The organism is Filibacter tadaridae (genome assembly GCF_900609045.1).
Taxonomy (GTDB): Bacteria; Bacillota; Bacilli; order Bacillales_A; family Planococcaceae; genus Sporosarcina; species Sporosarcina tadaridae.
Genome location: NZ_UXAV01000019.1, coordinates 1 through 84,751, shown reverse-complemented (window position 1 = coordinate 84,751; position 84,751 = coordinate 1). Strand labels below are relative to the sequence as shown.

The following is an 84,751-nucleotide window of genomic DNA, read 5'->3' as shown; positions in this document are numbered from 1 at the left end:
TGAAGTTAGATGGAGCGCGGAATGCGGGGAAACTTGCACGTTCCGTGTTGAGCAGGGGAAAAGCTGGAGATTGCTTCAAACGCTTACCTATTGCTGACGTTTGTTTAACATCAAAAGCCTAATTCCTCGCCAAAAAGAAGCAGGAGTTAGGCTTTTTTATCCTTCGTTATTTTAAATTTTATCCCATTGGTGAATACGTTGGCGACAAATGTTAAGTCTTGCGGAAAACACTGGTAAAAGGATGGCGGAAGTGGTGCATTCTTCTAACCGTAATCAATCAATGGGAAGCGGTATTTAAACTACTTATAATGGGGGATTTTTCTTGGAATATAAAGGTTCCGCGGTTTATGACGATGATGAATTCCTTGACAATTATCTATCAAGAAGATGTAGGGCGGAAAGTCCGAACAATGTCATTGAAAAGCCTGTGTTAATGGAGCTGATTGGCGAAGTTCGTGGAAAAAAGGTACTGGATTTAGGTTGTGGGGACGCTGAATTCGGAGTTGAGCTACTGGGACAAGGCTGTTCGTTTTACGAGGGCGTTGAAGGTTCGCTTAATATGGTCCGAAAGGCAGTAAACGCCTTGGATTATACTATTAGTAAAATCCATCATTCATCGATGGAAACATGGGGTTTTCCGGAAGAAGTGTATGACTTGGTCGTATCCCGGTTAGCCCTGCATTATGTAGAAAATATAGAACCCGTGTTTAATCAGGTGTATAACTCCCTAAAAGAAGATGGGCAATTCGTTTTCAGTATTCAACATCCAGTTTTAACTTCTTCAGTACAAAGTGCAACAAAATCGGCACGAACAGATTGGAAAGTGGATGATTACTTTCATACTGGAAAACGGGTGGAGCCATGGATTGAAAAAGATGTCGTCAAATATCATCGGACAATAGAAGAATACTTTCAAGGATTGAAACGTGCAGGATTTAAAATAGAAGAAATAAGTGAATGCCGTCCGCGCCGCGAGAACTTCAAAAATGAAGAGGAATATAAGAGACGAATGAGAATCCCCTTGTTTTTGGTGTTTGCATGCAAAAAATAAAGAAGTAGTAGTGGGGGATAAATCATATGGAAATAGTTGAACAATGGAATCAAGAAGATAGCGATTTTATCCGAAGTAAAGTCATTGAGCATAATATGAAACAGCTTCCCAACGAACTTAAAACGCCAAGGGAGAGCATTAGCTATGTTTTAAAAAATGACAATGGAGAAATAATGGGTGGCATTACCGGAGATATGTTTTGGCGTCATATGCATATTGACTTTTTGTGGGTCGGTGAGAGTGTTAGGGAAAAGGGCTATGGCAGTATTCTATTGGGGAAAATCGAAAGCGTTGCAAGAGCTAAGGGATGCAGGCTTATACACTTGGATACATTCAGCTTTCAAGCGCCGGCATTTTATCAGAAAAACGGCTATGAAATTTTTGGTGTGATAGAAGATCATCCAAAAGGGTTTAGCCAATACTTTTTGCAGAAGAGATTCGATAGCTAGCCAATAAGAAGTAGGTTCACGATTTATACAGTAGATGTATCCATAACTGAAAAACGGAAGTCCCGTTAATGTGTTTAGTCACATACTGGCGTTCAATTGTTCAAGGTATTATATTATCACTTGCAGCTATTCTTTCAGTCAATTGTCTGATAATTGATAAGGGAATATGTTATGCTATATACATTAATCTCATGGAGGGATTCGTATGAAATTTGTACAGCTTGAAAATGAAGAACTTGCGAATGCTGTGGCAACGGGGGATGCTTTTATTCAGATAGGCAATCGAAAGTTTATGTTATTTGAGATTGAAGAGGCTAGTCAGACAGGTAATTATGAGGTCGTAGATTCAGAAGAGAAATTGCTACTACAGGAAGCAATGAACAACTATAATCCGCCGGTGTCGAAGCAAGAGATACTAAAAAGATTGGCCCGGATTAAAAAACAATGAAGGTTATATGGAGAGAATCATCGGTGAATTCGTTACTTGAGTTGGACGTTTGAAGGATGGAAAACGGTTGGATACCTATTGGTGGGCATTTGGTAGAAGTTATTGAAAGTTTTTTCTCTTGTCAGGACATCTTTTTATATGAGCCTGGTAGAATTGTTGCCATTGAGGGTATGACCATAGATATGAGAATGGTGCTTATTTCCCCTGGTAAGGTAGATCCGTACAAGGTATTCTATCGACTAGAAGAAAATCAAATTCAGATTTATTTGGTGCGTCATCCGCATCAAAAGTCTCTGCTATGAATACAAGTGAGTTTTAGTTTCTAAGCAAAATCTAGCCTGTTTAGAACCGAAAATCATTAAAAAAAATACCTCTACCATCAGCTACGACAATCGATCCGCCGATATCATCCGTTTTCTACCCCTTCTTGATTCCTCTTTCTTGTTGCTTGTAGTGGAAGCGCTCGACTCCCGCGGGAATAGCATGAGCCTTGAGACCCCAGCAGACAAGGATGCTGAGATATATCGCCCTCGGAAAGCGAGAACTGAAACGAAAAAGCAACTGTCCTTTTTGATGTTATAAACTTTTGCTTGTTCTATATGGGCAAATAAATTAAAGATGGTCTTACCGAGGCGTTGTGTCCAAATCTCTTCGACGTGTGTCAGCAGAAAAACATGAATTGTATTAACCATACGTATTTGGTATATTATAAGCAATATGAATCCTTGACGTGACTGAGTAAATAAGAATTGTGAACCAGAGAGTAAGGTCATTTGCTGAAAGCCTTACCACCGCTTCTTATTGAAACCTACCACTGAGATGTTATGACAACATAACCGGTTCGTTGCCGTTATGAAACGTTTAGAGGGCTTAGATTCAGCTAAGCTAAACTAAGGTGGTACCACGTCCATTCAGCACAAAGACGTCCTTTCAGAGGGACGGCTTTGTGCTTTTTATTATTGTAAGGGGGAAAACAAATGACAAACCAACAGAATGATTTTACGGAATGGTACATCGACACGATTCAAAAGGCGGATTTGATGGATTATACACCAGTCCGCGGCTGTATTGCTTTCAAACCGGATGGCTATGAAATTTGGGAACATATCCAAGATGAGATGAATCGACGCTTTAAGGAGACGGGCCATCGCAATGCTTATTTCCCGATGCTCATACCTGAATCGTTCTTCCAAAAAGAAAAGGACCATATCGAAGGATTTTCACCTGAGTTGCCTTGGGTTACGGAAGTTGCAGGCGAAAAGTTGGAAGAACGTCTTGCACTCCGACCAACTTCAGAAACGATGATTGGTCATTTGTATGCCGATTGGATCAATAGCTATCGGGATCTTCCTGTATTGATCAACCAATGGGCGAACGTTTTCCGTTGGGAGAAGAAGACACTTCCGTTCATCCGTACTTCCGAGTTTCTATGGCAAGAAGGACATACGGCGCACGTAGATGAAGATGAAGCACGGGCTGAAACGATGCAGATGCTTACCATTTATAAAGAAGTTGTGGAAGAGCTGCTTGCTATTCCTGTATACGACGGACAAAAAACACCTTCCGAGCGTTTTGCAGGTGCAGTGGATACGTTTTCCATCGAGGCGATGATGAAGGATGGAAAAGCGGTTCAAGCAGGAACGTCCCATTACTTGGGAACAAAGTTTGCAGAAGCATTTGATATAAAATACCTGACGAAAGAAAACAAACATCAATTTGTGCACACGACTTCATGGGGAACATCCACACGGTTAATCGGGTCCGTCATCATGGTCCATGGCGATGAACAAGGCCTTGTCCTACCGCCGCGTGTAGCACCGACGCAGGTTGTCCTGATTCCAGTTGGCCCATGGAAGAAGAATCCTGCAATCATGGAGAATTTGGACAAACTATTTGCAGAGTTGAAGGCTAAAGGAATCCGTGTACGTTTGGATGATTCCGATCGGTCCCCAGGTTACAAATTCAATGAGTGGGAACAAAAAGGGGTTCCTGTCCGCGTTGAATTGGGGCCACGTGATTTGGAAAATAGCCAAGCGCTCATAAAGGCACGTGATTGGGATGAGAAAGTCGCTGTCGATCTACCGTCGAGTGTAGATACAATTGTAGATGAATTGCAGACAATGCAAACGCGTTTGCTTGAAAAGGCGCGTATATTCCGCGACAAGCACTCCCATACACATGTGGATTCGCTTGAGCAATTAACGCAACATATCGCTACTTCAACTGAAAATGGAGATATTCCCGGGTGGATTCTTGCGGGTTGGTGCGGAGATGATGCTTGTGAAGAACATGTGAAAGAAGTGACGAAATTCACGACACGGAATATTCCATTCAATCCACCTACTACAAAATCCACTTGCATCAATTGTGGGAAAGAATCGAAACATACCGTTTGGTTCGCTCGCGCTTACTAATAAAAAGAACTACAAAACGTTCCACCCGATGAAAGGGTAGGAACGTTTTTTGTTGACTTTTATAATAACCGTAAAAGGTCATTCGCTTTGCGAATGGTATTTCATTCATATAATTGAATATACTTATGAGCCGAATACGAATAAGCTAATGATATAGAGGTTCAAGGAAAGAAGGACATCCTATGGAATTCATTATGCTTTATTTCATCGGCTTTGCTGCAACAACGCTTGGTACACTGGCAGGCGGTGGGGGGCTTATTAGTTTACCAGCCATGCTCCTACTGGGATTGCCAGTTCACTCTGCAATCGGGGCGAATAAAGTATCGAATACAGTTAGTTCGCTTTCGAGTTTTCTTGTGATTTACAAAAACAAGGAAGTGACTGTAAAAGAAGCTCTGACAGTTATCCCAATTAGTCTTGCCGGTGGGATTACTGGTGGAATCATCGCATCCCTGCTGAAAGAGGAATGGATGATTGTTATCGCAATTATCCTTTTAACATTTGCTTTCATAACCTCATTTCTTGGCAAAACAGACTTTGAAGGCGATGAACCCTTTCGTGTAACTAAAAAAAGTACCACTTCATTGTATGGGATCGGTATATATGACGGTGTGTTTGGACCCGGTAGCGGGACGCTTGCGCTGTACGTATATGCACGTTTACGTGTTTCTTATTTGCGGGCGGTTGGACTGTCTCGGGTCATGATTTTTTCGAGTTGTTTCGGTGCATCAATCAGCTATATCTCGACCGGGAAAATCATTTGGCCCCTTACGATCGCGTTAATGCTCGGTTCGATAAGCGGCGCGCAACTCGGTGTTCGCCTCGCGCGTAGATTGAAAAAAGAACATGTTAAACCTATCCTGCGCATCGTCACTATCCTTTTGATCATGCAAATTGCTGTGAAGTATTTTGGGTGATTCATGGCAGCCTTTTCGCATATTGGGGCTAAAAAACGGGAGTGTGACACAAGCATCTGTGTGGCACGTTCTGATACAACCACATTATAGTTGTTATTGACGTTTTCCATCGAGCACTTCCTTCACCGCGCTTTTCATCATCAAAGAAACATCATCAATGCTATATCTGGTCCTACCGGAAAGTCGATCTTCCTCGGCCGAAATTAAGTTTTCACGCAACTTTAGCATACTTTCACGTTTGGTAAATGCAGCGATATCCATGACGACAAGGTCGCCTTCACCATTTTTAGTGAGGTATACGGGTTCTCCGGTTGTCTTGCATATTTCGACGATCTCATTATAGTTATTTCGAATCGCTGCTGACGGTTTTATATTCAACATGTATATTCCACCATTACCTGTAGCAATTCATTCGCTGTTACGGCGCGCTCGCCGCCCCCTTGAACAAATGCATCGCTTCCTCCGCCTTTTCCGTTAATGAGGGGGAGTGTAGCTGATGAAATTTGCTTCATGCTCGTTTCCACGGAAGCTCCACGTGCTGCGACAAACTGTAACTGATCTTCATTTTCGGCGACAAAAAGGACAATGATTTCATCGTCTTCCGCCACGAGTAGACGGGCGAGTTTTTGTAGACTTTGGACAGGCCGATTTGCGAACACGGCTTTTACGACGTAATTGTTCTGCTGGCTCAGTAAGTCTTTCACCTCGAATGCTAACAATTCATCGTTCACTTCTTCCAACGACTTCTCAAGCACTCGATTCGTTTCCAATAACTTCTCCACAGAAGCGGCGACACCATCTTCGGGTGCACTTAACAGCTTCGACGTAGTTGCCAATTCACGGTTTTTCTTATGCAATTGTTGCAGTACACGCCCGCCACAGACAAAATGTACACGGGTTTTGCGCTTTTGTTTTTCCGTCGACAAAATTTTAATGGTACTTACCTGACCTGTTGAATCTGGATGCGTGCCGCCGCAACCGTTATAGTCATAATCGGGGATGATGACTAGGCGGATCTCGTCCGTCACTGCCAGTTGCTTACGCAGGGAATCATGATCAAGTTCGTCTTCCGTCACCCATTTTGTTTCAATCGGTCGGTTCTCCAAGATGATTTTGTTTGCCAGTTGCTCCACTTCATCCAATTGTTGCTCTGAAACAGCCTCTACATCCAAATCAATCGATACGATTTCATTGCCTAAATGGAAACTAACCGTTTGGAAATCAAACAACTCCACAAATGCAGCGGTCAAAATATGTTGGCCCGCATGCTGCTGCATATGATCAAATCGACGCACCCAGTCAATCACACCTTCTACCTCATTGGGGGAATCCAGGTTTCCCGCAACGAAATGGCGGATTTCCCCGTCCACTTCCTCCACACTCAGTACGCGAAATCCATTCAAAGTCCCTGTATCATGGGGTTGCCCGCCACCAGTCGGATAAAATGCCGTATTATCCAACACGACATATGGGCTTCCTTTGGTATCCTGCGACACGTTTACCACATGCGTCGAGAATTTTTGGCAATAGGGATTTTCGTAATACAATCGATCCTTCAACATGATATCGACTCCTACCATCGTTTTTCTTCAGTCTATCATGAAAGAAGGGAAGAGAGCCAAAACCATACGGCTCGGACTCTCTTCTCATTTATCATTCCACGATCTCAAAGCTCTCCAGCATACGATGGAATCGGGCACCATGGCCTTCCGCCGCTTCGAGGAAGTAGTTTTCCTTGATGATGAAACTACCCTTTTTGCCGTTGCTGATGATATAAGTGTGAACAATTTTACTGTCCCATTGACTACCGGCGGCTCCGTGTAAAAGGAAACCTTCGACGGGTTCCGTTACTTCTTTAATGTCCCGTAGTTCAGGAAAGTCTTTTATTAAGTCGGCTTCGACTTTTTTTACGAGATCCTCCGGTTTTTCATCTGCGACTTGTTTGATTTCCATAGTGACTTCAGGGTACTTTTCCGGGAGTGGATCAATCGTTGTAATGATATCGGATACCTCTCCCTTGATCACTTTGTATCGTGTTTCATCAACGTAAATGATGTAATTGGAATCTTGCCCCTCGTGTAAGTCGACATTTGTTATTTCGTCTTGGCCTTCGATATTTTGAACGACCTCTTTTTCAGGGACGAACATGTCTTTGATAGTCTTGATGAATGCCATCCCTGTATCTGTTTGTACGGTAAACACGAGGATAATGGCCGCAGCCGCCAGCAGTACGAATGGAAGTACACGCTTTTTCTTTTTCCTTTTCATTTTCTTCACTTCTCCTTTCTTTACACTGAATAATTCATTTTCCAAACCGTCCCAGATCTCATCCTTTAGACCGTGTGTATCTTGTGTCGTCCGTTTATCAATATCTTTTTTTGCCTGTTTATCCAGATTACTCATTGTGAGGCACCTCCTTTTTCATGCGGCTCTAATTGCTCTTTCAACCGCTTCCTTCCCTTAAACAACCGTGATTTCACAGTGTTGTGGTTCAGTCTTAGGATATCCGCAATTTCTTTCCCAGTGAAACCTTTCACGTACTTTAAAATGAGCGGAATTCGATGTACATCATCTAGAGACTGAATCGTATCGTATAAGTCGGAAAGTTGGTCGAAGGATTCTTCAGCTAAGGTAGGATTATTTTCCAAGTCGGGAAGTTCGAACTTTGAAAGAGGAGACTCTTTCTTCAGAAGGCGAAGGCATTCATTTGTCAGGATTCTATAAAACCAAGGATCGAATGGCAAATCAGGGTTGTATTGTTCAATTTGTCGATAGACGCGGATGAACGTTTCCTGGACTGCATCCTTCGCCATTTCACGGTTTCCCGTGATGGCGGATGCAGTTCGGATCGCAGAATCTGCGTACGCTTCGTAAAATTGGTGGAATGCATCTTTATCACCTGATTGGATGCCGGTTATCCATTCGTTTTTCATCACTCATTTGCACTCCTTTCGGAACAACGTGAAATTGTTGCTCTTAATATATATACCCTTGTTATGGTCAAAAAGTTTTCGGAGGTTCGTTTATTTATATGAAATGCTGATCTAAGCATATGTAGGTATGCAAATAGGTTAATGGTGTAGAATACTTATATGAGAAAAATAAATAAAATTAAAGGAGAAATACATATGAAAGTAGTAGCGTTAGTAGGTAGTTTACGAAAGGACTCGTTCAACATGCAGTTGGTGAAAACGATTGAAAAAAGATACAGTAACCGTTTTGACATGGAAATAGCGGAAATCGGAAATCTGCCGTTCTTTAATGAAGATGATGAAAAAACACCGCCAGAAGTAGTGGTAAACTTCAAGAATTTGATTGCAGGAGCAGATGCTGTATTAATCAGCACGCCCGAGTTCAACTGGTCCACTTCCGGCGTTTTAAAAAATGCGTTGGAATGGCTATCCAGGGTGGATAAACCGATTGCAGGAAAACCGGTATTGCCGATGGGCGTTTCCCAAGGTGCAATGGGTTCATTGAGGGCTCAATTACACTTGCGCCAAGTCCTATCCAGCATCCAAGCGACAACAATGCCGCCAGCAGGCAATGAAATCATCATAGGGGCAGCAGGCCAAAAATTCAGTAATGGTGAATTAACGGATGAAATGACACTCAAGTTCCTGGATATGGTTATCGATAAGTTCGTAGAATTTGTAGGCGAACAAAATAACTGAGTAACACCATCTAAAAAAACCTTTCACAGAGAGTGTGAAAGGCTTTTTTGTCGTTACAAATACTTTAATCGTCGATGTTCAAGTGAAGGCAAGCTCATTCCGATTAGAATAACCAGGATACCCACAACTTGGAGTATAGTCAGCGTTTCGCCTAGTAAAATGACGGAAGCAGTGACAGCGACCGGCAGTTCCATAGCGCTTAAAATAGAGGTCATAGCACCACCGACTTTTGGCACTGCAATGGAAAAGAGATAGATTGGAATGACAATCCCGAATAATCCGAGGATCAACCCATAAATCCATAGCCCGCCGCCAAATAAAGTGCCGTTCCAAACAATCTCGGGTGTTTGGAAGAAGAAAATGGCGATTGCTGCGAAGAACGACGTGAATAGCAGGCGTGTTTCGGTATCCATCCCTTCAACAACGCGTTGGTTGATTGTCACGAAGGACGCGAAGCTGACGGCAGAGGCCATACCCCATGCCCAACCTTGCCATGGGATTCCGCTTAAATCGGCATCGATAATACCGGCCGCAAGAATGGTTCCGCCGAAAAGGAAGACAAGTGAAATCACTTCGATTCGCTTCGGCAGACGCCGTTTTGCGATACAGTCGAACAACATACCAACCCAAGTGAACTGAAATAGCATGACTACCGCAAGAGATGCCGGCATGTATTCAACCGCTTGGCCGTATACCGTTCCAGTCGTTGCGGTAAATAACCCCGCAATGACTAATGTAAAACCGCCTCCGAATTTGGGAACTTTATGTCGTACGATGATAAAAACAATAAGTGCTATAAAAAACCCGACGAAGTATTGGCTTGTTACCGCTTCCGCAGCGGTAAAGCCGTCTCTGATTGCCAGTTTTATAATTGTTGAAAGGATTCCGTAACAACTTGCCGCAAAGATGATTAATAAGGGATACATCCATTGTTTCATAAGCAAAGTCCTCCTGTTCCATCACACCAGTATAGCATGGCTACCTAAACTTTTATAAGTCTGATGTCTGACTTCTATTGGGGTTAATTTTTGATTTGAAATCGTGCTCAATATGACACGGTATATTCTACCACACTGGGCATCCTTCCCGTATAATGGTTTCCATGATACGATGGAAAAAAACAATTTGTAGGGAGTTTAACAATGATTGATACAACGAAAAAGCATGTGTTAGTGTACGGCGATGCGTTCGTCGATTATATAGCAGAAGATAGGTCGAATACGACGTTTAAAACGTATCTTGGCGGGGCAACAGTTAATGTTGCGGCAGGTATATCCAGGCTAGGAGCTCCTTCTTCATTCATTACTGTGACGGGTGATGATGAAACTTCGCAATTCGTCCGGGATGAACTAGGCAAAGAAGGCGTCGATTTGTCGTTTGCCAAATTGGAGAACGATAAGCGGGTAAGTGGTGTGTATGTTCATTTGTTGGAGGGCAATGAAAGATTGTTTCATACATATATTGATGACACGCCAGATATTCAAGTGGAGAAATCAGATTTAAAAAATATGGCATTCAAGGGCGCTTCCGTTTTGCATATTTGCTCTGGTACGATGTTTCATCCTACGGCGTTGAAGACAACCCGTGAGGCGGTTCATTTAGCTAAAGAGTCAGGGGCGTTGCTGTCAGTTGATGCGAATATTCGACCGCTTCGATGGGAAAGCGAAGCGATATGCAGAGAAACGATCCTTCCGTTCGTGGTTAAAGCGGATTTGGTGAAACTGACAGAGGAAGAATTGTTCCTCCTTACTGAAACGGATACCTTAGATGCTGGAATAGCGAGGTTAGCATCTTATCAGATACCCATTATACTTATCACCGCTGGCGAGCAAGGTACGTTCGCTGTCATTGATGGTGTTATGACACATGTAGGCGTAGAACCGGTTGTGCCTGTAGATACGACCGGGGCGGGTGATGCATTTATTGCCGGTATTCTTCGGCAGATCCACTTGAAAGGCAAACCTGAAACGCGTAAAGAATGGATAGACATTATTTCTTTTGGTAACCAACTCGGAGCGCTTTGTGCAACGAAACCGGGCGCACTATCTGCCATGCCACGGCTAGAAGAAATTGAAAAGTGAACATAGAATCCTTCCTTGAATTATACAGGGGAGGATTTTTTAATTGCGTTCCATATAGTAGTAATAACTTTCACCCCTGTTCTATACAATGTATAACACCAATGCTATACTTTATTGACCAACAATATCTAGGGAGGTTGTGAAGTGATTGTCTGAACTGGCTACTATACCGTGGAATCTTATCATGCCTTTACTCGTTCTTCAATTGATCCTTATGATTGTCGCACTTGTTGACGTGATCCGGCATCAGCGAACGAATGGACCGTTCATCATGTGGATATTTATCATCGTCCTAGGGAATTTAATAGGACCCATTGTGTATTTCATATTCGGGAGGCGGCAGGCATGACCCAATTGCTTCAAGTGGTGGATCTAACGAAAAAGTACGGAAGTACCAAGGTCGTCGATACGGTCTCATTTGAGTTGGAGGAGCACACATCAACGGCCTTAATAGGGCCTAATGGATCTGGAAAAACAACGACACTATCAATGCTTGCGGGTCTTGTTCCGCAGACAAGTGGGACACTCCAATTTCAAAGTACCGCTCGCCAAGATATCCAGTCGATTATTGGATTTCTTCCACAATACCCGAAGTTTTTCTCATGGTTATCTGCACTTGAGTTTACAGAAATGGCGGCACGCTTGAGTGGCGTGGAAACTAGGAAGGCGGTAATGGAGGCAAAGAAGACACTAGAATTCGTTGGTCTTGGTGATTCATTATCTAAAAAGACGGGGACTTTTTCTGGAGGGATGAAACAGCGGCTGGGGCTTGCGCAAGCGATTGTTCATAAACCCAAATTGATTCTTCTAGATGAACCTGTGTCTGCACTCGATCCAGTTGGACGTCGGCAAGTGATGAACTTATTGAAAGAGATACAACAAGAAACGACGATTTTGTATTCAACTCACATTCTAAATGATGCGGAAGAAATGACGGATCAACTTCTGTTTTTAAGACAAGGGAAACTTGTCGAACAGGGATCACTTGATGATGTGCGTTCACGATATGCAGAACCTCGGATTATTATTGAATTTGAAAAGGAACAGGAATTGCAACGTTTTACTGAAATGGCGCCATGGCATGTGTCGGCAAATGGGTTGACTGTAGCAATCGATGTACTAACGGAAGGTGTGGGAATGCCAGCAATTATAGCATTGTTACACGGGCAGTCATTTTTAGTGCGGAAGATAGAGCGACAAACAGCAAGTCTTGAGGAAATCTTCATGAAAGTGGCGGTGATCTGATGAGTGGGTTCAGTGTACTACTCAAGAAAGAATGGCGTGAAAATAGCCGGAATTTCAAGGTCTTATGGATTCCAATTGCTTTTATCATCTTCGGAATATTGGAGCCCGTGACAAACCATTTCCTTCCCGAGATTATGAAAAGTGTAGGCAATATGCCAGAAGGGGCCGATTTTCAATGGCCGGAATTCAAGGGAGAAGATATTTTCTCATCTTTGCTCGGGCAATATCAGTTTATCGGTATTCTTATTATTGTGCTTGCTTTCATGGGCTCAATCTCAGGGGAAAGAAAAAATGGAACGGCCACATTGCTGTATGTCCGTCCACTTTCCTATGGGCATTATTTTTTGAGCAAGTGGCTGGTTACAAATGGCGTTGTACTTGGTAGCGTTTGGCTTGGTATACTGGCTGCTTGGTATTATATTGAGATTCTTTTTAATCACGTGGATGCCTGGGAAGTCTTTGCTTTTATCGCGACCTATAGTATTTGGATAGTTTTCGTTGTGACGGTTGTGCTTGCGCTAAGTGCATGGCTTCCGACGGGCGGTGCGGCAGGGTTGGCAATTTTTGCCACGCTTATTTTTCAAATTATCGATTCCCTTATTGGTACGTATTGGACGGTCTCGCCATGGAAGGTAGCAATCTATGCGACATATTGGTTTCAGCCGAATGCCGATATGTCGGACTTGTGGATGAGTATTATCATTACTGTGTTATTCATTATCGTTCTTATCATTTTCGGTAGTAGTATGGCGAAACGAAATGCATCTAAGACGACTGTGTGAACATCGTATGGATTAGTGAAAGTTGATTGGAAAAAGCAGTGTCTTCTTCACGCTAAGTGAAAGAAAGCACTGCTTTTTATTGGTCAGCTAGGTGGGCTATGTTATGCCTGTCGCCCCTATTCAGGCGTTGTCGCTTTTCTTATTGTCTAGCTCCAACGCCTAGGGGCTCGGGTCATAAGCCATCCCAGCTATGTGGCAAAGTGCGCCACATTTCCGGGTCGTCTTATGCCTGTCGCCCCTATTCAGGCGTTGTCGCTTTTCTTATTGTCTAGCTCCAACGCCTAGGGGCTTGGGTCATAAGCCATCCCAGCTATGTGGCAAAGTGCGCCACATTTCCGGGTCGTCTTATGCCTGTCGCCCCTATTCAGGCGTTGTCGCTTTTCTTAGACCCCGGAAATTTTTCTTCACTGGACGAGGTGCTTTTTGTATCCCAGTGTCTTTTTTCTTCTTCCCATTCCATACGTGCATCTTCCATAGGGATTGCATCGACGGTTTTCATATCGTCATGCATATCGAAGAGGGTTACCTTATCGGTACGGATATTTTCAGGGTTATCCATAAATGGACCTTTTGCGTCTTCTCGGTCGTGTTCAGTGAAAACCTTTTTGTTCGTCATCCAAATCGACCTCCATTTCCTAAATAAAATTAAGCTTCGCGTACCATTTTGAGTAGCATATGGGCAAGCGTATGTTGCTCTTCTTTAGAACCTGCTTTCCAGAGTTCTTTCAATACTTTTTCTTCACGGTTTCGCGGTTCTTCATGTTTTGCAAGATAGTTTGCAGCGATTTCGGTTGTTTTAGCTAGCTGTTCATCACTCAGACCAAGACTTTCACCTTTGGAAACTTTTTCTGCAAGATATTGTTTGAAATTCGTGAAGCTTTCTAAAATCTCTTCTGTTTTTTCTGTGTTTAACTGATTCAGTTCTTTTTTGATCTTTTCTTCCATGCCCATACATAAAACACTCCTTTTCAGTCCTGACTATAGAATTCACCTATTCGGCGGAAACTAAACATTTATTGAAAAGCGAAGAATAGTGTTTTCAAAAAAAATCAACGGGTAAAGAAAGGATAACGTAAGTATTGACGGGAAAAGGAAGGAGCGTTTCAGGTGGCGGATAAAAAGTATGTAGGGACTTTTCATTCAATTGACACAGCTCTTAATAAGATTACCGAGTTGATAGCGAAAGGGCATTCTGAAGAAGAAATTTATGCGGTTTCAAATGGAGAAGATAACATTTTAATGATGCGGGGAGAGACAGATATCCACCTGCTTGGCTTGGAAGAAGGAAAGTGGTTGGATCACTCCAATACACTTTTCTTCGGAGAGGAAATTGTCGTCAATATATTGATGCGCTTGGGATTTACGGAAGAGCAAGCCAAGAACTATTTCACCGAAGTGGAGTTCGGTGGGGTTGCCTTTTTTGTGGACGCGAAAAAAACTAATCGTGATGACGCTGAAATGAAAAATCAAGATGAGGAAAATGAAATGGATAGTCAGGGAGAACAAAGCCCAAGTGGAGAATTATTAGCAAATCAGGATGATCAAAGCCGCTCTCTTGATAACGAAGAAACAGTTCCGCGTATCGATACTGGTAACTTGTAAGCAAAAAAAGAGCAGTATCCGCAATCGGATCAGCTCTTTTTTTGTATTAGTTATCCTTGTCACTGAAATGTTTTTTCAGTTTACCCAATTCTTCTTGTGCTTCACCCTTAATTTTATCGAATTTATCTTCAGCTTGTAGTTCGGCATTGTCCGTTGCGCTTCCAACCTGGTCTTCAGTTTCGCCTATAGCTTTGTTCACTGTGCCTTGAGCTTTATCTGAGAGCCATTCATCCGTCATTGAAATCCCTCCATGTTTATATTTATGGAGGTCTGTACCCTTGGAGCAACTAGGATAAACAACAAATAGGTAAGTCGGTTCATGCTGTCAGTTCTAAAGTCTTTATTTGTCTGATGAAAATGCGTCTTAACATACGTTCCCAATTTACTATGGAATGGGTATAATAAAGGTTGAATCGCATGAGAAACATATGGGGGAGATGGAATGATACGTAAGGGTCGATTTGCCTTATGGAATAATGAAGAGTATGAACTTGTTTCTTATCAGCGACAATATTACTTGCAGTCAAAAAATCCATCCGACCTGGCCAAAGGATTTGTAAAGACGAATGGAAATGAACATATTTTCATTAAGCCGGTTTCCGTTGAGGAAATTGATGACGCATATGAAATCGTTCCGTATGCCATGATTTCGGGATATCGTTTCGCAGTGAAAGGGTTTAACGAAGGATTGGGAACAATTGCACTTGTGACAAATAACCCGTTCGTTAAAGAAAAAATAGCTGTACGCCCTTATGGGAAGTTTGAATACATAATTGAAATTCCTAAAGATGAAATTCTTATTGAAGAAGACCTGATTCCTATTTCCGGGTTTTAACCTTCGGTCCAAAAAAAGACAATCTTATCCGTCGAAAAACGACGGATAAGATTGTCTTTTTTTATTGTTTCATTGCTTTATTATTTTAAAGCTTTTGATGTGATAGACGGTACCAATAAGTAACGACATATTTTGTCTGAATATAAAGTATGCATAGTTTGTATTAAAATCACTTCAAGTTGGCAAGCTTAAGCTTAAGAATTATTACAATACGATGTTGTAGCAGAACCGAGCTTTAGGAGGATGAAAGATGGCGGATGATAAGAAAGGTCTATCAAGGCGAGATTTTCTTAAAACAACGGGTATTGCAACCGGAACATTAGTTGGTGGTGGCCTGATTGGAGGACTCGTCGGGTACAACGCAAATAAGGGTGGAACAGGAACCCTGGACAAGAAAAAAGGTAATGATGAGCATGCCCAAGCAACCAATACGCGTGGATTGATGTTCTTCACGAATCAGAATGAGTTCAATGTGTTATCCCAGGCGGTTGAACGGATTTTCCCTAAAGACGATCTTGGACCGGGTGCAATTGGTCTAGGTGTACCATTCTTTATCGATAACCAACTAGCGGGAAATTACGGGAGTAACGCAAAAGAATATATGCAAGGACCATTTTTTGCTGGGGAGTCAACACAAGGCTATCAAAGTAAACTAACCCGTGCAGAAATTTTTAAACAAGGGATGGCCAGCCTAGATAGCGAGGCACAAAAACGTTTTGATAAAAGATTCGTTGAAATTGATGGTGGTCAGATGGACGAAGTACTGACAGCTTTCCAAAAGAATGAAGTGAATATGATCGGTGTATCATCAGAGTTTTTCTTTAAACTTTTACGAACGGCAACACTTGAGGGAGCTTACGCTGATCCAATCTATAACGGAAATATCAATATGGACGGCTGGCGGATGAAAGGGTTTCCTGGTCACCAAATGTCTTATATCAATGAGATTGAAAGTGAGAAGTTCGTGAAGATTGAACCAAAATCCGTCAGTAGTATGGAACATTAAGGGGGGAATCGTGATTGGCGAAGACATTGGAAAAAGTGGATGTTGTTACAGTAGGAGTTGGTTGGAGCGGCGGCATCATTGGTGCAGAATGTGCAAAAGCAGGTATGAAAGTTCTAGGACTAGAACGTGGAAATGAACGAAGTACAGAAGACTTTTTGATGGTTCATGACGAATTCCGCTATGCTATCCGTTATGATTTGATGCAAGATTTGTCAAAAGAGACGATTACGTTTAGAAATACCCGGAAAATGCGGGCTCTTCCAATGCGGCATATGGGGTCATTTTTACTTGGAGAGGGACTTGGCGGCGCGGGAACACACTGGAACGGAATGACATACCGTTTTTTGCCGTATGATTTTCAAATCAAGTCAATGACAGAGAAAAAGTATGGGAAGGATAAACTGTCAAAGGATTACTTGCTTAAAGACTGGGGTATTACATATGACGAGCTAGAACCATATTTCGATAAATTCGAAAAAACGGCCGGCATATCAGGCGAGGACACGAATCCTTTTTGGGGAAAACGGTCATCGGATTACCCAAATCCACCTATGAAAAAAACACCCCTTCTCAAGAAGTTTGAAAAGGCGTCAAATAGCCTTGGATATGACCCGTTCATGGTTCCATCGGCCAATTTATCTCAATCGTATGAAAATCCCGACGGAGAGACAATTGCTGCATGTCAGTATTGTGGATTTTGTGAGCGGTTTGGCTGTGAGTATGGTGCAAAAACTTCCCCGGAAATTACAGTTGTACCAACTGCAAGAAAAACAGGTAACTACGATGTCCGTTTCCATGCAAACGTAATTGAAGTATTGAAACAGGGAAATAAAGTGACAGGTGTAAAATATATCGATAGGCAAACGGGTGAAGAGTTCATCCAGCCTGCGGATGTCGTTGTCTTAACAAGCTATATGATGAACAATGCCAAGTTGTTAATGGTTTCGAACATAGGCGAACAATATAATCCCGAAACAGGAAAAGGAACACTCGGGAAAAACTATTGTTATCAAATTGAACCAGGAACAACAGGTTTTTTCGATGAACAAATGAATACCTTTATGGGGGCGGGGTCCCTTGGAATGACAATTGATAATTTCAATGGCGATAACTTTGATCATAGTAATCTTGATTTCATCCATGGGGCCAGTATTTCACTTACGCAAACAGGCAACCGACCTATCCTGACAAATCCAGTACCACCGGACGTGCCGGTTTGGGGAGCGGAATTCAAAAAGTCTTCAATTGAAAATTTCACACGTACATTATCCGTTTTCGGACAGGGTGCTTCCATGCCCCACAAAGAGAACTTTATGTCACTCGATCCCAAATATAAGGATGTATACGGCGTACCACTTCTTCAGCTAACCTATAACTTCACCGAACAAGATCGGAATCTTCATAAATTCATCACTGATAAAACAGCAGAAGTGATGAAAGAGATGGGCGCAAAGACAGTGATGGCCGGAAATCCAATTACGGATTATGATATTGTTCCGTATCAATCTACGCATAATACGGGCGGTACAATTATGGGCGCAAATCCGGAAGATAGTGTTGTAAACAATTACCTGCAACATTGGGATGCTGAAAACTTATTTGTCGTAGGTGCAGGAAACTTCAATCATAACAGTGGTTATAATCCAACAGGCACAGTAGGCGCATTAGCATATCGTGCAGCTGAAGGAATTATTAAATACAGCAAGGCAGGCGGCTCTCTTGTTTAAATGACAGGAAGTCACTTAGTAGATAATAAAGGAGGCGGAACAAATGGGAGGAATTGCAGCTATCGGTGTACCAGGCTTAATCATTATCCTTGTCATTGTACTGATTCTTTTTGGGCCACGGAAATTGCCTGAGGTTGGATCGGCAGTTGGAAAGACATTATCGGAATTCAAGAGATCAGCACGGGATATTATCGAGGATGATGAACCAGCACCGAAAGAGTTAAAGAAAACGGATCAATTGTAAGTAGGTGATGAAATGGATCCATACGGTGACCATAATCGTAAAATATTGAGTCCGCTCGATAAAGTTCTTGTTGAAAAGAAGAAGAAAGAAGTTCCAGTTGAACCTGAAGATGTAACGATAAAAGGAGAAACTGAAAGAGTCACAACAGAGTCGGAAATTGAAAAGATTGAGCCGATTTCAGAAGATAGCACCGGAGACGGTTCGGAAGACGACGAGTCACTTGTCGGGCATCTTACTGATTTAAGAAAACAGCTTATTAAAAGCGCGGGGGTATTTCTTTTCTTCATTATTGCTGTTTTCTCCACAATCAATCTTTGGTTTCCGTTTATAACACGTGGACATGAGCTTATTGTTTTGGGACCATTGGAAGTTATAAAATTCTATATGCTAATTTCCACTGCCCTTGCGTTAGGAATGTCTTTACCATTTCTATGCCATTTCCTTTGGCAATTTCTGAAACCGGGACTGAATAAACGTGAAAGTCAATTTCTCAGCCTTTATTCCCCTCTGATGTTTCTTTTATTCGTAGGCGGACTGGCATTCGGTTATTTTGTTGTCAATCCAATCAGTTATAATTTCCTTGTCGCACTGGGATCTGTGAATTTCAATGTTATGGTGTCCGCACAGGAATATGCACGATTTCTGCTAATGACAACGGTCCCTTTAGGGTTGTTATTTGAGTTACCGATTGTTGCCATGTTCCTTGCGGCAATTGGAGTCTTAACAGCTGATTCTATGAAAAAAGTAAGAAAGTGGTCTTACTTGTCACTTGCAATCGTTTCTGCACTAATTACTCCACCTGATTTCGTGAGCCAGCTGATCGTTCTCATTCCGATGGCAATACTTTATGAAGCAAGTATATTTATTGTAAGGCGAGCTGAAAGACGGAGTGCTGTGGCAAACTAAAACTTGAGACAAAACGTTTAATATAGAACGAAAAAGGTCGACTTTCATTTTCAGAAGTCGGCTTTTCCTTGTTAACTGAATAGGTATACCGAAGCAAAAATCCAAACAGATAAAACCAACTAAATCAAAGTCCCGTAAAAGGACCTTGGTCTAGTTGGTTTCGGTTTTACATGTTGAGACTGGAGGAGTTAGGCATTACTTTGCGGCCCTTTTTTAGGTGAAACCGCCCCTGTAAATGATTCGACTTGTTTCATCAGCTTATCCCTTGCGTCCTTATTTCGCATCAAGTACGCCGCGCCAAGTCCAAGTGCCGCCATTGTTATTTTGTTCATAGTGCACATCAACCTCCTCGCTTTTAATTTTCGGTTCACGATAATATACCCGAGAAACGGAAACTCATGCTTTTTTTCGTTTACTTAAATTTTTTACGGGGAAATTTAAAGTACATTCATGAATATCTTAATGAGCCTGATTACTAGGATTTGAAGGATTCACCAGTGTATTTCGCGAATCTATTTACGTAGTAAAAAGTTAAATGGAGATGAATGTGCAAATTACGTGGGAGGATTGAAAAGACAGAATCGAAGCCGGATTGAATAATATCTATATATGTTGACATAAAGAATCCTCTCAACAACGCTCGGCGCTTGGGGATGCCTCCCGCAATAAGCCAGACGGAAGACCACTGTCAGTCTTATTGCTTCGGCTACCCCAGTTAGGCGCCTTCGCTGGAAATTGCATAGAATCATTAGTTCAACATAATTTATTAAGTTCAGAACGGGCAAACACTATAATCTCAGGGAGGGATAGGATGAACAAGGTTATGGTGATCGGGGTTTCAGCGGGTGCAGGGAAGTCAACGTTTGCACGTCAAATAGGGGAGCTGACTGGAATTAAGGTCACATATTTGGACCGCCTATACTGGAAACCAAATTGGGTTGAAGCGTCAAAAGAAGAATTTACAGAAGCGCAGGAAAGTGCTGTACATACAAGTAAATGGATCATAGAAGGGAACTATAGCTCGACATTCGCAATCCGGGAACCGTACGCAGATACTGTCATCTATTTGGAACTGCCACTTTTCATTTGCCTATATCGTGTACTGAAGCGTCGGGTGCAATTTCATGGAAGAACGCGCGACGATATTGGTGAAGGATGCAAAGAAAAGATAGATTGGGCATTTCTAAAATACATCCTGACAACATACGGACCACGGAAAAAGGCAATGATTAAAAGAATGCAACACTATGCAAATGAAGGGAAAACCGTTCATCATTTGAAAACACCTACACAAATTGAGGGCTTTTTAAAAACAATGAAAGGAAATCCTCTTCTTAATAGAAAAACCATGCAATAATCGGACCAAGAAAGGAACCAAGAATGGCGGAAAGTGTCATTGCCACTGAACTCATGGATGCTTCCTGCTCACCGTATTCAATTGCCTTCGAGGTACCAAGCGCATGCGCTGCCACACCAAGTCCGATACCGCGACCAATCGCACTATCAATACGGGAAAAATTGAAAAAGGGCTGCACGAATATTACCCCCACGAGCCCCGCAATGATGACAAAGACAGTTGCCAAGGAAGGGATGCCACCTAATTGATCTGAAATCTGCATAGCGATTGGTGTCGTGATTGATTTTGGAAGGATGGAGAGTACGATTTCTTTTGAAAACCCAAGTATTTTCGCGAAAAAAATGCCACTTACCATGCCTATAATGATGCCAGCCGTTACGCCGCCAAGTATAGGATATAGATACTGCTTCAATAGTTTGCGCTGTTTGTATAAAGGAATGGCTAAAGCTACAATGGCTGGTCCCAGTAGCTTATCAATCCACTTTCCGCCAATCATATACGTTTCATAGGGAACATTGAACAGAAGGAGCACAATGATGAGAGCAATTGTCGTTGTCAAAATCGGAATTAGAAATGGATTATGGTATTTGACGTAGACAAGAGTCATCACGCTGTAAATAGCGATTGTCAAAAAGATAAAAAGAATGGCGAGTAGTATTAGCTGCATTTCGAACCCGCCCTTCTTTTTTCTGTACGTCTGGCAATGGCTTGGCTGACAAAACTGGCGATCCACATTGTCATGAACGTACTGCCGATTGTAATCGGTATCAGAAAGAATCCTTTACCTGTAAAGACATGGCCATAATTCATTACGCCAACCGTTGCGGGAAGAAAAAAGACAGGTAGTACAGATAGAAATAAGTAGGCGCCCGATTCAACCCATTTTAAAGAAACGACTTTCAACGATAAAGCTGCCCATAACAGTAACAGTCCAAGGATACTTCCGGGCAGCGGTATATGCAATCCACTTTGGAGCCATCCACCTACGAGGAAAAAGCCGTACAATATGAGTACTTGGGATAATTGTTTTATAAACCTCATAGGATTTATCCTATTTCTAACTCGTATATAGTTTTGGGTTAAATCCATGTCTGTGACATCCCTTTTTCAGTTAATGCATACTCGATGAGCACGGGCGTTTCAGGATGGACGTTTCGAATGCTTAAGTCTTGTTGTTCAAGATCTTTTAATCGCTCCGATAACGTTTTACCGCTGACACCAAGTTTCTCGGTCATTATGCGGAAGTGCCGCGGACCTGCCATCAACTGATACAAAATAAGTGCAGTCCAACGTGGGCCAAGAATGGAAATGACTTTTTCGAAACGAGGACAAAGTTCAAATTCGTTCATAAGAATAAAACCCCTTTCGATAAGATAGTGGCTTTGATACTGAGTATTGTAACATATGAGGTTAGTTACTCAGAGGGAATCTCGCTGCCCGTTAATACGGGATAAAGGTGAACTGGGGTTTGAAAATAAGAAGAGAGTTCAAGAATACGGTCTTTCACACTCGTATATCCTTCGAATGGGGCATTAAATGCGATACTCGGAGCACCAGCCAAGCCGTACAATTTTTAACGACTAAAGGTAAAGTCTTGAAACTTCCTTCGACACTATCCGTATAACAACGTATACTTTAAACTATAAACTTGTAAATATCGGTTGATGAGGAAGTGACAGTTTTGACGAAAAAGTTATGGTTTCAAGTCGGCGTAGGGATTTTACTAGTCTTGCTGATTATTAAATACTTTGTGGGCATCATATGGGTTTTCGATCCACTCGTTATTATTGCAAAAGTAATCTTCTTACCGTTATTGCTCGGCGGTGTTCTGTATTACATAACCGAACCATTGCAACGTTTTCTGGAGAAAAGAAAAGTACCTAGATGGGGCAGTATTTTGGCGATTATTGCGAGCCTCGGTATCGTTGTGTGGATTTTCATCTCTATCATAGGACCGCCAGTGACAAAACAGGTCAATAATCTGGTTGAAAATGCGCCTACAATCGCAACAGAAGTAGATCAAATGAAAGATGTCTTATTACAAGAAAAAAAGAATTTACCGGAAAAACTCCAGAATTCAATTGATAGTGCTGCAGATTCCGCACAATCGATTGCGATGAAATTCGGAAAATGGATTGTTCAGTTCTTGCAATCATTTTTCCAAGCTATGTTTTTACTAGTTCTTGTACCATTCTTCTTTATCTTCATGTTGAAAGATCACGAAAAGTTTGCACCGTTCATATATAATTTCTTTTCGGGAGAACGTCGTGAATGGATAAAGAAAACATTACATGACATTGACAACGTTCTTCGTTCGTATATCCAAGGGCAAATGCTTATCAGCTTTTTTGTAGGTGTCGTGTTACTTATCGGTTATCTAATTATTGGGCTTGAGTATGCATTATTGCTAGCCATTTTCGGGCTATTCATGAACCTTATTCCATTCATTGGACCGTGGATATCCGTTGTGCCAGCGCTGATCATCGGTTTCATCCAGGACCCTAAAGTGGGTATTGGCGTTGCGATTGTAATGGTTGTTGCACAACAAGTGGAAAGTAACTTCATCACACCGAATGTGATGGGTAAATCACTGAATATCCATCCGTTGACAGTCATCACCGTTATTTTAGCAGCAGGAAATATCGCTGGTTTTGTCGGTATTATCGTTGCTATCCCAACGTATGCGGTCGGCAAAGCGATAGTGAGCAATATTTACGCAAGACGGCGGGAAATCAAGCAAGCTGCGACGAAGACAATATAGAATTCTAGAAAAAGAAGCACTTTTCCAAAGGCGGAAAGTGCTTCTTTTTCATGTTTCAAAATACAAGTCCCGGTGAAGACTACAACCGGGATTAAATTCCGCCAAACAAGCGGGACATTCAGACTTACAATTCAAGTATTCCGAAATAGTCAATTCATGGCCGCAGCCTCCACATAGAATCGCTTTTTTATCGAATTGATCTTTTGGCCATACTGCCGGTTTCCCGCAACCATCCTCATCATGACATTGATAACAAGGATAATAGGTGTCACAACAATAAAACTTAATGGCGATCCGATCGATTTCCATATGATAATGCGCACAACGGGTTTCGTTATCAAGTATCTTGCCGCGCAAAATTTTATTTTTAATAAGCAAAATGGCATCCCCTTTATGCTTGGTAACATATAAGTTCTTGCTGATTACTTCAACGGGCAGAATCCACACTGCATCAGACCAGGTACATCTTTGGAAAAACAGCACGTTTTGCGAACTTCAGTATTCAATAACTGGGAAGGCTCGCATCCATTCAAATATGTTGCGAATAACGAACGTGAGGCAATTCCTTCCCAGAGCATGTCTTCTTTCAACAAATCAAGATCGACTCGAGCCTCTTCGGCAGTTGCGGGATTCCCTAAAAGGACATGGTATTGCCAAAGAAGATAGCCGAAAATATTTTCCCATAATGTGAGTGGTGAGACGGAGGAAACTGTGCGGATTTGTCGGATGACTGCATCGCACTCTTCTTTTAACAAGTATCTGATGATAGTCCGCCGATCTTTATCCTCCACATCCTGCCAATCATTCGAATGAACAAACATACTCACTGATAACTTCCCATACTCTTCTTTTGTACCGAACGTAAGGCGGCTCATTTCACCAACCCATAGTTCATCATATACAGCCAGGTTGTAAAATTGAAGTGCAGTAAACATGCCAAGTCTGCGCATGAAATAAGACGCTGCGACTGTTCGATTTGGACTGCCGCTTACTGCTTGAATGACATTCAATACATTTTCCGTTTTAGCATCATCAAGAAGTGTTTCCAACGTGAAAAGTACCTGTTCCGGTTGGTCAACGTAAATACTATACATATTCAATTGTTTGAGTTGATCCGTCGTTAAATTAGTCATACTTCCATTATATCGTTTCAGTAGTAAAACATCCAAGTTGAGCAAGCGCTCAGTCTGAGATATAATAAGATGATGTAAATACCGGTAGGAGTGAAATTAGCGTGTCAAAAAGATTGAATACAGAAGAACTACTTGACTTGATTGCAGAAGAGGCCGATATTATTGTTCCGATTGCAAACGGAGAGCCACATCGTCTGCTTGATATATTGGAAGAGAATTATTTGAAACTAAGAAACGTAAAAATACATCAGATGTTAGCGTTAAAAGAACGGAACTATATATTGGGTGAAATGAACAATCACCTATCACATGTATCTTACTTTTTAAGTGGGGCAACTAGGAAAGCGTATTATGAAGGTAAAGTTGAATTGGTACCAAATCTATTCCATGAAGTACCACGGATGTTGAAAAAAGTGACGAAAATGTCGATGGTGATGGCTGTGGCTTCTCCAATGGATGCGCATGGATACTTTTCACTTGGGACGCAAGCGGATTACGTTTCCGAGTTTATCGGTAATGTACCATTTGTTTTGGAAGTGAATCAACATATGCCGCGCACATTTGGTGAAAACCAGATTCATATTAGTCAAATAGCAGGTTTCATCGAAAACGATGTGCTTTTGTCTGAAGAAAAGGCACCGCTGATTAGTGAAAAAGATAAAGAAATTGCAAGGTTCGTAACAAGTGACATTAAGAATGGTGACTCGCTTCAAATCGGTATCGGCTCCATCCCGAATGCAGTCATGGGGATGTTGAAAGACCATCGTGATTTGGGAATCCATACTGAAATGCTTACGGATGGAATTGTGGATTTAGTAGCTTCAGGTGCGGTTACGGGCCGGAATAAATGTACGCACAAAGGGAAGATTGTGGCAACCTTTGCATTCGGGACGCAGCGATTGTACGACTTTGTTCATAACAATCCGTCTGTTGAGTTTTTACCCGTCAGTGTCGTAAACGACCCACGTGAAATTGCAAAAGAAGAACGGATTGTTTCTATCAATGCAACTACGGAAGTGGATTTGTACGGACAATGTGCATCTGAAACAATTGGTGGTCGTTATTATTCATCAACGGGTGGTCAAGCCGACTTTGCACGTGGCGCACACCTTGCTAAGTACGGCAAGGGGTATATCTGCATGCATTCAACAGTGAAGAACGACACGATATCACGTATTAAATTTCAATTGACGCCAGGTTCTGTCGTTTCTACGTCAAAAAATGACGTCGATAACATTGTTACAGAATATGGGATTGCACGTTTGCACGGGAAGTCGTTAGCAAATCGTGCGAAAGCACTGATTAATATCGCGCATCCAGCGTTTAGGGAAGAGTTATTGTTCGAAGCAAAAAAGAACGGCATTCTATAAGGCAGTGGACAGCATCCTATTAGTAGGGTGCTGTTTTTAATTTACTGGAGCAAATTTATTGTGCAAATATACCCCGTGTGGTATATTTCGAAGTAAGGAAGTAGAAAAACAAAAATGTGGGAGGGATTGTTTATGTATTTTCAATCATTTACAGATAAAAACTTGGCGCAAAACGCTTATTTGATCGGTTGTCAACGAACAGGAGAATCGATTATTATCGATCCACCACGTTCCTTTACTCATATAATTGAAGCTGCTAAAAAAGAAGGGCTTCGCGTTACGGCAGCAGCAGATACGCATATCCATGCAGATTACGTTTCAGGGGCCCGTCAATTGGCGGTAGAACATGGAGTGAAGTTGTATTTAAGTGATGAAGGTGATGAGAATTGGAAGTATCGTTATACGGATGGAATCGATGTACAACTTGTAAAAGAAGGTTCGACGTTTTCAATAGGTAACATCGACTTTGATGTCTGGCATACACCAGGCCATACGCCCGAAAGCATTTCTTTCATCTTGACAGACCGCGGGGGCGGCGCAACTGAACCGATGGGTATTTTCACGGGAGATTTCGTATTTGTAGGCGATGTTGGCCGCCCGGATTTGCTCGAGAAAGCGGCAGGCATTAGTGGTACGGCTGTTAGAGGGGCACGGGAAATGTTCCAATCGATTAACCGTTTCAAACAATTACCGGATCACTTGATTGTCTGGCCTGGTCATGGTGCTGGTTCGGCGTGCGGGAAAGCACTCGGTTCGGTTCCAACCTCAACTGTTGGTTACGAGAAAAAGTTTAACTGGGCGCTTCAAATCGATGATAAAAACCTTTTTGTAGAAAAACTATTAAAAGGTCAGCCGGAAGCGCCTACCTATTTCGCTGAGATGAAGAAAGTGAATAAAGGCGGTCCTGCCATCTTGGAAAACAGAGTAATTGAGGTTATCGGAGACGCAGGAAAGCTGAAGGATGTCCTATCGGAAGAAAGTAATTTGGTGATAGATGCAAGACCTGCAGCAACAGCTGAAAAAGGCCTACTTCCAAATGCCATCAATATTCCGTTCAATAAATCGTTTGCAAATTGGGCCGGATGGCTAGCGAAGTACGATGAAGATCTTATCGTTGTCGCAGATATAGACGACCGTGTAGAAATTGAAAACACGCTTCACTCAATTGGTCTTGACCGAATTCGTGCATTTGCCGATCCCGCAATTTTGGCGGAGACAGCTTTGAATACTTATGGAACAATTAATGTAGATGAATTTAATGAGCAAATGAAAGATGAAAATGCATTTATAATAGATGTTCGAAATGATACTGAATGGAATGATGGACATCTTCCGGATGCACATCACAGCTTCTTGGGAAAACTACGCAGTGCCGCAATTCCTGATGATAAGGAACTACTTTTGCATTGCCAAGGTGGTGCAAGATCCGCGATTGCTGCAAGTGTATTGAAATCCCGTGGTTTTGAAAATGTGAAACATATGGCTGGTGGTTATGCGGCATACAAGAAAGCAGGGTATGAAACAGAATAAATGAGGAGGAAACTGAAATGGAATGGTTATTTATTGTACTGATTGTCGGGTATTTCCTCTGGCGCATGATGCCTGGAAAAGAAGTGAAGACAGTAACAACGACTGACGTGAAGGGAATGTTGAGCGACAAAACGAAACAACTTATTGACGTCCGTACACCGGCCGAATTCAAAGGGCGCCATATTAAGGAGTTTAAAAACATTCCATTAAATACGTTGAAATCACAAGTGGGTAGTCTTGACAAAACAAAGGAAACAGTTGTTATTTGTCAAAGCGGCATGCGCAGTGCGCAAGCCGCGAAGATTTTATCGAAGTCAGGATTTACGAATGTTATTAATGTCAAGGGCGGTATGAGTGCTTGGCAAGGATGAAGTGAATACGTCAAAGAACGTCTTTTAAGCCACTATGATTTGGCTTGAAAGACGTTTTTTTATGTTTACAAATGAGGGTATCTAAAGAAGTTTAGCAAAGTCCGGACTATCTTGAAAGGCGTCCATTGAACCTGTCAAAAAGATTGTCAGAAAGCCTCGGTTTCCCTTAATCCGCCCACTCATTCTGTTAGGCGGAAACATATAATTTACATGAAGAGGTGGTGGAAGTTGAAAAAAGACAAAACTGTTGGTAGACACGATCCATTTGAAATTGAACAGCGTGAATGGAAGCAAAGGCAAACGAAAGAACGGCTGAAACAACTGTTAACGATTGCCTCTCCACTACTCCTGCTCTTATTGTGGGAGTTCATGTCGAGGACGGGGATAATGGATATTCGTTTTTTTCCGCCGCCAACAGCAATCATGGGTACATTTATCGAAATGCTTTCAAGCGGTGAGATGGCCAATCATATCGGTGTTTCATTATATAGAATTCTATTGGGGTTCTTACTGGGCGTCATTCCGGGTATCATAGTCGGTCTATTAATGGGACTTTATTCGCCAATCCGACATTTCATATCACCGATTGTAATGGCACTCATGCCGATACCTACACTTGCTTTGCTTCCGATAATCATTATTCTTTTTGGAATTGGGGACTTGTCGAAAGTAATAACGATTGCAGGAAGTGTATTTTTTCCTGTAGTTATTAACACAGTTGCAGGCGTCATTAATATTGACTCGATATACTTGGATGTTGCGAAAAACTATGGCGCTGATAGAAAGAGTTTTTTCTTGAAAATTGCTTTACCAGGTGCGATGCCGGTCATGCTGGAAGGAATTCAGATGGGGCAGGCGATTGCGCTTCTAACAATTGTTGCAGCGGAAATGATGGGAGCTACCTCGGGGATTGGCTTCCTGATTTGGACCTCATACAAAGCGTTCTTGTTACAAGAAATGTATGTAGGGCTCATCCTCATTTCATTTTTCGGTTACCTATTTTCGCTATTGTTACGAGGCATCCAGAAAAAGATTCTACCGTGGAGGTGAATGCATGAGCAAGGAAATAAAAATTAATATTCGTAATTTGACAAAAGCATTTTATAAAAAGCAAGCAAGTGTTACAGCATTGGATGATATTTCACTGACGATTAATGATGGTGAATTCGTCTGTCTCGTTGGGCCCAGCGGATGTGGAAAAACGACACTTCTTCGTATTCTGGCAGATCTTGAAACGCCAAGTATCGGGGAATTTACAATTGCAACCGGTGGGGAAGATCGCCCCCTTCAGTCAATGGTTTTCCAAGAAAGAGGGATTATTCCATGGCTTACTGTACGAGAGAACGTCGCGTTTGGGCTTAAGATGCGCCATCTGCCTAAAAAAGTAGTGAAAGAACGAACAGACTATTACTTGAAAAAGACCGGGCTAGAAAAGTTCTCTTCTTTGTATCCGAAAGAATTGTCCGGAGGCATGAAACAACGGGTCAGTATTGCAAGGGCATTTGCGAATGACCCGGAAATACTGTTAATGGATGAACCGTTTGCTGCACTTGATGAACAGAACAAATTCATCTTACAAGAGGAATTGTTATCAATCTGGTCGGAAACAGGTAAAACGGTGTTGTTCATTACCCATAGTATTGACGAGGCATTACTGCTCAGTGACCGTATTCTTCTCATGAGCTCACAGCCCGGGAGGATCATCGACGAAATTATCGTAGATATGCCACGACCGAGAAGGATGGAAGATATACGGGAAGATCCGATTGTAGCGGGAAAGTTCATTAGGATTTGGAAACATTTGCAAGAAGAGGTACAGCGCTCAAGGCTGGAAGATGATTGAAAAGGAGGACTACTATGACAAGGTGGATGAAAAGCGGGTGGTTCATCGCATTATTTGTATTAGCATTACTAGTAAGCGCATGTTCTCCGAAGGAAACGGCAAAACCAGAGACAGGCGCCAGTGATGATGATGGGTATCCATCAGGAGATTTGGCACCACTAGAAAAAAGAGCAAAGGTTGTCATTGCCGAAGACGGTGCCGCTTCCGGTGCAGGATTTTATATTGCCAAAGAAAAAGGCTATTTTGAGGACTACAACATCGAAGTAGAATTTGCGAAGTTTGGGAACAGCGATGATATGCTGCCAGCACTAGCAGCGGGGGAAGTTGATATTGCGGGAGGCGTTTCGACTGCATCCTTTTTCAACGCAATCGCACAAGGAATTGACGTCAAAATTATTGCGGATAAAGGGCATAACGTACCAGGAGAATCGTATTTCACTTTTGTCATCGGTAATCATATGGTCGATGAAATAAAAGACTATGCGGACTTTAAAGGAAAGAAAATCGCAGTATCGTCGCGTAATGCAATTGACGGATATATTTATGAAGAAATGCTAAAGCATGCCGGACTGACTGAGGATGACGTTGAATACGTGCATATTGCAGACTTCGGATCGATGCTTGGCGCAATCGATGCGGGTACAATCGACGCTGCACTTAGTATCGAACCGCTTATTACCCAGGGTATCGAAAATGGTTTCCATGTCCGATTTAAGGACGCGACAGATTACGCTCCTGAATCTCAGATTGCACTAGTACTTGGGTCGCCTCAATTCATGGACGAAGAAGAGGATATTTCACTGCGTTTCATGGCCGCTTATTTAAAAGGTGTACGCGATTACAACAATGCATTTCATAAAGACATTGGATTAGATGAAGTGATTAGTATAATGACAAAGCATACAGCTATGAAAGATCCTGCGTTGTGGGAAAAAGTAAACGTCACCGGGCTTGATCCAGATGGGAAGATGTTCATTGACGATATTAAAAAGCAATATGAGACCTACAAGGCGAACGGGGCCATCCGTGGCGAAATCGACTTCGACAAGGCGATTGATACATCGATAACGGAGAAGGCAGTCGAGACGATCGGAGAGTATGATCGGGAATAGGCGATAACGGTTGCCAAAGCGGTGATAACCTACCCCTCGAGTCGGTGATAACAACCCAAAAGAAATTGCCCGTACCTTAATCGGTGGCGGGCAAATTCTTTTTCGCGAGTGCTGTCTGGAAACTATGCAGTGCCATACCGGCAATAATGACTGCCATACCAACCAACGCAATGGGACCTGGAAGTGCGATATGTAAAATGAGCATTTCGCCAATCATCGCAAAAATGAGTTCTGTTGACTGTGTCGCTTCAACGGCCGCAAGTTTCCCTTGATCGCCCTGCACAAGATCAGTAGCCATGAAAAAAAGCGTAGTGGCAATAACACCTGAACTGATGGCGACGATAAAAGACTGTCCTATCTGATTCATGGATGGTAGTCCGACAGTTACCCATGCATAGAGGGCAAAGCCAATCCAGATAGGAATCGTCATCAATGTCATACCGAGTACACGTTGAAACGTATCCAGTCGACCACTTAGTAATTCCATCATTTTTCGGTTGCCAAGTGGATATGCGAACGCCGCCAATATGACGGGTAAGATACCGAGTACCAACGTCTTTGTATCCACGTTTTGTGCATTCGGTATTTGAATAAGTACGACACCTGCCAGGATGATCAATGTAATACCAAGTGATATGACAGGTATTTTATGACGGATTTTCTTTTCACCGTCTTTGGTGTTAACGAGTATCGTAAACAGCGGAGCGAGAAGAACACCTGCAACAATTGTCAACTGCCAAGTACCCGCGAGTAACCAACCGGGACTGTAGGCGGCGGCAAATGTTAGCGGAGCGTAGAAAAAGACAAAAGCTGTAACACTCCATATGAAAAACGGAGCAGGCTTCGCAACCATCTCACGCTTCACGCTACCGAGTCCACCGCGGTAGGCAACGATTGCTACTAAAAAAGGTACCATGAAAAAATAGCGAAGGGAGGCACTCCAAAGCCAGCTTCCCCCTGATAACTCCATAGATCTATTCAGTACGAATGTTACCGCAAAAAATACAGATGAAAGAATTCCGATCCAAATGGCCTTCATCCGGCGACCTCCTTATGCACGCGCTTCGAAAAGCTTAACCGCTTCAATAATGACATGCGTTGCTTTCTCCATATTATCAACGGAAATGTATTCATATTTACCGTGATAGTTTTCGCCACCAGTGAAAATATTCGGTGTCGGCATGCCCAGATAGGAAAGTTGGGATCCATCAGTGCCACCGCGGATAGGGACAATATTTGGTTCGATATCTAGTTTCTTAAACGCGTCAGAAATAATATCAACAATCTCCATGACAGGTTTAATTTTTTCACCCATGTTGAAGTACTGTTCGTTAATCTTAAGTGATACCACATCGTCACCGTATTCTTTTTTCAAGATATCGGCAGTTTCAACGAATAACTGTTTCTTGGCATCAAATGTATCACGATCGAAATACCGGATAATATAACTGAGCGTTGTTTCCTCAGTAGAACCTTCGAATTGCATAAGGTGAATGAAACCTTCGTGGCCTTCCGTCTTTTCCGGAATTTCATCGGCAGGCATGGCCGCATGGAATTGGTTAGCAACCAAAATAGAGTTGACCATTTTGTCTTTTGCAGAACCAGGATGAACGCTAGTTCCGTGGAACGTCACTTCTGCACTTGCTGCGTTAAAGCTTTCATACTGTAATTCACCAATCGGACCGCCATCCATTGTGTAAGCATACTTGGCACCAAATGCTTCAACATTGAATTTATGTGGACCACGTCCGATTTCTTCATCAGGTGTAAATGCAATACGTAGTTTGCCGTGTTTTATTGTAGGGTTGGCTATTAAGTATTCCATTGCAGTAACAATCTCTGCAATTCCAGCTTTATTGTCGGCACCCAAAAGTGTTGTGCCGTCGGTCGTAATAAGTGTATGATTAATGTAGTTTTTCAATTCAGGGAAGTCTTTTACTTTCATGATTGTTTTTTCATTAAGCGCAATGTCTTTGCCGTCATAGTGTTCAATTAGTTGTGGTTTAACGTTTTTCCCAGTGAACTCAGTTGCCGTATCGACATGTGCCAAGAATCCAATAACGGGTACATCGCGATCTGTGTTTGTGGGAAGTGAAGCGAACAAATATCCGTTTTCATCAAGTGTAATCTCTTCCAAACCAATTTCCGACAATTCCTTTTGAAGTTCGTGTAACAAATTCCACTGTCCAGATGTCGAGGGAGTGGATGTGCTGTCAGCATCAGATTGTGTGTCGAATTTTGCATATCGTACAAGACGTTCAATTAGTTTTTCTTTCATATTAAAAAACTCCTCCTAAAAGTAACTTGCGATACTCCTATCTTATCAGATTGTTCAGGTTGACGGAATATTTTACAACTCAGGTGCCGACACTTGCGGCTGTAAAAACGCTGTGCAGTATAATACACCGCCATAATAAAAGCACACCAATTTGAAATGTCATAGACGAACCGAGTGATAGTAAGTGCCCTTCTGTTCCACCTACTTATAGAAAAGATTGAGGAAGTATTTATCAACCTTCAATCTTTGCAAAAAAAATAACCGCCCGCAATCCGTAAAATAACAGGATTACAGGCAGCTAATGAAAATCGTTAGACGATTGAGTAATTCTTATGCGCAACAACAGTAAGATTGGATGCAGCACCGATTTTGTCGGCGTCTTCCTCTGAAATTTCGACAATGACAGAGTTCTCCAAAATCTTAAAAATCGTACCATTCACTTCAAAATCATTACGAACGAATGTAATTTGTTCATCGATTTGTCGTGCAGCGACAAAAGGCGAAACTTCTTTATCCCTACGTGGAAAAGCCATTCGAATTCCCCCTATTGTTTATTTTCGTCTTCAAACCTATATTAAAAGATGCTTAGGTACAGTCCTAAGCGCAGTATAGGTAAAAGAAAAAAACAACTCGTCCTAAAACGATGTTCAAAAAGTTGTCTACCCACAGTATACCACAAATCGACGAGTTTTGCTGAAATAAAGCACCAAGTAAATCCTTATTATAGGTTTGCTGTACATTATAGAGTGTAAATAGGCAAGAGTTTTTGTTGACAATATACCTGCGGGGGTATAATATTTAATTAAGCATTCAATGAAGGGAGCTGAATATATGGAATACAACGACCAAGTAAAAAATAGATTGAAACGAATTGATGGACAAATCAAAGGCATTTTAAGAATGATGGAAGAAGAAAAAGACTGTAAGGATGTCATCACGCAGTTATCAGCTTCCCGGTCAGCGATCGATAGAACGATAGGTGTCATCGTCAGCTCTAACTTAGTAGATTGCATACAAAATACGGATGAAACTGAATCGAGAACACAAGAAGAAATTGTAAAAGAAGCTGTGGATCTATTAGTAAAGAGTCGCTAAACTAGTTGATACTTATCTATTGCATATAAGAAATGGAGAGATTATGATGATTAAAAAAACACCAATTGAAGTTGAGGAAATGATGAAAATGAATCGGCCCATCCATATCATCGATGTACGTGAAGTTGATGAGGTTGCAGACGGGAAAATACCAGGAGCAATTAATATTCCGCTTGGATTATTGGAATTTCGTATGCACGAATTAGACAAATCCGTCGAATATACAATGGTTTGCCGATCGGGTGGAAGAAGTGGAAAAGCGACACAGCTGCTCGAAAGTCATGGTTATACCGTCGTAAATATGGTTGGCGGCATGATGTCATGGGAAGGTCCTACAGAATAAGTATGCATCTTTAAAATTGGTTAATAATTGAAAGGGACGATATCTGTTTTAGAGGTATTTTCCTTTTTGGGGAGAGGGGGTATCATAATGGATTTTGCATTTATCATAACGATTTTTCTGTTGGGATTCATTGGTTCATTTGTTTCCGGGATGGTTGGAATTGGTGGAGCAATTATAAATTATCCGATACTGCTTTATATTCCACCTCTACTTGGGGTGGCTGCGTTTACAGCCCATGATGTCTCAGGGATAAGTGCGATTCAAGTATTATTCGCGACGCTTTCGGGTGTGTGGGCTTATCGCAAGAGTGGTTTTATTCATAAGACCCTCGTTATCTATATGGGTTCAAGTATTATAATTGGTAGCTTTATTGGTGGTTTTGGATCGAATATGATGTCTGAGGGATCCGTGAACTTAATTTATGGGATATTGGCAACGCTTGCGGCCATTATGATGTTCATCCCGAAGAAGAATGTGGATGATGTTCCTGCTGACGAATTGAAATTCAATAAATGGTTGGCTGCGGTGCTAGCGTTTATTGTTGGCGTTGCAGCGGGAATTGTCGGTGCAGGAGGGGCCTTCATTCTCGTACCGATTATGTTACTGATTTTGAAAATCCCAACGCGTATAACGATTGCAACCTCGCTCGCAATAACTTTCATTTCCTCAATCGGTTCGTCAATTGGTAAAATTGCAACCGACCAGGTGCTATATGGACCCGCAGTCATCCTGATTGTCGCAAGTGTTCTAGCTGCCCCGCTTGGTGCTAAGACGGGGCAAAAGATGAATACAAAAGTTTTGCAATGGATATTGGCAGTACTTATATTGGGGACAGCTATTAAGATTTGGTTGGACTTTTGATGAAAAGAACATCCGGCATCGCCTGAAAATAGGCAACGCCGGATGTTTTGCGTTTAGTATCGACTTGTTAGTGACGGGACTTACGGAATTGATTCAATGACTGTATGCTTCAGTTACTTTTTTAAAAACCGTTTAACCCACTATCTTTTTCCTAAACACAGCAGAAACCCGTTTCTCACTCCCATCCTTTATCCGTTTGAAGTTCTCGATATGCTTCCAAACGGCCATTAGGAATAAAAGGCTGGCTATCACAATTGGCCAGTATCCGTCTGACCAAATTGCAATGGCGAGAAGTGTGACGTATAGCATTAGCACACCAAAAACAATGTAATCAGTGACAATTGTCACGACCACAAACAGAGCAAAGCCGGCAAGCCCGAACCGCCAATCCAATGCAAGAAGCACACCAATCATCGTTGCGGTTCCTTTGCCGCCTTTAAAATGCATATAGAAGGGATAATTGTGTCCGATGATTGCTGCGATACCTACAACAAATAGCAGGAGTACAACCATGCTTGCTGTTAAATCAAACCGATCAGCAACAAAGCGTATAGCGATAACGGCAATAACACCTTTCCCGATATCGATAGCTGCCACAAGTGCACCGAACTTCTTACCGAGAACGATTGTCGCGTTGGAAGCACCAGCATTTTTTACGCCTGTTTGTTTTAGATTAACCCCTGAAATCATCCGTGCAACAGATGATCCGTGCAGGCATCCGATTGCATAACCAAATATGAGCGTACCAAAAATCCATACCAACATTTGAATACCTCCAAAATCGTTATAGTTTCATAATAACATTTCTGTTAAACGCAAGTTTCTAAAGATTAATATAATAAACGCTTGACTTTCTATTGAACGGACGTCTATACTATTTCACAAGATGGAAAACTGAATCATTCATAAACTCTTATCAAGAGCGGCGGAGGGATTAGGCCCTACGATGCCCAGCAACCGGCAAGCGACCAACTTGCAAAGGTGCTACTTCCTACAGACTAGTGTGAACGGTCTGAAAGATAAGGGGAGGAATAAGCGAAAGCGTAACCCTCTTCTTAAGCGAAGGGGGTTATTTTTTATTCCAATCCCCCAACGCCTCCACACTGCACCGCCCTTCCATCTTGAAAGGCAGTACGACAAAAAAACTTCTGGAGGTAATGACATTGACAAAACTTCAACCTGAAACACTTCTACTACACGGTGGCCAACAGCCGGATCCTGTAACGGGATCACGCGCAGTACCAATCCATAGAACTTCCTCATTCGTATTCCGTGATACGGAGCATGCCCGAAATTTGTTTGCACTACAAGAGGCAGGCAATATATATACGCGTATTACAAATCCGACAGTATCTGTTTTTGAAGAACGTCTAGCCTTGTTGGAAGGTGGAACTGCGGCAGTTGCACTTTCATCTGGAATGGCAGCAGTTGCATTTTCAATTCTAAATATTGCAGGTGCAGGCGATGAAATCGTTGCAGCAAGCAATTTATATGGAGGTACTTATAATCTATTCGCCGCAACGCTTCCACGCTACGGTATCAATGTGAAATTTGTGGATGTGACTGACCCTGAAAACTTCCGTTCAGCAATCACTGATAAAACAAAAGCCATTTTCGCAGAAACGATTGGTAATCCGAGCCTTCATGTACTCGATGTCGAGGCAGTTGCAGCTATTGCACACGACAACGGCATTCCGCTACTTGTCGATAATACTTTCCCGTCGCCATACGGTATGAGTCCAATTGAATTCGGTGCTGATGTGGTTATTCATTCCGCAACAAAGTGGATTGGAGGACACGGCACGACGATAGGCGGAATAGTCGTAGATGCAGGGACGTTCGATTGGACACAAGGGAGATTTCCGGGCTTTACTGAACCGGATGCATCCTACCATGGGCTCCGATACGGTATTGACACAGCAAGTACTGCATTTGCAACCAAACTGCGCGTCCAGTTATTACGTGACTTCGGACCATGCTTAGATCCAGACAGTGCATTCAACTTCCTACAAGGACTTGAGACACTTCATTTACGGGTTACTAGACATAATGAGAACGCTAGTAAAGTAGCACAATTTTTACAACAACATCCATCCGTTGAGTGGGTAACTTATACGGGAAATGAAGGACATCCTTCTTATGACCTTGCGAAAAAGTATTTGAAAAACGGCTTTGGATCTATTATTGTCTTCGGCATCAAGGGAGGACGTGAAGCGGGACGTAAAGTAATTGATAATGTTGAGATCTGGTCGCATGTGGCTAACGTCGGGGATGCAAAATCGCTTATTATCCACCCTGCTTCCACGACACATCAGCAACTATCCGCTGAGGAATTGAAAAGTGCTGGTGTCACCGAGGAATTGATCAGATTATCAGTAGGTCTTGAATCAGTGGAAGATACAATTGCGGACCTCAAGCAAGCAATTGAAAATGCTGTACCGGTAACAGTTTGAGTTTCATGCAATGTGAAGGGATGTGAGAAGGTGGGGACGGGTATTGTAGGCATCGGGAATTTGACATTGGAGTCCGGCGTTGTAGTGGAAAACGTGCAGCTCGCATATGAAAAAGTAGGTCGACAAGATGCGCCGACCGTTCTTATCTGCCACGCATTGACCGGCAATCATAATGCTGTTGGGACCGCCAGCCATCCAGGTTGGTGGAGCGGACTTGTAGGTCAAGGGAAAAGTATTGATACAAACAGGTTCTCTGTAATAACGTTTAATGTCCTTGGGGGATGTGAAGGGTCGACGGGACCATTGTCCATTCATTCCGAAACAGGTCGACCTTATCGGACTTCATTCCCTGAAGTAACCATTCGAGATATGGTCCGTGCTGAACGAAAAGCACTTACAGCACTGGGAGTCGATCGACTTCACACTATCATTGGAGGCTCACTTGGCGGTATGAGGGTTTTAGAGTGGGGTATCTTATTTCCGGATGATGTGGCTGTCCTTATCCCAATCGCAGTCACCCCGGCACTTAGCGCTTATGGGATTGCATTTAACTGCATCGGCCTTCATGCTATTGAGAATGATTCGGGTTTCCGAAATGGGAACTACGTACAACCAACTGACGTGAAAGGATTTGAAACAGCTCGAATGGCTGGAATGGTGACATACAGGTCAGGCAAACTGTTCAATGACCGGTTTGATCGAACGGAATCGAAAAAAGGGAATTATGAAATTGAATCTTATCTACATCATATTGGTAAGAAGATAACGAAGAAATTTGACCCGAATAGCTATTGCACACTACTTCGTGCCATGAATACACATGATTTAGGACGTGGTCGTGGAGGGATTAAAGAAGCAACCCGGTCGATAAAGGCAAAAGTCATTGCACTCGCATACACACATGATTTAATCTATCCACCGGAAAATATTCAATTGTTCACACATCTTATCCCGAATTCAACTTATTATTTAATTAATACGGAATTCGGACATGATGGATTTTTAACTGAATATGATAAATGGGGACTCATCGTAAAGCAATACATGGAGGTGACCACATGCCGTCAATCAACGTCGCCATACTCGGCTTCGGCATTGTAGGTGAAGGAATTTACAAGATCCTGAATGAAAGAAGTAAGGCAATAGAAAAAGGAACGGGTTATACAATTAATGTTGTTTCCATTCTCGTTAGGGATACAACAAAAACAAGGCAATCGACGCCTGGAACGAAAATCACGGGGGACATACAGGAAATCTTGTCTGATTCATCCATTGATGTCGTTTTTGAAGCGATTGTTGGAGAAGAACCCGCATATGCATACCTTTCTGAAGCGATAGAAAAAGGGTGCCATGTAATAACTGCGAATAAAGCGATGTTCGCAACACATGGTCCTGCATTATTGAAGCATGCTGAATTCCGGGGAGTCAATCTTGGTTACGAAGCGACGACAGCTGGCGGGGTACCGATTATTCGAACAATTACAGGGCTGTTACCGACAGACCGTATTCGTCGGATTCGTGGTGTTCTAAATGGAACGTCCAATTTCATCTTAACGAAAATGAGGAATGAGGGAATACCATTTAAGAAAGCACTTCACGAAGCGCAGGAACTTGGTTATGCAGAAGCAGACCCAACAGACGATATTAGTGGAAAAGACGCATTTCGGAAATTAATGATTTTGAGTGCGCTTGCTTTCGGAGGTCAGCCTAAGTGGGAAGACGTTGCGGTCATTGGTATTGATGGCATTACAGTTGAGGACGTAACAGATGCTTCCAAAGGTAAACTTCGTTACCGGCATATTGCGGATATTTACTGTGATGAAAATGGTGTGCGTCATGGAGGTGTAGGCCCTGTGCTTATCGGGCCTGACCATCCTTTATATAGCGTTGACGGTGTGGATAACGCCATTATTGTTGACACGGATCATCTCGGTGCCCTTACACTTATTGGTCCAGGAGCAGGTATGTATCCAACAGCAAGTGCGATGGTTGGTGATTTCCTTCAAATTATAGGCAAGCGTGAAACGGCCCTTGTAAGTAATTAGAAAAGCGATTCCGAGTGAGGAATCGCTTTTCTAAAGTTACTTTTTCAATTTCATTTCTTTAGCTTCTGCTTTCAATGCCTTAAGTAATGACACAATCATGAGTAACATGACGAACGAGAACGGCAATGCCGCAATGATAATTGTATTTTGTAATGCTGTTAGTCCGTTGACGGACAACAGGATTACGGCAATTGTCGATTGGATGATACCCCAGACGAGCTTTACATTATTCGGTGGGGTCAATGAACCATTCGTTGACTGCATGCCAAGAACAAATGTTGCCGAATCCGCCGATGTAATGAAGAAGGAAACAATCAAAAAGATTGCTATGATGGATATGGTTAGCGACATAGGCATCGCATTGAACATTTCGAAGATGGTCAATTCCGTTGATGGTATCGTTAAGTCGGTAATGCCTTTTTTCTGGATATCAATCGCCGTCGTACCAAACGCTGAGAACCAGAACGTGCCTAGTAATGTAGGTGCAACAAGCACACCGGTCATGAATTCCCTGATTGTACGACCTTTTGAAATGCGGGCGATGAACATACTGACAAATGGTGCCCATGAAATCCACCAAGCCCAGTAGAAAATGGTCCAGCTATCGAGCCAATCCCGATTATCAGAACTCAGAGGTGCAGTGCCAAAACTCATTGGAACAAGGTTTGCCAAATAGCCGCCGAACGAGTCAGTGAACATATTGAAAATTAAGAGTGTAGGACCAAGAATGATGACGAAACCAAGAAGGGCAAATGCAAGTACTAAGTTTGTATTCGACAGATATTTGATGCCTTTACTTAGCCCGGACCACGCGGATGCGATGAATAGGACTGTCACAACCGCAACAATGGCGAACTGTGATTTAATTCCGATAGAAACATCGAATAAGTAGTTGAGGCCTGCATTAATTTGAACAGCACCGAAGCCGAGTGTCGTAGCGACTCCAAACGATGTCGCGAAAACAGCAAGTACATCGACGAAAATTCCCCACGGACCTTCCATCTTTTTACCGAACATCGGCTTCAATGTTGCTGAAATTAAACCCGGTTCCCCTTTACGGAACTGGAAGAAGGCAAGAGATAATGCAATAACTCCGTACATAGCCCACACATGGAATCCCCAGTGAAAGAAGGACTGTCGCAGCGCTTCCTTGAAAGCTTCATTCGTATTTGGATCTGCTGTCGCAGGATCAATTGCAAAATGAGACAATGGTTCAGCCGCGCTGTAAAAAACGACTCCAATTCCCATTCCAGCAGAAAATAGCATGGCAATCCATGTAATTGTTGAAAACTCCGGACGATCGGTATCTTTCCCAAGTCGGATACTTCCGTATGGGCTAAAGATGAAAAAGATGCTAAGAGCAGCTGTGAATGATAAAAGCAACATATAGTACCAGCCGAACCATGATGCAACGAAGTTTTTAACATTTGTTGTGATTTCTTCAAAACTTGCGGGTGCCAACGCGCCGTACCCGACGGCCAAAATAATCAGACCGATTGTAATATAAAAGACATTTGAAATTTTCCTCATGTTTCCCCCTTGTAAATATGATAGTTAGATAGCAAACATATACTATACTAGTTGTCGATTTTGAATGCAAATAGCCTTTAAGGACAGTATTCCCCGATTGAGGCTTTTAATCCGTATACCTAATGAGTTAAATTGGAAAAGATGTTGCGGTTAATCAGTCTTCGTCTTTAATGTCACGGTCAGGTGGTATGGGTTCGTTTCTCCATTCATCGATTTGTTGTTTTAATGCGTTAAGTTGTTCAAAGTATAGTGTGAACTGGCTTTTGTTGATAAGGTACTGTTCACCATCATGGACGGAGCGGATTCGACCTTCCCGCACATACTTCTCTATCTGCATAACTGGCATGGCAAGGTGTTCTGCAGCTTCATGAATCGTGATATACATTGTTCTTCATCTCCTGAAAAATCCCTTCCACCTCTTGAATGATCAATGAAATGGAAGGGACTTGTATTAATTAAATAAGTTTTTCAAAGTTCAGGCGTTTATTCAAAGCGGCCATAATCGGAATACCGACTGCCATGACAACGAATTCGCCTATTGAAACCGTCAGCCATGTAAGTAGGAAAGGAAGCTTTAAGGCGAGGTTCAATTCGAATGCGATGATGAACATCGTAAAAGTAAAGATTAGTGTATTGAACATCATTCGTCTATAAAGGCCTGCTATGAATTTAGTGGAAAAGATTGTGATGGAAAGGGCCAGTGCTGATTGGGCTACACCGAAAAACAAATCGTACATACCAAGCGGTGAAAATAGGTTTGTTACAAATACACCAAGTACAATACCGAATATAAACTTCTTATTGAAAACGACAAGATGGTTGAACATTTCTGAGATGCGGAATTGTATGTTCGTGAATCCGAACGGCGTCACGAGAAGCGATACGGCAACATACAATGCCGCGATTATACCGCTTGTTGCCATTGTTTTTACTTTCATTATTTAGTTCCCCCTAGTTTTTTTACGTGGGATGGTAGATGAACCACGTTAGGATGTACACAAACAAGTAGTTTAGTGCATTTGCACGAAGTATGTCAAGAAAATAAGAGATGTTGGAAGAGTCAGTTCGTGTGGTATCGTAATACTAGTAGAGAGGGGGAATAACGTGTGTCGCGACAAATTTCGTATAGTCTAGTTCTTTTAGGAGCAGTGCTTTGGGGAACGACAGGTACCGCCCAAACGTTCATGCCGCAAACGATACATCCACTAGCGGTAGGAGCGTCACGTCTTGCGGTGGGCGGTTTTTCATTGCTCTTACTATTGCTTATCATGCGTAAAATAGAATTCAAAAATTGGCCTTGGAAGGCTACGATTTATGCGGCCCTCTCAATGGCTATTTTCCAATACTTATTTTTTTCCTCTGTACGATTAACCGGTGTAGCAATTGGTACCGTTGTCACAATCGGAAGTGCCCCCATCTTCTCTGGGCTTATTGAGTGGGTGATTCTGAAACGTCGTCCGACGAGCGTATGGCTAACGGCAACGGCACTGGCAATTGTAGGTTGTGCTTTGTTGTTTCTGAACAAGGACGGAATCGTTGTCAATCCGCTAGGTATCGCTATGTCACTGGGGGCTGGATTTCTATTTGCCGTCTATGCCCTTGTTAATAAGGACGTACTTGAAAAGGTAGACACGGTACCGGCTGTTGCGGTCATCTTCTCGATGAGTGCACTTATGCTTTTGCCATTTCTGTTTTTATTCGAAACGGAGGGGCTGCTGTCAGGAAAAAGTATCACTGTCGTGTTGTATCTCGGGATTGCGACGACAAGCGTGGCCTATATCCTTTTCTCCACCGGTTTAAAACAAATCCCATCGTCGTCAGCGGTTACGCTATCACTTGCCGAACCACTTACCGCGGCTGTGCTAAGTGTACTTGTAGTTGGAGAGCAGTTGGACGGAACATCTTGGGCAGGTATTGCGATGTTACTTGTTGGAATACTTGTGTTGACACTTGGTGGGAAGAAAACGAAACGTGTGCTTGAATGATTGTCTGCCATGTTTACATATATTTGAACAGAAGCCCTTCCGTTGTGGAAGGGCTTCTGTTCATTGAATTAGAAAAATAAACCGGAAACCCCTAAAAGTTAGTACTTTTTTGAAGCAGTTAAATGAAGTATCCTTACATGGATTTTGTGTTAACTATATAAGTTGAAGTATTGAATCCGGTGTATTAACTGAGCGATGGCGCTGTAGCGGTTTAATGGAATTCTTTATTTCAACATAACTATTTACTTTGTTATAACTGGAATTGATGCCATCTTAAGATTTTCTTCATAATTACAGTAGTTGAATGTTAAGATTCGTGCGTTACGATTGGTATCATAGAGTAAAGCGAGGTGCGGAAGATGGCGAAATTCACAGTGCTAGTCGCGGATGACGATCAGGAAATCCGTGATGGGATTGAAATTTATTTAAAAAACGAGGGCTATGAAGTGTTGAAGGCGGCAGATGGCGTGGAAACACTTGAATTACTTGAGGCGAATGACGTTCATCTTCTTGTTCTCGATATTATGATGCCCAACATGGATGGCATTACGGCAACGTTCAAAATCAGAGAGGCACGCAACATCCCGATTATCATGCTAAGTGCCAAAGCGGAAGATTCCGATAAGATTCATGGCCTGTCAGTTGGTGCAGATGATTATGTAACGAAGCCGTTCCATCCGATGGAATTGATGGCCCGCGTCAAATCACAATTGCGCCGTTACGTTCAGCTTGGAACGTATGACGGGCAAAAGAAAGTTGAGATTGACGGTCTCGTTTTGGATGAAGAATCAAAAGAAGTGACAATTGAGGGCGTATCGGTAAAGTTAACGCCGACTGAATACAAAATTACGGAACTCCTTATGAAAAATGTAGGGCGTGTCTTTTCCATTAATGAAATCTATGAACGCGTGTGGAATGAACAAGCGTACAACGCTGAAAACATCGTTGCTGTTCATATTCGTAAAATACGAGAAAAAATTGAAGTAGATCCAAAAAATCCGAGGTACGTGAAGGTGGTGTGGGGTGTTGGTTACAAAATCGAAAAATGACCACGCAGTAATTTGGTCAATCATTGCAATAATCATCGCGGGGCTTAGCATCGGTTACTGTTTCTCCCACATCATCGAACTTATAGGGAACGGCATGGAACGTTCTAGTCGAGCGATTGCCTATCTCGCACGGCTTATGAAAGGAAGTGTATGAATTTGAAAAGTAATAATCGGAAACGGTTAGTTGTATGGATAGCACTTGTTACCCTTTTCTTGATGGCATTGATATCAATTATGCAAGGAGGATCAAAATATATCGGCAAAAGCTATCTCGAACGGGACGGTTTTCAAGGTGAGATAGGCACTTTCATTGAAAATCTCAGCGTTACCATACTAAATCCAATTGATTTGGAAGTAGAAAAAGAACGGATTACTGTCACAGAAGCTGAAATCGAAGAGCATCGTACTCGTTACGGAACGCTTGCCGAGCAAATCGGCAGTATTGACGAGCAGTATGCTGGTCGAATTGAGGATGCAAAAGCAGGGAAAAGTGAGAAGTTGAAAACCGCACTGATTAAAGAGCGTGATACAAAAATCGATGATATACGGAAAAATTTTGAAGATGATGCACATGTGGAAAAGAAAATACGTGCGGAGAAAGAGGAAATATTAACACGATTTTGGAATGAACGTGAACGTAATCTCAATCAGCAAATGGAGCTGCCGTTCGCCTATTCGTTAAAAGATATTGAAACAGGAGAGACATTCACCTCTGGGGATATCAATGCACCTGCTAGCTATGAAAAGAATTTTAATGCGCAAGAAGGTTATCTGAAAGCGGAATCAGATCGTGTAAGCAAGAATGATATATATCAACTGGATGGATTAGCATACGACGAGGAGACATACTATTTCTTGGGAAATAGTTATACTGCCAAAGTGAATCCGACTCGGAAGTTTGAAGGCACAATAATTCTTCCGAAAAGTGCATTGTCGGAAGGCTTGCTTGGAAGAGATATTCAAAGATTTGAACGCACAAAGATAGGCATGTATGTTCTTTGGGGGCTTGGCATTCTTTCGTTGGTCGCCTTGTGTACCGTCTTCCGTTTCAAAAGGGAATGGGTCATGAACAGCCAATTTGTTTCGTCATACAATCGTCTAAAGATGGATATAAAGATAGCATTACTAATCCTTTCTCTTTTGGGAGTATACGTACTTTTGGAACTGATTCCTGGACGATTTTCATGGTTCTTTTTCCAAACTAGCCCGGAAAACTGTATTATTTTAGTCGGTTTGTTTGTTGTTTTAGGATTCTTCCTCTGGACGACTGTGTTCCAACTTGTCCTGCTTGTGGAACGTTTGAAAATCGAAGGGACTTTGGAAGAAGATATTCGTTCCAGTTATAGTATGAAATTTTCGAAGGAACTGCAAGAGATGTTTTTAAATCGTACGATTGGTGTTCAAATGTTCCTTCTGCTGATCGGTTTTTTCCTTTCAGGGCTCGGCCTATTCGGTGTCATGGTTGCACCGGGGCTGTTGCTTATCTATATACCGCTTGCATTGTTTGTAGGATTTCCGCTCTTGTATATCTTTGTGAGAAGGACCGCGTATTTGAACCGGATTATCCAGGCTACGGAAGCAATGGCGCAAGGGCGGCTTCATAAAGCGATTGAAGTGGAGGGGGAATCGCCTCTTGCAGATCATGCGAAGAACTTGAATAATTTGCGTGAAGGTGTGCGTATCTCAATGAGTGAACAAGCAAAAAGTGAACGGTTGAAAACGGAACTGATCACGAATGTAAGCCATGATCTACGGACGCCATTGACGTCAATCATTACGTATACGGACCTTTTGAAAAATGAAGAACTTGCTGCTGAAGAGCGTGCGAAGTATGTGGATATACTAGATAAGAAATCACAACGCCTAAAGACGTTAATCGAGGATTTGTTTGAAGTATCGAAGATGGCGAGTGGCAATATGGAACTAAACAAACAACGTGTAGATCTTACGCAATTGCTCCAACAAGCACTTGCGGAACATGCGGAGGAAATTTCAAACACAGGTTTGGACTTCAGGACAGGGTTGCCTGACACTGCGCTTATCTCTTATGTTGATGGAAAACGGTGGTGGCGCGTGTTGGATAATTTAATTGTCAATGCGGTCAAATACACGTTGCCGGGCACACGCGTTTATATTACGCTTCGAAAAGTAGGCGACGATGCAGAGTTTGTTATAAAAAATATAACGAAGTATGAACTGGGTGAAAGTGTCAACGAGTTATTTGAACGTTTCAAACGTGCAGATACAGCCCGGTCTACAGATGGTTCGGGTCTTGGCCTTGCCATTGCACAATCGATTGTCGACATGCATAATGGCACAATGAAAATCGAGATGGATGGCGATTTATTCAAAGTGACAGTAACTGTCCTTGCAAGTTAACAAAAAAAGCTGTACACAATACCGATTTCCAGTCGGCGATGTGTACGGCTTTTTATTAATTTGGTCCAATCAACTGAAGATAATCTGTTTGTGAAATGACATCGACTTGAACGGCGTCTTTTTCATAAGTTGTCAACGTTCCCAACCTGTCAACCTCTTTCCAACCGCTCAAGAATATCATTAGCTTATAACGAATTGGTAAACCGTTTTCTTCCGAAGCGGGTTTCCAAGTATAACTTTCAGAGCCTACATCACCCGAAACTTTTAAAATCTTTGCTTTACCTGGGACGGGAAATCCATCCGTAAAGAGTGCCTCTTCAAATGTTTGCCCATAATAGAAAGTGAGCGCAATGAGGACAGCAAAAAGAGTCAGAATAAGATAACGGATTTTGAAAGACTGCATTTCTACCATACTTTTCACCCCACTAAAAAAGAAATAATAAAAGCTTTAGAAAATGAGACGCTGTAAAAAGAGAATAGTTTCCCTGCACGCTAACAACGGAAGTGGAAGGTTGTAAAGAATGATAACCTTATCACAATCGGCAATCAAGAATGTATTGAAAAGCTGTGTGAAGCAAGGTGTAATGAGTTAGCTCGATAAAATACAACCCCAAAAAAACTCAAGAGAAGTACATTATATAAACTCCCACAAGTAAAACCCCGACATCGGCAAACATATGAATCGTCCAGGACGGTAACATGGTTCCACTTCGTTCATTCGCGAGTTGGAAAATAAAACCACCTATCCAAAGCCCTGTAACTGCTAGTGCAAGAAGTGGTGGGCTAAACCATGGCAAAAAGATAGCGACATGGTAAATCGCAAAGAAAAAGGATGGCAACAAAAAACGAATCCATGAAGCTCCCAAAAGGCTGGGCAAAACACCACGGAAGAAAAACTCTTCCATCAATGAATTACCGAACAGGATATAAAATGCGATGAACGGGAATACTGTACTTGTCACGCCTTTCTCAGCGATGTCAATCAGCAATGCATCAATGTCGATATAAGGCAATAAAATAACGAATGCACCGATAATAACACTCATTATAGCAAGGCCGGAAGCAAGCGCAATGCGCATACTTTTACGGTCAATAGTACGAAAATGAATGAAAGGAAATTTACCAGCCCGAAATAAAACCAGTGGAATAAACAGGAAAAGAAAAGCCTTTGCAACAGTTTTCCAACCATAAGAAAAGTCCAATCCCTGTTCAATCCAAAGAAGAAGAATAATGCTTAGTAACGGGTAAATAACGCCAAAAGCCCTTTTCAAAAAAATCACCTCTATTTATAAGGGGACGCAACCCGGTGATAAAGGGTTTCTTTTTTCCGTGAAATTGGTTTTGAAATTATTGTAAAGGGGAAAAGATTAAGATATTATGAACTAAAGGAGGATGTTAAAAAGATGACCATAAAAGATGGAAAGTATCCAAATAAAGAAGACCTTGAACCGAAAGTGGCTCATCCGAATGGAAGAATGACTCCTACCGATGAATTACCACTAGCCGATCCATCCGATTCTAATTCAACTGACACATTCAGAGACAATGCGCAGGATAAGAAGGGCGAACACAAGCCGTCCGCCTATAATGAAAACAAAAAGAATGTAAAACCAAGCACGAATAATCCCAAGCTAAGTGGAAATATCCCTAGTAGGGAACGTGAACAGTCTAATCAAGAATTTAACGTACAAGCCCATAGTGAGTGGAATGAACATAAAGTTAAAAAATGATACAAACGTGTTAAAAAGACTGTCCATAAACCGGACAGTCTTTTTAATTTCTTTCAATTAGGCTACAGTAAGAATAGAACTGAAGAAAGGAATGATTATCATCGAAACATTGAACCAATTAAACTTTGCCCGTGCCTACACATTTAGTCGTCTGGAAAAGTCACTGGAAAGTGCGTGGGATACACAACCAAACGGTTTTAATAATACAATCCGTTGGAACGCAGGCCATATTTTCGTATCAATGGAAACGTTCGTTCAAAAAGCAGTAAGCGGTTTTGAGGCCGTTAATCCTGGATGGATTCCACTCTTCACAACAGGTTCAAGTCCAGAAGGATGGACATGGGAAGCTCCTTCAAATGAAGAAATTCTTAAAGCATTACAGGAGCAACCGGCACGAATTGTAGAAGCACTTGGAGGCAAACTTAGTAATTCGCTGGATGAGCCAATGGCGATTGGGAAAATGATTGCACTGGAGACAGTAGAATCCATTATTCAATTTGCAGTTTGGCATGAAGGCTTTCACGCAGGAATTATTGATTCACTGAACCGAGTAGTAGAAAAATAATACAATGAAGAATTGAAACTCTAACTTCGGTTGGAGTTTTTTCTATTGTTGGATTTGTAGGATGACGGGGCTGTAATGGCGATCATCAAAACTGTAATGGCCCTCCGGAACTGTCATGGCAAAAGAGGAAACTGTAAGGGCAAACATAGAAACTGTAATGGCTCGCTGAAACTGTGATGGCAAGCCCCGGAACTGTAATGGCAAAAGAGAAAACTGTAATGGCAATCATCAAAACTGTAATGACCCGCCGGAACTGTGAGGACAATCTCCGGAACTGTCATGGCAAAAGAGGAAACTGTAAGGACGAACACCAAAACTGTAATGGCCCTCCGGAACTGTGAGGACAATCCTCGGAACTGTCATGGCAAAAGAGGAAACTGTAAGGACGAACACCGAAACTGTAATGGCCCGTCCCAATAACCTCAATGACAATCCCCCATACAAAACAAAAAAACAGCCCGAAACCAGACCCCCCGGCTTCGAACTGCATCAAACTCAACAATCATTCAACCAATTCATGCTGAAATGCATAAATGACCGCTTGTGTTCGGTCTTGTACATTTAGTTTTGACAACAGATTGCTGACATGCGTCTTCACTGTTTTCAATGCGATGAATAATTCATCTGCGATTTCCTGATTCGTTTTTCCTTTTGCAAGCTGCAGTAGAATCTCAAGTTCACGATCAGTTAATTCTTCATGGGGCATTCGTTCATGGCCGGCGCGCATTTTTTGCATCATTTTTGTTGTCACTTCCGGCTCCAAAACGGTTTGACCTTTTAATGTTTCGCGAATGGCTTCTGCAATTCGTTTAGCGTTTGATGTTTTCAATATGTAACTGATTGCACCTGCCTCAAGCGCAGGATACACTTTATCATCATCCAAAAAACTTGTGACGATGACAATTTTCGCTTCAGGCCACTCTTTAATAATGGCGGCTGTTGCTTCGGCGCCATTCATTTCGGGCATGACCATGTCCATCAGAATGATATCGGGGCGTAGTGCGAGTGCTTTATCGACAGCTTCCCGTCCGTTTACAGCCTCACCGATGACTTCCATATCCGCCTGTATCTGTAGGTAAGCTGATACGCCGATGCGTACCATTTCATGATCATCCACTAACAGTATCTTGATCAACCGTATCCTCTCCTTTTCGGGTAGGTAATTTCACTTCGACGATAGTCCCTTGAGAAGGAACCGAAACAATTTTACAAGTGCCGCCGATTTCAATGGCACGTTCTTTAACATTTTGTAAGCCGTACGAGCCGCCCTTTCCGTCGCTTTCCTTAAATCCAACACCATTATCCTGCACACGAAAAATCGCTAGGCCGTCCCGTTCTACGAACAATACATCGACTTCTGTCGCTTGTGCATGACGTAACGTATTCGATAAGGTCTCTTGCGCGATACGGAATAAATGATCTTCCGCGCCTTTAGACAAATTCACTTCTTCCAATCGGTACCGGATATCGAATAGCACTTTCTCTTTTAATTCCATAAGTAGTTCTTCCAGGCCTTCGGCAAGTGATTTGTTGTTAAGCGCTGCGGGACGTAGATGTAGAAGTAATGCCCGCATTTCAAGCTGTGCTTGTTGCACCATACGTTCCACTTGAAGCAACGGCTTTTGTGTGTCGGCATCATCGTTCCCTTCCGTGATTGCGGATAAGAGCATTGATGCGGCAAAAAGCTGTTGGGAGACGGAGTCGTGTAGTTCACGAGCGAGCCGTTGCCGTTCTTGGACAATGCGTTCTTGGATGAGCTTGTCTTGTGCTTCGGCGCGTTCATCTGTAATCCGCTGCAAACTTTTCCGCTGCGTGATGATGACATTAGATACGCTATCTATTGCGCGGTCAACGCGCGGAGAGAATTTTTCATTTGATTCGCCTGTGTGTTCCGTGTCGATCAAATCAGTCAGCCTTTGCTCGATTACTTGCTCTTTTGAACGGCCGATAAAGCTTGTCCATATGGCGATTCCCCAACTAAGGACAAGTGCAGTAGTTAAAATCCATAGGCCAAGTGGGACGTTGGCGAATTCAGATTCATAAAATATGAACCATACTTCTTTCAACGACAGTCTGAGAAAAAGGTAAATATACACCGCAGGAATCATTATTAATAGAAGGGATAGAAATAACCCCCGTCCGATGACTGCTTTCATTTCCTCGTCACCTCTATATCTCCAACCCATGTGGAAAGTGTAATAATAAGTTCTGCCGAATCATCCGTTTTGCCCTCGTAGCTATCTTTCATGTGAAGGGATTCATTAATAAGACGTTTGCGATGAATACCGAATAGCTTTGCATCTCCGAGCAATGTTGTGTAATGAATGCGTACGGGAATTTCGTACGGCAGCTCGATTTTAATCTTCCCGATTCCTTGTCTAACGGAAATCAAAGAAGTCCCTTTTGGTAATACTGTATCTGTTACATCAATATGAAGGTCTCCAAAGAATCCTTGGAAATGGACGTCTTCCCATTCGTATGAAGAAAATGGAGAGGACTGTACAGAAAATAATTTATTCTTCCAGATACCATTGGACGTTTCTTTCTGGAACTCCCTAAGGGGACGCATGATCTCTTCGGATGGAATGCCTTTCCACAAACGTACTATGATATAGACAAGAATTAAGAATAAGAATAAACGTAAACTCCATAATGTAAGAAGTGACATCGCTATAAAAAATAACCCCGGTAAAAACAGAAGTTTCGAACGTTTGCGTAACCCGTAATAGGTCAGTCCGGCACCCAGAAGGACGAATACGAAATTCCCGTTATGGAAAAAGGTGGCTTCGATAAAAATAAGTAACAGGAAAACAAAGCCCCAAAATGCAATTTTACTTGTATCTATACGTTTCATTTTGTATATCTCCCTTCTTGAAGTCGGATTAAATGAAGATAAGGAAGACGAATTAAAACGCCTTCCCCTCTACAGTCTAGTTTACACAAGTTCTTTTTCTTTTGTAGAACTTTTTTCAAGTGATTCAAGTCGGCGTTCCATTGAAGATGTTTCATATTCACGCTCAATCTTCCCACCTAGGTTTTCAATATACTTTTTCATTTCTTCACCTGAAGCCACAGGGCCATTCGCGTCTTCAGGTGAGATGACTTGATCCATACGATGATGGGCACGCATTACGTTCTCTTTTCCCATCAATTGAAGTTGGCGAACTTTCATGTCTTTCACTTTATGCTTCATTTCCTCAAACTTGCGCTCTAAAGAAGTTAATTCGTAAGTTGTTTCCGCAATGCTTTCTGCAAGCTCCGCAGCACGTGTATCGTAAGCTGTAATTTCTTCTTCTGCAAAAGCGATTAAATCCTCTTCGCCAGTCCCTTGTGCAAGTTCTAGCTGACTGCGACGCTTGTCCGCCATATTTTCAGCTTCTGTCAGTTCCTTTTGAAGTTCAACTTTCAATTTAGCTTGACGTTCCAGCAATTTACCAATTGAGTCCGTTTGTTTTTCTGCTTCACGGATGTATTGGTTGAGCATCGCAATTGGGTTTTTACTTTCTTTTTTGTCGAATAGCGTGTGGAGATCCGCCTGTACCGAGTATTTAAATCTATTCCAAAGTGAGTTCATGTGAATTGCCTCCTTATTATTTTGTGATTTTGTTCCATTGACGTTCGAAATTCACGAAAGGATCGTCTGAGACGATGGAATCATTATCGACGCCTTTCCATTTCTGCCATACATAGAGAACACCGATGATTGCGATGATACCGAAGAAAGCAGGCACATTCGAAACAGCGGATAATAAGCCGACGAGCATAACGCCTCCCCAGAATACTTTTTTAAATGTTGACTGGCTTTTTCTGAAGTAGTGGAACCCCGCATAAGTGATTAGTGCGGAAAGAGCAAGTGCAAGAAGTGATCCAAGATTCACAAGAACGACGATTGCTGCTGTAATACCAAGTGCTGCAAGACCGAATTTTTTCATTTGTTGTTTCTCCTTTCGTTTGTAGCTTAATCTTATAACGGATTTTGATTTGTCCAAACGGGCGCAATGCGGATTTCCTTCTAAGACCAAAGGCTGATTCCGTCTAAGTGATTGTAAAGAATATCTTAGCGTTAACTATGGAAATTGATAACGCTTTCATGTAAACTACTATTATATGAAAAATCATTTAATTCGGAGAATGAGGTGCGGAAATGGTAGAGGTCGTCATCGTTGAAGGGGTACGAACAGCAATCGGTAGAAGGAAAGGTGGGTTTGCAGGCTTTAGACCGGACGAGCTTGCAGCAGTTGTGCTAGAGGAATTGGTAGAGCGTGCCGGGATTGAAAAGGGAGTTGTGGAAGATGTCATCTTAGGATGTGTCACGCAATCTGGTGAACAAGGAGGGAACATCGCTCGAACAGCTGCACTGATTGCTGGATTTCCTATTCATGTGCCTGGCGTGACAATCGATCGGCAATGCGGCTCAAGTCAGCAGGCTGTCCATTTCGCATCGCAAGCAATCGCATCAGGAGATATGGATATCGTTATTGCGGGCGGTGTTGAGAATATGACACGTGCACCAATGATGTCCAACATGGGCGATACAAAACCGAGTGCGAAACTGTTGGAGAACTATGAAATTATCAATCAGGGCTTATCGGCAGAACGAATTGCAAAGAAGTGGGGATTGTCGCGGGAAGAACTCGATCGTTTCGCATTCAGTAGCCATCAAAAAGCAATTCGTGCCATCGATGAAGGAAAGTTTGTCGATGAGATTATGTCGGTTGAAATCGTCAAAGAGGATGGTACAACAGAAGTCATTTCAACTGATGAAGGACCACGCCCTGAATCGACGGTGGATATACTTGCTGGCTTACGGACGGTATTCGATGAAAATGGTGTCATTACAGCTGGAAATGCGAGCCAAATGAGTGATGGTGCATCGGCAGTGTTACTGATGTCGAGAGAAAAAGCGGATGAACTCGGTGTGAAGCCGCTTGCAAGAATTGTTGCAAGATCCGTCGTCGGCTCCGATCCAACATTAATGTTGACAGGACCAATTGAGGCAACACGGAAGGTACTAGAGAAAGCCGGATTGACAATTGAAGACATGGATACGTACGAAGTGAACGAAGCATTTGCACCTGTACCGCTTGCTTGGTTGAAAGAGACGGGCGCAGATCCTAAGAAACTGAATCCGAACGGCGGAGCAATCGCACTTGGCCATCCACTTGGAGCAACGGGCACGAAGTTGCTAGTGTCAATGATTCATGAGCTTGAGCGGTCGGGGGGACGTTATGGACTGCTAGCTATCTGTGAGGGAATGGGCATGGCGAATGCGACGATTATTGAGCGGATGTGAGCGATGGCATTATGCAGATAAAAACAACCGGACTGCCGAACTAAAAAGGGGACTATATGTATGGAGATGAAAGACGTTTTTGCAGTTGTAACGGGAGGGGCCTCAGGTCTTGGCGAGGCGACTGTCAGACGGATTATCGGTACAGGTGGGAAAGCAGCTATTTTTGATATGAATGAAGAGCGCGGCCGCGCACTTGCAGACGAGCTTGGGGTACTATTTGTAAAAACGGACGTCGCAAATGCGGAACAGATGGAAAAGAATATGGAATTTGTGAAGGAAACCTACGGAAAAGTGAATGCTGTTGTCAATTGTGCAGGCATTGCTCCGCCTAACAAAGTACTGTCGAAAAAAGGGCCAATGTTTTTGGAGCGTTTCGAACAAGTCATTCGTGTTAACTTGACGGGTACATTTAATACAATTCGGATTGCAGCGTCAATCATGCAAGAAAATGAGTTGAATGAAGAAGGGGAGCGGGGGGTGATCGTCAACACTGCGTCAGTTGCTGCTTTTGATGGGCAAATTGGACAGGCGGCATATAGCGCTTCAAAAGGCGGTATCGCCGGGATGACATTACCGATTGCACGCGAACTCGCTGCATTTGGCATTCGTGTTATGACGATCGCACCTGGTTTAGTAGAAACACCGTTATTTGCAGGTCTTCCAGAAGAGGCACGGGATTCACTTGCTTCAATGGTTCCGTTTCCGAAAAGGCTTGGACGTCCCGATGAATATGCAAAGTTAGTAGAAAGTATTTTCACGAATGTACTGTTGAATGGTGAAGTAATTCGCTTGGACGGTGCAATACGGATGCAACCAAGGTGATTGACTAAAGCTGTGCCGAAATTCACTTGAAAGGGGGAAGCTTCCAATGGGGAGATATAGATTCGAAACAGATGACCATGTTTTATTTAGAAAGTCACTTCGCAAATTCCTTGAAAAAGAAGCGATTCCGCAGTATGAGTCCTGGGAGAAAAAACGGCTCATACCAGTTTCTTTTTGGAAAAGGCTTGGCGAGATGGGCTTTCTCTGTCCACATGTCGAGGAAAAGTATGGTGGCCTGGGATTGGACTTCAGTTTTTCCGTCATTATCGGGGAAGAGTTGGAGCGGGTTGGTGCAAGTCTGACGGGTGTCGGTCTACACAATGACATAGTCGTTCCCTACATTGAATCATTCGGGACAGATGAACAGAAAGCACGGTGGCTGCCGGGATGTATTACAGCAGACTTCATTACCGCAATAGCGATGACGGAACCTGGAGTCGGTTCAGATCTTGCCAACGTCCAGACAACGGCCGTTAAAGAAGGGGACCATTACGTTGTAAACGGTCAGAAGACATTCATCACAAACGGTATTAATAGCAATCTAGTACTGGTTGTTGTGAAAACTGATGCAAACGCAGAGAAGAAGCACCGAGGCATTAGTTTACTAATGATTGAAGAAGGGACACCAGGATTTACGAAAGGACGCAAACTCGACAAAGTTGGCATGCACGCACAAGATACGGCAGAGTTGTTTTTTGAAGATTGCCGCGTTCCAGCTGCAAACTTAATCGGAACAGAAGGAAAGGGTTTTAGTTATTTGATGGAGAAGCTGCAACAAGAGCGCCTTGTTGTTGCGCTTGCTGCACAAACGGCTTCGGAAGATATGCTCGACATGACACTCGAGTATGTGAAATCACGCTATGCATTTGGGAAGCCGATTGGTTCATTTCAAAACACGCAGTTCAAACTCGCTGAAATCGCGACTAAAGTCGAGTTGGGCAAGGCGTTTCTTGAATCACTTATTGAGGACCATATAGCGGGAAAAGATGTCGTATCAAAAGTGTCGATGGCGAAATACTGGCTTACTGAAACAGCGCAAGAAATTTCCGCAGAGTGCATGCAGTTGCATGGTGGCTATGGATATATGGAAGAATACAAAATTGCACGCAGGTACCGGGACATACCTGTTGCGTCGATCTATGCGGGAACGAATGAGATTATGAAGGTTATCATCGCGAAAAATATGGGTTTATAACGGAAGGGAACATGGATGAATAACCGAGTGCGCCGTCACATACTATCTTCTGGGGACGTACCAATAACTGACTCATGGACGTCACCCTTTTACTTTTTTCTGATTCAATCGTGAAAAAGCTGATAAAAAAATCATTCCAATTGAAAAGGGGCCGATTAGTATGATGCAAACACCACTTCTATTATCGTCATTCGTAAAACGAGCAGAGCAATTTTTCCCGAACAAGATGATTATTTCACGTACGGGGGCAGATACGATTCATCGTATACCTTATCGTGAATTTGCAAAACGTACACGAAAACTTGCAGATGCATTGACAAAACTCGGAATGGTTCATGGAACAAAAGTCGGGTCTTTTGCATGGAATCATCATCGCCATCTTGAGGCTTATTTCGGAGTGCCTGGTACGGGGGCAATTCTCCATATGATCAATATCCGGTTGTCACCGGAACATATTGCCTATGTCATCAACCACGCGGAAGATGAAATTCTTCTTGTCGATGATAATTTGTTTCCGCATCTTGAAAAACTTGCCCCGATGCTGAAAACTGTGAAAAAGTATGTAATTATGGGCGATAGCAAAGAAATCCCGGAAACGACACTTGAAAATGTCTATTCATATGAAGCACTTCTTGACGCTGCTTCGGATACATTCGTATTTCCTGAGGATTTAGATGAAAACACACCTGCCGGCATGTGTTATACATCTGCCACGACAGGGAATCCGAAAGGTGTTGTCTATACACACCGTGGACTTGTCCTTCATAGCTATGCACTTGGACTGGCAGATGCAATGGGGCTTTCAGAGCGTGATGTTGTCATGCCGGTCGTACCGATGTTCCATGTGAATGCCTGGGGCATGCCGTTTGCCGCAGTCTTTTTTGGTTCAACACAAGTGCTACCAGGACCCGGATTTGATCCGAAGCTGTTGCTCGACTTGATTGAGCAAGAAAAAGTGACGGTTACGGCGGGGGTTCCAACTATTTGGCTTGCTGTTTTAAAAGAACAAGACCAGCAACCAAGGGATCTATCTTCATTACGTGGCATCGTTTGTGGAGGTTCTGCATCACCTAAAGGATTGATCCGTGCATTTGAAGAGAAATATGGTGTACCTTTTATCATTGGTTACGGCATGACTGAAACAACACCGCTTGTAAGTATGTCCGTCTTTAATTCGGAGATGGAAAATTTAACGATGGATGAAAAAGTGGATATCCGAGCGCTCCAGGGACTTATCATGCCGGGGCTTGAGGTAAAGATTGTCAATGAAAACGGAGAAGTGCCGTGGGATGGCGAGACAATGGGTGAGTTGACGATACGAGGTCCCTGGATTGCAAGTGAATATTATAAAGATGAACGAACTGCAGAGGCATTCAAGGATGGCTGGCTCTATACGGGTGATATCGCTGTCATGACGGAGTTCGGTTACCTCAAAATAACGGACCGAACGAAAGACCTCATTAAAAGCGGTGGAGAATGGATTTCATCCGTTGACCTTGAGAATGCGTTAATGACGCACGAGGCTGTATTCGAGGCGGCTGTTATCGCGTTGCCGCATGAAAAGTGGCAAGAGCGTCCGCTTGCATGTGTTGTTTTGAAAGAAGGCGAAGCAGGGGATGACGCGATGAAACAAAAGTTGCTTACATCTTTGGAAGACCAGTTCGCAAAATGGTGGATTCCGGATGATGTTGTCTTTTTAGACGAGCTTCCTAAAACATCCGTAGGAAAGTTTTTGAAAGCTGCTTTACGGGAAAACCTCAAAGAGCATTCATTGGAAGTATAAGAGGGTAAAGTCATCTAGTTCGCTGGATGGCTTTATTTTTTTGTCGGAAAAGGAATGTGGATATCTGTTTTGTATCAACTTAGCCAAGAAGCATTTTGTGTATAACAAATATATTTTTCTGAAATTATCAACAACTTACCGGAGATATACACAAGAAAGGGGGATAACATTCATAAATAGAAGGATATCCACAGGGTTAAAGGGAGATTCATTCATTAATCATCAATCAACAGGTGAAGGTAGCTATGAATGAAAAGTATCCACAGGCCGTTAAAGAGGTTTACATGCACTGAATTGATACAGAGCAAAATCATATCCGGCATATTTTCTTCATATTATAAGAATAGGAAATGAAATGAACCTGATCGCATACTGAAACGTCTATTATCCTACTAATAACGGATTGCACTTATATTCCGTTTTTAGTAAAGTAAATATGCAGGGGGCGTCACTTGGAAAATTGGATAACTGACTTCATGAGCCAGTTCGGCTATTTTGGTGTGTTTTTGTTAATTATGATTGAAAATATTTTCCCTCCTATTCCGTCTGAAGTCATTTTGACATTCGGCGGATTTATGACGACATATTCGGGTATGACCCGCATGGGCGTTATTGTTGCAGCAACTGCCGGATCGGTTATCGGAGCGATGGTTTTGTATAGTCTTGGCATGTTAATCGATGTAAAGCGACTTGAAAGAATTGTTGATCGGTGGGGTTGGATTTTACGTCTTTCGCGGAAAGATATCCACCGTGCAGATGCGTGGTTTGATAAATACGGTCCATGGACAGTTTTTTTCTGCCGCCTTGTCCCGCTTATCCGTAGTCTTATTTCAATTCCAGCAGGTATGTCAAAAATGAACTTTCCGCTATTTATTTTACTTACAGTACTTGGAAGCTTGATCTGGAATGCGGTGCTCGTTACAGTTGGTGCGGCGGTTGGTGATAATTGGGGACGGATTGTCCAGTATATGGATATCTATTCGGATGTTGCATATGCCATAATAGGATTGATTGGAATTGCCGCGGTCATTTGGTACATCCAATTCCGCAGAAAGAGAGCGTAAATGACTTATGGAACTATTTGATTTGATCAAAGCATTAATATTAGGATTTGTTGAAGGAATGACGGAATTTGCACCTGTATCTTCCACAGGCCATCTCATTATAGTAGATGATATGTGGTTGAAGACTACCCAGTTTCTCGGGGATCGTTCGGCATTCACATTTAAAATTGTTATTCAATTAGGTTCGATACTAGCTGTTGTTATTGTATTTTGGAAACGTCTATTTAGTTTAGTGGGCCTGTACAAAATGGAAGGCAACAAAACGAAGTCAAGCTTCAATCTTTTGCATGTTATTGTTGGAATGTTACCAGCAGTCGTTATCGGATTTGCGCTTAAAGACTTCATCGACGAAAAGCTGTCAAATGTAGAAACGGTGATCTTCGCGCTTGTAGCTGGAGCAATCCTTATGATTATAGCCGACAAGTTTGCGCCGAAGAAACCAAAAGTGCAATCATTGGACCAAATTACATATAAACAGGCATTATCGGTTGGGCTTGTCCAGTGTCTGTCATTATGGCCAGGGTTTTCACGTTCCGGTGCTACAATTTCGGGCGGTGTCCTATTCGGAATGAATCATAAGACGGCGGCAGATTTTACATTCATCATGGCTGTGCCGATTATGGCGGGTGCAAGTCTTGTATCGGTTATGAAGAATTGGGAAGAACTTTCGATGGATGATCTATCTTTTTATATTGTTGGTTTCATCAGTGCATTTGTTTTCGCGCTCATCTCTATCAAATTTTTCTTGAAGCTCATTTCACGTGTCAAATTGGTACCGTTCGCGATTTATAGAATATTATTAGCGGTGGTATTAGCGATTGTTGTCTTCATGTAAATAGGAAAACGGCTACTGCAATCACTTTGCGGTAGCCGTTTTTTCTATTTTTGTCCGTCGCCCCTGACACAGGCGCTGTCGCTTTTCTTATTGTCTAGCTCCATCGCCTAGGGGCTCGGGGTCATAAGTCAGCCCGGCTATTCGGCAAAGGACGCCGCATTTCCGTTCTGTCTTATGCCTGTCGCCCCTGACACAGGTGCTGTCGCTTTTCTTATTTCATCAGTCCTTCATGAATCCTTTCGATGTTGTACCTTAAAAACTTGACGAGTGTATCGCCTTCTTCTCCTGGTTTACCGAGTTCGTCGGAGAATAGTTCCGCGTCTATTTTAACACCTGTTTCTCGGGAGACTGTTTCCATCGGGCGTGGATCGACGTTCGATTCGACGAAGAGGACGGGTACGTTATTCGAGTTTATGAATTTGACCAAACTTGTAATTTGGCTAGGCGTTCCCTGTTCTTCTGTATCGATATCCCAAATGAAGCCTTCTTTTAAGCCGTATCGTTGCGCCATGTATTGATACGCACGTTCACTTGTTATAAGAATGCGTTTTTCTTTCGGGATTTCGTCTATTTTTGTTTTATATTCTTCATCCACTTCATACAGTTCATTTAAAAGAGATTCTGCATTTTTTTCATACGTCTCTTTATTATCCGGATCGATTTTAATGAAAGCGTCACGTGCATTTTCAGTCATTTTAATGCCGATGACTGGGTCCAGGAATGCATGTGGATTTACTTTTTCACTCGTACCGTCATCCGTGGTGATGTATTTAGGTTCTACGCCTTCCATCAATTCGAATACTTTTTCTTTGTCTGCGTTAACAGTATTAATAAGCTTGAAGAACCAGCCATTTTCTCCGCCTTCTAAGTTGAGCCCGTTATAGAATAGGATATCTGCATCGGTTGCTTTTTTAATGTCTTCAGGTAGTGGATCGTATTCATGGGGGGCTGTTCCAATGGGTACCATGCTATGAACTTCCACTAGGTCACCGCCGACTTGGGTGGCAATATCGTACAAGATTGAAAATGTAGCGACCACTTTAATTTTCCCCGAATCAGATTTTCCCGTTTCTCCTTTATCACCATTTCCGCAGGCCGCTAATAAAAGAACGGCTATCGCGGCTATAATAGTAACTTTCATTAGTTTTTTTATCATGTTACCTTCTCTCTCCTTTTCTATCTTAAAATAATATGTTTATTCAACTAGCATTATTTTTACGATTGAACTGTAGATTTATTTCTGCGAACGCGTATCGCCCGCCATAGGATTCCTTGCTTTGGTCCGAAGATGAATGCGAGTGCGAAAAACGCAGTCGTTACTAAAACAATCACTGCACCAGAAGATAAGTTATATAGAAAACTGATATATAACCCGATTACTGCGGATACAGCACCGAAGATGGCGGATAATACAATCATCACCGACAACCGGTTCGTCAATAAGTATGCCGTGGATGCCGGTGTAATCAGCATTGCAACAACAAGAATGATACCCACGGTTTGCAATGAAGCGACCGTTACCATCGTTAGTAGTATCATGATGACATAATGGATTAACCGGTTTGGCAATCCATAAGCGGCTGACATCGTTGGGTCGAATGTACTGATTAGCAATTCTTTATAAAAAAGAATGACGACAAGGAGGACGATTGCTCCGATGATTAACGTTGTCCACATGTCAGAAGATCGTACTGCAAGCACGTTTCCAAACAGGATACTATTCAGGTCCGTACTTGTATGGGCCTTTGCTATTAAAATTATCCCTAATGCGAATGCGGATGAAAAAACAATCCCAATCGATGAGTCACTTTTAATCCGGCTATTTTGATTGATATAGCCAATTCCCAATGCCGTTAACATCCCCGTAACAACTGCACCATAAAAGAAATTGATGCCGAACATATAGGACAAAGCAACACCGGGAAGCACTGCGTGAGAAATTGCGTCTCCCATAAGTGCCATGCCACGTAAAACGATAAAACATCCAATAACACCACAAATGATTCCAACCATGACAGAAGTGAATAAGGCTTTTTGCAAAAACTCATAAGTTAACAAGTCGTTTATGAAGTTCATCAGATAATGACCCCCATGGAATCCAATAGGGAGAATTGTGCATTATAAGCTTTTTTCATCAGTTCAGGTTGGAGTACCTGCTTTACTGGCCCGAATTTGATTAGTTCTTTATTCATCAATATGAGGTCATCGAAGTAATCTGTTACTTTTGAAAGGTCATGATGGACAACAAATACCGTTTTACCATCATCACGGAGCTCTTTTAATATACGGATGATTACTTCTTCACTGGAAACGTCAATCCCTACAAAAGGTTCATCCAGAAAGAATAGATCTGCTTTTTGAGCAAGTGCACGTGCAAGAAAAATACGTTGTTGCTGACCGCCTGATAATTCTCCGATTTGTCGCTTGCTAAACTCCTGCATTCCAACCTTTTCCAAGCAATTATAAGCCAGTTCCTTATCGCTCTTTTTGGGCCTATGGAAAAAACCAAGGCTTGGATACGTTCCGAGTAGTACTGTATCCAGAACTGTAATCGGGAAGTCCCAATCAATAACGGCTCTCTGTGGCACGTATGCAATGTTTTTTCGGATTTGTTTCAATGTCATATCGTTGAATGAAACCTCTCCTGCATCTTTGGAGATCAATCCCAAAATGGCTTTCATCAATGTGGACTTACCCGCCCCATTTGGTCCGATGATGCCAATTAACTTTCCACTTTCAGTTGAGAAGCTTATATCATCCAGCGCTTGTATGCCATAATACGAAACGCGTAAATTGCGTACAGATAAAGAGTTTTCCAACCATTCCACCTTCTTAATGAGTATTTGACTGTAAACATAGCTTATGCTGTAAAGTTTCCCTTGTGCAACTTTTTTTAAGTATAGAACAAATATTTATTTTTGTAAATAGAAAGATATAATGTCTTCGGCTAAGAGGTAAATGCATTTTCTTTCTTCGGTAACCGAACTATCTAAAATAAATGAAACTTCAAGGCGTGTTTATGCGTATAATGAGTATAGAGAGAAACCAATTAGTAAGGCTGTCAAAAATATCCGTCTGCCTCTAGGTCTCGGGTCTTAGACAATTTCCATCCACGGGCGGTTTAGATTATTTGCCAGGTCGTACATAATGGATAGTAGAGATTCGCAAGGGGTTGGGTGCAATGGGAAAAACAATTTATATTGTATTGACGGATACTGGGACATTACTGTCTAAAGCAATCGGCATGTACACACGTAAAGACTTGAATCATGCATCGATTGCTTTTGACGAGCATTTGAACGAAATGTATAGCTTTGGAAGAAAGCAAAGATACAATCCGTTAGTCGGTGGCTTTGTAAGGGAAAATGCTGTAGAGGGAATATTCCGAGGTGCGGATTGCCTAATTTTCAGTTGTGCTGTAACTGATGAACAGTACGACAAGATGCGTCATACAATCCGTCTTATTGAGCAGAATAAAGAGCAGTATAGATATAATTTCATTGGTCTATTTGGTATTGCTTTCAATATCAGAATTCAACGCGATCGTGCTTTTTTCTGTTCTCAATTTGTTGCAACAATTGTTAATGAAGGCGGAGTACCAATGTTTTCTATTAAGCCGAACTTTGTACAACCGCATCATTTCACAAATGTACCGTGTTTGAATCCAGTGTATGAAGGTGATTTAAGGTCTTATTTACACAAAGTAAGAGGAAATCAAGAGCGGAAACCGGTGGGAATAAATAAGTTAAAGAGTTTTGCATCGAAATTATTGGCCTAATTATACGAAATACTTTTTATTTATAAAGGAAAGACTAGGAATAGAGCAATCGCCTTATTTAGGTTGATTGCTTTTCTTTCCCTGCTTATTCATAATCGGTGCCAGTTGCTGCCACAATTGAAAGGCGCAAATGGTGTCAGTAACTGGCACCGGTTTTGTAAACGTGCGATAATAAAGAAAAAGACGAAGTAAGGATGACAAAATGACAAAAACAATTGATTTACAGGTGAATGCAAAAAATATAGCTGATTTCAAGAGAGGTTACCCGCTCATCTTAAAAGATGCAATCATTAATTCCGACGTGTTGACAAAGGAAGGAACTATCGTCCGTTTAATCGACCGCGATAGAAAGTTTGTTGCAAAAGGCTACCATGGTCTTCAAAACAAAGGAATTGGTTGGGTTTTGACACGCAAAGAAGACGAAGAAATTGATTTCGACTTTTTTGCATCGAGAATTGATGCGGCATTTGCAAGACGTGAAACACAGTTTGAAGACCTTGATACAAACGCATTTCGTGTGTTTAACGGCGAAGGCGACGGTATCGGTGGATTGACAATCGATTACTTTGATGGCTACTACATGGTGAGCTGGTATAGTGAGGGGATTTATTCACTTAAGCATCATGTATATGGCGCGCTTGATAAACTTGTTGAATACAAAGGGGTTTACGAGAAAAAACGGTTTGATACAAAAGGTCAATACATTGACCAGGATGATTTCGTAAAGGGCGAGCAAGGTGACTTTCCTATCATCGTAAGAGAGAATGGCATGAATTTCGCGGTTAACTTGAATGACGGAGCGATGACGGGTATTTTCCTTGATCAGCGGGATATTCGTAAAGCAATCCGCGATAAGTATGTAGATGGAAAAAATGTCTTGAATACATTTTCTTATACAGGCGCATTTTCTGTTGCTGCGGCCCTTGGTGGTGCTACGAAAACAACGAGTGTCGACTTGGCCAAACGAAGCCTTGCGAAGACTATCGAACAGTTCAGTGTGAACGGTATTGACTATGAACAACAAGATATTAAAGTGATGGACGTTTTCGAATATTTCCGCTATGCGAAGCGACATGAATTGAAGTTCGATTTAGTTGTTTTGGATCCACCAAGTTTTGCACGTACGAAGAAATACACATTTAGTACTGCGAAAGATTATCCAGCACTCATTGCTGACACGATTGCAATCACTGAGAAAAACGGTATTATCGTTGCGTCTACGAACAATGCGAGTTTCAGCATGAAGAAATTCAAAACGTTCATTGAACAAGGTTTTGCAGATGCAGGCTCTAAGTTTAAAATCCTAGAGGAGTCATCGCTTCCGAAAGATTTCCGGACGAACCGTGATTTCCCTGAATTTAACTACTTGAAGGTCGTTATTATTCAAAAATTGAAATAAGCATTGATTACAAAAAGCCGTGCTGGCATTTATATGGCGCGGTTTTTTTGTATATCATTAAAAGATTTAAACTTATAACTCCATTCGAAACCGATACTGCGCCTACAAATTAAAAATATTCCGAAAGGGAATAAGCCTCCGATTGGCGAATAGTATGGAAAGGGGTTTTGTTGCATTGCAGTAGGATTTTCAACTTTTGAGGGGTGAGCAAATGCTAGGGCTTAACAAAGGGGACGTTCACTTGGTACCACACACAAGTGAATGGAAAAAGGCTTTTATCGACGAAAAAGAATTGCTGAACACACTAATTGGTGAGCATGTGGTGGATATTCAACATATAGGAAGTACGGCGATTGATGGCATTGTGGCGAAACCGCTTCTCGATATTGTCATCGGCGTCAGGTCTATGGAAGATGTGCAGAAATTTGATAAGCACAAGCTGAAAGCGGCGAATTATTACCACTTGGGACGTGTCCAAATAGAAGGAAAAAAAGTGTTTGCCAAGTTCTCTAATTTAGAAGTGTTAACGAAGACGCATGTTCTTCATGTAGTCGAATACGATGGGGATTGGTGGCACCAGCATACTTTTTTTAGAGATTATTTGAACAAAAACCCTGAATCGGCAAAACAATATGAAATACTGAAGAAAGAATTGGCGGAAGAATTTCCCGCTGATGAACGTGCCTATGCAGACCGGAAAAAGAAATTCGTCGACGATATTTTTCTTCAAAGAGGTGAATGAAATGCGATTTAAAAAAGAAAAGGAAAATTATATCCCCGATTATCCAGAAGAACGTTTTTGAAGAATTTAAGGGGAATGAGGGAATAAATAGTTGAAACCTTTTATAGGGATAAAACGTAAATATAAGATGACATAAACTTTTGTTCGTACTGTATAGGTATTTATCTAGCAACAAAACAAAAAACAAAAAAATGAATAGTTGTCAGTAACCTACGTTATTTTTGTAGTCTGGTTTCATGTGTAGTAAAGTATTAAATGATAGCATTTAACGCAAAAAAGTAATTATTCTTGATAAAAAATGAAGGAGTGATGGATTTGGCAATCGTATTGCAAAAAGGACAGAAAATTGATTTGACTAAAGGCCACCCAGGACTGGAGAAAATTATCGTAGGTCTTGGTTGGGATCCAGTTGTGAAAAAGGCCAGCGGATTACGCGGATTATTAGGCGGCGGCGGCGGCGCTGGCGGTTCAAATATGGATATTGACGCTTCAGTTATTATGCTTCAGGATGATAAGTTTGTAGATAAATCTAATTTAATCTACTTTGGTAATTTGAAAAGTAAATGTGGAAGTGTTACGCATACAGGTGATAATACCACAGGGGATGGCGACGGTGATGATGAGCAAGTGCTTATTGACCTGAAAAAAGTACCGACAAATATTAATAAGATGGTTTTCGTAGTTAATATTTATGACTGTGTTAAACGAAAACAGGATTTTGGCCAAGTTGAGAATGCATTTATTCGTGTAATGAATTCATCGAATAACGAGGAATTATTGAAATTTAGCTTATCGGAAAATTATGCAGGTTCAACAAGCTTGACAGTTGCTGAAATTTATCGTCACGGCAACGAGTGGAAGTTCGGGGCTGTTGGTTCGGGGTCGTCTGACGCTGGTTTGTCTGAAATGGTAAAACGCTACTCTTAATCGAACAAAATGGAACTACTATAGTGGGGCAAATAAAAAACAGGAAGAGGTAATGTATCATGGCTATTTCATTAAGCAAAGGACAAAAAGTGGACTTAACAAAATCAAATCCGGGGTTAACAAATATTACAGTTGGACTTGGATGGGATACGAATAAATACGACGGCGGTCAAGACTTTGACCTTGATTCGTCTATCTTCTTATTAGGTGCTACAGGAAAATGCGAAAGCGAAAAAGACTTTATCTTCTTTAATAACCTTGAAGGCGGCAACGGTTCCATCGTTCACACGGGTGATAATTTAACTGGTGATGGTGATGGAGACGATGAGCAGGTTAAAATCAATCTTTCAAACGTGCCACAATCAATTGAGAAAATCAATTTTGCAATTACAATTCATGATGCGGAATCGCGCAATCAGAACTTTGGTCAAGTATCCAATAGTTTTGTACGTATAGTAAACGATGCAACTGGCGAAGAACTAATCCGTTACGATCTGGGAGAAGACTTCTCGATTGAAACGGCAGTCGTTGTCGGAGAACTCTACAGACATGGTGGCGAATGGAAGTTCAATGCAATCGGTAGTGGTTATCAAGGCGGTCTTGCATCACTTGTAAAAGATTACGGACTACAGGCCTAACCAGTTAAATAAAATCTTCAAAAGCGCTGTTTTTATCATTGAAATGGGGGAGTGATCCATATGGCGATTACATTATCAAAAGGGCAAAAAGTGGATTTGACAAAAACAAACCCGGGTCTTGTAAGAGGGGTCATCGGACTTGGTTGGGATACCAATAAGTATTCAGGTGGGCAAGGGTTCGACCTTGATGCATCAGCATTCCTTGTCGATGCAAGCAACCGTTGCCAAAATGACCATGACTTTATTTTTTATAACAATCTTGAACATCCAAGTGGTGCTCTTGTACATACGGGGGATAACCGTACGGGAGAAGGGGATGGAGATGATGAGCAAGTTGTCGTTGATTTTTCCAAAATCCCTGCATACGTTGATCGGATTGGTATTACAGTAACCATTCATGATGCAGATGCTAGAAGTCAGAACTTCGGGCAAGTATCAAATGCATTTGTTCGCTTGAAGGACGAAGCAACTGGAGAAGAGCTTATCCGTTTCGACTTAGGAGAAGACTTTTCTATTGAGACAGCCGTCGTATTTTGTGAGCTCTACAAACACGGGAACGATTGGAAGTTCAATGCAATCGGTAGCGGGTTTTCCGGTGGTCTTGGAGCGCTTTGCCGAAATTACGGCTTAGAGGTATAAACTTTACAGATTGACAAAAGGGGTTAAAGCCTTTTTGCCCTGCATTAAAACAGGAGGAACTAATGGAAATTATTAACGGGATAATAGATACCTACGCCGCCTTCTTTGATTGGGATATGTGGGTAACAGTATTAACGGATCCAGTCAGTTGGGGGTTAATCGGTACACTTGTCATTCTAGAGGGCCTGTTATCGGCTGATAATGCACTTGTTTTAGCTGTAATGGTTAAACCGTTACCAGTTAAACAGCAGAAAAAGGCATTATTCTATGGATTGATTGGTGCTTATGCTTTCCGTTTTATAGCAATTGGTGTCGGCGTCTTCTTGATTAAGTTATGGTGGGTGAAAATACTTGGCGCGGCTTATCTCGCTTGGTTATCCATTCAATACTTTATGGAGAAAAGAAAGGGCAACGACACGGAAGATGAAGTAGAAGATATTAAGGCGAAAGGTATCCTGATTCGTATGTTCGGTACGTTTTGGGGGACCGTTGCTGCTGTTGAAATCATGGATATCGCATTCTCGATTGACAGTGTTCTTGCAGCTTTCGGCGTCAGCGAAGAGATTTGGATACTTCTACTCGGTGGAATGCTCGGTGTATTAATGATGCGTGGAATTGCAGGCGTGTTCTTGAAGTTAATCGAAAAAGTGCCTGAACTTGAAACAACTGCTTATGTACTGATTGCCTTGATTGCCGTGAAGATGGCATTAGGCGTAGTTGGTTTCGAGGTCCACCACTATGTATTCTTCGGCATTCTGATCGTTACGTTCATTGCAACATTTATCATCCATAACATAAATAAGCGTAAAGCAACTTTATAATTTAAAAAAGAAGGCTTTGTCCTTCTTTTTTATTTACTCTAAATCAAGCGTAAGAAGGTGAATAGAATGAGGTATTTTAACGACTTACCCGCAAAGCATAGAGAAGATGTGTTTTTTCAGCAACCAAGAATGATTACAAAACAAATAGATAAAAAGCTACTGGCTCATAGCCTGGGGGCTGTACTGTATATGCCTGCTACAAGATTGGATATTGCTAATTTGGTGATTACAAAAAAGTTTAAGGAACTTGTAACGCTTGTTATCTGTTTGGAAGATGCTGTAGGGGATCTGGAAGTAGCACAAGCGGAAAATCAGCTAGTTATTCATATGCAACAAATAAGTGCTGCGATACATGATGGACAGCTAACGGAAGAAACGACCCCGCTTATTTTTGTTAGAGTGAGAAGCGCTGAACAGATGGCAACTATGGCCGAACGACTTGGTGATTCGCTAGAAAATCTAGTAGGATTTGTGTTTCCAAAGTTTTCTTCAGACAATGCGGATGGTTACTTATCTATACTACGTTCAATTAATGAACGTGCACAGTCCATTATATACGGCATGCCGATTCTTGAATCACCACATGTTCTTTATAAAGAAACAAGGATGGAAGAGCTACTTTTTCTGAAAAATGCTGTGGACAAATACAGCGACCTCATTTTGAACATCAGGGTAGGTGCCACTGACTTATGTGGACTGTATGGATTAAGACGGGATAGCGAAACAACGGTGTATGAAATTTCGATTGTGCGTGAACTGATTACCGACATCGTAAATATATTTGGCAGAGAGCCGGGTGGCTACGTCATTTCAGGTCCAGTTTGGGAACACTTCCCTTCGAATGATCGAATTTTAAAACCGCAACTTCGTCAAACTTTATTCCATGAGCATCAGGGCAGTGAAGGACTTCTATTGAGAAAAGAATTAATCCGTAAAGACTTTGATGGATTGATTCAAGAAACATTGTTGGATAAAGCGAACGGCCTAGTCGGAAAAACAATTATTCACCCATCGCATCTTTTGCCCGTACAAGCATTGCTTGTTGTCACGAAAGAGGAATACGTGGATGCGCTCAGCATCGTTAAGCAAGCAACAGGGGAAAAAGGTGTATTTAAAAGTGAATTCCAAAACAAAATGAATGAAATTAAGCCGCATCTAAACTGGGCTAAAAAAGTATTGATTAAGTCGGAAATATATGGGGTGTACCATGAAGACTGCACATTCATCGATTTGTTGTCCGAGCCAATTTACACATAATGTTGGTGAATCCATGACAGTGGATGTGAAAATCAATCACAATCCATTTGGGCTACCTCCTAACTCACTGTATGAAATGGCTGCGCGGATTAACAAAAAACGTTCATTTTTATTTGTAAGTAAAGTGTTGGGAAAACATATTCCCTTGCATCCAGAAATGCCGTTGGTTGCAGCTGCACTTTTAGCTACCATTTACTACGAAGGAAAGACATCGGAACAATCGAATGAAAAAAAGTTGCTCATCGATGCGTTAAAAGAGGGTTCAAAAGAGACTTTACAAACTGCGAACTCCGTAATTCAAAAGATGAATTATGAATTGGGAGAGCCAGTAATTTTTATTGGTTTTGCAGAAACAGCGACGGCACTGGGCCATGGTGTTTTCGACTGTTTTACGGATGCGACCTATATTCATTCGACAAGGGAAATGCTTGTGGATAAAGAAGTCACTTTGTATTTTGAAGAAGAACATTCTCATGCGACCGATCAGCGCTGTTATGCACCGGAACACTTATTGGATCATGAACGACCGATTTGCCTTGTAGATGACGAAATTACAACAGGGAAAACGGCGTTGAATATTATTGCGTCCATTCAAAAACGATTTCCGCGCAAAGAGTATACTGTTTTATCACTTTTAGATTGGAGAAGTGAAGAGGACCGTTTGCGTTTGCGTGAGTTTGAAGAAACAAACAATGTTACGATAAACACTTTTTCTTTATTAGCAGGTGTAATTCAGGTCAATGGAGTACCCGCATTACCCGAAGAGGCCGGGAAAGACGAACAAGCCGCTTTCAAAACGCCTGATTTTAATAGAATTAATTTACATTCTCTACCTGCTTCTATTTCAGACTATACGTTTTCATCTATGGACTCTTCAGGAGTTGAAAATAATTCCTCCTATTCAGCTTTGACAGGAAGATTTGGAATCTCTTCAAATAATAGAAAAGACATTGAAGCGTATTGCCAGCGTGCGGGGGCCTATTTGAAAACGCATCGTAAAGGGAAGAAGACACTATGTCTTGGGACCGGAGAATTCATGCACATTCCAATGAAAACAGCTACATATATGGGTGAGGGCATTTGGTATCATTCAACGACAAGAAGCCCTATTTTTCCGATAGACGAAAAAGGATATCCAGTGAAAAGCCGGTTTTCTTTTGACAGCCCCGATGATCCCTCCATTATGAATTATGCGTACAACGTTGCAGACGAACAATATGATGAGGTATTTCTATTTTTTGAGCGTCCGATTGACGATTCAAGACTAGCTCCTATGTTGCAACAGTTTAATGGATTGCCTGTCATCCACATTGTAGATTTTACTTGAAAGGAGTGGTTGAATGGTAGACCGTAAAATGAAAACGGTTACGGGCAGTTATTCACCTAAAGATGTCATCTTTTTATTGAAGGATTTATCTGAAGCAAGCCTTGAACGTAGCTTGGATGTAAGAGAGCAAGCCATTCAAAGTGGTACTCATTATTCAGAGATGCTCCCTGTTGAATATGAACCGACTGAAGCGTACTTGAAATTGTTTCATGAGTCGCTTCATACATATAAGAGAAAAGTGGCAACGGCTATTGGGACAGTGTCAGAACTAATCGTTGAAAGGAAAGGGACCGGGATTGTACTTGTTTCACTTGCAAGGGGAGGTACACCGGTCGGTATTCTGATTAAGCGCTATGTAAAAGAAGAGTACGAACTCGATGTACCCCACTACAGTGTATCAATTATTCGTGGACGTGGCATCGATGAAAACGCGATGATGTATATAGCTCGTAAGCATCCTGACAAAAGAGTCGTTTTTGTAGATGGATGGACAGGAAAAGGTGCAATCTCTAAAGAGTTGACGAAATCCGTTCATTCCATTAAGGAAAAGCATGGCATTACTTTGGATGATGAACTTGCAGTATTAGCGGATCCTGGGTATTGTTCATCATTATTCGGAACCCGAGAAGACTTTCTAATTCCAAGCGCTTGCTTAAATTCAACGGTGTCGGGCCTAGTCAGCCGCACAGTTTTAAACGATCTTTGGATTGACGAAACGGATTTCCATGGCGCCAAAGTATACTCGGAACTGTGTGAGAAAGACGTATCGAATCATTTTATTGGTGTGATTGAAAATGAATTTAAAGCTGCAGCCCCGTTCATTCAGGAAGCGAAACAGTCATTACAGCAAATAGACACAACCCCTACCTGGATCGGATTAAAGACAGTTTCCTTAATCCAGGAACACTTTGGAATTGAGAATATCAATTTTGTCAAGCCGGGTGTCGGAGAAACGACCCGTGTCCTGTTAAGGCGATTGCCTTGGAAGATTCTTGTTAAAGACCTGAATAACCCTGACCTAGGACACATCTTCCAGCTTGCAAATGAAAGGGGTGTTCCGGTGGAGGAATATGAACAAATGACATATACTTGCTGTGGACTTATTAAGCCATTGGAGAATGATATATGATATTTGCAAGTGATTTGGACTCGACGCTTATTTATTCATACAGGTCTTACGGCGGGTCTGAATGGGACTTTCCAGTTCGCAATATTGAAATATTTGATGATAGAGAAATTACGTTCATGACTGAGAAAGCAATCAAACTTCTACGAGAAGTGGCTGATGAGATGATGTTTGTCCCTGTCACCACAAGAACAGAAGAGCAGTATAACCGAATTAGTCTTTTCCATGAAGAAATACGTCCTACTTATGCAATTACAACCAATGGCGGAGTTGTGCTGAAAAATGGAGAAATAGATTTTGATTGGCAGGACTATATTAGTAAAGAAGTAAGCAGAAGTGCATTATCAGTGGAAGACGTTAAACGTAAAATAGAAGAGACGGCAAATGGATCGTGGCTAAAAGCGATTCGTATAGTAGATTCATTCTTTATTTACTTAATCATAAAGCCAGAGCATGCTCCGGAAGAGCTGATGCGGAAGTATGCAGTGTGGGCTGCCGATCATGGTTGGTTTTTTTCTAAGCAAGGCAGGAAAGTATATTTTATTCCATCTTTTATAAACAAGTGGGATGCAGTTCACTATCTTTCTGAGAAAGAAGGAAAGAAGACGGTATATACAGCGGGGGATTCTAATCTTGATCTTTGTTTAATCGAGCAGGCAACGTTTGGGATTATTCCGCGGCATGGGGAAGCGGCTGTAGAAAATAGCCATCTAGGATTGACGCAAAAAGAAGGTATACTGGCAGCGGAAGAAATCCTGGAAACGGTTCTTTTAAAGCGCCATACACCCGGTGCCATTTACTGACACCATTTGTACCCTTCAAATTGCGGCAGCGACTGGCACCGAAGTGAAAACGTTTGTAAAAGGGGGGGAGCGTAGTTGATAAGAAAACCGATGCTCATGACGATTGATTATACAAATTGGATGACTGAACTGGTCAAACCAATTAGCGCTCGTCCGAATTACCAGTTAGAAACTGATAATGTGCAATACAGTCGTGTTGCAGCTCGTATTACCGGAACTGGATTTGATGAAACAGAGTACCTGCTTGCACTTTATAAGGCTGGCCAAGCGCCTGGAGTGCATGTGTTATCTGAATCACTGGATAAAAAAATAACTTCAGAACGGTTTCAATCTATTCAACGAATTTACGACCTTATACAGGAAAAGCCTAATCTATCCATTAACCGCTTTGTTGCTTTTTTAGAGGGAGAACAGTTACTGCCGAGGTATAACCAGGACCCAGATTTTAATAGGCTTATTCGGGCGGCGCTCATTGAAGTGTTCGGGTTGTTTCAAAAAAAACATACAGGCGCATTTAATCACCCCGAATTCAGACGTGTTTTCCTGGATATGATTAAATGGACGTGGAACCATTTGGATAAATGGGTAAATGAAACACCGATTACTGAAGATATTCCACATGTAATTTGGTACGGAGATATGAACAAAAGCCAGGAATACTTTTTATTTTATTTGATAGTATTAGGGATAGATGTTGTTGTTCTTCATCCCGAAGGAAAAGATGACTTTAAGGAAATTGATCCGGAAAACAAATGGACGGTTTCAGTGAAATACCCGTCCACGATGAAAATCCAGCCTTTTCCGAAAGAAGAACCGAAGCGGCAAGGGACAGTTGCGTATAGAGCCTCAAAAGAAATTGATCATGTACTGCATCACGAGGGATCAGCGTTTTATAAACCATGGCAGTTCCGAAATCATTTACCTGTTTCAGTCACATTGAAAACAACGTATGACGAAATCTTTTTACTGGCAAAAGAGAAAGCGTTTATCCGCCCGAATTTTTCATCCACCGCAGAGGAAGTGAGCATCCCCTCGCTATTTGCCAAAGTTTCAGGCGTTTCTACTAATCGAAAAGAGTATTGGGATAAACTGCACGGTTTAACAGGTCATTCGAACTGTGTAACGGTGAACAATTTTCCATACACGCAAGATATAAAGGCGAATAACCAATTTCATTATCAACATGCACTTGGTAGTGATGGGCGATTGGATTCTGAAAAAATGATGAAGGGCAACTGGTGGCAGTACGGCCAACTTCATGATGGTGTACAAAAAGGGATTGCAACAGCAATTGCACGGATGTGTGCCAATCCGAAAATGAAGGCACAACCGGGGGAAAGCAAGGAGCATATACAGTTATACTTGTTTACCCAGGCGACAGCCATTCCAGTAGAGCTACTTAATATCATGCAAACATTTGACTATTCACAAGACGTTCCAAAAGTGGTTTTATACAATACTGAAAAGAATGGTGTGCTATCAAAAGCCGATGCAGCGTTGCTGTTATTATTGAATGAGTTCGGATTGGATATCGTTTTATATAATCCGCCAGGTCATAATGACTTGGAAATGTATATTGACAAAAAGTATTTTGATCATCACATGCTTGACGATATGGTATTCGATTATTCATTTCAAGAGCGGAGAAAAGATATACCGATAGTAAGTAGTTTTTTAAATAGGCTTTTTAATGGGAGGGATTGATGGGTATGGAAGATACAAAAAATTATGAGGTTGAATTGTTAACTGAAAATAAGGCTGAAGCGATGCGGGTTCAATTACGAAATGACCCGGAAGTTCAAAATTTGGTTCGGTCAATCGATACAAGAAATCAGACGGGACTTTTGGAGTTTGGGAAAGAACCTGCTGTTGAAATTTCAACTTTTTCGGATCGGATACTTGCTTCAATGCAGTCTTCAAGTGTCACCGATTCAAGCGTGATGTTGAGACAACTTGGCAAAACAATGGATAAGTTCGACAAAAATGATTTTGACGAGCCTAAGGGTTTCATTGGCAGGTTATTTAATCGTGGCGAAAAAATGATTGAAAAAGTTTTTGGGAAGTATCAAACGATTGGTAAGGAAATCGAAAAGATTCATATCGAAATCTCGAAGTATCAGGATGAAATGGTGCGCTCAACCAATAATATGGATGAAATGTATGAACAAAACTACAATTATTATATGGCGCTTGAAAAGTATGTTGTAGCAGGCCAGGTTAAAGTGGAAGAAATGAAAGAGTTGGTCCCCGCACTTCAACAGCGTGCAGCGGGTGGCGATCAACTGGCGCAAATGGAATTGGATACATTGAACAACTCAGTTCAATCGCTTGAAGAACGGGTTTATGATCTAGAAATGGCAAGAATGGTTGCATTACAAACGGCACCGCAACTTCGACTTTTACAACGCGGGAATACGAAACTGATCGGGAAGATTAATTCAGCCTTCATTACGACGATTCCAATTTTCAAAAACGGGATTATTCAAGCTGTCGCTGCTAAACGTCAGAAATTAGTTGCGGACTCAATGAGTGAACTTGATAAGCGGACGAATGAAATGCTCTTGAAAAACTCCCAGAATATCGCAAATCAGAGTGTGGATATTGCACGTCTTGCGGGTGGTCCAAGTATTAAAATTGAAACGATTGAAGAGAGCTGGAGTACAATTGTAAAAGGGCTTGACGAAACAAGAGCCATTGAAGATGAAAACAAACGTGCGAGAGAAGACGGCATGAAACGAATTGCACAATTGCAGGATACAATGAAAAATCATGGTAAATAAATACGCTCAAAAAAGGAGAATCCATCATGATGGATTCTCCTTTTACTTATAGCGATTATTCACTAAGTTCAACGTTGTGATAAACTTGTTGGACGTCTTCCAAGTCTTCCAAAGCATCAATCATTTTTTCGAATTGTATCTGTGCATCGGCAGGTATAGGTAATTCGTTTTGCGCGAGCATTGTGAGTTCCGCAATTGTAAATTCTGTAATGCCCACTGTTTTGAATGCCTCTTGTACGGCATGGAACTGATCTGGTTCAGCATAGACGATGACCGTATCTTCTTCTTCTAAAATATCCCGAACTTCGACGTCTGCTTCCATTAGAAGTTCCAATACCTCATCAGCTGTTTTCCCTTCAAGACCAAAAACAGCAGTGGCATCGAACATATAAGAAACAGATCCGCTGACGCCCATATTCCCACCATTTTTACCGAATGCAGCACGTACTTCCGAAGCGGTACGGTTAACATTGTTCGTCAGTGTGTCGACAATGACCATCGATCCGTTCGGTCCAAAACCTTCATAGCGAAGCTCATCGTAATTTTCCTCAGAACCGCCTTTCGCTTTTTCGATTGCACGGTCAATGATTGCTCTTGGCACACTATATGTCTTGGCGCGTTCCACGACGACTTTTAAGGCTTGATTCAATTCGGGATCGGGTTCCCCTTGTTTTGCAACCACATAAATTTCACGGCCGAACTTCGCATAGATACGGCTTGTTTCGCCATCTCTGGAAGCTTTCTTCTCTTTAATGTTATTCCATTTGCGTCCCATTATATATCACTCTCTTTCCGTATAAGCATAGAGTTAGTCGAACTATTATACATCCATTATATGAATGATGACAAGTGGGAATGGTTGAGAACTGGATATGTCGGGGCATAGAATGCCATTGAATCCGTTGTCGGCGGACGCTTTTCGCAGTCAGGCTAACAGCAGTGCATCCAAATCGGCTATTTCAATTTTACGTTGCGTTGTTTGGTTAATCCAGCCTGCATCTTCAAAATCAGCTAGTTTGCGGCTAATCGTTTCCGGTGTTGTGCCCAGATGGGAAGCGAGGTCTTTTCGTGTCATCGGTAAAACAATTGTAGTCATTTTTTGTTCTTCAACTTGATCGGCAAGGTACATGGCAACGCGCGTCTCCACCGTTTCCATCGCAATGTTGGCCGCTTGTTGCTCCGTTTTTGCAAGTCGATTGGAGAATTCTCCAAGCACTTTCAGTGAGACAGCAGGATATTTCAATAAAAATTGTTGGAAACTTTCGCGGTCCATGACGCATAATTCAATAGGTTCCATTGCTTCTGCATAAGCATCATGAACAGTTTCGTTGAATAAAGAAAGTTCTCCTGTGAAATTACCAGGCTCCAATATACGGACGAGTTGCTCTTTGCCGTTGTCGGACAGGCGGTAAACTTTTACGCGACCTTTATGAACAATATATAAACCGTCCGATTTGTCACCGGCATGGTAAATCGTATGATTGCGTTTATAGGAGACGGAATGTGTCGCCTTGACGATTTCCTCCATTTCAGCCGGCGTTAGATGGTTGAAGATTGGAACGATGGAAATACAGTGTTTCCGCATGCCCATTGTACCTTCAGTATGATGATCACAACTTTTTTCGCTTGTCATTTCAATTACACCTCATTCTGTTAGTAGTACCGGTTCAGGTTGCTTCTTATTCTTACTCTTTTTTGCATAGCGTACTAATCTGATTTCATTCAGAATGACAATAAGTACACTCAATTCATGGACGAGCATACCTGAGGCAAGAAATATCTTTCCCACAAGTACACCGGTCAGAAGAAGGATGACTGTTCCGACTGCAAAAAATGTATTCTATTTCATATTGCGGATTGTAGTTTTTGCAAGGGAGTAGGCGTGTGCGAATTGCTCCAAGCGGTCTGCCATAAGAACGACATCGGCAGTTTCCATAGAGACGTCCGTACCGCCTTCTCCCATAGCAAGACCGATATCGGCTGTAGCAATTGCAGGGGCATCATTAATACCGTCCCCGGCCATTGCTACGCGGTGACCCGCTGCTTGTAGTTTTTTATAGCATAGTCATCAACGACATCCCATATGACAATCCCTTCGGTAGCCATTAGCTTACGGTTTCCGATGGCAAATTCTTTTTCTTTAATTTTAGCACGGATGCCGTTGCCCTTGATAACTTCTGCTTTTTCATGTTCTTTATCTTCCAATTTATAGCGGATATGGCTAGGGTTTATGTTGTTGTTTCTTCCTTCCTTCATTCCTTCTGTCTATAACATAAGGCGTTCCGTTGGGGGGACCTTGATATCCATCAAAAAAAACCTTGAAAACGGAAGCTATGAACCTGGTAACGGGAAGGGAAAGAGAAGATAAGATATTAATTCTTTTTCTTACGGCAATAGTCGCTTATACTAAGGAAGTACGTTTATCCCGCATTAACGGGCAGTAAGACCCCCAACTTCAAGTCTTCAAGGAAACAAGAAGAATAAGTGGGGGGTCAACTGCCCGTAAAAGCCCGAATGGCTTAACTAACAATCAGCGGGGGATAAGAACCCCCCACTGATTGAAGTTTCGCTTTATCCCCTTATAGAAAGGAACAGACGCATGGAACTTATTTATAAAGGCAAGACAAAAGATGTTTACAAAGCAGAAGGTAACAACGTACTTCTGAAATTCAAAGATGATGTAACCGGAGAAGACGGTGTTTTCGATCCGGGGGCGAATACTGTAGGACTTACAATTGAAGGCGCAGGACAAGCGGGTCTCCGAATGACGAAGTTCTTTTTCGAGAAGTTTGCTGAAAAAGGAATTCCAACTCATTATGTCGCTGCTGATATTGAAGCATCAACGATGACAGTAAAATCAGCTACTGTCTTTGGTAAAGGGCTCGAAGTCATTTGCAGATTCCGTGCAGTCGGTAGTTTTCTACGTAGATATGGTGCGTATTGCGAAGAGGGACAGCCTTTGGACGCGTTTGTCGAAGTGACGATTAAAGACGACGAACGGTTAGATCCGCCGATATCAAAAGATGCACTCGCATTACTTGATATTTTAACAAATACAGAATATGACACGCTTAAAACAGTAACGAAAGAAATCTCGAACGTCGTTAAAGAAGAATTGGCTGCAAAAGACCTTGAACTTTATGACATCAAACTTGAATTCGGACGTGATAGCGTAACGGGTGAAGTTATGCTTATCGATGAAATTTCAGGTGGAAATATGCGTGTGTATAAAAATGGTACATACATTACACCGATGGATCTTGAAAAACGGATCTTTGCATAACTGATAAAAACGGCTGTTGACCTCTTTATAAATAGGGTCAACAGCCATTTTTATTTATTTATTTCATGAAATCAAGTTTCCTTACATAAAAGCACAGATTAAAGCCATCCTCCTAAAGAAGAGTATTCTGAGGAGGAATTGATTTGAAGCATAAGATCGGATTATCCATCATGCTATCTGCACTTGTGATTGCAGGGGGATGTGTGAAGAAAGACGCTAAGGTTCCGGTAAGTGGGGAAAATGTAAAAAGTGTTGAAGCGCCCATCGTGAATACAGAAGGGGAATCGATTGGCGAAGTAAGTTTTGTTGAAGCGAAGGACGGCGTGACAATCACGATTGACGCTGAAGGATTTACGCCAGGTATTAAAGCCGTTCATATTCATGAAACAGGCGTCTGTAAGCCACCGGATTTCAAGTCTGCCGGAGGTCACTTCAATCCCAAACAAAAAGAGCATGGATTTGATAACCCGAAAGGATTTCATTTAGGGGATCTGCCAAATATTGAGGTGGACGCGGAAGGGAAATTATCCGCCCAGTTGACGACTGCCGAGTTAACATTGAAATCAGGCGCTGAAAACTCCATTCTCGATGATGATGGCAGTGCACTAGTCATCCATGAGAATGCGGATGATTATAAAACAAATCCCGCAGGTAATGCAGGTGATCGAATTGCATGCGCAGCTATCATGCGTGAGTAATTGAGAGTAAATTATTTAAATGAGTTCCTGGAACTTTGCTGAATTCAAAAACCAACTTTTACATCGTTTGAATGTAAAAGTTGGTTTTTGGATTCTGGCTTTGAAATGACCTTTTGCATCGACCACTTTTTTCACTTTGATATGTTTAGCACCTTGTAATGAGATGACTTTCATCAAAATCCTACCGCCCGGATTACAGTATACGTTTCCTTAAATGTGATTCATTAACCACGGTGGGAATGACTGCATCATTTAAGCAGAAAGTTTTCCGTATAAAATGGTTGGGATTTTTCATTGAACGCCACGCCAGTACCAAGATGGCTATATTTGTCCAATAAAATGTTTTCACGGTGACCTGCAGAGTTCATCAAGCCTTCATGAGCAAAGATGCTACTCGATTGGCCATATGCAAGATTCTCGCCGGCGCCGCGGAATTTGATGCCGTCATCTTCCATCCTATCGAACGGGGATTTCCCTTGCTTGTTTTCATGATTGAAATAATCGTTAACAGCCATATCGGTACTATGCTTACGGGCTGTGTCCGAGACAATTCCGTCCCACTTGAGGAAGTTCAGTCCATGGCGGACACGTGCTGCATTTGTAAGGTCAAAAAGCTGTTGCTCGAAGCCGTTTCGTAACGCTGCATCGCCACTAGCGTAGATACCGGGCTTTTTCTGTTCAAGTGAGGCAGCGATAAGTTGAATTGCCGTAACCGTTTTGTCTTGATGCAGATCATAATAGACGTATGTATACGTATCTCCATTTTTGAACACATCGAAGCCTTCACTTTCTTGAAGGACATAGATATTCAAGCCTTTGCGAATCTCCTTGATTGGTTCGCCGAACGTTTCGCGCACTGTAGACTTAGTTGATCCGTAGCGGATGCCTGATTTCGAAGAGATTAAATCATCATTCGTGTAAATCGCATTCACCCTTCGTTTATCGTCGAACGAAATCATAACAAAATTGTGATAGCCTTCATGGTACGTATACCACTCTGTGCCATACTCATTCTTTGAATGGCTTTTCGCAACACCTAGTTCAGCTGTCACTTTCTCTTCTGGACTACCAAGCTCGATATTGTGGATGGAAAGTTGCGTCTTTACGGGTTTCTTCAAAATAGGTTTCACAATCTCTTCAGCAGGTTCTACCTCTTCCAGGCGAGAGGAAAGAAGATGAACTGCCTTATCTGCAGTATCACTAATATAGCGGATTGCTGTGGATAATGTTTCTATACTCATCATGGAATCGATTTTGGCATCGACGGGTTCAAGAAAAGAGATGTCGACGTATTTCGAGACCGGTTCTTCCCAAAATGGTTTGACGCTATAAAGTATGGCAATGAATAGAATGAATAGGAAAAATCGTTTCACGAAAATCGCCTCCTTTCGTCTATTGTAACCTTTTGATGGTCGTTGAATACAGTACGAAGCAAATCGATGCCCATTCGTGTCTTTGTAGGTTTTTTGGAGGTATATAGTTACAGGCGGTGATAACCCGGTTTGAGTCGGTGATAAAAGAATGAGCCGGTGATAACCCACCCCACGGCGGTGATAAACCCCGTCGAGCCGGTGATAACCCACGCTTAGTCGGTGATAAACCCTACTAGGCTGAGATGATACCGTTTCACTACCTTATGAAAAACGGTATACTGATAGGACAACTGACGATCGGAGTTTAATAACTATGACTTTATCGAGGAAAGAAATAAACGCACAACTTATGGAGGCGCATGCACATCTATTCAGATGTCCGAATTGTGCAGCTGGAATGGAAATGTTCAACAGTTCAGCGCTTTTCTGTTTGAACAACCATTCATTCGATTTATCGAAAAACGGCTATGTCAATTTAGCACCACAGGCTCATGTGACGAAATACGATAAATCGCTTTTCGAGGCTAGAAAAACTGTCATGGCAAGTGGATTTTTCAAACCTGTTCTTGATTTCATGACACATCGTTTAGCTGTTCGTCTAGGGAAGGGTGAACAATCAGTCGTACTGGATGCGGGGTGTGGGGAAGGCACGCATTTGTCATCGATTTTATCGCAATTAACGGGTGTAACGGGCGTTGGCATTGACTTGGCAAAAGAAGGTGTTGCAGCGGCTTCAAAAATGTATCCGGGCACCATTTGGACCGTAGCGGACCTTGCGAATTGCCCATTTGCAGACGAACAATTCGATGCCATCCTCAACATCTTGTCACCGGCAAACTATGCAGAGTTCACGCGCCTTCTGAAACCCGGTAAGCTGATACAAAAAGCTGTTCCTGAAAGCGGCTATTTAAAAGAGCTCAGGGATATATTTTATGAAGGTAAGGAGCAAAAAGAAGACTCTAATCCTGTAGGCAGGTTTGCTGAACATTTCGACGAGGTTCAAACGGAGCGCATTACATATTGTTTCGAGCTGCCTAAAGGACTACTGGCACCACTTATTCGAATGACGCCGCTCACATGGGGGACTAGTCCTGAAAAGATAGAAGAAGTACTTAGGATGGATATTCCCGAGATTACGGTTGATTTCACAATTATCTCAGGTGTGAAAAGAGTGGAGTAGCAAAAGGGGTGAATAACGATGTTTGGTGGGATCAGTAGTATACCGAGCTGGTTTTACATTGTCGCAATTGCGGTCGTTATTTTGATTGTAATCATTACAGAATGGAAAACCAAATGAATGGAGGAATTTAAAGTGGTAAAAAAGGCTACGGATAAGCGTCAAAAACCTAAATTATCTGCGGAACATGAATTGATGCGGATAGATGATATTTGGAAAAGCGAAGGGTATGTTGAAAGGGTCCGTTTCGAAGCTGGGCTTTTAGTCGGTGAAGAGGGAGGTAGGCTTTCGTTTGACGATTGTTTATTCAAAGACGTATCATTTGCCGGAAGTGATTTGAAGAGTGCAGAATTCGTTGACGTTCGTTTCGATACATGTGATTTCTCAAATGCCAATCTCCAAAATGCAACATTCCATAGATGTGAAATTGTGAATTCTAAATTAACGGGAACAGACTTTGCAAACTCGAGCATGGGACATACGTTAGTTAGTGAGTGTGATGGAAGGTATATGAATTTCAGTTTTTCGCGAATGAAGGAAGTCGAATTCAGTACGTGTAATTTAACAGACAGCGAGTTTTATGAATGTACATTTAAGGGTGTGCGGTTCAAATTATGTAAGATGGACAATATTAATTTCATGGAAACTGAACTGAATGGTGTCGATTTATCGGAAAGTACATATGATCGGATTGAAGTGACACTTCCTAAAATTGCGGGCTGTATTGTGTCAACAGACCAGGCAATCGGATTTGCTCGTGTCCTTGGATTATCCGTGAAAGAAGAATGATGGTATACTTAAATGAAAATAGAGTGGAAAAGAGTGAACATATATGTTGACATTTGAACAAAAGCAGGCAGTTATCGAATCATTTCCCGAACTAACACGAAAAGAAGTGTCCTTGAAACGGGTCAATTACCATTACGAAGAAAGTCTTTTCGATAAAACAGTCGTTGTGCAGCATCTTCACCCAAATGGCAACGGCTTCATCTATGTTGCGGGCATTCCGGGCTATGATGCAGATGAACGTGGACTCGTGAACATCCGTGAGGCATCAGAAGAAGAGCTACGTAATACAATCACCGATTCCATCCAGGCGCTTTCTGAAGGTGAAGAACAAAAACTACCTGTTGAACAGAAATGGGTGAATAGCGACAATGAAGAACTTCTGCTTGTGGAAGAGTACGGAGCTTGGAATTTGTATCACGGTGCAAACTTAGAAGACAGTTTTGGCGACTATTCCGAAGCGATTGCTTATTTGAAAGAAGAGCGATTCATCTTCGTAAAAGGTGAGCGTGACGGTGAATGAAGGGGAAAATACTTGTAGTAGCCATTGTTGTAGTTACAATCGCGATTATTATAGCCATTTACTTTACGATGACAGCCACGTTTAATAAAAGCATTAATGAAAATGGAATGGAACCCGTCGTTGAATGGGTAAGCGAAAGCGATATCAATTGACGCATAGAAAAGGATTGTCCTACAAGTTGGAAACGCAGCGACTTCAGGGCAATCCTTTTTTGTGCGATGAAAAAAGTGGGGATGTTTTGAAATTGGAGATGGAGTGATCCTAAAGCGTCTCTGCGCGCTCAAACATGCCGCCGAAGCGATCAATCCACGGCCCGCGCGCTCAAACATGCCTCCGAAGCGATCAATCCACGGCCCGCGCGCTCAAACATGCCTCCGAAGCGATCAATCCACGGCCCGCGCGCTCAAACATGCCGCCGAAGCGATCAATCCACGGCCCGCGCGCTCAAACATGCCGCCGAAGCGATCAATCCACGGCCCGCGCGCTCAAACATGCCGCCGAAGCGATCAATCCA

The 84,751-nt window shown here is 42.1% G+C and carries 98 protein-coding genes, 1 pseudogene, 2 riboswitches and 1 other annotated feature; of the genes and pseudogenes, 62 read left to right on the top strand and 37 right to left on the bottom strand.

The features are described 5' to 3' along the window. Positions 1 to 322 precede the first annotated feature (322 nt). The 6 genes from FILTAD_RS02950 to FILTAD_RS02925 all read left to right on the top strand — a co-directional run bounded on the left by FILTAD_RS02950 (position 323) and on the right by FILTAD_RS02925 (position 5,279). Positions 323 to 1,051 carry a class I SAM-dependent DNA methyltransferase gene (locus tag FILTAD_RS02950; RefSeq protein ID WP_124069013.1) on the top strand — a complete coding sequence of 243 codons (729 nt, stop codon included), beginning with the start codon at positions 323 to 325 and terminating at the stop codon, positions 1,049 to 1,051. Positions 1,052 to 1,077: 26 nt separating this feature from the next. After that, positions 1,078 to 1,500, top strand: coding sequence for a GNAT family N-acetyltransferase (locus FILTAD_RS02945; protein WP_124069012.1), 423 nt, complete (start codon positions 1,078 to 1,080; stop codon positions 1,498 to 1,500). A 205-nt stretch (positions 1,501 to 1,705) separates the two neighbouring features. After that, on the top strand, positions 1,706 to 1,948 hold the full coding sequence (locus FILTAD_RS02940; RefSeq protein WP_124069011.1) for a hypothetical protein: 243 nt from the start codon (positions 1,706 to 1,708) through the stop codon (positions 1,946 to 1,948). 56 nt (positions 1,949 to 2,004) lie between these two features. Beyond that, the gene (locus tag FILTAD_RS02935; RefSeq protein ID WP_124069010.1) at positions 2,005 to 2,250 is read left to right on the top strand and encodes a hypothetical protein; all 246 of its coding nucleotides are present in this window, start codon (positions 2,005 to 2,007) and stop codon (positions 2,248 to 2,250) included. Between the two features lie 414 nt (positions 2,251 to 2,664). Beyond that, positions 2,665 to 2,881, top strand: a binding site (T-box leader). Positions 2,882 to 2,925: 44 nt separating this feature from the next. Beyond that, positions 2,926 to 4,362, top strand: coding sequence for a proline--tRNA ligase (gene proS / locus FILTAD_RS02930; protein WP_124069009.1), 1,437 nt, complete (start codon positions 2,926 to 2,928; stop codon positions 4,360 to 4,362). Between the two features lie 182 nt (positions 4,363 to 4,544). Beyond that, positions 4,545 to 5,279: a sulfite exporter TauE/SafE family protein gene (locus FILTAD_RS02925; protein ID WP_124069008.1), complete on the top strand. Its 735-nt coding sequence runs from the start codon at positions 4,545 to 4,547 to the stop codon at positions 5,277 to 5,279. 93 nt (positions 5,280 to 5,372) lie between these two features. Here FILTAD_RS02925 and FILTAD_RS02915 read toward each other — a convergent pair whose 3' ends face one another. From FILTAD_RS02915 to FILTAD_RS02900, 4 genes are all read right to left on the bottom strand, one after another. Beyond that, positions 5,373 to 5,660 carry a type II toxin-antitoxin system prevent-host-death family antitoxin gene (locus FILTAD_RS02915; RefSeq protein WP_124069007.1) on the bottom strand — a complete coding sequence of 96 codons (288 nt, stop codon included), beginning with the start codon at positions 5,658 to 5,660 and terminating at the stop codon, positions 5,373 to 5,375. Beyond that, positions 5,654 to 6,838, bottom strand: a complete 1,185-nt coding sequence (locus FILTAD_RS02910) for an alanyl-tRNA editing protein (protein ID WP_124069023.1) — start codon at positions 6,836 to 6,838, stop codon at positions 5,654 to 5,656. Before FILTAD_RS02910 ends, FILTAD_RS02915 begins: the two co-directional genes overlap by 7 nt. A gap of 94 nt (positions 6,839 to 6,932) precedes the next feature. After that, a complete protein-coding gene (locus FILTAD_RS02905) occupies positions 6,933 to 7,682 on the bottom strand; it encodes a hypothetical protein (RefSeq protein ID WP_124069006.1) in 750 nt (249 codons plus the stop codon). Continuing rightward, positions 7,679 to 8,212 (bottom strand): RNA polymerase sigma factor, encoded by a 534-nt coding sequence (locus FILTAD_RS02900; RefSeq protein WP_124069022.1) that lies wholly within the window; start codon positions 8,210 to 8,212, stop codon positions 7,679 to 7,681. The genes FILTAD_RS02905 and FILTAD_RS02900 overlap by 4 nt, the downstream gene beginning before the upstream one ends. Before the next feature lie 195 nt (positions 8,213 to 8,407). Between FILTAD_RS02900 and FILTAD_RS02895 the strand changes: the two genes are divergently transcribed. Further along, on the top strand, positions 8,408 to 8,950 hold the full coding sequence (locus FILTAD_RS02895; RefSeq protein WP_124069005.1) for an NADPH-dependent FMN reductase: 543 nt from the start codon (positions 8,408 to 8,410) through the stop codon (positions 8,948 to 8,950). A gap of 53 nt (positions 8,951 to 9,003) precedes the next feature. On the opposite strand, the gene FILTAD_RS02890 is transcribed toward FILTAD_RS02895, so the two are convergent. Then, on the bottom strand, positions 9,004 to 9,888 hold the full coding sequence (locus tag FILTAD_RS02890) for an EamA family transporter (protein ID WP_124069004.1): 885 nt from the start codon (positions 9,886 to 9,888) through the stop codon (positions 9,004 to 9,006). Between the two features lie 204 nt (positions 9,889 to 10,092). Between FILTAD_RS02890 and FILTAD_RS02885 the strand changes: the two genes are divergently transcribed. The 4 genes from FILTAD_RS02885 (at position 10,093) to FILTAD_RS02870 (ending at position 13,058) form a co-directional block, all read left to right on the top strand. Beyond that, on the top strand, positions 10,093 to 11,031 hold the full coding sequence (locus FILTAD_RS02885; RefSeq protein WP_124069003.1) for a carbohydrate kinase family protein: 939 nt from the start codon (positions 10,093 to 10,095) through the stop codon (positions 11,029 to 11,031). 148 nt (positions 11,032 to 11,179) lie between these two features. Beyond that, a complete protein-coding gene (locus tag FILTAD_RS02880) occupies positions 11,180 to 11,380 on the top strand; it encodes a PLDc N-terminal domain-containing protein (RefSeq protein ID WP_124069002.1) in 201 nt (66 codons plus the stop codon). Then, positions 11,377 to 12,276 carry an ABC transporter ATP-binding protein gene (locus FILTAD_RS02875; RefSeq protein WP_124069001.1) on the top strand — a complete coding sequence of 300 codons (900 nt, stop codon included), beginning with the start codon at positions 11,377 to 11,379 and terminating at the stop codon, positions 12,274 to 12,276. Before FILTAD_RS02880 ends, FILTAD_RS02875 begins: the two co-directional genes overlap by 4 nt. Next, positions 12,276 to 13,058, top strand: coding sequence for an ABC transporter permease (locus FILTAD_RS02870; protein WP_124069000.1), 783 nt, complete (start codon positions 12,276 to 12,278; stop codon positions 13,056 to 13,058). The genes FILTAD_RS02875 and FILTAD_RS02870 overlap by 1 nt, the downstream gene beginning before the upstream one ends. Positions 13,059 to 13,422: 364 nt before the next feature. Here the strand turns inward: FILTAD_RS02870 and FILTAD_RS02865 are convergent, their stop codons facing one another. Both FILTAD_RS02865 and FILTAD_RS02860 read right to left on the bottom strand, forming a co-directional pair. Beyond that, positions 13,423 to 13,674, bottom strand: a complete 252-nt coding sequence (locus FILTAD_RS02865) for a hypothetical protein (RefSeq protein ID WP_124068999.1) — start codon at positions 13,672 to 13,674, stop codon at positions 13,423 to 13,425. A 29-nt stretch (positions 13,675 to 13,703) separates the two neighbouring features. Further along, positions 13,704 to 14,009 (bottom strand): DUF3243 domain-containing protein, encoded by a 306-nt coding sequence (locus FILTAD_RS02860; protein ID WP_238988128.1) that lies wholly within the window; start codon positions 14,007 to 14,009, stop codon positions 13,704 to 13,706. Between the two features lie 156 nt (positions 14,010 to 14,165). Between FILTAD_RS02860 and FILTAD_RS02855 the strand changes: the two genes are divergently transcribed. Then, positions 14,166 to 14,660: a YflT domain-containing protein gene (locus FILTAD_RS02855; RefSeq protein WP_124068998.1), complete on the top strand. Its 495-nt coding sequence runs from the start codon at positions 14,166 to 14,168 to the stop codon at positions 14,658 to 14,660. Positions 14,661 to 14,706: 46 nt separating this feature from the next. On the opposite strand, the gene FILTAD_RS02850 is transcribed toward FILTAD_RS02855, so the two are convergent. Then, complete coding sequence (locus FILTAD_RS02850; protein WP_124068997.1) at positions 14,707 to 14,898, bottom strand: CsbD family protein; 192 nt, start codon at positions 14,896 to 14,898, stop codon at positions 14,707 to 14,709. Positions 14,899 to 15,102: 204 nt separating this feature from the next. On the opposite strand from FILTAD_RS02850, the gene FILTAD_RS02845 reads away from it, so the two are divergent. The 5 genes from FILTAD_RS02845 (at position 15,103) to tatC (ending at position 19,378) form a co-directional block, all read left to right on the top strand. Beyond that, complete coding sequence (locus FILTAD_RS02845) at positions 15,103 to 15,495, top strand: hypothetical protein (RefSeq protein WP_124068996.1); 393 nt, start codon at positions 15,103 to 15,105, stop codon at positions 15,493 to 15,495. A gap of 250 nt (positions 15,496 to 15,745) precedes the next feature. Continuing rightward, positions 15,746 to 16,501, top strand: a complete 756-nt coding sequence (locus FILTAD_RS02840) for a gluconate 2-dehydrogenase subunit 3 family protein (RefSeq protein ID WP_124068995.1) — start codon at positions 15,746 to 15,748, stop codon at positions 16,499 to 16,501. A 14-nt stretch (positions 16,502 to 16,515) separates the two neighbouring features. Next, complete coding sequence (locus FILTAD_RS02835) at positions 16,516 to 18,228, top strand: GMC family oxidoreductase (protein ID WP_124068994.1); 1,713 nt, start codon at positions 16,516 to 16,518, stop codon at positions 18,226 to 18,228. 43 nt (positions 18,229 to 18,271) lie between these two features. Then, a complete protein-coding gene (gene tatA / locus FILTAD_RS02830; protein WP_124068993.1) occupies positions 18,272 to 18,472 on the top strand; it encodes a twin-arginine translocase TatA/TatE family subunit in 201 nt (66 codons plus the stop codon). 12 nt (positions 18,473 to 18,484) lie between these two features. Continuing rightward, positions 18,485 to 19,378, top strand: a complete 894-nt coding sequence (gene tatC, locus FILTAD_RS02825) for a twin-arginine translocase subunit TatC (RefSeq protein WP_124068992.1) — start codon at positions 18,485 to 18,487, stop codon at positions 19,376 to 19,378. 188 nt (positions 19,379 to 19,566) lie between these two features. Here the strand turns inward: tatC and FILTAD_RS15920 are convergent, their stop codons facing one another. Next, positions 19,567 to 19,710: a hypothetical protein gene (locus tag FILTAD_RS15920; protein ID WP_203229636.1), complete on the bottom strand. Its 144-nt coding sequence runs from the start codon at positions 19,708 to 19,710 to the stop codon at positions 19,567 to 19,569. A gap of 479 nt (positions 19,711 to 20,189) precedes the next feature. On the opposite strand from FILTAD_RS15920, the gene FILTAD_RS02820 reads away from it, so the two are divergent. Next, entirely contained in the window at positions 20,190 to 20,735 is a 546-nt protein-coding gene (locus FILTAD_RS02820) for a P-loop NTPase family protein (RefSeq protein ID WP_124068991.1), read from the top strand. On the opposite strand, the gene FILTAD_RS02815 is transcribed toward FILTAD_RS02820, so the two are convergent. From FILTAD_RS02815 to FILTAD_RS02805, 3 genes are read right to left on the bottom strand one after another with little or no spacing between them, the layout of a single operon-like run. After that, positions 20,713 to 21,402, bottom strand: a complete 690-nt coding sequence (locus FILTAD_RS02815) for an LrgB family protein (RefSeq protein WP_124068990.1) — start codon at positions 21,400 to 21,402, stop codon at positions 20,713 to 20,715. The two genes, FILTAD_RS02820 and FILTAD_RS02815, sit on opposite strands and share 23 nt — an antisense overlap. Further along, positions 21,393 to 21,776, bottom strand: coding sequence for a CidA/LrgA family protein (locus FILTAD_RS02810; RefSeq protein ID WP_124068989.1), 384 nt, complete (start codon positions 21,774 to 21,776; stop codon positions 21,393 to 21,395). The genes FILTAD_RS02815 and FILTAD_RS02810 overlap by 10 nt, the downstream gene beginning before the upstream one ends. A gap of 38 nt (positions 21,777 to 21,814) precedes the next feature. Next, positions 21,815 to 22,084 carry a winged helix-turn-helix transcriptional regulator gene (locus FILTAD_RS02805; protein ID WP_124068988.1) on the bottom strand — a complete coding sequence of 90 codons (270 nt, stop codon included), beginning with the start codon at positions 22,082 to 22,084 and terminating at the stop codon, positions 21,815 to 21,817. A 332-nt stretch (positions 22,085 to 22,416) separates the two neighbouring features. On the opposite strand from FILTAD_RS02805, the gene FILTAD_RS02800 reads away from it, so the two are divergent. Next, positions 22,417 to 23,496: an AI-2E family transporter gene (locus tag FILTAD_RS02800; RefSeq protein WP_124068987.1), complete on the top strand. Its 1,080-nt coding sequence runs from the start codon at positions 22,417 to 22,419 to the stop codon at positions 23,494 to 23,496. A gap of 48 nt (positions 23,497 to 23,544) precedes the next feature. On the opposite strand, the gene FILTAD_RS02795 is transcribed toward FILTAD_RS02800, so the two are convergent. Both FILTAD_RS02795 and FILTAD_RS02790 read right to left on the bottom strand, forming a co-directional pair. After that, positions 23,545 to 23,868, bottom strand: coding sequence for a CHY zinc finger protein (locus FILTAD_RS02795; protein ID WP_415579403.1), 324 nt, complete (start codon positions 23,866 to 23,868; stop codon positions 23,545 to 23,547). Positions 23,869 to 23,918: 50 nt separating this feature from the next. After that, the gene (locus tag FILTAD_RS02790; protein ID WP_124068986.1) at positions 23,919 to 24,629 is read right to left on the bottom strand and encodes a hypothetical protein; all 711 of its coding nucleotides are present in this window, start codon (positions 24,627 to 24,629) and stop codon (positions 23,919 to 23,921) included. Between the two features lie 101 nt (positions 24,630 to 24,730). On the opposite strand from FILTAD_RS02790, the gene FILTAD_RS02785 reads away from it, so the two are divergent. The 6 genes from FILTAD_RS02785 (at position 24,731) to FILTAD_RS02760 (ending at position 30,855) form a co-directional block, all read left to right on the top strand. Then, the gene (locus FILTAD_RS02785) at positions 24,731 to 25,999 is read left to right on the top strand and encodes an acetyl-CoA hydrolase/transferase family protein (RefSeq protein ID WP_124068985.1); all 1,269 of its coding nucleotides are present in this window, start codon (positions 24,731 to 24,733) and stop codon (positions 25,997 to 25,999) included. Positions 26,000 to 26,131: 132 nt separating this feature from the next. Beyond that, positions 26,132 to 27,529: an MBL fold metallo-hydrolase gene (locus tag FILTAD_RS02780; RefSeq protein WP_124068984.1), complete on the top strand. Its 1,398-nt coding sequence runs from the start codon at positions 26,132 to 26,134 to the stop codon at positions 27,527 to 27,529. A 17-nt stretch (positions 27,530 to 27,546) separates the two neighbouring features. After that, the gene (locus tag FILTAD_RS02775) at positions 27,547 to 27,900 is read left to right on the top strand and encodes a rhodanese-like domain-containing protein (protein WP_124068983.1); all 354 of its coding nucleotides are present in this window, start codon (positions 27,547 to 27,549) and stop codon (positions 27,898 to 27,900) included. 228 nt (positions 27,901 to 28,128) lie between these two features. After that, positions 28,129 to 28,950, top strand: a complete 822-nt coding sequence (locus FILTAD_RS02770; RefSeq protein WP_238988126.1) for an ABC transporter permease — start codon at positions 28,129 to 28,131, stop codon at positions 28,948 to 28,950. Positions 28,951 to 28,954: 4 nt separating this feature from the next. Next, on the top strand, positions 28,955 to 29,743 hold the full coding sequence (locus tag FILTAD_RS02765) for an ABC transporter ATP-binding protein (protein WP_124068981.1): 789 nt from the start codon (positions 28,955 to 28,957) through the stop codon (positions 29,741 to 29,743). Between the two features lie 14 nt (positions 29,744 to 29,757). Continuing rightward, the gene (locus tag FILTAD_RS02760; RefSeq protein ID WP_238988125.1) at positions 29,758 to 30,855 is read left to right on the top strand and encodes an ABC transporter substrate-binding protein; all 1,098 of its coding nucleotides are present in this window, start codon (positions 29,758 to 29,760) and stop codon (positions 30,853 to 30,855) included. Positions 30,856 to 30,931: 76 nt separating this feature from the next. On the opposite strand, the gene FILTAD_RS02755 is transcribed toward FILTAD_RS02760, so the two are convergent. The 3 genes from FILTAD_RS02755 to FILTAD_RS02745 all read right to left on the bottom strand — a co-directional run bounded on the left by FILTAD_RS02755 (position 30,932) and on the right by FILTAD_RS02745 (position 33,666). Further along, positions 30,932 to 31,894, bottom strand: coding sequence for a DMT family transporter (locus FILTAD_RS02755; protein ID WP_124068980.1), 963 nt, complete (start codon positions 31,892 to 31,894; stop codon positions 30,932 to 30,934). A gap of 12 nt (positions 31,895 to 31,906) precedes the next feature. Further along, complete coding sequence (gene pepT / locus FILTAD_RS02750) at positions 31,907 to 33,133, bottom strand: peptidase T (protein WP_124068979.1); 1,227 nt, start codon at positions 33,131 to 33,133, stop codon at positions 31,907 to 31,909. A gap of 311 nt (positions 33,134 to 33,444) precedes the next feature. Next, on the bottom strand, positions 33,445 to 33,666 hold the full coding sequence (locus tag FILTAD_RS02745; protein WP_124068978.1) for a DUF2187 family protein: 222 nt from the start codon (positions 33,664 to 33,666) through the stop codon (positions 33,445 to 33,447). A gap of 298 nt (positions 33,667 to 33,964) precedes the next feature. Here FILTAD_RS02745 and FILTAD_RS02740 point away from each other — a divergent pair, with 298 nt between their 5' ends. The 3 genes from FILTAD_RS02740 to FILTAD_RS02730 all read left to right on the top strand — a co-directional run bounded on the left by FILTAD_RS02740 (position 33,965) and on the right by FILTAD_RS02730 (position 35,432). After that, positions 33,965 to 34,228: a metal-sensitive transcriptional regulator gene (locus FILTAD_RS02740; protein WP_124068977.1), complete on the top strand. Its 264-nt coding sequence runs from the start codon at positions 33,965 to 33,967 to the stop codon at positions 34,226 to 34,228. 46 nt (positions 34,229 to 34,274) lie between these two features. Continuing rightward, complete coding sequence (locus FILTAD_RS02735; RefSeq protein WP_124068976.1) at positions 34,275 to 34,571, top strand: rhodanese-like domain-containing protein; 297 nt, start codon at positions 34,275 to 34,277, stop codon at positions 34,569 to 34,571. An 87-nt stretch (positions 34,572 to 34,658) separates the two neighbouring features. Further along, entirely contained in the window at positions 34,659 to 35,432 is a 774-nt protein-coding gene (locus FILTAD_RS02730) for a sulfite exporter TauE/SafE family protein (protein ID WP_124068975.1), read from the top strand. A 132-nt stretch (positions 35,433 to 35,564) separates the two neighbouring features. On the opposite strand, the gene FILTAD_RS02725 is transcribed toward FILTAD_RS02730, so the two are convergent. After that, complete coding sequence (locus FILTAD_RS02725; RefSeq protein WP_124068974.1) at positions 35,565 to 36,197, bottom strand: glycerol-3-phosphate acyltransferase; 633 nt, start codon at positions 36,195 to 36,197, stop codon at positions 35,565 to 35,567. A 145-nt stretch (positions 36,198 to 36,342) separates the two neighbouring features. After that, positions 36,343 to 36,458: riboswitch (SAM riboswitch) on the top strand. A gap of 137 nt (positions 36,459 to 36,595) precedes the next feature. Here FILTAD_RS02725 and FILTAD_RS02720 point away from each other — a divergent pair. The 3 genes from FILTAD_RS02720 to FILTAD_RS02710 are packed head-to-tail and all read left to right on the top strand — an operon-like array spanning position 36,596 to position 39,930. Further along, positions 36,596 to 37,885, top strand: coding sequence for an O-acetylhomoserine aminocarboxypropyltransferase/cysteine synthase family protein (locus FILTAD_RS02720; protein WP_124068973.1), 1,290 nt, complete (start codon positions 36,596 to 36,598; stop codon positions 37,883 to 37,885). A gap of 30 nt (positions 37,886 to 37,915) precedes the next feature. Beyond that, the gene (metX, locus tag FILTAD_RS02715) at positions 37,916 to 38,986 is read left to right on the top strand and encodes a homoserine O-acetyltransferase MetX (RefSeq protein ID WP_124068972.1); all 1,071 of its coding nucleotides are present in this window, start codon (positions 37,916 to 37,918) and stop codon (positions 38,984 to 38,986) included. Then, positions 38,944 to 39,930 carry a homoserine dehydrogenase gene (locus FILTAD_RS02710; RefSeq protein WP_124068971.1) on the top strand — a complete coding sequence of 329 codons (987 nt, stop codon included), beginning with the start codon at positions 38,944 to 38,946 and terminating at the stop codon, positions 39,928 to 39,930. The genes metX and FILTAD_RS02710 overlap by 43 nt, the downstream gene beginning before the upstream one ends. Positions 39,931 to 39,966: 36 nt before the next feature. Here the strand turns inward: FILTAD_RS02710 and FILTAD_RS02705 are convergent, their stop codons facing one another. The 3 genes from FILTAD_RS02705 to FILTAD_RS02695 all read right to left on the bottom strand — a co-directional run bounded on the left by FILTAD_RS02705 (position 39,967) and on the right by FILTAD_RS02695 (position 42,398). Beyond that, a complete protein-coding gene (locus tag FILTAD_RS02705) occupies positions 39,967 to 41,460 on the bottom strand; it encodes a BCCT family transporter (protein ID WP_124068970.1) in 1,494 nt (497 codons plus the stop codon). A gap of 154 nt (positions 41,461 to 41,614) precedes the next feature. After that, complete coding sequence (locus tag FILTAD_RS02700) at positions 41,615 to 41,845, bottom strand: excisionase family DNA-binding protein (protein ID WP_124068969.1); 231 nt, start codon at positions 41,843 to 41,845, stop codon at positions 41,615 to 41,617. Between the two features lie 70 nt (positions 41,846 to 41,915). Next, positions 41,916 to 42,398 (bottom strand): QueT transporter family protein, encoded by a 483-nt coding sequence (locus tag FILTAD_RS02695; protein WP_124068968.1) that lies wholly within the window; start codon positions 42,396 to 42,398, stop codon positions 41,916 to 41,918. A 7-nt stretch (positions 42,399 to 42,405) separates the two neighbouring features. Then, a riboswitch (PreQ1 riboswitch) is annotated at positions 42,406 to 42,451 on the bottom strand. A 115-nt stretch (positions 42,452 to 42,566) separates the two neighbouring features. On the opposite strand from FILTAD_RS02695, the gene FILTAD_RS02690 reads away from it, so the two are divergent. The 4 genes from FILTAD_RS02690 to FILTAD_RS02675 all read left to right on the top strand — a co-directional run bounded on the left by FILTAD_RS02690 (position 42,567) and on the right by FILTAD_RS02675 (position 46,873). Then, on the top strand, positions 42,567 to 43,445 hold the full coding sequence (locus FILTAD_RS02690; RefSeq protein ID WP_124068967.1) for a DMT family transporter: 879 nt from the start codon (positions 42,567 to 42,569) through the stop codon (positions 43,443 to 43,445). Positions 43,446 to 43,804: 359 nt separating this feature from the next. Then, positions 43,805 to 44,494 carry a response regulator transcription factor gene (locus FILTAD_RS02685; RefSeq protein WP_124068966.1) on the top strand — a complete coding sequence of 230 codons (690 nt, stop codon included), beginning with the start codon at positions 43,805 to 43,807 and terminating at the stop codon, positions 44,492 to 44,494. Beyond that, positions 44,469 to 44,648, top strand: coding sequence for a hypothetical protein (locus FILTAD_RS02680; RefSeq protein WP_124068965.1), 180 nt, complete (start codon positions 44,469 to 44,471; stop codon positions 44,646 to 44,648). The genes FILTAD_RS02685 and FILTAD_RS02680 overlap by 26 nt, the downstream gene beginning before the upstream one ends. A gap of 2 nt (positions 44,649 to 44,650) precedes the next feature. Beyond that, the gene (locus FILTAD_RS02675; protein ID WP_160117552.1) at positions 44,651 to 46,873 is read left to right on the top strand and encodes a sensor histidine kinase; all 2,223 of its coding nucleotides are present in this window, start codon (positions 44,651 to 44,653) and stop codon (positions 46,871 to 46,873) included. 55 nt (positions 46,874 to 46,928) lie between these two features. Here FILTAD_RS02675 and FILTAD_RS02670 read toward each other — a convergent pair whose 3' ends face one another. Both FILTAD_RS02670 and FILTAD_RS02665 read right to left on the bottom strand, forming a co-directional pair. Next, positions 46,929 to 47,285, bottom strand: coding sequence for a hypothetical protein (locus FILTAD_RS02670; protein WP_124068963.1), 357 nt, complete (start codon positions 47,283 to 47,285; stop codon positions 46,929 to 46,931). 208 nt (positions 47,286 to 47,493) lie between these two features. After that, on the bottom strand, positions 47,494 to 48,144 hold the full coding sequence (locus tag FILTAD_RS02665; protein ID WP_124068962.1) for a CPBP family intramembrane glutamic endopeptidase: 651 nt from the start codon (positions 48,142 to 48,144) through the stop codon (positions 47,494 to 47,496). Positions 48,145 to 48,276: 132 nt separating this feature from the next. Between FILTAD_RS02665 and FILTAD_RS02660 the strand changes: the two genes are divergently transcribed. Together FILTAD_RS02660 and FILTAD_RS02655 are read left to right on the top strand one after the other, a co-directional pair. Beyond that, a complete protein-coding gene (locus FILTAD_RS02660; protein ID WP_124068961.1) occupies positions 48,277 to 48,603 on the top strand; it encodes a hypothetical protein in 327 nt (108 codons plus the stop codon). Positions 48,604 to 48,694: 91 nt separating this feature from the next. Next, entirely contained in the window at positions 48,695 to 49,168 is a 474-nt protein-coding gene (locus FILTAD_RS02655) for a DinB family protein (RefSeq protein ID WP_238988124.1), read from the top strand. Between the two features lie 502 nt (positions 49,169 to 49,670). Here the strand turns inward: FILTAD_RS02655 and FILTAD_RS02650 are convergent. The 5 genes from FILTAD_RS02650 to FILTAD_RS02630 form a co-directional block, all read right to left on the bottom strand. Beyond that, positions 49,671 to 50,303 (bottom strand): response regulator, encoded by a 633-nt coding sequence (locus FILTAD_RS02650; RefSeq protein WP_124068960.1) that lies wholly within the window; start codon positions 50,301 to 50,303, stop codon positions 49,671 to 49,673. Then, positions 50,278 to 51,324 carry a sensor histidine kinase gene (locus FILTAD_RS02645; protein ID WP_124069017.1) on the bottom strand — a complete coding sequence of 349 codons (1,047 nt, stop codon included), beginning with the start codon at positions 51,322 to 51,324 and terminating at the stop codon, positions 50,278 to 50,280. The genes FILTAD_RS02650 and FILTAD_RS02645 overlap by 26 nt, the downstream gene beginning before the upstream one ends. Beyond that, complete coding sequence (gene liaF, locus FILTAD_RS02640; RefSeq protein WP_124068959.1) at positions 51,321 to 52,022, bottom strand: cell wall-active antibiotics response protein LiaF; 702 nt, start codon at positions 52,020 to 52,022, stop codon at positions 51,321 to 51,323. The genes FILTAD_RS02645 and liaF overlap by 4 nt, the downstream gene beginning before the upstream one ends. Positions 52,023 to 52,103: 81 nt before the next feature. Beyond that, positions 52,104 to 52,742 (bottom strand): PspA/IM30 family protein, encoded by a 639-nt coding sequence (locus tag FILTAD_RS02635; protein WP_124068958.1) that lies wholly within the window; start codon positions 52,740 to 52,742, stop codon positions 52,104 to 52,106. Positions 52,743 to 52,758: 16 nt separating this feature from the next. Continuing rightward, positions 52,759 to 53,100, bottom strand: a complete 342-nt coding sequence (locus tag FILTAD_RS02630) for a lmo0954 family membrane protein (RefSeq protein WP_124068957.1) — start codon at positions 53,098 to 53,100, stop codon at positions 52,759 to 52,761. 212 nt (positions 53,101 to 53,312) lie between these two features. Between FILTAD_RS02630 and FILTAD_RS02625 the strand changes: the two genes are divergently transcribed. The 6 genes from FILTAD_RS02625 (at position 53,313) to FILTAD_RS02600 (ending at position 60,160) form a co-directional block, all read left to right on the top strand. Continuing rightward, positions 53,313 to 54,461, top strand: a complete 1,149-nt coding sequence (locus FILTAD_RS02625) for a thiolase family protein (RefSeq protein ID WP_124068956.1) — start codon at positions 53,313 to 53,315, stop codon at positions 54,459 to 54,461. A gap of 60 nt (positions 54,462 to 54,521) precedes the next feature. Next, positions 54,522 to 55,283 carry a 3-hydroxyacyl-CoA dehydrogenase gene (locus FILTAD_RS02620; protein ID WP_124068955.1) on the top strand — a complete coding sequence of 254 codons (762 nt, stop codon included), beginning with the start codon at positions 54,522 to 54,524 and terminating at the stop codon, positions 55,281 to 55,283. A 46-nt stretch (positions 55,284 to 55,329) separates the two neighbouring features. After that, the gene (locus FILTAD_RS02615) at positions 55,330 to 56,478 is read left to right on the top strand and encodes an acyl-CoA dehydrogenase family protein (RefSeq protein WP_124068954.1); all 1,149 of its coding nucleotides are present in this window, start codon (positions 55,330 to 55,332) and stop codon (positions 56,476 to 56,478) included. Positions 56,479 to 56,638: 160 nt separating this feature from the next. Beyond that, positions 56,639 to 58,261 (top strand): long-chain fatty acid--CoA ligase, encoded by a 1,623-nt coding sequence (locus FILTAD_RS02610; protein ID WP_124068953.1) that lies wholly within the window; start codon positions 56,639 to 56,641, stop codon positions 58,259 to 58,261. A 452-nt stretch (positions 58,262 to 58,713) separates the two neighbouring features. Further along, positions 58,714 to 59,325, top strand: coding sequence for a DedA family protein (locus FILTAD_RS02605; protein WP_124068952.1), 612 nt, complete (start codon positions 58,714 to 58,716; stop codon positions 59,323 to 59,325). A 7-nt stretch (positions 59,326 to 59,332) separates the two neighbouring features. Continuing rightward, the gene (locus FILTAD_RS02600; protein ID WP_124068951.1) at positions 59,333 to 60,160 is read left to right on the top strand and encodes an undecaprenyl-diphosphate phosphatase; all 828 of its coding nucleotides are present in this window, start codon (positions 59,333 to 59,335) and stop codon (positions 60,158 to 60,160) included. 211 nt (positions 60,161 to 60,371) lie between these two features. Here the strand turns inward: FILTAD_RS02600 and FILTAD_RS02595 are convergent, their stop codons facing one another. Genes FILTAD_RS02595 through FILTAD_RS02585 form a run of 3 tightly spaced genes read right to left on the bottom strand, consistent with a single transcriptional unit; the run spans position 60,372 to position 62,979 of the window. After that, complete coding sequence (locus FILTAD_RS02595; RefSeq protein WP_427854271.1) at positions 60,372 to 61,316, bottom strand: metal ABC transporter solute-binding protein, Zn/Mn family; 945 nt, start codon at positions 61,314 to 61,316, stop codon at positions 60,372 to 60,374. 59 nt (positions 61,317 to 61,375) lie between these two features. Then, on the bottom strand, positions 61,376 to 62,236 hold the full coding sequence (locus tag FILTAD_RS02590; protein ID WP_124068949.1) for a metal ABC transporter permease: 861 nt from the start codon (positions 62,234 to 62,236) through the stop codon (positions 61,376 to 61,378). Beyond that, positions 62,236 to 62,979 carry a metal ABC transporter ATP-binding protein gene (locus FILTAD_RS02585; protein ID WP_124068948.1) on the bottom strand — a complete coding sequence of 248 codons (744 nt, stop codon included), beginning with the start codon at positions 62,977 to 62,979 and terminating at the stop codon, positions 62,236 to 62,238. Before FILTAD_RS02585 ends, FILTAD_RS02590 begins: the two co-directional genes overlap by 1 nt. A gap of 362 nt (positions 62,980 to 63,341) precedes the next feature. On the opposite strand from FILTAD_RS02585, the gene FILTAD_RS02580 reads away from it, so the two are divergent. The 13 genes from FILTAD_RS02580 to FILTAD_RS02520 all read left to right on the top strand — a co-directional run bounded on the left by FILTAD_RS02580 (position 63,342) and on the right by FILTAD_RS02520 (position 76,397). Next, a complete protein-coding gene (locus FILTAD_RS02580) occupies positions 63,342 to 63,938 on the top strand; it encodes a hypothetical protein (protein ID WP_203229633.1) in 597 nt (198 codons plus the stop codon). A gap of 202 nt (positions 63,939 to 64,140) precedes the next feature. Continuing rightward, positions 64,141 to 65,337: a class I SAM-dependent rRNA methyltransferase gene (locus tag FILTAD_RS02575; protein ID WP_124068947.1), complete on the top strand. Its 1,197-nt coding sequence runs from the start codon at positions 64,141 to 64,143 to the stop codon at positions 65,335 to 65,337. Positions 65,338 to 65,548: 211 nt separating this feature from the next. Continuing rightward, a complete protein-coding gene (locus FILTAD_RS02570) occupies positions 65,549 to 66,079 on the top strand; it encodes a GrpB family protein (protein WP_124068946.1) in 531 nt (176 codons plus the stop codon). Between the two features lie 315 nt (positions 66,080 to 66,394). After that, positions 66,395 to 67,006: a TerD family protein gene (locus FILTAD_RS02565; protein WP_124069016.1), complete on the top strand. Its 612-nt coding sequence runs from the start codon at positions 66,395 to 66,397 to the stop codon at positions 67,004 to 67,006. Between the two features lie 59 nt (positions 67,007 to 67,065). Then, positions 67,066 to 67,644: a TerD family protein gene (locus tag FILTAD_RS02560; RefSeq protein WP_124068945.1), complete on the top strand. Its 579-nt coding sequence runs from the start codon at positions 67,066 to 67,068 to the stop codon at positions 67,642 to 67,644. Between the two features lie 60 nt (positions 67,645 to 67,704). Then, on the top strand, positions 67,705 to 68,283 hold the full coding sequence (locus FILTAD_RS02555) for a TerD family protein (protein WP_124068944.1): 579 nt from the start codon (positions 67,705 to 67,707) through the stop codon (positions 68,281 to 68,283). 62 nt (positions 68,284 to 68,345) lie between these two features. Next, positions 68,346 to 69,104, top strand: a complete 759-nt coding sequence (locus tag FILTAD_RS02550; RefSeq protein WP_124068943.1) for a TerC family protein — start codon at positions 68,346 to 68,348, stop codon at positions 69,102 to 69,104. A gap of 66 nt (positions 69,105 to 69,170) precedes the next feature. After that, positions 69,171 to 70,361, top strand: a complete 1,191-nt coding sequence (locus FILTAD_RS02545) for an HpcH/HpaI aldolase/citrate lyase family protein (RefSeq protein WP_124068942.1) — start codon at positions 69,171 to 69,173, stop codon at positions 70,359 to 70,361. After that, positions 70,312 to 71,688 (top strand): phosphoribosyltransferase family protein, encoded by a 1,377-nt coding sequence (locus tag FILTAD_RS02540; RefSeq protein ID WP_160117551.1) that lies wholly within the window; start codon positions 70,312 to 70,314, stop codon positions 71,686 to 71,688. The genes FILTAD_RS02545 and FILTAD_RS02540 overlap by 50 nt, the downstream gene beginning before the upstream one ends. A 13-nt stretch (positions 71,689 to 71,701) precedes the next feature. Continuing rightward, positions 71,702 to 72,817 carry a cysteine protease StiP family protein gene (locus tag FILTAD_RS02535; RefSeq protein ID WP_124068940.1) on the top strand — a complete coding sequence of 372 codons (1,116 nt, stop codon included), beginning with the start codon at positions 71,702 to 71,704 and terminating at the stop codon, positions 72,815 to 72,817. Then, positions 72,814 to 73,617 (top strand): HAD family hydrolase, encoded by an 804-nt coding sequence (locus FILTAD_RS02530; RefSeq protein ID WP_124068939.1) that lies wholly within the window; start codon positions 72,814 to 72,816, stop codon positions 73,615 to 73,617. Before FILTAD_RS02535 ends, FILTAD_RS02530 begins: the two co-directional genes overlap by 4 nt. Positions 73,618 to 73,692: 75 nt before the next feature. Beyond that, a complete protein-coding gene (locus tag FILTAD_RS02525) occupies positions 73,693 to 75,321 on the top strand; it encodes a YceG family protein (protein ID WP_238988123.1) in 1,629 nt (542 codons plus the stop codon). 5 nt (positions 75,322 to 75,326) lie between these two features. Further along, positions 75,327 to 76,397 (top strand): toxic anion resistance protein, encoded by a 1,071-nt coding sequence (locus tag FILTAD_RS02520; protein ID WP_124068938.1) that lies wholly within the window; start codon positions 75,327 to 75,329, stop codon positions 76,395 to 76,397. Between the two features lie 55 nt (positions 76,398 to 76,452). Here the strand turns inward: FILTAD_RS02520 and FILTAD_RS02515 are convergent, their stop codons facing one another. The 4 genes and pseudogenes from FILTAD_RS02515 to FILTAD_RS02500 all read right to left on the bottom strand — a co-directional run bounded on the left by FILTAD_RS02515 (position 76,453) and on the right by FILTAD_RS02500 (position 78,653). Continuing rightward, positions 76,453 to 77,172: a YebC/PmpR family DNA-binding transcriptional regulator gene (locus FILTAD_RS02515; protein WP_124068937.1), complete on the bottom strand. Its 720-nt coding sequence runs from the start codon at positions 77,170 to 77,172 to the stop codon at positions 76,453 to 76,455. A 150-nt stretch (positions 77,173 to 77,322) separates the two neighbouring features. Further along, complete coding sequence (locus tag FILTAD_RS02510) at positions 77,323 to 78,030, bottom strand: Crp/Fnr family transcriptional regulator (protein WP_124068936.1); 708 nt, start codon at positions 78,028 to 78,030, stop codon at positions 77,323 to 77,325. A 12-nt stretch (positions 78,031 to 78,042) separates the two neighbouring features. Further along, positions 78,043 to 78,453, bottom strand: a pseudogene (locus tag FILTAD_RS02505) (heavy metal translocating P-type ATPase); the annotation flags it as partial. Beyond that, positions 78,423 to 78,653: a hypothetical protein gene (locus FILTAD_RS02500; protein WP_124068935.1), complete on the bottom strand. Its 231-nt coding sequence runs from the start codon at positions 78,651 to 78,653 to the stop codon at positions 78,423 to 78,425. The gene FILTAD_RS02500 and the pseudogene FILTAD_RS02505, both read right to left, overlap by 31 nt. Before the next feature lie 343 nt (positions 78,654 to 78,996). Between FILTAD_RS02500 and FILTAD_RS02495 the strand changes: the two genes are divergently transcribed. Beyond that, on the top strand, positions 78,997 to 79,680 hold the full coding sequence (locus FILTAD_RS02495; protein WP_124068934.1) for a phosphoribosylaminoimidazolesuccinocarboxamide synthase: 684 nt from the start codon (positions 78,997 to 78,999) through the stop codon (positions 79,678 to 79,680). Positions 79,681 to 79,823: 143 nt separating this feature from the next. After that, positions 79,824 to 80,378, top strand: coding sequence for a superoxide dismutase family protein (locus FILTAD_RS02490; RefSeq protein WP_238988122.1), 555 nt, complete (start codon positions 79,824 to 79,826; stop codon positions 80,376 to 80,378). 15 nt (positions 80,379 to 80,393) lie between these two features. Here the strand turns inward: FILTAD_RS02490 and FILTAD_RS15750 are convergent, their stop codons facing one another. Both FILTAD_RS15750 and FILTAD_RS02485 read right to left on the bottom strand, forming a co-directional pair. Continuing rightward, complete coding sequence (locus FILTAD_RS15750) at positions 80,394 to 80,555, bottom strand: hypothetical protein (RefSeq protein WP_160117550.1); 162 nt, start codon at positions 80,553 to 80,555, stop codon at positions 80,394 to 80,396. Between the two features lie 71 nt (positions 80,556 to 80,626). Continuing rightward, positions 80,627 to 81,751, bottom strand: coding sequence for a CAP domain-containing protein (locus FILTAD_RS02485; RefSeq protein ID WP_124068933.1), 1,125 nt, complete (start codon positions 81,749 to 81,751; stop codon positions 80,627 to 80,629). Positions 81,752 to 82,064: 313 nt separating this feature from the next. On the opposite strand from FILTAD_RS02485, the gene FILTAD_RS02480 reads away from it, so the two are divergent. From FILTAD_RS02480 to FILTAD_RS15745, 4 genes are all read left to right on the top strand, one after another. Next, positions 82,065 to 82,931, top strand: coding sequence for a methyltransferase domain-containing protein (locus tag FILTAD_RS02480; protein ID WP_124068932.1), 867 nt, complete (start codon positions 82,065 to 82,067; stop codon positions 82,929 to 82,931). Between the two features lie 132 nt (positions 82,932 to 83,063). Beyond that, the gene (locus FILTAD_RS02475) at positions 83,064 to 83,717 is read left to right on the top strand and encodes a pentapeptide repeat-containing protein (RefSeq protein ID WP_160117549.1); all 654 of its coding nucleotides are present in this window, start codon (positions 83,064 to 83,066) and stop codon (positions 83,715 to 83,717) included. A gap of 43 nt (positions 83,718 to 83,760) precedes the next feature. Beyond that, positions 83,761 to 84,237 carry a hypothetical protein gene (locus FILTAD_RS02470; RefSeq protein ID WP_124068930.1) on the top strand — a complete coding sequence of 159 codons (477 nt, stop codon included), beginning with the start codon at positions 83,761 to 83,763 and terminating at the stop codon, positions 84,235 to 84,237. Continuing rightward, a complete protein-coding gene (locus FILTAD_RS15745; RefSeq protein WP_160117548.1) occupies positions 84,234 to 84,389 on the top strand; it encodes a hypothetical protein in 156 nt (51 codons plus the stop codon). The genes FILTAD_RS02470 and FILTAD_RS15745 overlap by 4 nt, the downstream gene beginning before the upstream one ends. Positions 84,390 to 84,751 lie beyond the last annotated feature (362 nt).

What these genes read in the sequence shown, in the direction of transcription:
- FILTAD_RS02630 (WP_124068957.1), bottom strand. Translation starts at nt 53,100, where the DNA reads ATGAAAAAATTCGGTCTTGCAGCACTTGGTATTACAGCAGCAATCGTC.
- FILTAD_RS02660 (WP_124068961.1), top strand. Translation starts at nt 48,277, where the DNA reads ATGACCATAAAAGATGGAAAGTATCCAAATAAAGAAGACCTTGAACCG.
- FILTAD_RS02705 (WP_124068970.1), bottom strand. Translation starts at nt 41,460, where the DNA reads ATGAGGAAAATTTCAAATGTCTTTTATATTACAATCGGTCTGATTATT.
- FILTAD_RS02890 (WP_124069004.1), bottom strand. Translation starts at nt 9,888, where the DNA reads ATGAAACAATGGATGTATCCCTTATTAATCATCTTTGCGGCAAGTTGT.
- FILTAD_RS02555 (WP_124068944.1), top strand. Translation starts at nt 67,705, where the DNA reads ATGGCGATTACATTATCAAAAGGGCAAAAAGTGGATTTGACAAAAACA.
- FILTAD_RS02535 (WP_124068940.1), top strand. Translation starts at nt 71,702, where the DNA reads ATGGTAGACCGTAAAATGAAAACGGTTACGGGCAGTTATTCACCTAAA.
- FILTAD_RS02595 (WP_427854271.1), bottom strand. Translation starts at nt 61,316, where the DNA reads ATGATAAAAAAACTAATGAAAGTTACTATTATAGCCGCGATAGCCGTT.
- FILTAD_RS02645 (WP_124069017.1), bottom strand. Translation starts at nt 51,324, where the DNA reads ATGAAAGCAGTCATCGGACGGGGGTTATTTCTATCCCTTCTATTAATA.
- FILTAD_RS02515 (WP_124068937.1), bottom strand. Translation starts at nt 77,172, where the DNA reads ATGGGACGCAAATGGAATAACATTAAAGAGAAGAAAGCTTCCAGAGAT.
- FILTAD_RS15745 (WP_160117548.1), top strand. Translation starts at nt 84,234, where the DNA reads ATGAAGGGGAAAATACTTGTAGTAGCCATTGTTGTAGTTACAATCGCG.
- FILTAD_RS02850 (WP_124068997.1), bottom strand. Translation starts at nt 14,898, where the DNA reads ATGACGGATGAATGGCTCTCAGATAAAGCTCAAGGCACAGTGAACAAA.
- FILTAD_RS02510 (WP_124068936.1), bottom strand. Translation starts at nt 78,030, where the DNA reads ATGACAAGCGAAAAAAGTTGTGATCATCATACTGAAGGTACAATGGGC.
- FILTAD_RS02500 (WP_124068935.1), bottom strand. Translation starts at nt 78,653, where the DNA reads ATGAAGGAAGGAAGAAACAACAACATAAACCCTAGCCATATCCGCTAT.
- FILTAD_RS02865 (WP_124068999.1), bottom strand. Translation starts at nt 13,674, where the DNA reads ATGACGAACAAAAAGGTTTTCACTGAACACGACCGAGAAGACGCAAAA.
- FILTAD_RS02520 (WP_124068938.1), top strand. Translation starts at nt 75,327, where the DNA reads ATGGAAGATACAAAAAATTATGAGGTTGAATTGTTAACTGAAAATAAG.
- FILTAD_RS02700 (WP_124068969.1), bottom strand. Translation starts at nt 41,845, where the DNA reads ATGTATATCACGATTCATGAAGCTGCAGAACACCTTGCCATGCCAGTT.
- FILTAD_RS02670 (WP_124068963.1), bottom strand. Translation starts at nt 47,285, where the DNA reads ATGGTAGAAATGCAGTCTTTCAAAATCCGTTATCTTATTCTGACTCTT.
- FILTAD_RS02625 (WP_124068956.1), top strand. Translation starts at nt 53,313, where the DNA reads ATGGTAGAGGTCGTCATCGTTGAAGGGGTACGAACAGCAATCGGTAGA.
- FILTAD_RS02875 (WP_124069001.1), top strand. Translation starts at nt 11,377, where the DNA reads ATGACCCAATTGCTTCAAGTGGTGGATCTAACGAAAAAGTACGGAAGT.
- FILTAD_RS02755 (WP_124068980.1), bottom strand. Translation starts at nt 31,894, where the DNA reads ATGAAGGCCATTTGGATCGGAATTCTTTCATCTGTATTTTTTGCGGTA.
- FILTAD_RS02885 (WP_124069003.1), top strand. Translation starts at nt 10,093, where the DNA reads ATGATTGATACAACGAAAAAGCATGTGTTAGTGTACGGCGATGCGTTC.
- FILTAD_RS02900 (WP_124069022.1), bottom strand. Translation starts at nt 8,212, where the DNA reads ATGAAAAACGAATGGATAACCGGCATCCAATCAGGTGATAAAGATGCA.
- FILTAD_RS02570 (WP_124068946.1), top strand. Translation starts at nt 65,549, where the DNA reads ATGCTAGGGCTTAACAAAGGGGACGTTCACTTGGTACCACACACAAGT.
- FILTAD_RS02775 (WP_124068983.1), top strand. Translation starts at nt 27,547, where the DNA reads ATGGAATGGTTATTTATTGTACTGATTGTCGGGTATTTCCTCTGGCGC.
- FILTAD_RS02620 (WP_124068955.1), top strand. Translation starts at nt 54,522, where the DNA reads ATGGAGATGAAAGACGTTTTTGCAGTTGTAACGGGAGGGGCCTCAGGT.
- FILTAD_RS02810 (WP_124068989.1), bottom strand. Translation starts at nt 21,776, where the DNA reads ATGAGGTTTATAAAACAATTATCCCAAGTACTCATATTGTACGGCTTT.
- FILTAD_RS02915 (WP_124069007.1), bottom strand. Translation starts at nt 5,660, where the DNA reads ATGTTGAATATAAAACCGTCAGCAGCGATTCGAAATAACTATAATGAG.
- tatA (WP_124068993.1), top strand. Translation starts at nt 18,272, where the DNA reads ATGGGAGGAATTGCAGCTATCGGTGTACCAGGCTTAATCATTATCCTT.
- FILTAD_RS02635 (WP_124068958.1), bottom strand. Translation starts at nt 52,742, where the DNA reads ATGAACTCACTTTGGAATAGATTTAAATACTCGGTACAGGCGGATCTC.
- FILTAD_RS02530 (WP_124068939.1), top strand. Translation starts at nt 72,814, where the DNA reads ATGATATTTGCAAGTGATTTGGACTCGACGCTTATTTATTCATACAGG.
- FILTAD_RS02575 (WP_124068947.1), top strand. Translation starts at nt 64,141, where the DNA reads ATGACAAAAACAATTGATTTACAGGTGAATGCAAAAAATATAGCTGAT.
- FILTAD_RS02870 (WP_124069000.1), top strand. Translation starts at nt 12,276, where the DNA reads ATGAGTGGGTTCAGTGTACTACTCAAGAAAGAATGGCGTGAAAATAGC.
- FILTAD_RS02495 (WP_124068934.1), top strand. Translation starts at nt 78,997, where the DNA reads ATGGAACTTATTTATAAAGGCAAGACAAAAGATGTTTACAAAGCAGAA.
- pepT (WP_124068979.1), bottom strand. Translation starts at nt 33,133, where the DNA reads ATGAAAGAAAAACTAATTGAACGTCTTGTACGATATGCAAAATTCGAC.
- FILTAD_RS02840 (WP_124068995.1), top strand. Translation starts at nt 15,746, where the DNA reads ATGGCGGATGATAAGAAAGGTCTATCAAGGCGAGATTTTCTTAAAACA.
- FILTAD_RS15920 (WP_203229636.1), bottom strand. Translation starts at nt 19,710, where the DNA reads ATGAACAAAATAACAATGGCGGCACTTGGACTTGGCGCGGCGTACTTG.
- FILTAD_RS02760 (WP_238988125.1), top strand. Translation starts at nt 29,758, where the DNA reads ATGACAAGGTGGATGAAAAGCGGGTGGTTCATCGCATTATTTGTATTA.
- FILTAD_RS02935 (WP_124069010.1), top strand. Translation starts at nt 2,005, where the DNA reads ATGGAAAACGGTTGGATACCTATTGGTGGGCATTTGGTAGAAGTTATT.
- FILTAD_RS02780 (WP_124068984.1), top strand. Translation starts at nt 26,132, where the DNA reads ATGTATTTTCAATCATTTACAGATAAAAACTTGGCGCAAAACGCTTAT.
- FILTAD_RS02735 (WP_124068976.1), top strand. Translation starts at nt 34,275, where the DNA reads ATGATTAAAAAAACACCAATTGAAGTTGAGGAAATGATGAAAATGAAT.
- FILTAD_RS02745 (WP_124068978.1), bottom strand. Translation starts at nt 33,666, where the DNA reads ATGGCTTTTCCACGTAGGGATAAAGAAGTTTCGCCTTTTGTCGCTGCA.
- liaF (WP_124068959.1), bottom strand. Translation starts at nt 52,022, where the DNA reads ATGAAACGTATAGATACAAGTAAAATTGCATTTTGGGGCTTTGTTTTC.
- FILTAD_RS02740 (WP_124068977.1), top strand. Translation starts at nt 33,965, where the DNA reads ATGGAATACAACGACCAAGTAAAAAATAGATTGAAACGAATTGATGGA.
- FILTAD_RS02685 (WP_124068966.1), top strand. Translation starts at nt 43,805, where the DNA reads ATGGCGAAATTCACAGTGCTAGTCGCGGATGACGATCAGGAAATCCGT.
- FILTAD_RS02860 (WP_238988128.1), bottom strand. Translation starts at nt 14,009, where the DNA reads ATGGGCATGGAAGAAAAGATCAAAAAAGAACTGAATCAGTTAAACACA.
- FILTAD_RS02480 (WP_124068932.1), top strand. Translation starts at nt 82,065, where the DNA reads ATGACTTTATCGAGGAAAGAAATAAACGCACAACTTATGGAGGCGCAT.
- FILTAD_RS02895 (WP_124069005.1), top strand. Translation starts at nt 8,408, where the DNA reads ATGAAAGTAGTAGCGTTAGTAGGTAGTTTACGAAAGGACTCGTTCAAC.
- FILTAD_RS02590 (WP_124068949.1), bottom strand. Translation starts at nt 62,236, where the DNA reads ATGAACTTCATAAACGACTTGTTAACTTATGAGTTTTTGCAAAAAGCC.
- FILTAD_RS02905 (WP_124069006.1), bottom strand. Translation starts at nt 7,682, where the DNA reads ATGAGTAATCTGGATAAACAGGCAAAAAAAGATATTGATAAACGGACG.
- FILTAD_RS02610 (WP_124068953.1), top strand. Translation starts at nt 56,639, where the DNA reads ATGATGCAAACACCACTTCTATTATCGTCATTCGTAAAACGAGCAGAG.
- FILTAD_RS02695 (WP_124068968.1), bottom strand. Translation starts at nt 42,398, where the DNA reads ATGAAAGTAAAAACAATGGCAACAAGCGGTATAATCGCGGCATTGTAT.
- FILTAD_RS02725 (WP_124068974.1), bottom strand. Translation starts at nt 36,197, where the DNA reads ATGTTGGTATGGATTTTTGGTACGCTCATATTTGGTTATGCAATCGGA.
- FILTAD_RS02615 (WP_124068954.1), top strand. Translation starts at nt 55,330, where the DNA reads ATGGGGAGATATAGATTCGAAACAGATGACCATGTTTTATTTAGAAAG.
- FILTAD_RS02765 (WP_124068981.1), top strand. Translation starts at nt 28,955, where the DNA reads ATGAGCAAGGAAATAAAAATTAATATTCGTAATTTGACAAAAGCATTT.
- FILTAD_RS02805 (WP_124068988.1), bottom strand. Translation starts at nt 22,084, where the DNA reads ATGAACGAATTTGAACTTTGTCCTCGTTTCGAAAAAGTCATTTCCATT.
- FILTAD_RS02540 (WP_160117551.1), top strand. Translation starts at nt 70,312, where the DNA reads ATGAAGACTGCACATTCATCGATTTGTTGTCCGAGCCAATTTACACAT.
- proS (WP_124069009.1), top strand. Translation starts at nt 2,926, where the DNA reads ATGACAAACCAACAGAATGATTTTACGGAATGGTACATCGACACGATT.
- FILTAD_RS02925 (WP_124069008.1), top strand. Translation starts at nt 4,545, where the DNA reads ATGGAATTCATTATGCTTTATTTCATCGGCTTTGCTGCAACAACGCTT.
- FILTAD_RS02560 (WP_124068945.1), top strand. Translation starts at nt 67,066, where the DNA reads ATGGCTATTTCATTAAGCAAAGGACAAAAAGTGGACTTAACAAAATCA.
- FILTAD_RS02815 (WP_124068990.1), bottom strand. Translation starts at nt 21,402, where the DNA reads ATGCAGCTAATACTACTCGCCATTCTTTTTATCTTTTTGACAATCGCT.
- FILTAD_RS02730 (WP_124068975.1), top strand. Translation starts at nt 34,659, where the DNA reads ATGGATTTTGCATTTATCATAACGATTTTTCTGTTGGGATTCATTGGT.
- FILTAD_RS02945 (WP_124069012.1), top strand. Translation starts at nt 1,078, where the DNA reads ATGGAAATAGTTGAACAATGGAATCAAGAAGATAGCGATTTTATCCGA.
- FILTAD_RS02550 (WP_124068943.1), top strand. Translation starts at nt 68,346, where the DNA reads ATGGAAATTATTAACGGGATAATAGATACCTACGCCGCCTTCTTTGAT.
- FILTAD_RS02940 (WP_124069011.1), top strand. Translation starts at nt 1,706, where the DNA reads ATGAAATTTGTACAGCTTGAAAATGAAGAACTTGCGAATGCTGTGGCA.
- FILTAD_RS02600 (WP_124068951.1), top strand. Translation starts at nt 59,333, where the DNA reads ATGGAACTATTTGATTTGATCAAAGCATTAATATTAGGATTTGTTGAA.
- FILTAD_RS02655 (WP_238988124.1), top strand. Translation starts at nt 48,695, where the DNA reads ATGATTATCATCGAAACATTGAACCAATTAAACTTTGCCCGTGCCTAC.
- FILTAD_RS02790 (WP_124068986.1), bottom strand. Translation starts at nt 24,629, where the DNA reads ATGACTAATTTAACGACGGATCAACTCAAACAATTGAATATGTATAGT.
- FILTAD_RS02545 (WP_124068942.1), top strand. Translation starts at nt 69,171, where the DNA reads ATGAGGTATTTTAACGACTTACCCGCAAAGCATAGAGAAGATGTGTTT.
- FILTAD_RS02820 (WP_124068991.1), top strand. Translation starts at nt 20,190, where the DNA reads ATGAACAAGGTTATGGTGATCGGGGTTTCAGCGGGTGCAGGGAAGTCA.
- FILTAD_RS02710 (WP_124068971.1), top strand. Translation starts at nt 38,944, where the DNA reads ATGCCGTCAATCAACGTCGCCATACTCGGCTTCGGCATTGTAGGTGAA.
- tatC (WP_124068992.1), top strand. Translation starts at nt 18,485, where the DNA reads ATGGATCCATACGGTGACCATAATCGTAAAATATTGAGTCCGCTCGAT.
- FILTAD_RS02580 (WP_203229633.1), top strand. Translation starts at nt 63,342, where the DNA reads ATGGGAAAAACAATTTATATTGTATTGACGGATACTGGGACATTACTG.
- FILTAD_RS02470 (WP_124068930.1), top strand. Translation starts at nt 83,761, where the DNA reads ATGTTGACATTTGAACAAAAGCAGGCAGTTATCGAATCATTTCCCGAA.
- FILTAD_RS02845 (WP_124068996.1), top strand. Translation starts at nt 15,103, where the DNA reads ATGATACGTAAGGGTCGATTTGCCTTATGGAATAATGAAGAGTATGAA.